Genomic DNA, 115343 nt, shown 5'->3' on the forward strand with positions numbered 1-115343 from the left:
GAAGCACCGCAAGGTGTGGAGGTGACCGGTACTAATAGGCCGAGGGCTTGTCCTCAGTTGCTCGCGTCCACTGTGTTGGTTCTGAAACCACGAACAGCCCCATGCCAAGGTCACGGCATGGTGCGGCTGGACAGTTTCATAGTGTTTCGGTGGTTATAGCGTGAGGGAAACGCCCGGTTACATTCCGAACCCGGAAGCTAAGCCTTACAGCGCCGATGGTACTGCAGGGGGGACCCTGTGGGAGAGTAGGACGCCGCCGAACAAATTTTGAGAAAGCCCCCGGCCGGGGATACCGGCACGGGGGCTTTCTGCATTTGTGGCTTTTTTGTGCATCGATTAGGGGCGCTCCCTAGGAGAGCCCCTCTGTTCCTTAGCTACAGGCGGCCCGCTGTCTTGAGGGCCAGATACGCATCTGCCAGTGCCGGTGCGAGTTCCTCCGGCGTCGCGTCAACGACGGTGACGCCATGCCGACGGAGTTGTTCCGCCGTGCGGTGGCGTTCGCTCTGGGCCTGGGCGGCTGCTGCGGCCTCGTACACGGCGTCCGTATTTCCACGTGCGGTTGCCATGTGCGCAATGTGAGGGTCCGCTACTGATGCCAGCAGAACGGTGTGGCGCTGGGTGAGCTGGGACAGGACGGGAAGCAGGCCTTCCTCGATGGGGGCTGCGTCGAGGGTCGTGAGTAGCACGATCAGGGAGTGGCGGGGCGCCGTGCGGAGCGCCATGGCCGTCAGGCCTCGCGCGTCCGTTTCGATCAGCTCCGGCTCGAGCGTGGCCATCGCGTGGACGAGGGAGGGGAGGACGTCGCCTGCTGTGCGGCCCTGGACGAGCGCGCGGACTCGGCGGTCGTAGGCAAGGAGGTCCACGCGGTCGCCGGCTCGGGAAGCGAGGGCGGCCAGGAGTAGTGCCGCGTCCATGGAGGCGTCGAGGCGTGGAGCGTCCCCGACGCGTCCTGCCGAGGTACGGCCGGTGTCCAGGACGAGCAGGATGTGGCGGTCGCGTTCGGGGCGCCAGGTGCGTACGGCGACCGCGGACTGTCGGGCCGTGGCGCGCCAGTCGATGGAGCGGGTGTCATCGCCGGGGACGTATTCGCGCAGGCTGTCGAATTCTGTGCCCTGGCCGCGGATGAGCACGCTGGTGCGGCCGTCGAGTTCGCGCAGGCGGGCCAGTTTGGAGGGCAGGTGCTTGCGGCTTGTGAACGGAGGTAGGACGCGTACCGTCCAGGGGACTTTGTGGGTGCCCTGGCGGGAGAAGAGGCCTAGGGGGCCGTACGAGCGGATCGTCACGCGGTCGGCCTGGCGGTCGCCGCGGCGAGTGGGGCGTAGGCCGGTGGTGATGCGGCGGCGTTCGCCGGCGGGGACCGCCACCGTGTGGCGAGACGAGGCCACCTCCGTGCCGGGCTGCCAGCTGCTGGGTGGCCAGGCATCGCGGAGGTGGGCGCGGAGCGGTCGGGGGGATGGGTTGGTGATCGTGAGAGTGACTTCCGCTGTCTCGCCCAGGCGTACTGAAGTGTCGCCGGAGCGGGTCAGGCCTAGTCGGCGTACGGGCGCTGCCAGGGCGAAGTCGCAGGCGCAGGCCACGGCCAAGGGTGCGTTGACCGCGAGGATGCCCATCCAGCTGGGGTCCCAGATGCCTACGGGGAGGGAGCCTAGGGCCGCGAGGAGTGCGGCACGTCCGGTGAGTGCCATCAGCGGGGGACGGGGACGTGGGCGAGGATCGCGTTGATGACGGAGTCGGCTGTGACGCCTTCCATTTCAGCTTCCGGGCGGAGTTGTACGCGGTGGCGGAGGGTGGGGAGGGCCAGTGCCTTGACGTCGTCGGGGGTGACGTAGTCGCGGCCTGTCAGCCAGGCCCATGCGCGGGCGGTGGCGAGGAGGGCCGTGGCGCCGCGTGGGGAGACGCCTAGCGTCAGGGACGGCGATTCTCGGGTGGCTCGGCAGATGTCGACCACGTAGGCCGTGATCTCCGGTGAGACCGTCGTCTTGGCCACTGCCGCACGGGCTGCTTCCAGGTCTGCGGGGCCCGCTACGGGGCGTACGCCGGCGGCGTGCAGGTCGCGTGGGTTGAAGCCCTCGGCGTGGCGGGTGAGGACGTCGATCTCGTCCTGGCGGGAAGGGAGCGGGATCGTGAGCTTGAGGAGGAAACGGTCCAGCTGGGCCTCGGGGAGGGGGTACGTGCCCTCGTACTCCACCGGGTTCTGGGTTGCCGCGACGAGGAACGGGTCGGGGAGCGGGCGGGGGGTGCCGTCGACCGTCACCTGGCGTTCCTCCATGGCCTCCAGGAGGGATGACTGGGTCTTCGGCGGGGTGCGGTTGATTTCGTCGGCCAGGAGCAGGTTGGTGAAGACCGGGCCGGGCTGGAAGGAGAACTCGGCGGTGCGGGTGTCGTAGACGAGGGAGCCCGTTACATCGCTCGGCATCAGGTCGGGGGTGAACTGGACGCGCTTGGTGTCGAGTTCGAGTGCGGATGCGAGGGCGCGGACGAGCAACGTTTTGGCGACTCCGGGGACTCCTTCAAGGAGAACGTGTCCGCGGCAGAGGAGGGCGACGACGAGGCCGGTCACGGCGGGGTCCTGGCCGACCACGGCTTTGGCGATCTCGGCGCGCAGGGCTTCCAGGGAGGCGCGGGCGGTGCCCGGGTCCCCGGTGGTCCCGGCGTTGTCAGTGGTCGGGTCCATCATGGACGGCGTACCTCTCTTTCGAGGGCGTCGAGTTGGTCGGTGAGGGCGATGAGTGCCGCGTCGTCGCTGGGCGGCGGGCCGAAGAGGAGAGTGTGCAGGGCCTGCCCGTCTCCGTGGTTGTGGAGGTGGGCGGACAGAGCGGGGAGCAGGGCCTCGGGCGCGTGCGCCTGGGAGACGGGGACACCTACGAGGGGGGCGAGACGCGTGCGGGTGGTGGAGCGAAGAGCGGCGGCCGCGCGGTCGCGGGCGTTGGCCTTGCGGTAGAGGCGGGCGCGGCCTTCGACGGTTTCGGAGGCGCGGATCGCCACGGGGAGTTTTTCGGGCACCAGGGGGCCGAGTCGGCGTGCCCGCCAGAGGGCGGCCAGGGCTGCCGCGATGAAGAGCTGCAGCGTGCCCCAGAGCCAGCCCGAGGGGAGCAGGTCGAAGAAGCTGCGTTCGTCGTCCGCGTCGGCGGCCGACGTGTCGGAGAGTGAGGGGAGGTACCAGACCAGATGGGGGCGGGAGCCGAGGAGTTGGAGGGCAAGGGAGGCGTTGCCCTGCTCGTCGAGGTGGTCGTTGTAGAGGATGTCGGGCGCGCCGAGGACGATGGAGTCGCCGTCCCCGGTGGTCTCCGGGACGCGCAGGAGGGTGGCCAGGCGCTCGCTGGGGTAGCACTGGTCGGCGTCGAGGTGGGTGGTGGTGTAGCGGACGCCGCCCAGGTCGGCGGTGCCCGCGCGCTGGGCGGCGGGCAGGGCGCAGTCGGGGGTGAGCTCCGAGTCGAGGCTGGTGGCGGGGTCCGCGGTGACCCCGGGGACGAGCCTTTCGACGGACCAGCTGCCGGGGGCGACGAGGACGGTACGGCCGCCGGAGCCTGTGGTCGCCGAGCGCAGCCAGGACTGTTGACGGTGCGTCAGCAGGTCGGGGGCGGCGACCAGGAGGGTGGTGTCCGCGGCGGACGCGGCGCGTGCCTCGTCCAGGGTGGTGACGACGCGTGTGTCCACGCCGCGGTCGGCGAGGAGCTCGGCGACGGCCCGGCTGCCCTTGGGATCGGCGGAGCGTGGGTCCAGGGCGCCGTGCCGGGCGTCGGAGCGGATCGTGGCGATCACGACGGCCGCCGCCAGCAAGAGCACGACGGCGAGGGCGACGCCTCGCGTGCGGGTCCACACCTGGCGCATGGTGGGGGAGGCCGAGGTGGACGGGAGCGTGGCCTCGGTGGTCATTCGGGGGCTCCCTGGCGGGCGTTGGGGGCCGTGCTGGGGGTGCTGCTCGCGAGCTGTGGCTTGGTGCTCTCCAGGGCGCGGTCGAGTTCGGCGATGCGTTGGTACGTCGGCTGGGTCGCGGTCCGTCCGCCGTATGTGACGTCGTCGAAGTGCCGGGCGGCGGCGCGCAGGGAGTCCGTGTGGGAGGGCAGTGAGCGGCCTGCCTCGGCGGCGGCCTCGTCCGCGGTGCGGCCGGGCCGGACGTCGAGGAGCGCGCGTTCTTCGAGGGAGCGGACGATGGCGCGCATGCGTTCCTGGACGGCCTGGTTCCAGTGGCCCTGGGCGGCGTGCGCTTCGGCGGCGGCTCGGTGTTCGGCGGCGCTGCGGGGGCGGTCGTCGAAGAGGGCGGCGGAGGAGGTGGGTTGGCGGCGCGGGGTGCCTAGGCGCCACCAGAGGGCGCCTAGGACAGCCAGGACGACGAGGATGACGACGACGAGGCCGAGCGGGCCTCCGGGTGTCACGGTCGAGGCACTGTTGAACAAGTCCTCGACCCAGTCCCAGAAGGTGTCCAGGGCGCGCTGGAACCAACTGGGTTCGTTCTCGTGGTACATGTGCTTCGACAGTTCGCGCCGGGCCGCTTCCCGCGCGGGATCACGCGGGATCGTCAGCGGGGGCTCATCGTCGGAGCCCGCCGCCAGCGACAGGACGGACGTGTCGCCGATGCGCAGAGATGCGCGTACGGCCGCGTCCGGCAGTGCCGATGTCGTTGTGAGAACTCCCCCCGCCAGGCTCACCGGTTCAGCTCCCCGGGGTGTCGGTGCCGTAGCCCTGGACGCCGGCGGCTCGGGCCAGTTCGAGGTCGAGAGCCTCGCGGCGGATGCGCTGGTCGATGTAGAGCAGGACGGTGACGCCGGCTGTGATGGGGAAGGTGACCATGGAGGCGATCATCGAACCGACGCCACTGATGATGAGGAACGTCCAGCCGAACTCGGTGGTGCCATTGAGGAAGGTGGTGGCCCCGTCGCCGCTGAGCGCGCCGGCGAGGAAGCTGAACGGGATGACGACGATCGCCGCGAGGATGTTCGCGATGATCGTGGCGAGCAGCTGGATGCCGAAGACGCGCCACCACGAGCCGCGCACCAGCTTCGCGGAGCGGCTCAGTGCCTTCATGATGCCCTGCTTCTCCAGCATCAGCGCGGGCGAGGCGAGGGAGAAGCGGAACCACAGCCACAGTGCGACGATGCCGGCGCCGAAGATGCCCAGGAGGGCGAGTGCCGCGCCCGCGTCACCGGAGCCCGTGGCGGCCACGAGGATGCCGGGCACGGCGCCCGCGAGCACCAGGCCGACGGTCATGAGCAGCAGCAGGAAGAGCAGGCCGAAGAGAGGCAGCACCTGAGGGCGGGCGTCGCGCCAGGCCTCGCCGGTGGTTACCGACTTGCCGATGACCGCGCGGCTGGTAACCGTCGTCAGCAGGGCGGTCGCGATGATCGCGCCGATCACCGAGATCAGGAAGATCACGCTGGAACTGAGCAGAGCGTCGCCTGTGGCGCGGGTCAGCTCGCTGAGGGTGGCGTTCGGGTCGTTGAGGGCCTCGGTGCTGACGAGATCGTTCAGGACGAACCCCTGGACCAGGATGACGAGGATCTGCGTCACGATCGCGACGGTCAGGGAGATGCCCAGGACCGTGCGCCAGTAGGTGCGCATGGTGGAGACCGCGCCGTCGAGGATCTCTCCGACGCCGAGGGGGCGCAGCGGGATCACGCCGGGCTTTGCCGCGGGCGGAGGGCCGCCCCAGCCGCCTCCCCAAGCGCCGTATCCGCCCGGGGCGCCGTAGCCGTTGTGGCCGCCGCCGGTGCCGCCGTATCCGCCGGGGCCGGCGGGAGGGCGAGTGCCCCAGCCGGGGCCGGGCGGTGGGGGTGGCGGGGTCTGGCCCGGAGGCTGGGGCCCCGTCGGGGCGGACCACTGGGCGGGTGGCGGCTGCTCTTTGGACCATTTCGGGCCGGGGGCCTGTGGGTCCGGTCCCGACTGCTGCGCGGGGTCGGGACGGTCTGCGGGCTCGGACGTGCCGGACGTGCCGGGTTCCTGCCCGTCGGACGGGGCGGATCCGGGCGAGGCCCAGCCCGGAGTGTCTTTCATCGTCGCTCCTTCACGGTGCCCGTCCGCGGTCGCGGTGGCAGGTTGGCAGCCATCGTGCCATGGGGTGGTCGGCGAGGTACCGGCCGCGGTATGGGCTGTACACCTTCAATTGTCCGCCGGACAAAGGGCAGACTGGCTGCATGGCTGATCAGTACGCGCAATCCGGCGAGGACAGCAGGCCGATCGAGATGCCGGCGATCCGATGGGACGAACCACCCGAAGGCCCCGTACTGGTCCTTCTCGACCAGACGAGGCTGCCGGCCGAGGAGGTCGAGCTGGTCTGTACGGACGCGCCCGCGCTGGTGGAGGCGATCCGTTCGCTTGCCGTGCGCGGGGCGCCGCTGCTCGGGATCGCCGGGGCGTACGGCGTCGCGCTCGCCGCCGCGCGCGGTTACGACGTGGACGACGCCGCGGAGTCGCTGGCGAGCGCTCGGCCCACCGCGGTGAACCTCGCCGTCGGTGTGCGCAGGGCCCAGTCCGCGTACCGGGCCGAGCTCGCGAAGAGCGGGAATGTCGAGCAGGCCGCTGCTGCGGCGCTGGGTGCGGCGCGGGCGTTGCACAAGGAGGACGCCGAGGCCAGCTCCCGGATGGCCGAGCGGGGACTGGCACTGCTGGACGAGCTGCTGCCTGGTGGTGGGCACCGCATCCTCACGCACTGCAACACCGGGGCGCTGGTGTCGGGCGGGGAGGGCACGGCGTTCGCGGTGGCGCTCGCGGCGCACCGGGCCGGGCGGCTCAGGCGGCTGTGGGTGGACGAGACGCGGCCGTTGCTGCAGGGGGCTCGCCTGACGGCGTACGAGGCGGCGCGCAGCGGTATGGCGTACACCCTGCTCACGGACAACGCGGCGGGGTCCCTGTTCGCCGCCGGAGAGGTGGACGCGGTGCTGATCGGCGCGGACCGCATCGCGGCCGACGGTTCGGTGGCGAACAAGGTGGGGAGCTATCCGCTCGCGGTGCTCGCGCGCTACCACCATGTGCCGTTCATCGTGGTGGCGCCGCTGACGACGGTGGATCCGCAGACACCGGACGGGGCGTCCATCGAGGTCGAGCAGCGCCCCGGATTCGAGGTGACCGAGGTCGTGGCGCCCCATGCGCCGGTGGCTGGGGCGGAGCCGGGCGGCGGGATTCCGGTGGCGCCGCTGGGGACCCAGGCGTACAACCCGGCGTTCGATGTGACGCCGCCCGAGCTGGTGACGGCGATCGTCACCGAGGAGGGAACCGCGTCGCCCGTGACGACCGAGGCGCTGGCCCAGCTGTGTGCCAGGTCGCGACAGGTGACGTAGAGCTTGTGAGGTAGGGGCCGGAATCAGTCGGGCGGGCAAGGGGGGGGCCTACCCGCCCGTGGGTCACGCCCTGTGATGTGGACGAGGGCAGACAGTAGGGACTGCGTACGACTAAGGTCACTGGCCGGTGACCTATCTCACCACTGCCTTCGCCACTGTTATGAGAATGGGATGATGGCATTCATGAAGGGACGAGTCCTTGTCGTCGACGACGACACCGCACTGGCCGAGATGCTCGGCATTGTGCTGCGTGGTGAAGGTTTTGAGCCGTCTTTCGTAGCCGACGGCGACAAGGCGTTGGCCGCATTCCGGGAGAGCAAGCCCGATCTGGTGCTGCTCGACCTGATGCTGCCCGGACGGGACGGCATCGAGGTGTGCCGCCTGATCAGGGCGGAGTCCGGCGTGCCGATCGTGATGCTGACGGCCAAGAGCGACACCGTCGATGTCGTGGTGGGCCTGGAGTCCGGTGCCGACGACTACATCGTGAAGCCGTTCAAGCCGAAGGAACTGGTCGCCCGGATCCGGGCGCGGCTGCGGAGGTCGGAGGAGCCGGCGCCGGAGCAGCTCGCCATCGGTGACCTCGTCATCGACGTGGCCGGGCACTCCGTGAAGCGGGACGGGCAGTCGATCGCGCTGACGCCGCTGGAGTTCGACCTGCTGGTCGCGCTGGCCCGTAAGCCGTGGCAGGTGTTCACGCGTGAGGTGCTCCTCGAGCAGGTGTGGGGCTACCGGCACGCGGCCGACACCCGGCTGGTCAACGTGCATGTGCAGCGCCTGCGTTCCAAGGTCGAGAGGGACCCGGAGCGGCCGGAGATCGTGGTGACCGTTCGTGGTGTCGGCTACAAGGCAGGGCCGAGCTGACATGTCCGGGGACAGTGCCGCTTCGGCCCCCGGTCGGACCGGGGCCCGTCCGGAGCGGCCTGTCGGCCGGAAGATGGCGGGCTCCCGCTGGGGACGGTTTCTCGAGGGAGGGCTGCTGCAGGGCGGAGTTCAGGGCAGCCCGGTTCTTCGTCTGGTGCTGCGCTGGGTGCGTCGGCCGCTGCTGCCGGTCATGCGGCTGTGGCGGCGCAACATCCAGCTCAAGGTCGTTGTCACGACCCTGCTGATGTCGCTCGGTGTCGTGCTGCTGCTGGGCTTCGTCGTCATCGGGCAGGTGCGCAACGGCCTGCTGGACGCCAAGGTGAAGGCCTCGCAGAGCCAGGCCACCGGCGGGTTCGCGGCCGCCAAGCAGAGGTCCGACGAGGCCGCGGCCGGGACCGCCGACGACGGCGCGACGGTGGACGAGCGTTCCGAGCAGAACGTCATCCAGTGGATGAGCGATCTCGTCTCCTCGCTGTCCAGCGGCGGCCAGGGCGCCTTCGACGTGGTGTCGCTCCCGGCCTCCGCGGGCGGCGACACCGGTGGGCGCGGTCCGCGTGCCTCCGGTGACGTGGATCCGACCGCGAGCGTGCCCGAAGACCTGCGCGAGCGGATCGACAGCAGTATGGGGGCGTTCCAGAGCTATACCCGCATCGTCTACAAGCCCACCACCGACAAGGAGTCGCAGCCGGCCCTGGTCATCGGCAAGCAGGTCAACGACCCCAACGGCGACCCGTACCAGCTCTACTACCTCTTCCCGCTCACTCAGGAGGAGAAGTCGCTGAGCCTGGTCAAGGGCACCCTCGCGACCGCTGGGCTCTTCGTCGTCGTACTCCTCGGGGCGATCGCCTGGCTTGTGGTGCGCCAGGTCGTCACGCCCGTGCGGATGGCGGCCGGGATCGCCGAGCGGCTGTCGGCCGGACGGCTGCAGGAACGGATGAAGGTCACCGGCGAGGACGACATCGCGCGGCTCGGCGAGGCCTTCAACAAGATGGCGCAGAACCTGCAGCTGAAGATCCAGCAGCTGGAGGACCTGTCGCGGATGCAGCGGCGGTTCGTGTCCGACGTGTCGCACGAGCTGCGGACTCCGCTGACGACCGTACGGATGGCCGCCGACGTCATCCATGAGGCGCGGGAGGACTTCGATCCGGTGACCGCGCGGTCGGCGGAGCTGCTCGCCGACCAGCTGGACCGGTTCGAGTCGCTGCTCGCCGACCTGCTGGAGATCAGCCGCTTCGACGCGGGCGCGGCGGCGCTGGAGGCCGAGCCGATCGACCTCAGGGAGGTCGTGCGGCGCGTCGTCAGCGGGGCCGAGCCGCTCGCCGAGCGCAAGGGCTCACAGATACGCATCGTCGGCGACCAGCAGCCCATCGTCGCCGAGGCCGACGCGCGGCGCGTCGAGCGCGTGCTGCGCAACCTCGTCGTCAATGCCGTCGAGCACGGCGAGGGCAAGGACGTCGTCGTCAAGCTCGCCGCAGCCGGTGGGGCGGTGGCAGTCGCCGTGCGCGACTACGGCGTCGGGCTCAAGCCCGGTGAGGCGACCCGTGTCTTCAGCCGCTTCTGGCGGGCCGACCCGGCACGCGCGCGTACGACGGGCGGTACGGGGCTGGGGCTGTCCATCGCGCTGGAGGATGCGCGGCTGCACGGTGGCTGGCTGCAGGCGTGGGGCGAGCCCGGGGGCGGTTCGCAGTTCCGGCTGACGCTGCCGCGGACCGCGGACGAGCCGCTGCGGGGCTCGCCGATACCCCTGGAGCCCAAGGACTCGCGCCGCAATCGTGGACTCAATGACGCCGGTCTGCCGTGTGGCGGCGGTGAGAAGGCCGCGACGGTGCCGGCGCAGCCCACGGGGAACCAGGTGCCCACGATGCCGTCGAGGGACCCGATCGCGCCGCGTTTGGGCGCCGCCTCGCTCCCCAAAGCCGATCCGACCGCGCTGCCCGGCAACGGCGCGCGGGTGGTCCCCCGGCCCGCGTCGGGCGCGCGGAGACAGGACGACCCGTCCGGTGCGGATGGGCCGCCGAGCGAGGAGGCCGGGCAGGCCGGGGAGTCGAGCAAGCATGGGGAGGCATCTCGTGGGCGCTGACCGCGAGGGGGGAGCCCGGCGCACGCCGGGGCGCGCGGTGGCGTACGCCGCCTGTGGAGTCGTACTGCTGGCGGGGTGCGCCTCGATGCCCGACAGCGGCGATCTGCGGGGCGTCGAGTCCACGCCACGCCAGGACACAAAGGTGCGGGTCTTCGCCATGCCGCCGCGCGAGGACGCTACGTCCTCGGAGATCGTGTCGGGCTTCCTGGAGGCACTGACCAGCGACGATCCGGACTATGAGATAGCGCGCAAGTACCTGACCAAGGAAGCGTCGGACAGGTGGCAGCCCTTGCTGTCCACGACGGTGCTCGCCGACGGACCGGGCGCCGAAGCCGAACGTGTGGGAGGCCGGGAGGAGAACGACAACCTCTCCTACACGCTGTCCGGCACCAAGGTCGCCACGGTCGACGCACAGCAGTCGTACGCGCCCGCCAGTGGGGACTACAGCGAGCCGATGCACCTCACCCGGGACAAGAAGACGAAGCAGTGGCGCATCGACGTGCCGCCGCGCGGCGTCATCATGGGAAAGTCGGACTTCCAGCGCAACTACATGTCCGTCGACAAGTACTACTTCGCCACGAACACCACGCTCGGGACCGCCCCGCACACGGCGGCCGTCGCCGACCCCGTCTACGTGCGCAGGAACGTGGACCCCATGACGCAGATGGTGCGCTCCCTGCTCGCGGGGCCCACCAGCTGGCTCAACCCGGTGGTCAGGTCGAGCTTCCCCACCGGTGCGGCGCTCAAGGACAGCGTCACCTCGCTGACGCCCAACGATCAGAACGTCCTGACGGTGCCGTTGAACGACAGGGCGGCCCGGGTCGGCCTGGCCCAGTGCAACGAGATGGCGGCCCAGCTTCTGTTCACCCTGCAGAACCTCACTCCCACGGTGGACGAGGTCGAGCTCAAGGCGGGCGGCAGGCAGCTGTGCGCGCTCAGGGAGAAAGACGCGGAGGAGGTCGCCACGCGCGGGTCGGCGGAGCGCGCCGACTACCTGTACTTCCTCGACGCCAAGCACCGGCTCGTACGGCTGGCCGCCGCGACCAAGGACACGACGCCAGATCCCGTGCCGGGCGCCCTGGGCGAGGGCGATGCGCAGCTGGGGTCGGTGGCGGTGTCGCGTGACGAGGACATGGCCGCCGGGGTCGGCCTCGACGGCAAGGAGCTGTACGTCGGGGCGCTGGTGTCGGACGGTCCACTCGGGGAACCGGAGCTGACCAGCGCGGGCCCGACGGCGGATGAACGGCTGTCGGCGCCCAGCTGGGATGCCCAGGGCGACCTGTGGGTGGCCGACCGCGACCCCGACAACCCCCGGCTGCTCCTGCTGAGGGAGGGCGTGGACGATCCGCTGGTGGTGAAGACGCCGCCGGGGCTGGAGGGGCGCATCGAGTCCGTACGGGTGGCCGCCGACGGGGTGCGGATCGCGCTCGTGGTGGAGCGGGGTGAGAAGTCGTCGCTGCTCATCGGGCGGATCGAACGGAGCGAGGACGGCAAGGTGGGAGAGCGTGCGGCCGTCTCGGTGCACGAACTGCGTTCCGCGACACCGCAGTTGGAGGAGGTCACCGCCATGTCGTGGGCCGGTGACAGCCGGCTCGTGGTGGTCGGGCGTGAGCAGGGCGGCGTGCAGACGATGCGCTACGTCCAGGTCGACGGCTCCACACCGGAAGAGCCGGCGCCCGCGGCCCTCAGCGGCGTGAAGGAGATCACCGCGTCGGAGGACGCACGGCTGCCGCTGGTCGGGTACTCGGAGGACGGAATCGTACGGCTGCCGTCCGGGACGCAATGGGAGAAGGTCGTGACGGACGGGACGGCGCCGGTTTATCCGGGGTGAGGTTTTGTCCGGGCCGAGCCCTTGAGGTTCGGGGGCGATGAGCATGGTGGCCGCTTTCGGCCGGGGTGGGACTCCGGCCGGAAGCGGCCGCTTCCGTTTTGAGGGGGGAATCCGGCGGTGAACCCGGCGGTGGACCCGGTGGTGGGATTCCGGTCGTGGGAGTCCAACGGCGGGCGGGCCCCGGCGCTGGTCCGGGGCGGATATGGGTCTCTGCGCGGGGGCTGGAGTTTTTCCACAGGGAGTTATCCACAGGGGTGGCCGCTCGGGGCGGGTGTTGGCACAGTGGTGGGCATGCGGGGGTGGTGGCAGGACCTCACCGACCTGGTGCTGCCGGCTGAGTGCGGAGGCTGTGCAAGGCCTCGCACGGTGCTCTGCCCGGAGTGCCGTGCCGTCCTGAGCGGGACCGTACCGAGCCGGGTGCGACCGGTGCCGGAGCCGTCCGGACTGCCGGTCGTACACGCGGCGGCACGGTACTCGGACGAGGTGCGGGCCGTGCTGCTGGCCCACAAGGAACGCGGGGCGCTGGCGCTCGCGGCACCGCTCGGGACGGCTCTGGCGGGAGCTGTGCGGGCGGCGCTGCGGGAGACCTGGGCGTACGGCGACGGGGCGTCCGTACGGGCTGCGTGGTCCCGGGGTTCGCAGGTGCGAGCCGACGGGGCGGGGCGGTTCGGCAGTGCCGGTGCGCCTGTGCTGCTCGTACCCGTTCCGTCCGCGCGAGGGGCGGTTCGGGCAAGGGGGCATGATCCGGCGCGGCGGATCGCGCTCGCGGCTGCGGGTGAGCTGCGGCGGGCCGGGACACCGGCGCGGGTGCTCGCCGTGCTGCGGCAGAGGCGTGCGGTAGCCGATCAGTCTGGGCTCAACTCGCGGCAGCGGCTGGACAATCTCGCGGGCGCGCTGACGGTGGCTCCCGGGGGCGGTCGGCTGCTCGAAGGTGGTGCGGTCGTGCTCGTCGACGACCTGATGACGACCGGCGCGTCCCTGGCGGAGGCGGCGCGTGCTGTGCGGGCGGCCTTGGCGGCGGAGGCAGAGCCCCGCAGGCGGGACGGGGCGGACGCGCGTAGCCCAGGGGGAGCGGACGCGCGCAGCCCGGGGGAAGCGGACGCGCGCCGGCGTACGGCGGAGTCGGCAGCCCACGGCTGCGCGGTGCGGTCGGTCGTGTACGGCAGGGCGGCAGGTACGGGAGTCGGCAGGGGCGCGGCTGAGGAAGCGGGCGGATACGGCGGAACGGTGGAGGAGGTGGGCGCGTATGGATGGGTGAGCGCGGAGTTCGGTGCGAGTGGTGGCGGGACAACCGCTGTGTACGGGGCGGGAACTCGGGAAAGCACATGGGAACGGAGGGCTGGAGCGATGGAGGGCGCTGTGCGGCTGACGTGCGAGGGGCCGGGAATCATGGGCGCCGGACGGGCCGCTGACGTGATCTGCGCGGCCGTGGTCGCTGCGTCGCCGGATTCTTTCGAAATAAACCGGAACTGACTGCGAGCTTGCATCGTTGCAGGTAACGAGAGGGTCAATTCACCTGAACGGAGGTACGCCGGAGTAGAGGGTGACGACATCCGTCCGGGCGAGATATGTTCGGTTGTGAGGGAAAGGCGCAGGCCATCCCTGCCATATCCGAATGCCGTGCTGCGGGTTTTACGCAATCAGCCGCGGCGATGGGGTGGAGATCTTGCCCATGGGGGAGGAGGAGGTGGAAGTCACCGAGTCCGAGGTTCCGGGGTTCACCGGAGCCTGGTGCAAAAGGGAGATGCTCCGCCGATGGAGCGGGGCGATCCGGGAACGGAGTTCTGCGTGGACATCGTCGTCAAGGGCCGCAAGACCGAGGTGCCCGAGCGGTTCCGCAAGCACGTGGCCGAGAAGCTGAAGCTGGAGAAGATCCAGAGGCTCGATGCCAAGGTGATCAGCCTCGACGTCGAGGTGTCCAAGGAGCCCAACCCCCGACAGGCCGACCGCAGTGATCGAGTGGAGATCACGCTCCGCTCCCGCGGTCCGGTGATCCGGGCGGAGGCAGCGGCCAGCGATCCGTACGCGGCGCTCGACCTGGCGGCGGAGAAGCTGGATGCCCGGCTGCGCAAGCAGCACGACAAGCGTTTCTCGCGCCGAGGCGCACGCCGACTCACGGCGGCCGAGGTCCCCGACCACGTTCCGGGCGCGGCGACGCTCAACGGCAACGGCCACACCTTCCAGGAAGAAGAGCCGGACGGAGTTCCCACCAAGAAGATCGGCTCGCTGGAAGTAAAGGGCGAAGGCCCTCTCATCGTGCGCGAGAAGACGCACGTCGCCTCCCCGATGACCCTCGACCAGGCCCTCTACGAGATGGAGCTGGTCGGGCACGACTTCTATCTCTTCGTCGACTCCGAGACGAAGGAACCGAGTGTCGTCTACCGGCGGCACGCTTACGACTACGGGGTCATCCACCTCAACACGGACCCGATGGTCACCCAGGCGCAGTCTCCCGCGGCCGGGGGCACGCTGGGCGGCTGACCAACCCGGCTGACAGCTGAGCCGGTGCCCCTGGAGCGCGTGTGCGCCCCCAGGGGCACCGGTGTGCGACCACTTCGCGCCCCGGTAGTCACCGTAGTGTCGGCCGGGCATGAAATCATGGCCGCTACCGGCCCAACCGGTGGGCCGTTGCCTTGGGTTGGCGATGGCAAACGACCAGCCACAGCCTTCAGGGGGAGGAACGATGGCGGACAGCTTCGGACCGATGCGGGACGAGGATGCCGACGGTGACGTCGTCGGCATGGGCCCGGACGCGGGCTCTCCACGCAAGGAGCCGATCAGAGTCCTCGTCGTGGACGACCACGCCCTGTTCCGCCGTGGACTGGAGATCGTGCTCGCGGCCGAGGAGGACATCCAGGTCGTAGGGGAGGCGGGAGACGGCGCGGAGGCCGTCGACAAGGCCGCGGACCTGCTGCCGGACATCATCCTGATGGACGTACGGATGCCCAAGCGGGGTGGGATCGAGGCCTGCACCTCCATCAAGGAGGTGGCCCCCAGCGCGAAGATCATCATGCTGACGATCAGCGACGAGGAGGCCGACCTCTACGACGCGATCAAGGCGGGCGCGACCGGTTATCTCCTCAAGGAGATCTCCACGGACGAGGTGGCCACCGCCATTCGCGCGGTGGCCGACGGGCAGTCGCAGATCAGTCCGTCCATGGCGTCCAAACTGCTCACCGAGTTCAAGTCGATGATCCAGCGGACGGACGAGCGGCGACTGGTGCCCGCGCCGCGGCTGACGGACCGTGAGCTGGAGGTCCTCAAACTCGTCGCCACGGGGATGAACAACCGCGATATCGCCAAGGAGTTGTTCATCTCCGAGAACACCGTGAAGAACCATGTGCGCAACATCCTGGAGAAGCTGCAGCTGCACTCCAGGATGGAGGCCGTGGTGTATGCGATGCGGGAGAAGATCCTCGAGATCCGTTGAGAGGGCCGACGCGGTCCTGACGGGCGCGGGGTCCTGGGGCGGGGCGGGGTTCTTGGACGGCTTCTGAGGGTCACGCCACTATGCGGGTGAGCTCGCTGGCGAGCGGCTCGCGCAGGTGGGGTGCGTCCACCCGTTCCACGCGTACGTCCGTGCAGTTCACCCAGCTCGCCGCCTCGGCCAGTGCCTGGGCCACCGCGGGGACCGCCTTCGGGCCGTCCAAGGTGACCTGCTTGGCCACCAGCGTGCTGCCCTCGCGGGCCGGGTCGACGCGGCCGACGAGGCGGCCGCCGGCCAGGACCGGCATCGCGAAGTAGCCGTAGACCCGCTTCTGCTTGGGGACGTAGGCCTCCAAGCGGTGGGTGAAGCCGAAGATCCGCTCCGTGCGTGCCCGTTCCCAGATCAGGGAGTCGAACGGGGACAGGAGCGTCGTGCGGTGGCGGCCGCGCGGAGGTGTCTCCAGGGCCGCGGGGTCCGCCCAGGCCGGCTTGCCCCAGCCCTCGACCGTGACCGGGACCAGGCCCGAGTCGGCGATCACCGCGTCTACTTGCTCGCCCTTGAGACGGTGGTAGTCGGCGATGTCCGCGCGTGTGCCCACGCCGAGGGACTGGCCGGCCAGGCGGACCAGGCGGCGCAGGCACTCGGTGTCGTCCAACTCGTCGTGCAGCAGTGTCTGCGGGATGGCGCGTTCGGCGAGGTCGTAGACGCGCTTCCAGCCGCGGCGCTCGACGCAGACCACCTCGCCGTACATCAGGGCGCGTTCGGCCGCGACCTTCGAGCCCGACCAGTCCCACCACTCGCTGGTCCTCTTCGCGCCGCCCAGTTCGGTCGCGGTGAGGGGGCCTTCGGTGCGGAGCTGCTTGATGACCTGGTCGTAGGCGCCGTCGGGGAGTTCGTGGTTCCAGTGGGGGCGGTTTCGGTAGGCGCGGCGGCGGAAGGCGAAGTGGGGCCATTCCTCGATGGGGAGGATGCAGGCGGCGTGGGACCAGTATTCGAAGGCGTGGGGGTGGGGCGGCTGTGCCGGGGGCGCGTCAGTGGCTGTGGTGGATGTCGTCGTCCAGTAGGCGGTCTCGATCGTCTTGCGGTCTACCGCGCCCAGGCGGGCGTATGGGATGAGCTCGTGGGAGCGGGCCAGGACCGAGATGGTGTCGAGTTGGACCGCGCCGAGATGACGGAGGATGCCGCGGACGCCGGACCTGCGGTTGGGGGTGCCGAGGAAGCCTTGGGCTCTCAGGGCGATGCGGCGGGCCTCGTCTGCCGAGAGGTCGGTGGTGGGGCGCGGGGTCGTCATGGGTTCGGACGATAGGGGGTGGCACTGACAATGGGGAGTGAGCTGCGGGTTTGGGGGCGGGGTCCAACGCTGGGGCGGTGTCGGGAGGGGTTCGCCCCTGCCGCCACTACCCGTCCCATCCTTAAGGGGCGGAGGGGCTTGGCGCGGGCAGGTACGGTGCCGTCGACGGTAGGCCCAGGTCCGACGGGAGCAAGGAGCCGACCCAGCAGTCTCGGTGTACGCCCTGGTGGACGAGGGCGGCGCGGAGGGTGCCCTCAAGGGTGAAGCCGGCGCGCTCCGCCACTGCGCGGGAGGGGTTGTTGCCGACCTCCGCGCGCCATTCCAGGCGGTCGACGGAGAGGTGGACGAAGGCCCAGTGGGACGCGGCCAGGACGGCCTCGGTGATGTAGCCGTTGCCGCGGTGTTTCTTCGTGCCCCAGAAACCGATCTCCGCCCCGCTCATGGAACGCATCGTGAGACCCAGCATGCCCACCAGGTCCTCCCCTTCGGGGAGGAAGAGTCCCCAGGTGAACATCGAACCGTTCTTCCAGCCCTCGGGGACCAGTTGTTCCGTGAAGCTGTGGGCGTGCTCGTACAGGTAGGGCGAGGGGAGCGTGGTCCAGCGCTGGATGTCGGGGTCCTGGGCGGCCTCGTACACGGCGTCGGTGTCCTTCGGGCCGACCGTGCGCATCAGGAGGCGGCCGGTCGTGAGCGTGACGGGTTCCATCGGCCGATTCTGCTTCGGGGGCCGTGGCAAGCGCCATCTTTTACCGATCGGTGTGTGACCGTGTGATCGCATTTCGCGCAATTCGTGGGCGGAACGCGGCACCATCTGCGACCCCCGGCCGTTGTCCCCTTTGACGGAGATTTGAAGCATCGGACGGTCGGCGTCACCGGCAGGCTCCCGGCGTGGCGGGGTCCTCGCATACGATGGCCGTTGCTCAGTCAAGTCAAATGGAAACCGACCGTCCCAGGCCCGACCGGCAAGGAGACCAACCCCCGTGTCCGTCCTCTCGAAGATCATGCGTGCAGGCGAAGGCAAGATCCTGCGCAAGCTGCACCGCATCGCGGACCAGGTCAACTCCATCGAAGAGGACTTCGTCGACCTCTCCGACGCCGAGCTGAGGGCCCTCACCGATGAGTACAAGCAGCGGTACGCCGACGGTGAGAGCCTGGATGATCTGCTCCCGGAGGCCTTCGCCACCGTACGCGAGGCCGCCAAGCGTGTCCTCGGGCAGCGGCACTACGACGTACAGCTGATGGGTGGTGCCGCCCTCCACCTCGGCTACGTCGCCGAGATGAAGACCGGTGAGGGCAAGACCCTCGTCGGCACGCTGCCCGCGTATCTGAACGCTCTTTCCGGAGACGGCGTTCACCTCATCACGGTCAACGACTACCTGGCCGAGCGCGACTCCGAGATGATGGGCCGCGTCCACAAGTTCCTGGGTCTGTCCGTCGGCTGCATCCTCGCCAACATGACGCCGGCCCAGCGCCGCGAGCAGTACAACTGCGACATCACCTACGGCACGAACAACGAGTTCGGCTTCGACTACCTGCGCGACAACATGGCGTGGTCGAAGGACGAGTTGGTCCAGCGCGGGCACAACTACGCCATCGTCGACGAGGTCGACTCCATCCTCGTCGACGAGGCCCGTACGCCGCTGATCATCTCCGGCCCGGCCGACCAGGCCACCAAGTGGTACGGCGACTTCGCCAAGCTGGTCACGCGCCTGAAGAAGGGCGAGGCGGGCAACCCCCTCAAGGGCATCGAGGAGACCGGCGACTACGAGGTCGACGAGAAGAAGCGCACGGTCGCCATCCACGAGTCCGGTGTCGCCAAGGTCGAGGACTGGCTGGGCATCGACAACCTCTACGAGTCGGTGAACACGCCGCTGGTGGGCTACCTGAACAACGCCATCAAGGCGAAGGAGCTCTTCAAGAAGGACAAGGACTACGTCGTCATCGACGGCGAGGTCATGATCGTCGACGAGCACACCGGTCGTATCCTCGCCGGCCGCCGCTACAACGAGGGCATGCACCAGGCGATCGAGGCGAAGGAAGGGGTGGACATCAAGGACGAGAACCAGACCCTCGCCACGATCACCCTGCAGAACTTCTTCCGCCTCTACGACAAGCTCTCCGGCATGACCGGTACGGCGATGACCGAGGCCGCCGAGTTCCACCAGATCTACAAGCTCGGCGTGGTCCCGATCCCGACCAACCGGCCCATGGTCCGCAAGGACCAGTCGGACCTGATCTACCGCACCGAGGTCGCCAAGTTCGAGGCGGTCGTCGACGACATCGCCGAGAAGCACGAGAAGGGCCAGCCGATCCTCGTCGGTACGACGTCGGTCGAGAAGTCCGAGTACCTGTCGCAGCAGCTGAGCAAGCGCGGCATCCAGCACGAGGTGCTGAACGCGAAGCAGCACGACCGTGAGGCGACGATCGTCGCCCAGGCCGGCCGCAAGGGCGCCGTGACGGTGGCCACCAACATGGCCGGCCGTGGTACGGACATCAAGCTCGGCGGCAACCCCGACGACCTCGCCGAGGCGGAGCTGCGCCAGCGCGGTCTCGACCCCGAGGAGCACATCGAGGAGTGGGCCGCGGCCCTGCCCGCCGCCCTGGAGAAGGCCGAGCAGGCGGTCAAGGCGGAGTTCGAGGAGGTCAAGGAGCTCGGCGGCCTCTACGTCCTCGGCACCGAGCGGCACGAGTCGCGTCGTATCGACAACCAGCTGCGCGGTCGTTCCGGCCGTCAGGGCGACCCCGGTGAGTCCCGCTTCTACCTGTCGCTCGGCGACGACCTGATGCGCCTGTTCAAGGCCCAGATGGTCGAGCGCGTGATGTCGATGGCGAACGTTCCGGACGACGTGCCGATCGAGAACAAGATGGTCACGCGCGCGATCGCGTCCGCCCAGTCGCAGGTCGAGCAGCAGAACTTCGAGACCCGTAAGAACGTCCTGAAGTACGACGAGGTCCTCAACCGCCAGCGTGAGGTCATTTACGGCGAGCGGCGCCGTGTCCTGGAGGGCGAGGACCTGCACGAGCAGGTGCAGCACTTCATGGACGACACGATCGACGCGTACGTCGGCGCGGAGACCGCCGAGGGCTTCGCCGAGGAGTGGGACCTGGACCGGCTGTGGGGCGCGTTCAAGCAGCTCTACCCGGTGAAGGTCACCATCGAGGAGCTGGAGGAGGCGGCCGGTGACCGGGCCGGGCTGACGGCCGAGTTCATCGCCGAGTCCATCAAGGACGACATCCACGAGCAGTACGCGCAGCGTGAGGCGCAGCTCGGCTCCGAGATCATGCGTGAGCTGGAGCGCCGGGTCGTCCTGTCGGTCCTGGACCGCAAGTGGCGCGAGCACCTCTACGAGATGGACTACCTCCAGGAGGGCATCGGCCTGCGCGCGATGGCGCAGAAGGACCCGCTGGTCGAGTACCAGCGCGAGGGCTTCGACATGTTCACCGCGATGATGGAGGGCATCAAGGAGGAGTCCGTCGGCTACCTGTTCAACCTGGAGGTCCAGGTCGAGCAGCAGGTCGAGGAGGTCCCGGTCGAGGACACCAAGCCGGTGGCCGACCTCGACAAGAAGGACGCGGTGCCGGCGCAGGCGGGCGCGCGTCCCGAGATCCGTGCCAAGGGCCTCGAGGCCCCGCGCCGCCCGGACCGGCTGCACTACACCGCGCCCAAGGTGGACGGCGAGGGTGACATCGTCGAGGGCGACTTCGACAATGGCGACGAGCCGGTGCGTTCCGAGGCCGACGGCCTCACGCGCGCGGAGCGGCGCAAGCAGTCGCGTGGTGGTCGGCGCCGCAAGAAGTAGCGCGCAAGCAGTAGCGCCGGGGTGCGAGCGCCGCACGGGTGTAGCGCCGTCGGGAAGACGGTGCCGGTGACGGCGATGGTGTCAGTACCTGCGGCGTCGTAGCGACTGGAAGGGCCGGGTCTCCTATGGGGCCCGGCCCTTTGGCGTGCGTGGCCCGCTGCGGCTCACTGCGACCCCTCGCCGTGGCGCGCGGTGGCTCGCGGTGGCCCGTCGCGTCGGTCAGTCGTTGTCGGGGCGTGGCCTGCGCGGGCCGCCCAGTTCCACTGCCGTGCAGCGCCAGCGGAGGTCCCCGCCCTGTTCCAGGCGGAAGGCCATGGCGCGCAGTTGGTCGCCGGCGCCGATGCGGGCGAAGGCCTCGATGGCTCCCGGGCGGGGCTCGAAGTATCCGATGTCGCGGACGACGGGGCGGGTGCCGCGGGCGCGCAGGGGGCCGCGTTCCGCGAGCCAGGCGAGTTCGTCGTAGGCGCGGCCGGCGGTGTGGCGGAGCATCGAGTGGACGGGGCGCTGGCCGCTCAGGACCAGAAGCAGGCGGTCGGCGAAGACGTCGGTGGGGCGGAGCTGGGGGATCTGGGCGATCGGCCTTGGAGAGGCCTGCGCCGGGACGAGGTGGGGTGGGTGAGCCCCTTGGGCCCCTTGCCTCGGCGGGGCCGGAGGGGCGCCCCACGTCGGGGCTGGGGCTGTCGGGTGGGCCGTGCCGGTCGGCGTCGACGTGGTGCCGATCCGCTCTGGGACGGGGACCGGCCCGCTGGCATGACTGTCCGCAGGTGCCGCGGTCGCCGCTGCCCGCGGGTGGGCATGGGCGGGCGCGGCGAAGCTCCCCGCGGTGGTGGGCGGCCGGTTGTCGGTGGGCCTTGTGCGGGTGAGGGCTTGCGTCGTGCCCGGTGAGTTCGGTGGGCGGCCGTCGGGCGACGTCGTACGGGATGCGCCGTGGCTCGGTGTGCGGGGCGGGATCCCGCCGGGGCGGCGGGTGTCGCGGCGGCTGGGCGGGCGGGTGCCGGTGCGGTGCTGTGCCCTGGTCATGACCTTGTTCATGGAGTCCCCGTTCGGTGAACCCGGACTGATACCGGGCAGTAACTTCGGCGGTCGGTGATCTTGTACGGGGTTCTGGGTGCCGACGGCAAGGAAGCGGGGGCTCGGGGCGGGCGGCCGGAATGTTCACTTATCTGGGTGATCCACGGGTGCGGAAGGCCGTGATGGCGGGCCTGTACCGGGTGAGTTTCCGGACCGGAGTGGACGCCGGGCGAGGTGGTGGTGGGGACTCGAAAGGGGACGCCCGCACGTATCCTGAAGGCCGTCCGGGAGGTGCGGGACACGTCCTTCCGAGTCCTTGCGGAGCCCACGAACACGAAAGCGGTCGGCCATGCGCGTCTACGTCCCCCTGACCCTCCCCGGTCTCGCCGAGGCCCACAAGACGGGTGAGCTGGGGACCGGGCCGCTCGTCGCGTACGGCGTCACGCCCGCGTTGCGCGAGTGGTATCTCTCCGATGACATCGAGGAGTTGGAGTACGCGGCGCTGAACCGGGCCGCACTGGCTTCGCTGCGGCTGCTTGCGGCGGACGCCGGGGCGGCGCGGCGCCGGGTCGTCGTCGCCGTCGATGTGCCCGACGGGGCGGCGGTCGCCGATCCCGACCGGGGGCTGGATCCGTCGGCGCTGGGTGAGGTGCGGATCGCCGGGGGCGTGGCGTTGGCCAAGGCGGCCGCCGTGCATGTCGACTCGGGTGACGCGGAGGCGGACGTGGCGGCGGCCGCCGAGGCGCTGGAGGCGGCGGACGGCGGGGACGATGACGCGCAGTTCGTCGTGGACGGGGCCGAGGACCACGAGCTGCTGTGGTACGCGACTCAGGAGATTCCGAATCTGGTGGGGCTGGGGGACTGAGCCCGGCGGCGTCCCTCGGCATCCGGATATGCGTCCGGATGCCTCATCGACCTGCTGTTCTCTTGATTGTCAGTGGTGGCGGGTACGGTTTTTGGCATGGGGAAGCAGGTAGGGGCGCACATCGTCTGGGACTGGAACGGGACGCTGTTCCACGACAATGACGCGATCATCGGAGCGACGAACGCGGCGTTCGCCGAGCTGGGGCTGGATCCGATCACGCTGGAGGAGTACCGGGCGTTGTACTGCGTGCCGGTGCCGAAGTTCTACGAGCGGTTGCTCGGGCGGCTGCCGACCGACGTCGAGTGGGAGGTCATGGACGAGACCTTCCACCGGTACTACACCGAGCACCGGGTGAGATGCGGGCTCACCGAGGGTGCGGCGGAGCTGCTCGTGGAGTGGCGGTCGGCGGGGCGCAGCCAGTCGATCCTCAGTATGTACGGGCATGAGGAACTCGTCCCGCTGGTACGGGGGTTCGGGATCGAGGAGCACTTCATACGCGTCGACGGGCGGACCGGGCCGTCCGGGGGCAGCAAGGCCGAGCACATGGTGCGGCACATCGAGGCGCTCATGAGCGTGGATCCGGCTCGCACGGTGGTGATCGGGGACGCGGCCGACGACGCGGTCGCGGCACTGCATGTGGGGGCGCGGGCCGTGCTCTACACCGGGGGGTCGCACAGTCGGGCGAGTCTTGAGGGCGTGGGGGTGCCGGTGGTGGACACACTGGGGGAGGCCGTCGCGGAGGCGGAGCGGCTGGCGGCGTAGGCGAGCGGGCGGTCGGGAGCAGGCTTGCGGGGTGCCCGGCGACGGGGCTGGGCGGGCGGTGAGCGGCGGTGGTCGCGCGGCCCGGAGTCGGCGCCCGGCAGGTCATCGCCGGTCGGGCGGGGTGCCTTCCCACAGCTCTCCGAGCAGGGGACGCCGAAGCTCTCCGGGCAGGGACTCCGAGCAGGGGGTGCCCCAGCACCCGCCGAGGCCAGTCCAGCACCCGCCGAGGCCAGCCCAGCGCCCACCCGGGCCACCCCGGCGGCACCGCTGCCCGTATCCAACTGCCCGTCCCCTTACGTCACCGGTGCCTTCGCGCGCAGTACCGTCAGGAACTCGCGCATCCAGCCGGAGTGGTCCGGCCAGGCGCGGGAGGAGACCAGGGTGCCGTCGACCACCGCTTCGGCGTCCTGGAAGGTGGCGCCGGCCGCCTGCATGTCCAGTTCCAGGGCGGGGTACGCCGTGACGCGGCGGCCGCGGAGGCTGTCGATCGCGGCGGTGAGCAGGGGGCCGTGGCAGATCTGGGCAACCGGTTTGTCGGCGTCGAAGAACGACTTGAGGATCTTGCGGAGTTCGGGGTCGTTGCGGAGGTACTCGGGGGCTCGGCCGCCGGGGATGACGACGGCGACGTAGTCACCGGGGTCGACCTCGGAGAAGGCGAGGTCCGCGGGCCAGGTGTAGCCGGGTTTCTCGGTGTAGGTGTCGAAGCCGGGTTCGAAGTCATGGACGACGAACTGGAGCTTCTTGCGGGCGGGAGCCGCGATGTGGACGTCGTAGCCCTCTTCGCGGAGGCGCTGGTAGGGGTAGAGGACCTCAAGTGACTCTGCGGCGTCGCCGGTGACGATGAGGATTTTCGCTGTCATGTCGGGTGCGCTCCTCTTTTTGGCCGTGGTGTGCGTCTCCATAGGGCCTTATGGGCAACGTGCCTCGGGTTGGGGGGCTTGCCAAGGGGGCGGGCGGCTTGGGGGTGCTGGGTTCGGTGGTCGCGGTTGCCGGTGTTTGCCCAGAGGACCGGCGTTGCGGCTGGGGAGAGGCGGGTCGCGCAGCCCGGCGTTTGCGGGGTGCCGCCTGCGCCCACCCGTGCCGCCCCAGCGGCACGGCTGCCCGCAGGCTGGGCGGGTGAGTGGGGCGGGGCAGGAGCTGTCTCCGGTGCGCGTCTGCCCGCAGGTCGCTCGGGGAGCAGATCTGTCCTGTGCGGCCGACAAGCCGACCAGGGAGGGCTGTTTTCGGACACGGGCCGCCTCCCGACGGCCTGCTTTCGCCTCGGTTCCCCGCCTGTGCTCCGGCTCGGCCGCACATCCAGCCTCCCTCTCGCCATCCCGCCCCGCCAGTTACGCCCTACCCACCCCCTTTGCCCCTGTGCAGAATGTCAAAGTTCCACCCCAGGTTTTGTACACATACGGCTCATGACGGGCCCCCTGTAAGGAGCGATAGCCTTAGTGGCGTGATCAGCGCGATAGTTCGCGGGAGCAGTGTTGCTCCTGCCCTGCGCCCGGCGAGCACGGACGACATCCGTGACCGGGCGGCGGTCGCTGGTCTTCGCGGGCGGGAGGGGGGCGTAAGGGCTCCCGGGACGCCATGCACACCTTGGGCCCGGGCTCCGCAGAGAGCGGCGTCACACCCCGTGGGCAGCTCAAGATTGGCTCATATCTCCCCGCTCATCTCACCTCGCGGCATAGCGTCGAAGCAGACCGGACACCCCGCGTCGCGGCGTTACGCCGGAGGGGAAGAGACCGTATTTCCTTCTACGTCACGCAACGGCGCGCGACAGGAGCCAGAGGACAATGCAGACCAAGCTGGACGAAGCCAAGGCCGAGCTGCTCGAGAGGGCCGCCCGGGTAGCTGAGAACAGCCCGGTCGGGGGGTATCTACCGACCGGGACGACGGACGAGAGCACCGCCGGCACCCCGGACCACGACACCGTGCTCGCGTTCCTCCAGCGCTACTACCTGCACACCGCACCGGAGGACCTCAGCGACCGCGACCCGGTCGACATCTTCGGAGCCGCTTTCTCGCACTACCGTCTGGCCGAGAACCGTCCCCAGGGCACGGCCAACGTGCGGGTGCACACGCCCACCGTGGAAGAGAACGGGTGGACCTGCAGCCACTCCGTCGTCGAAGTCGTCACCGACGACATGCCCTTCCTGGTCGATTCGGTGACCAACGAGCTGACCCGGCAGGGGCGCGGGATCCATGTGGTCATCCACCCGCAGGTCTGCGTCCGCCGCGACGTCACCGGCAAGCTCATCGAGGTGCTGCCCGAGGCGCCCGCCGGCGAGCTGTCGCACGACGCGCACACCGAGTCCTGGATCCACGTCGAGATCGACCGTGAGACCGACCGCGCCGATCTGAAGCAGATCACCGCCGACCTGCTGCGCGTCCTGTCCGACGTCCGCGAGGCCGTCGAGGACTGGAGCAAGATGCGCGACGCGGCCCTGCGCATGGCCGACGAACTGCCCCGGGAGCCGACGTCCGACCTGCGTGAACAGGAGATCGAGGAGGCCCGCGAGCTGCTGCGCTGGCTGGCCGACGACCACTTCACCTTCCTCGGCTACCGCGAGTACGAGCTGCGCGAGGACGACTCGCTGGCCGCCGTGCCCGGCACCGGCCTCGGCATCCTGCGCTCCGACCCGCACCACTCGGAGACCGACAGCCACCCGGTCAGCCCGTCCTTCGAGCGGCTGCCCGCCGACGCCCGCGCCAAGGCCCGCGAGCACAAGCTCCTCATCCTCACCAAGGCCAACAGCCGGGCGACCGTGCACCGGCCGTCATACCTCGACTACGTCGGCGTGAAGAAGTTCGACGAGAACGGGGAGGTCGTCGGCGAGCGGCGCTTCCTGGGTCTGTTCTCCTCCGCCGCCTACACCGAGTCGGTCCGGCGCGTGCCCGTCGTCCGGCGCAAGGTCGACGATGTGCTGCAGGTCGCCGGGTTCTCGCCGCACAGCCACGACGGGCGCGACCTGCTGCAGATCCTGGAGACGTACCCGCGCGACGAGCTCTTCCAGACCCCGGTCCCCGAGCTCCAGCGCATCGCCACCTCCGTGCTCTACCTCCAGGAGCGCAGGAGGCTGCGCCTCTACCTCCGCCAGGACGAGTACGGGCGCTACTACTCCGCCCTCGTCTACCTTCCCCGCGACCGCTACACCACCGGCGTACGCCTGCGGATCATCGACATCCTGAAGGAGGAACTCGGCGGTACCAGCGTCGACTTCACCGCCTGGAACACCGAGTCGATCCTCTCCCGGCTGCACTTCGTCGTGCGCGTCCCGCAGGGCACCGAGCTGCCGCAGCTCAGCGACAGTGACAAGGAACGCATCGAGGCGCGTCTCGTCGAGGCCGCCCGTTCCTGGGCCGACGGGTTCGCCGACGCGCTCAACGCGGAACTCGGCGAGGAGCGCGCCGCCGAGCTGCTGCGCCGCTACTCGGGCGCCTTCCCCGAGGGCTACAAGGCCGACCACGGCCCGCGCTCCGCGGTCTCCGACCTCGTCCACCTCGAACAGCTCACCGAGGAGAACAACTTCTCACTGAGCCTGTACGAGCCGGTCGGCGCCGCCCCCGAGGAGCGCCGGTTCAAGATCTACCGCAAGGGCGCGGCCGTCTCCCTGTCCGCGGTCCTGCCGGTCCTCAGCCGGCTCGGCGTCGAGGTCGTGGACGAGCGGCCGTACGAACTGCGCTGCTCCGACCGCAGTGTGGCCTGGATCTACGACTTCGGTCTGCGCATGCCCAAGTCGGCGGGCGCCGGGGACTATCTCGGTGATGACGCGCGCGAGCGGTTCTCGGAGGCCTTCGCCGCGACCTGGACCGGCAAGGCGGAGAACGACGGCTTCAACGCCCTCGTGCTGAGCGCCGGGCTGACCTGGCGGCAGGCGATGGTGCTGCGGGCGTACGCCAAGTACCTGCGGCAGGCGGGCTCCACCTTCTCGCAGGACTACATGGAGGACACCCTCCGCGACAACGTCCACACCACCCGTCTCCTCGTCTCCCTGTTCGAGGCGCGGATGTCGCCGGACCGCCAGAGCGCGGGCCGCGAGATCGTGGACGCGCTGCTCGAAGAGGTCGACGCGGCGCTCGACCAGGTGGCGAGCCTCGACGAGGACCGGATCCTGCGGTCCTTCCTCACCGTCATCAAGGCGACGCTGCGGACGAACTTCTTCCAGGAGGCGGTGGGCGGCCTGCCGCACGACTACGTCTCCATGAAGTTCGACCCGCAGGCCATCCCCGACCTGCCCGCGCCGCGCCCGGCGTACGAGATCTGGGTCTACTCGCCGCGCGTCGAGGGTGTGCACCTGCGCTTCGGCAAGGTCGCGCGCGGGGGCTTGCGCTGGTCCGACCGGCGTGAGGACTTCCGTACCGAGATCCTCGGCCTGGTCAAGGCGCAGATGGTGAAGAACACCGTCATCGTGCCGGTCGGCGCCAAGGGCGGCTTCGTCGCCAAGCAGTTGCCGGACCCGAGCGTCGACCGGGACGCGTGGCTGGCGGAGGGCATCGCCAGCTACAAGACGTTCATCTCGGCGCTGCTCGACATCACCGACAACATGGTGGCCGGGGAAGTCGTGCCGCCCGCCGACGTAGTCCGCCACGACGAGGACGACACCTACCTCGTCGTCGCCGCCGACAAGGGCACCGCGACCTTCTCCGACATCGCCAATGAGGTCGCCGAGCAGTACAACTTCTGGCTCGGGGACGCCTTCGCCTCCGGCGGCAGCGCCGGTTACGACCACAAGGGCATGGGCATCACCGCCCGCGGCGCCTGGGAGTCCGTCAAGCGGCACTTCCGCGAGCTGGGCGTGGACACGCAGAGCGAGGACTTCACGGTCGTCGGCATCGGCGACATGTCCGGTGACGTGTTCGGCAACGGCATGCTGCTCAGCGAGCACATCCGCCTGGTCGCCGCCTTCGACCACCGGCACATCTTCATCGACCCGAAGCCGGACGCGGCCACCTCCTACGCCGAGCGCCGCCGCATCTTCGAGCTGCCGCGCTCCAGCTGGGAGGACTACAACACCGCACTGCTGTCGGCCGGCGGCGGCGTCTTTCCCCGCAGCGCCAAGGCGATCCAGGTCAACGCCCACATCCGCGAGGCCCTCGGCATCGAGGGCAAGGTCTCCAAGATGACGCCGGCCGAGCTGATGAAGGCCATCCTCAAGGCGCCGGTGGACCTGCTGTGGAACGGCGGTATCGGTACGTATGTCAAGGCGTCCACCGAGACCCACGCGGACGTCGGCGACAAGGCCAACGACCCGATCCGCGTCGACGGCGCCGACCTGCGCGTCAAGGTCGTGGGCGAGGGCGGCAACCTGGGCCTGACCCAGCTCGGCCGGATCGAGTTCGCGCGGCAGGGCGGAAAGATCAACACCGACGCCATCGACAACAGCGCCGGCGTCGACACCTCCGACCACGAGGTGAACATCAAGATCCTGCTCAACGGCCTGGTCGCGGACGGCGACATGACCGTCAAGCAGCGCAACAAGCTGCTCGCCGAGATGACCGACGAGGTCGGCCAGCTGGTCCTGCGCAACAACTACGCGCAGAACACGGCGATCGCCAACGCCCTCGCCCAGTCCAAGGACATGCTCCACGCCCAGCAGCGCTTCATGAAGCACCTGGTCAGGGAGGGGCACCTGGACCGTGCGCTGGAGTTCCTGCCCACCGACCGCCAGATCCGCGAACGCCTCGCCGCCGGCCACGGCCTGACCGGCCCGGAGACGGCCGTCCTGCTGGCGTACACGAAGATCACGATCGCCGACGAGCTGCTGCACACCTCGCTGCCCGACGACCCCTACCTGAGCACCCTGCTGCACTCGTACTTCCCGAGCGCGCTGCGCGAGCGGTTCCCCGAGCACCTCGTCAGCCACCCGCTGCGCCGTGAGATCACCACGACCGTGCTGGTCAACGACACGGTCAACACGGGCGGTACGACGTATCTGCACCGGCTGCGCGAGGAGACCGGTGCCTCGCTGGAGGAGATCGTCCGGGCGCAGACCGTGGCCCGCGCGATCTTCCGCTCGGCGGCCGTCTGGGACGCGGTCGAAGCGCTCGACAACAAGGTGCAGGCCGACGTCCAGACCCGGATCAGGCTGCACTCGCGCCGACTCGTCGAGCGCGGCACGCGCTGGCTGCTCAACAACCGGCCGCAGCCGCTGGAGCTCGTCGACACCGTCGACTTCTTCGCCGAGCGGGTCGAGCAGGTCTGGTCGCAGCTGCCGAAGCTGCTGCGCGGCGCGGACCTCGACTGGTACCAGCAGATCTACGACGAGCTGTCCGGCGCCGGCGTCCCGGACGAACTCGCCACCCGGGTGGCCGGGTTCTCCTCCGCCTTCCCGACCCTGGACATCGTCTCGGTGGCCGACCGCATGAGCCGGGACCCGATGGACGTCGCCGAGGTCTACTACGACCTCGCCGACCGTCTCCACATCACCCAGCTCATGGACCGCATCATCGAGCTGCCCCGCGCCGACCGCTGGCAGTCCATGGCCCGCGCCTCCATCCGCGAGGACCTCTACGCCGCCCACGCGGCCCTGACCTCGGACGTCCTGGCGGCCGGCAACGGCACCGCGACACCCGAGCAGCGCTTCAAGGCGTGGGAGCAGAAGAACACGGCGATTCTGGGCCGGGCCCGCACGACCCTGGAGGAGATCCAGGGCTCGGAGGCCTTCGATCTGGCCAACCTCTCGGTGGCCATGCGGACCATGCGGACGCTGCTGCGGACGCACTCGTAGGCCGTACGAGTATCCAGGCCGTACGAGTATCCAGCTCGTACGAGTAACTAGGCCGTACGAGTTTCAGGGCGCCCCGGGTTGTGACGGCCCGGGGCGCCTCCGGCTATGGCTGGAGAAGTGACTGCCAACCTCTCCGGCCTCCTCTCCGGCTCCGAGGAGCGGGGGACCGGGAGAAGCCGTCGGCTGCGACGTGCGCTCCCCGCGCTCGTCGCCGCCGTCTTCGTGCTGCTGCACGCCTTCGGCTACCCGGCGACCCGTTTCTCCAACGACTCGTACCGCTACACCCGCGAGGCATACGAGTTCCTCGGCGAGACCCCGCGCGAGGCCACCCGGAAGGCGGTGGCCGCCTACTGCGCGGACACGGCCAGGCTGGTCCACCGCAACCGCAGGCTCGACCAGCTCGCGTTCCGGGATCCGGGCCGGGAGGCACAGTACGCGCGGCGGTGCGAGCAGAGGTACGCGAACGGGCTGGAGCCCACCGACCCGCGCTACGAGAGGATCTTCCACACCAGGCCCGGATACCCGCTGATCGCCGCTCCTTTCGTGGCGCTGCTCGGTGCGAAGGCCGGACTCACACTGGTCGCCCTCGCCTTCACCACGCTGACCGGATACCTCGTGTACCTGCTGCTCCGCGCGCTGCGGGCGCCGCCTCCCACTGCCGTACTCGGCCAGGTCCTGTCGTATGTGACACCGCTGGCTTCCTGGGGCGGCCGGCCGCTCACCGAAGGCCCGACCCTCGCGGGGCTGACCACGCTGCTGCTGGCCTCGGTGTGGCTGCTCCAGCGGCGGGTGCCGGCCGGAGTGCTGCTGTTCACGGGTGCCTTCGGGGTCGGGCTCGCCGTCAGGTACTCGAGTTTTCTGATGGCGGCACCGGCCCTGGCGGCTGCGGCGTGCGCCGCGCTGTTGTTCGTCCCGCGCACCCGGCACCGCGGCACCTGGTGGCTGGCCGGCCTGTCGGCGGGTGGCACGTCGGTCGCGCTGGGGCTGAGCAGGGCACTGGATTTGCCCGGCATGAGCGACTCGCTCCAGGACACCTTCACCCTGCACTGGACCCGGCCCGAGATCGCCGACCCGTGGGCCGCCCTCGTCCGCCTCAATCGCCACTACTGGGTGCAGTGGCTCCAGAACGAAGCCCTGGCGCCCCTGCTGCTCTTCCTGCTCGCGGTGGGGGCGTGGGGCGTGTGGCAGCGCTCGGTGCCGGTGGCGCTGTGCGTGCTCGCGGTGGGGGCGACCGGGTTCGCGGCGACGGTGGCGCATCCGCTCGCGGTCGAGCTGGACCGGCTGTACGTCCCGGTGTGGTTGATCGCGGTGATCGGTCTTCCGCTGGCGGTGACGAGGTTCAGCGCAGGGCGCTTCGCACCAGTCGTGCCGCCCGTCTCACCTTCGGCCGCGCGATCCGTCGCACCACCGGCCGCACCACCCTCGCCGTGACGCCCACCGGCTGCCACCGCACCTGGAGGCGGCCCGGACCGCGGCCCTCCGGTTCTATCGTGACGCGGTGCGGGGCCGCGCCGGTGCGGTAGTCGATGCGGGCCGTCATGGGTGGGAAGGACAAGGGGGCCAGGAGTACGGCCGTATGGGCCAGGCCCTGGTGCTCGATGCGCAGGAGCGGGTGGCGGACGCCGGCGAAGCCGTGGAGGGGGACGGGCGCCGACGACAGGTCCAGGTGGACGTGGCCTTCGAAGACGCCGGGGCGGACGGGGGAGAGGCGGAACGGTGTCCTGAGGTGGTGTCGGCCGGGGCGGATGAGGAGGCTTGCGCGGTGGGGGCCCACCGGGAGGCGCAGGCCGGGGTCGTAGGTGCGGATGGTGAGGTCGATCGAGGCGCCGGGGCCGCGCGTGAGCTCCGTGATCTCGTGCCGGAACTGGGCGCTGCGGAACGGGCGGGTGTCCAGCTCCAGGTCGGTGACGTCCAGTTCGCGGCGGGACAGGTCCGTGGTCGGGAGGCTGTCGCCCCAGTACGTGTGGCCCTCGGTGTCCGGTGTCACCTGCCTCGGCGCCACGCCGTGGCCCAGTCCCCGCGCCGCCAGCCGGGCCTCGGGGAAACGGCGTTCGCGGATCAGCTGGAGGACCACGCGTTCCGCGCGGGGCAGGCGGGCGTAGGCCGACGGGGACACGGTCTCCAGGTAAGGGGTCATGATGTCCGCGAAGCCGGCCAGCCACTCCTCGTCGCGGTACGGCAGGTCCCCGGCGTACATCCGGAAGTCGTGCTTGAGGAACTTGTAGTCCTTGTCCTCGCGCAGCGCCCCGTGCCCGCTCTCGGCGAGGAAATCGTCGATGAGGCGCTGGACCTGGACGCGGTCGCGGACGTTGTCGAGCCGGTGGCGCTGGTTGGAGATCGATGCCGCGTCCGTGGCCGCGTACGGCGCGATGTACCAGCGGTACACCGGCTCCGGGATGATCGTGAACTCCTTGGCCAGACAGTACGCCTGCGTCGTGAACAGCTGGTCCTCGTAGTGGATGCCCTCCGGGAACCGCAGGTCGTGCCGGTCCAGGAACGCGCGGGCGTACATCTTGCTCGTCGACAGGTGCTCGAAGAGCAGCCGGGGTTCGGACTCGATGCCGACCATGGTGCGGCGCTCGGCGACCAGGTGCGGCATCCACTTCGTCCGCCGTCCGCCGTCCTCCCGGATCCGCACCACCGCGCCCATCGCGAAGTCGATCTCCCGCTCCCGGTGGGCGGCGAGCAGCAACTCCACCGCGTCGTCGGGGAGTTCGTCGTCGCTGTCCAGGAACATCACGTACGGCGCCCGGGCGATCTCCAGGGCACGATTGCGCGGGGCGCTGCAGCCGCCGCTGTTGCGCGGGAGACGGAGGTAGTGGATCCGGGGGTCCCGGGATGCCAGCTCCCGTGCCACGTACGGGGTTTCGTCCGTCGAGTGGTCGTCGCTGATGACGATCTCGATATGGGCGTGGGTCTGACGGCGTACCGACTCCACGGCTCGCGGGAGGCGTGCCGCGTCGTTGTAGACGATCACCGTGACCGTGACGTCGGGGACGGTGGTGTCCTGGGGTGTGACATCCGTGTCCTGGGGTGTGGCATCCGGTTTCATATCGCCTCCCGGGGGCTGGGCGCCGGCGTGCGTTCCTCCAGCGGGATCACCGGCGGCAGGGCGTCCTCGCTCTCGCCCAGGAACACACGGCGTACGACCCGTTCGGCGGCGCGTCCGTCGTCGTACTCGCAGAAGCGGCGCCGGAAGGCCGCCCGAGCCTTGGTCGCGCCCTCGTCGTGCCATGCCTCCGTGACCAGGATCTCCGCCAGTTCCCGCTGAGTGCGGGCCACTTGGCCCGGTGGCTCGGCCGGCAGGTCGAAGTAGACGCCGCGGGTGGAGCGGTAGGTCTCCCAGTCGTCGGCGTAGATGACGATCGGGCGGTCGAGGTTGGCGTAGTCGAACATGATGGACGAGTAGTCCGTGACCAGCACGTCGGCGGCCAGGCACAGGTCCTCGACCGGGTCGTAGGCGCAGACGTCGATGATCCGGCCCGTGCGGCGCAGGGCGGTCAGGGGCGAGGGCGCTCCGTCGTAGAAGTAGTGGCCGCGGACCAGGAGGACCGTGTCCTCGCCGAGCTGGTCGGCGAGGGTGGCGAGGTCGAGGCGGGGGGTCCAGGCTGCCTCGTAGTCGCGGTGGGTGGGGGCGTAGAGGATCGCGCGGTGGGCCGGGGGGATGCCCAGGCGGTCGCGGATGGCGCGGATGTCGGCGGCGGTGGCCGTGTAGAAGACGTCGTTGCGCGGATAGCCGTGGTCGAGGGAGACGAAGCGGGAGGGGTACGCGCGCTCCCACATGCGGGTGGAGTGGCTGTTCGCGGAGACGCTGTAGTCCCACTTGTCGATACGGGCCAGCAGGGCAGGGAAGTCGAGGCCCTTGGCGGCGGCCGGGAACTCCATCTGGTCCACGCCCATGCGCTTGAGCGGGGTGCCGTGGTGGGTCTGGAGGTGGATCGCGTCCGGGCGTTTCACGATCGCGTTGGGGTAGTTGACGTTGTTGACCAGGTACTTCGCCGTGGCCAGCACCTCGCGGTAGCGGCGGGTGCCGGGGAGTACGTGGTCGGTGTGGGGCGGGAGGAGGGGCGCGTTGTCCGGGGTCACCACCCACACCGGGTGGATCTGCGGCGCCAGTTCGGTGAGTTTGGCGGCGATGGCTGCCGGGTTGCAGGCCACCCCGCGGTTCCAGTACGCCGCGAACACGGCCAGGTTGGGGTCGACCGGGCGGGAGAGGGACTTGCGGTAGTGGTGGTCGCCGAGGGCGGTGGCCACCTGGCGGCCGCGGGTTCGTACGGCCGACTTCGCGGCGCGGCGGGCGCGGTTCGCGGCCTGGAAGGCGCGGTACCTGGTGTACGCGTTCTCTTCGAGGAGGGCGCGGCGGATGGCCTCGGGGCCGTTGGGGGGACGGTGCCCGGGCGGGCGGTGCCGGACGGCCGCTTCGCCGGCGCGGCGGAAGAACTCCCTGGCCACAGGGTCCGGCATGGCGGTGCGGGCGAAGGTGCGCAGGCAGTCCTGGACCATGACGTCGTACAGGACGGCGTCGGGGGCGGGGCCGGCGGTGGGCCGGGCGGCGGGGCGGTTCCGGGCGAGGGTGAGGAGCGTGTCGTAGCGGTCGATCAGGGCGTAGCGCTCCTCGGCGGTGACCGGGGGCAGGCTCTCGGGGCGCAACTCGTGGTGCTCGTACGCCACTTGGTTCAGGGCGGCGATGTGGTCGGCGAGGAGGAGGGTGGCGTAGGCGGCGAACGGCTCATCGGGGGTGGTGAGTCGGGGTTCGTGCGCCTGCCAGAAGGGGGTGCGCAGCGCGCGGTTGCCCAGCAGGGGGGTGACGCGCAGTGCGGTGCGGGCGATGTCGTCGAGGGGGTGGGCGGCGCGGCCCGACCGGGCCAGGAGGGGGCCGTCCTCGGAGGGCAGGCCGGAGGTCTCCCAGGTGGAGCGGACGTGGTCGAAGAGCAGGACGTCCACGTCGTCCGGCAGTTCCGCGGCGCGCTCGGCGATGGTGCGCGGGGCGCCGGCGGGCAGGCCGTCCTTGGCGTGCACGAAGTGCAGCCAGCGGCCGCGGGCCCGAGCCGCCCCCGCCGACCGGGCCGTGGCGTCGTCCGTGCCGTCCGGCAGGGGCAGCACCAGCATCTCCGGGGCGTGCGCCTGTGCCGTCTCCTGCGCCCAGGCGCCGACCGCGGCCACGATCACCTCGACGCCGGGGTGGGGGTGCGCGGCCAGCGAGGCGAGGACGCCGGTCAGGCGGTCCTGGGTGTTGGGGCCGTGGACGATGACGCTGAGCTCGGGCATCGCGGGGACTCCTTCACCGGTTCATCGCGTCGGCGCACCCTGTCCGACCTAGGACATAGTGTCACTAATGGGATGAAAGGGTGACCCGTAGTTACGCCTCACGAGGGAAGGGTGGCGGGGGCGGGCTTCGCCTTTGGCTTCGGGGCCGGCTTGGCCGGCTTGTCACCCGTGAAGGCCTCGTACTCCTTGAGCACCTCGTCCGTCGGGCCGTCCATGCGCAGCTCCCCGCGCTCCAGCCACAGGACGCGGTCACAGGTGTCGCGGATCGACTTGTTGTTGTGGCTGACCAGGAACACCGTGCCCGCGTGCTTGCGCAGCTCGCGGATCCGGGCCTCGGAGCGCTTCTGGAACGAACGGTCACCCGTCGCCAGCGCCTCGTCGATCAGCAGCACGTCGTGGTCCTTGGCGGCGGCGATGGAGAAGCGCAGGCGGGCCGCCATGCCGGAGGAGTACGTGCGCATGGGGAGGGTGATGAAGTCGCCCTTCTCGTTGATGCCGGAGAAATCGACGATCTCCTGGTAGCGCTCCCTGACCTGCTCGCGCGACATGCCCATCGCGAGGCCGCCGAGGTGGACGTTGCGCTCGCCGGTGAGGTCGTTCATCAGGGCCGCGTTCACGCCGAGCAGGGAGGGCTGGCCGTCGGTGTAGATATGGCCGTTCTCGACCGGGAGCAGGCCCGCGACCGCCTTGAGCAGCGTCGACTTGCCCGAGCCGTTGGTGCCGATGAGGCCGATGGCCTCGCCCTTGTACGCGACGAAGGAGACCTTCTTGACCGCGTGCACCTTGCGCACGCCCGCCGCCTTCTCGGTCTGCTTGCGGCGCAGGATGCGGTTGAGGGCGGCGGTGGCGGAGCCTCGGCCGGCGCCGGTGCCGTTGACGCGGTAGACGATGTCGACGGCGTCGGCGATGACGGTGGGGGCGGGGCCGTGGGGGAGTGGCTCGTGCGGGATCGGGCCGTGCGGGAGCGGCTCTCGGGTGATCTTTGCGTTGTCAGCCACGGCCGTACGTCTCCTCAGCCTTCCAGAAGTAGATGAAGCCGCCGACGCCGGCGAGCAGCGCCCAGCCCGTCGCGATCGGCCACACGTGCGTCGGGAGCTGGTCCCGGTGGAAGCTGTCGATGAGTGCGAAGCGCATCAGGTCGATGTAGACGGCGGCCGGGTTGGCCTGCAGGGCCGAGGTCACCCAGGACGGCGTGTCCGTGTGCTTGGCCATCATGTGGCTGATGCTGAACATCACGCCCGACGCGTACATCCAGGTGCGCAGCACGAACGGCATCAGCTGCGCGATGTCCGGCGTCCTCGCGCCCATCCTGGCCATGATCATCGCGACGCCCGCGCTGAAGACGAACTGCAGCACCAGCGCCGGGATCGCCAGCACCCAGGACGCGGCGACCGGAATGCCGAAGCAGAGCAGGATCACGACCAGGGCCGCCATCGAGAACAGCAACTGCTGGAGCTGCTGCAACGCGAAGGAGATCGGCAGCGCGGCCCGCGGGAAGTGCAGGGCCCGTACGAGGCCGAGGTTGCCGGAGATCGCGCGGGTGCCCGCCATGATCGAGCTCTGCGTGAACGTCCAGACGAACACCCCGGTCACCAGGAACGGGACGAAGTCCGGTACACCGCGGCTGGTGCCCATCAGTTTGCCGAAGATCAAGTAGTACACCGCCGCGTTCAGCAACGGCGTCAGCACCTGCCAGACCTGGCCGAGCTTCGCCTGGCTGTACTGGGCGGTGAGCTTCGCCGTGGCGAACGCGGTGATGAAGTGGCGGCGCGCCCACAGCTGACGGATGTACTCGGGCAGGGAGGGGCGGGCACCGCTGACCGAGAGGCCGTGCCGGGCGGCGAGGGCCGCGAGGTCGGTTTCGGGCGGGGCGGGTGTCGTCTGGGGCGGTGTGTCGAGGACCTGGCTCACATCCGCTGCTTTCGTTCGGGGGAGGGGGGGTGGCGCCGTGCGGTGACGTTCTCTTACGGGACTCTTCACGTCTTCTTACGTCGGGACGGGACCGTATCGTCGCAACGTGAGCGTAGATCCAAGGAGCGTCGGGACGCAACCGTTTCGTCGTGACGTGATCGGCGTAACGGCAGTGTGGGGACGGCGGCGTGGGGGCGACACCATGGGGACGGCGGTGGGGGGACGGCAGCGTGGGGACGGCGGCGTGGCGGCGACGCCGTGGGGACGGCAGCGTGGGGACGGCACCGTATCGTCGCAACGCCCTATGCTTGCCCGCATGACGACGAACGCCGACCAGTCCCACACGCGTCCGCGCCGCCGTACCCCCGCCGGCGCAGCCGTACTCCGGGAGGACGTGACGGAGGCCATCCGGGCGGCCGTCTTCGAGGAACTGGCAGCTGTCGGCTACGCGCGGATGTCGATAGAGGGCATCGCGCGCCGGGCGGGCGTCGGCAAGACCGCGGTGTACCGGCGCTGGCGTTCCAAGCTGCACCTGGTGCTGGACGTGGTGTCCGCGGTGGCGGTCATGGGGCTGCCGACGCCGAACACGGGCTCCCTGGAGGGCGACCTGCGGATGCTGTACGAGGTGACTTCGCGCGCCCTGCGGCACCCCGTGGTCTCGCAGATCATCCCCGACCTCCAGGCGGAGGCGGCCCGCAACCCCGAGATCGCCGAGGCGCTGCAGAAGGCGCTGGAGCAGGGGCAGGAGGGGGTCGCCAGCAAGATCCTCGTCGGGGCGGAGCAGCGGGGCGAGGTGCGCGTGGGCCACGACGACGAACTGGCCCTCGACCTGATCTCGGGCCCGCTGTACTGGCGCATGGTCGTGGCCCGCAGTCCGAAGCTGCCCAAGGGCTACCTGGACGCCCTGGCCCGGTCCACCACCGAGGCGCTCAAGGCGCTGTGAGCGGGGTGCGCGCAGCGACCGTCGGTTGACGAGGCGGCGTTGCTACGCGCGTGTGGGGGCCGGCCTGGCCCTCCTGCTGACGTCGGCCGGACGCAAGGTCGTGGCCGCCACCACCGGCCCCGAGATCCTGGCCCCCGCTGCCGGAGCGCCCCGTCGTCACTGAACTGACGACCCGGCATCAATGCGCCGTAACCGCCAGAAGGCGCCCGAGAGTTCGAGCCCGCCGTACACCAACAGTGACGATGGGGAGCAAGCCGCTCCTCGAACGGCTCAACTCGGCGTCAAAAGCAGGCGGTTGAGAATCGGACTGCCTGGCGAGAGCGAATGGGACCGCTCTCTTCTGCGTAGCAGAGTCAATGAATGCAGACAGGCGTCAATCGCCCGATTTATAGGGACAAGGCGCCAAAATCATGTGTGGCTTAAGTCACACAAGCGATTGCATGTGCACACCGTGTTCGCATGCTCAACTGCTCCTCAAATCTCATGGGTTGGCGTGAATGCATCGGAGCTTTTGTCCGATGTTGATCCGTCTCATCCTTATTACTGTGCGTGAACGGATGGTCGGCCCTCCCTCTCAGTTCTATTTACCGAGCCATCCATGTGATCTAGGGTCTGAATAGCTCGCGAGGAACTGACCCACCTTGCGTACACGGGGGCATATGTAGACGGGGGCTTTGCCTGCGTTTTCTTCCCTCGCTCGTGCTCGTATCCGGGGGCCGTTCTCCGCGACGACCGCGGCCGCATTCGTGCGGCCGAAGGCTCGCGCAAACGGAAGGCAGAAGTATTGTGTTGATCGCCAAGAGGGCCGGGAAGTTCGTGGCAGCTGCCGCCATTCTGGGTGCGTTCGCAGGCGCATCGCCGGCCGTAGCCGGTGCCGGTGAAGACCTCAGGTCCATCGGAACGAACATCGATGGCAGCATCGCGATCGATGCCTACAGCTGGAAGTCCGCCGGCAACAAGAACGTCGCCATCAAGTGGGTGTCCGGCACGCACTCCGCATACACGGAGTACGACCGCGTGAACAACCACGGCCTGCGCCTGGACAACGACAACAAGGGGACGACCAAGTACAGCGGCTCGTCCACCAGCAACTACGTCCAGAAGGTCACCGCCTGCTGGGACATCGCGGGCAACGTGGATGACTGCGGACCGGACGACCGGCCCGGCGACGGCCGCTGACACCGTCCTGGAGTCCGGCTGAACAAGCCGCGCTCTGAAATACGCCGTCAGGCACTTCGTAGTTTCTGCACAACAAACGGGAGACATCGTGAAGATGGTTCGTGGATTCGGAAAGGCCGTGGCTGCCATCGCCATCGGCGGCGCGCTCGCAGGGGCCTCCTCGACAGCTTTTGCCGACGCGGGCGAAGACGTGACGTCGACGCTCAGGGCCGGAGGCGCATCCGACGGCGCTCCGTGGGCGTACGCCTACAGCCTGAAGAGCAACGGCAACAAGAATGTGGCCGTCCAGGACAAGTTCGAGAACGGCGCCGCCGTCTACTCGGAATTTGACCGGAAGAACACCAAGGGTCTTCGCCTTTGGAACACGAAGGACATCTACAACAGCAAGACGTACAGCGATTCTTCCGCGACCAACTACGTCGTCAAGGTCACTGCCTGCGAACAGGTGAACAACGCACCCGACACGTGCGGTCCGGACGACCGCCCGGGCGACGGCCGCTGATTCAACTCCTGCGGGGGCAAAGGTCACAATCTTTGCCCCCGCGGGCCCGCTAATTACCTCGGCGCATTGCAGCAAGATCAACCTGAGGGCAGTCAAGTGAGCCAGTCTGACGCCGGGCCTGCGCCCGTACTGAAAATCGACAATCTGCACTACGCGGTCCGGAATCGACCTCTCTTCGACAACCTGAAGCTCAGTGTCGGTATCGGCGAGGCCGTAGCGATCACGGGTCCGAGCGGTTCAGGCAAGAGCACGCTGCTGTCGTCGATCCTCGGCCTGATCAAGCCCGACAGCGGAAGCATTCGGGTGGGCGATGCAGAGGTGACCAAGCTGCGCCGCTCAGAGGTCTCCCGTATGCGCAGCGAGACCATCGGCACGGTCTTCCAGTTCGGCGAACTGCTCCCAGAACTCAGTCCTGTCGACAATGTTGCTCTGGCAGCCCTCCTGTCCCGTTCCCATCGCGCCGGGAGCTACCGTCGGGCTCAGGAGCTGCTCGATGAACTGGGAGTTCCCCACGCCGAGACGACGGAGGAACTCTCCGGCGGGGAGCACCAGCGCACCGCCGTGGCTCGCGCGTTGATCAATTCACCCTCGCTGGTCCTGGCGGACGAGCCCACGGGCGCGCTCGACCCCGACACGGCTGCGCGTACGGCGGATCTCCTCTTCGACCTTCCCCGCCGACGGGGTTGCGGACTGCTGCTCGTCACGCACGACGCGCGGGTGGCTGCGCGCGCCGACAGGGTCTTGAGCCTCCAGGGCGGCGCGCTGGTGCCGGCCCAGCAGGAAGCGATCGCAGCATGAGCGGACCGATTGCGCGCGGACCGGTTGCAGGCGGACCGATTGCGGGCGGTCTGGCACGACGGCTGCTGCGCGTGGGCCGCGACTCGGGGCGCCGCTCGGAGGCTGCGCGCATCCGCTATGCAGCCCTGGCCTTCTCGGCTTTCGCCGTCGCGTTGTGCGTGGGCGTCCTGGTCATGGTGCACGCCGCCTATACCGGCAAGGAGGAACGGCGCGAGGCCAGGACCCCTGCCTGGCAGAGCGGGCAACTGAATGGCAAGCCGGCCACCATGTGGCTGGTCGGTACGGACGCGTTGAAGGATCAGCGGCGTTTCAGCGTCGTGTTCCTGGCGCCGCGTTCGGCGGATGCCCCCCTTCCCCCGGGTGTGGAGCGGTGGCCGGGGCCGGGCGAAGCGGTGCTTTCTCCCGGCCTGCTGAAGGCGGGGGCTGCTGAACGGATCGCCAGTCGCTACGGGAAGCTCTCAGGCACGATCGGGCAGGAGGGATTGGATGATCCGGGCGAATGGCTCGCGTACGTCCACCCTGCAACCGGCCTCAAGCCGCAGGCCCCGGTCGAGTCGGTCGTGGGGTTCGGGCCCCAGCCAGGTACCGAGTTGGCCGAGGGGCTGGCGCCGGGAATGGGACGCGACGACGACAAGTCCGAGGGCATGTTCCGGGCCGTCGTCATGGGACTGCTGCTCCTGCCCAGCCTCGTGTTGCTGTTCATCGCGCTTCGCACCGGGGCGCACAGTCGTGATCGTCGGAGCGCCTTGGTCGATGCCTTGGGAGGCCGACGGCGCGATCGAGCGCTGATCGCCATCGGGGAGGCCCTACGTCCGGTGGCGTGGGGCGCTTTCGCCTCGACTCCGGTCTTCGCGGTGGCCATGGCCGTGGACATCAAGGTGCCCTACGTCGGATACCTGCTTTCCTCGGCCGATGTGCGTCAGCATGGCTGGACCGTTCTGCTGGCTCCAGTCGTCAGCATCGTTGTGGCGCTGGCTCTGGCTGTCGTCAGTGACCGTGTGTTCAGCCGCGCCACGGGAACCCGGCCCCGCGGGATCCACGGGTCACCCTGGCAGCTCCGCATCGCGATGGTGTGTCCGTTTGCGATCCTGTTCGCCGCCCGGGGACCGCAACTCACTGGTGAGAACACAGAGCTTCGGACATGGATCAGCGGGATCGGCATCGCTGCCGTCGTGCTCACGCTTCCCTCCGCCGTGGCCGTTGTGGTGGCCAGGCTTGGCGCAGTCCTGGAACGGACGGGACGGGAGCGAGGGTGGGCCGGCACTCTCATCGCGGGCCGCAGGATGATTCGCTATCCGGCTGCCACGGCCCGGCTGGTAACGGGAGCGGTCGTGGGTCTGATCGTTTTCGCTCAGGTCCTCGCCTGGCAAGGAATCTTCGCGACCTACAACGCGCAGGTGGAGCGATCCCTGAGCACCACCAGCAGGCAGGTCGCCGAGATCGGCCCCAGGGAAACGGTCACCGCCGACGACACCGCTGCCTTCCTGAGGCTACTGCCCGAAGGCAACGTGCCGGTCCTCCTCACCAGCGCGGAGAAGGCCAGTGAGCCCATCAGCATCCGCGGGGATTGTCCTGCCCTGGAGAGCCTGCGCCTGCCATGCCCGCGAACCAAGACGCGTGTGGACCTCGTTCTCGACCACCGGCTGCAGACACTGCTCCAGTGGAACACGAAGGGCGGCACCTATCTGGAGGTGGTCCGGGCGGACCGGGCCGAGGTTGCCAAGCAAGCCGTGACCAGCGGTTCCACCCTGGCCGTGGTGAAGGCCGACGGCGGGAGCCCTGCCGTGCCGGTCCTCAAAGAGGCTTCCTACGCCGCCTACCCCCGTGGTGCCCAGGTCCGTTTTCCCGGTGAGGAATGGGTGGCGGACAGCATGCCCGACCGCGATCAGGGCCGGTGGATCCGCTTCTTCGGTGTTCTCGGCATGGGACTCCTTGTGCTGGCTCTGGGGCTCAGCGGCAAGGCGGAGTTCTTGAGGCAGGGGCGGGCGTTGGGGCCGCTGAGCGTCCTCACTGGCGGCCACCGAGTCTTCCGCAGCAGCGCCGCGTGGGCGATCATCGCGCCGCTGGGCGCAGCCGGTGTGGCGGGTAGCGTGATCGCCGCTTGGCTTGCACGACCGGTGTCCCGACCCGGGATCACGTACTTCGTACCCATGGGTCTGATGGCAGCAGCTGTCGGTGTGGTGCTCGCTGTGTCCGTCGTGATGTGGTGGTGGGCTGCCGGGATCGCAGGTAAACAGGCGCGCAACTGGCAGCCGTGAGCGATACGCGTCTCGTCACACCGGCGTGCCGGGTCCCCGCAAGTAACCGGGTCCGCGCGCGTCATCGGGGCCCCGCAAGTCAGCGGCAATCCGCACCATGCAAAGACGTAAGCACCCTGAAGGTATTGCTATGAACACGACCGATGCCCGTCCCCGCCAATTCCCCACGATGCGGCTGACGAGTGCCGTCGCGGCAGCAGCAATGATCGCCTCCGCCGCTGCCATCTGGCAGGCGGCCCAACTCGAATCGAGCGCGGTGATCGATTTCATCGCACTCGGCATCACCGTGACCGGGATGGCCGTCGGCGGGGCCGCCTGGGCCGCATGGTCCGTCAAGCGTCGCGTACGAACCACAGCGGCGCGCTCACTGGGCGCGCTGGCGAGCGTCGGCGTTGCCGTAGCAGTGGCAGCGGCCACCCTGTTCGCGTGGGCGTACACGGACCAGCATGGCCAATACGCGCGGAATTACGGTGGCGCGGGAGCGTGTCTTTCCGAAACGCCGTATGCCAGCGAGCGGGCCCAACTCGCTGAAAGCCCGTCAGTTTCCGGTGACCGGATGAAGGTAGTGCCTCAAGGGGGCGGAGAGAACAAGCCGCTGCTCTTTGATGGCACGAAGGACGGGCTGATGCCGGCCGACAGCCACACCCGCGAAGTCCTCAGCAGGTACGCCTGCTGAGAGGGTTCTCTTCGAGCGAGGACGACTACAGCTTGGCCGGACAACGCTTGAGCGCCTCATCAACCCTGAGCACCTCATCAACAGGGAGGCGCCGGCCGGGCGTGACGGCCTGGGCCCCTCCATCTCGGCGGCAGCCACGAAAGGGCCACCACAGTGACAGCGCGGGCATCGGAGGGTGCTGGCTGTGCTGACGTACCTGAACGACTCGTAGCTGATACGTCCCACCCCCTGCACGACTTGGGTGGTCAGGTCCTGCCGTCAGCCGGTTTTGCTGCGCCCCGACTCCTTCAGAGGCGGCTTCAAGCCAAGTGAACTCAGACTCGCTTGAACTGCTTGTAACCGTGTCAGACCCGTGAGTTACGGTACTGATTCGCATCAGTGATGATCAAAGTCGATCGATTTCGTACTTGAAGCTGACGCAGGCCAAGCGGTGACATCTACGACGGGGGCTGACGTGAGCGCCGACGCATTGCGGCTGCTACTGGCGGATCTGGCCGATCTGGAGGCTGTGGCCGATCTGGAGGATCTGGCGGAGGCCGGGAGCGGTGATCTGCGGGCGGTGGTGGGGGAGTTCAGGCGCAGCGAGGTGCTGGTGCCGGTGGTGGACGACTCGTTGCTCTCGGTTGAGGCGGGTGGCATCCGCTGGCTCTTCGCGTTCACGGACGATGCGGCGCTGACGCGTTTCGCCGAGGCGCGGGGCGAGACGATCGACGAGCGCGTGCCGGCGTACGGCGCATGGTTGCTGGACCGGGTGATCCCGCGCGCGGGTGGGCCGGTGGGGATTGCGGTGGATGCGGGTAGTCCGGCGGGGATGGTGTTGCCGCCGGTGGCGGGGATCGTGCCGGATGCGGTGGCTGTGGCGGTTGACGCGGAGAGTGCGCGCGTACAGGGGGCGGAGGCGTGAGCGGCGGCGGTGGTTACCGGGTTGATCCGGAGGCGCTGGAGCGGATTACCCGGGGTATCAACCTGGCCATCGATGAGTTGAAGGAGTTGGGCTTCGACATCGAGGCGAGTCAGGGGCGCGGTTTCGATGAGTTGGAGCTGGCGGGCCTGGAGGTGGGGGATGCGGGCCTGCGTCAGGTCTTCGCGGACTTCTGTGAGCGGTGGGGCTGGGGAGTGCGCTCGCTGTTGGGGGATGCCAATGAGTTCGCGGGGCGGTTGAACCTGTCTGCGGGTCTGTATCACGAGCAGGAGCAGTACGCCTCGAACACGTTGAAGACGCTGTGGACGGCGACGGCGGGCAACCCGTCCCTGACTCCGGAGGAGATCGAGCGGCGTTCCTGGTCGGACACGTTGAAGGACAATCCCGTCTCTCATGTCATGAACGCTGATGTGAGTGCGGAGTCCATGCGGGAGGCCGACGAGGCGGCCCGGCAGGCGTGGGTGCAGGCCGGGGAGGATGTGGAGAGTTCGACGCTGAACCCGGACGCGCTGCTCGATTCGAGGGCGGAATGGCAGTGGGACGGCCCCAACGAGACCTCTTTCGAGGAGGTTGAGCGCTGATGGGCGTGGGGGACCTGGTCGACGACTTCGGGGACGGCCTGGGCAGGGCCGCCGACGGCGTGAGCAGGGGCGTCGGGGAGGTGGTCAACTGGGGCACGGACCGTGGGGCGGATGTCCTGTCGGCGGTCGGTGCGGACGGCGCGGCCGAAGGGGTGCGTGACTTCGGCGAGGGTGTGAACAACCGGCTGGGCGGCGATGTCGCCGAGCGTGGGCTGGGTGAGAGCGAGGACCCGAGGGAACTGGTCCATGGCAGTGCGGGTGCGCTGGAGGCGCGGGCGAGGCATCTGCGGGATTTCTCCCGGGCGTTCGAGACGGTCGGTCAGGGGATGCGTTCGCTGGGCGGCGAGGGCTGGCAGGGCCAGGCGGCGGATGCTTTCCGTGAGAAGTTCGAGATGCATCCCAAGCAGTGGCTGACGGCGGCTGACGCGTGCGAGGAGGCGGCCAAGGCGCTGGAGGCGTATGCGGACACGGTGCGCTGGGCGCAGCAGCGGGCGCAGATGGCGATCGATCTCTACCGCGAGGCGCAGGAGATCAGCCGGCGGGCGCAGGACGCGTACGACGCTCAGCTGACGGCATACCGCCAGGACGCCCAGCAGTACACCGCGGCTGCACTGACGGGCCGCGATCCGGGGCGGAAGCCGACCGAACCGGGCGACTTCGTCGATCCGGGAGCGGCACGCCGGCAGGAGGCGGAGGACCTGCTGGCCTATGCCCGCAGCCAGCGCACCGATGCCGCCCGCGATGCGCAGCGCCGGGTGGCCGCCGCGTTGGAGCTGGCTCCGCCGAAGCCGGAGTTCACCGACCGGTTGAAGGCCGACGCGGTGGACGGCTTGGTGAGCATGCAGCTGAACCAGGCCCACGTGTTGGGGGGTTTCCTCAAGGGCGGCGCGGACATGGTGAAGCTGTTCCGCACCGTCAACCCGATGGACGCCTACAACCTCTCCCATCCCGGTGAGTGGTTGAAGAACTCCAACATGGTGCTGGCGGGGCTGGTGGGCACCGCGGCCCATCCCGAACGCTTGCCCAAGGCCATCATCGGCAGCGGCTGGGGCAGCGATCCGGGTGACGCGGCGGGTTATCTGGCCTCGAACCTGATCGGCGGCAAGGGGGCGGGCGGCGTCGCCCGCGGAGCCGCCCGCGGGCTGGCCAAGGACGCGGCGACGCAAGCGGTCCGCAAGAGCGTCATGGGCGAGAAGCTGGCGGAGGTCGCCAGGCAGGTCCGGTGCAAGTTGTTCGGCGACCCCGTCGACATGGCCACGGGCCGCATGGTGTTGCCGCAGACGGACGTGACCCTGCCCGCCAAGCTGCCGCTGGTCTTCACTCGGCAGTTCGAGTCGTCGTACGAGGCCGGCCGCTGGTTCGGCCCGAGATGGACGTCCACCGCCGATCAGCGTCTGGAGATCGACGCGGAAGGCGTGATCTTCGTCCGCGAGAACGGGTCGCTGCTGGCCTACCCGCACCCTGCACCCGGCGTGCCGACCCTGCCGCTGGAGGGCGGCCGGTACCCGCTGACCATCGACGCGTACGGCGACTACGCCGTCACCGACCCCGAGTCGGGCCGCGCCTGGTACTTCGCGGCCCCGGGCGGCGACGGCAACGGCATCGCCCTGCTGGAACAGATCACCGACCGCTCCGGCCAGTGGCTCACCTTCGAGTACGACCACGAGGGCGCCCCCACGGCGATCGTCCACTCGGCCGGCTACCACCTCACCATCGAGACGACCGGGGACCGGATCACCGCTCTGAGCCTGGTCGAGGCCGCCCCGGACGGCGGCGACCAGGAACTGGTCCGCTTCGGCTACGACGAGCACGGCCACCTGGCAGCAGTCACGAACTCGTCGGGCATACCGACCCGTTTCGCCAACGACGAACTGGGCCGGATCACAGCCTGGACCGACACGAACAACTCGTCGTACGGCTACGTCTACGACGACCAGGACCGCTGCATCTCCCAGTCAGGCGAAGCGGGCCACCTGCGCAACACGTTCACCTACGGCGACGTAGACGCGGACAGCGGCCACCGGATCATCACCGCGACCGACTCCCTGGGCCACAGCACGCGCTACCACGTCAACAGCGACCTCCAGGTCGTGGCCGAAACCGCCCCCGACGGCACGGTCACCCGCACCACCTACGACCGCTACGACCGCCCCCTGACGATCACCGACCCACTGGGCCGCACACGGAGCTACGCGTACGACGAGGCAGGCCGCCTGCTGATGGCCGTCCGCCCCGACGGCCGCTACACCAGCATCGGCTACAACGACCAGGGCCTGCCCGTCTCCATATCCGGCCCCGACGGCAGGCACGTCAGCCAGCAGTTCGACGAGTTCGGCAACCGCACGACGGTGACCGACTCCTCCGGGGCCACGACCCGCTTCACCTACGACGACCTTGGCCACCTGAGCGCGGTAACAGACGCAACGGGCGCGACCACCACCATCCGCTGCAACGCCGCGGGCCTGCCGATGGAGGTCACGGACCCGCTGGGCGCGGTGACGCACTACGAGCGCGACGCCTTCGGCCGCCCGACGGCAATCACGGACCCGCTCGGCGCGATCACCCGCCTGGAGTGGACGGTCGAAGGCAAGCCGTCCCGCCGCACCGCCCCGGACGGCAGCACAGAGTCCTGGACATACGACGGCGAAGGCAACTGCACCAGCCACACCGATGCCATGGGCGCGGTCTCCCGCTACGAGTACACCCACTTCGACCTGCTCGCCGCCCGCACGGGCCCGGACGGCGTCCGCTACACGTTCGACCACGATACCGAGCTACGCCTGACCCAGGTCACGAACCCTCAAGGGCTGACCTGGAGTTACGCGTACGACCCGGCCGGGCGTCTGGTCGCCGAGACGGACTTCGACAACCGCACGCTGACATACACGCACGACGCGGCGGGCCAACTGACAGCCAGCACCACCGCCTCAGGCCAGACCGTCCGTTTCGACAGGGACGTGCTGGGCCGAGTAGTGCGCAAGGACGCGGCCGGAGCGATCACCACCTACGTGTACGACGTGACGGGTGGCCTGGCGCAGGCAACCAGCCCCGAAGCGGTACTGACCCTGCGGCGGGACGAGACGGGCCGCCTGATATCCGAGACGGTCAACGGCCGCACACTCACCTACACGTACGACGTCCTGGGCCGCCGTACCGGCCGCACCACGCCGACAGGCGCGACGAGTACGTGGACATATGACGTGGCGGGCAACCGCACCGAACTGATCACCGCTGGCCGCACCCTCACCTTCACCCACGATGCCGCAGGCCGCGAACTGACCCGCCACATCGGCGACACCCTGACCCTCACCAACCTCTTCGACCCCCTGGGCCGCCTGACAAAGCAGGAACTCACCGGCCCCACTGGCCAGCGCCTGCAGCACCGCGCCTACACCTACCGCGCCGACGGCAACCTGACCGCCATCGACGACCATCTGGGCGGCACCCGCCGCTTCGACCTCGACGCCGCCGGCCGGGTCACCGCCGTCCACGCGGCAAACTGGACGGAGTCCTACGCCTACGACACCGCAGGCAACCAGACCCACGCCACCTGGCCCCACTCCATGCCAGGCCAGGAAGCAACCGGCGACCGCACCTACACCGGCACCCGCATCACCCGCGCGGGCAACGTCCGCTACGAACACGACGAAGCCGGCCGCATCATCCTGCGCCAAAAGACCCGCCTGTCCCGCAAACCGGACACCTGGCGCTACACCTGGGACGCCGAAGACCGCCTCACATCCGTGACCACCCCCGACGGCACCACCTGGCGCTACCGCTACGACCCACTCGGCCGCCGCATCGCCAAACAACGCCTCGCCGCCGACGGCGAAACCGTCGCGGAACAGACGGACTTCACATGGGACGGCACCACCCTCACCGAACAGACCACCCACGCCCCCGGCACTACCCGGCCCGCGATCACCCTTACCTGGGACCACCACGGTCGGCGTCCTCTGACCCAGGCCGAGCGCAAAACCCTCAGCGCCGAGGCCCCCCAAGATGAGGTGGACCAACGGTTCTTCGCCATCATCACCGACTTGGTGGGCACCCCTACCGAGCTGGTTGACGAACACGGCGACATTGCCTGGCACAACCGCACCACCCTCTGGGGCACCACCACCTGGAACCGCACCGCCACCGCCTACACCCCCCTGCGCTTCCCAGGCCAGTACCACGACCCCGAAACCGGCCTTCACCACAACTACTTCCGCCACTACGACCCCGAAACCGCGCGATACCTCACACAAGACCCGTTGGGCCTGGCCCCTGCTCCGAACCCTGCCAGCTACGTAGACAACCCCCACACGCGATCCGACTCACTCGGGCTTGCACCAGATTGTCCACCCGGTGAAAATGCCCGTGGGGTCTTCGACTTCAGGGAGCCGAATCCGAGTTTCCCCCCGGATGGAGCGGCGGTGGATGCTATGCGTTCAGCGCCGATCGGTGGAAATATCGACTGCTCGGAGATCGCCGAGTACATTCTCCGAGAGGTCGGAGGGCAAGGAAAGATTATTAACTTCACCATCAAGGATGGGTCAGATATTATGATTCCTGAAAAAATGGGCGAGGTAGTAACGGATTACCGCTATCACGACGTCTATACCGATGGTAGATACGTGTATGACCCGGCAATGAGGTCTGATCCGATTCCGTATGGTGACTATGAGCGGGCAATTCGACTGTTGAATCCTGGCAAGAAGCTTTTCGTTCAAAATGGAGGGTACTCGGGCCCTCTCTGGTGATATGTTGCGGAAGGGTTACAGCGTGTCTACTCGAAGCTCGCAGGCGAAGCGCGCTCTTAGCAGGTTCGGAGAGCTTGCGTGGTTTTCTTTGCCTGTAGAGACAAACCCCTATTATGGATATCCGCAGGTGCCTTACCTGGGATGGCGTTATAAGTCGCCCCAAGAAAATGTTGCGGAGCTAGTAGAAGAGGCTGTAAGGGAGGTGCGAACCCAGGTTGACTGGACGCTCGACAGGACCAGAAGAAATTGGATCCTCTTGCCGTCTCGGATTCTGAGTGAAGCTCATGGGCTAGAAGATCCTGAATTCTCGAATGTTGTCCACTCGATCAACACCCAAGATCAGGAATTCTGCTTCAAGGCGCTAGCGGATCTTGAGCTGATCATCCGGCATCTTCAGGATTTCCCGATCTTGGAAGGCTGATTACTTTTCAGTTGCGTATCGTGGCATCTGTGGCTTCGATCTGTATCCGGGCCTGGGCCGGGAACTCCAGGTGGTGGACTTCACCGGGCAGCCTTCCGTAACCACGCTGGTCAAGAGCTGACCCCCATGCCCGAATACAGCCTCCGCATTCCCACCCACGCCCCCCCCCGCATCGCCCGCGACTTCGTCACCTCCGTCCTGCAAGCGCAGCGCCTCGGCGGCATCGTCGACGACGCGGCGCTCTGCGTCTCGGAACTGGTTACCAACTCCTGCGTCCACACAACCGCAGCCGGAACGTCACCCTGCCCGTGATGAAGGAGGGGTACGACGCCGAGAGCGGGCGCGGTCTGTGGATCCTCGACTCCCTGACCGAGGGGCGTTGGGGAGCGGAGCGCACCGGCTGGCGGACCGGGCGCTCGGGTGAGGGCGGGAAGGGGGTCTGGTTCGAGCTCGGGACGCGGGCGCCGTCCGGGCGTGGACGATGACCGTTCAGCTGCCGCCCTCCCGCGCAGCTGACCCCTCGGAGGCTCAGTCCCGCGCCGCCTCCGGATGCATCCGCACCCACCCCTCCCAAGCCGAAGCGATCATGTCCCGCACATCATGCTTGGCCTTCCAGCCCAGCTCGGTGGCGATGCGGTCGGCGGAGGCGACGACGCGGGCCGGGTCGCCGGGGCGGCGGGGGGTGACCGTCGGGGGGCGGTCGTAACCGGTGATGGCGTTGATCATGTCGATCATTTCGCGGACCGAGACGCCCTCCCCACGGCCGATGTTCAGCGTGAGGTCGAGGCCGGGTGAGGACTGGAGGGCGCGGGCCATGGCCACGTGGGCCTCTGCCAGGTCGACCACGTGGATGTAGTCGCGGATGCACGTGCCGTCGGGGGTCGGGTAGTCGTCGCCGAAGATGCGCGGGGCCGCGTTCTCCGTCAGCTTCTCGAAGACCATGGGGATGAGGTTGAAGACACCGACGTCGCCGAGCTCGGGGCTCGCGGCGCCCGCGACGTTGAAGTAGCGCAGGGACGCCGTGGCCAGTCCCGCGGCCCGGCCCGTCGCCCGCACCATCCACTCACCGGCCAGCTTCGTCTCGCCGTACGGCGACATCGGCACGCAGGGCGTCTCCTCCGTCACCAGATCCACGTCCGGCACGCCGTACACGGCTGCCGAGGAGGAGAAGACGAAAGACCGGACCTCGGTCGCCGTCACCGCGTCCAGGAGGACGCGCAGGCCCTCGAGGTTCTCGCGGTAGTAGTGGAGGGGGCGGTCGACCGACTCGCCGACCTGCTTCTTCGCCGCGAGGTGGACCACGCCGGTGACCGCGTGGTCCGTGAGGCAGCGGGCGACGCGCCCGCCGTCGAGGGTTGAGCCGACGACCAGCGGTACGCCGTCGGGGACGCGGTCGGCGAGGCCGGTGGACAGGTCGTCGTAGACCACTGCCTTCTCGCCCGCCTCGGTCATCGCCCGTACGACGTGTGCCCCGATGTAACCGGCGCCGCCGGTGATCAGCCAGGTCATGTGCGGCCGTCCCCTCGTCCGTGGTCCGTGGTCAGTGGTCAGTGGTCAGAGACAGTGAAGCAGGCGGCGGAGTCTGCCGCGCACCACCGACATGACTCCCCGTAAACCCGGGGCCATACGTAGTGCCAACGCTCCCGACGGGGCGGCGTACGGCTGCACGAGTACGACGGCGTACCGGATGCTCACCATGATGCGGCGACGCGGTGGACCGGCGCCCGTGAGTGCGTGCGCCGTGACCTCGCGGTACGCGCCGCTGCGGAAGCGTACGCGTAGGCGTAGATCCCAGGTGCTGATGCCCTCTGTGCCGCCTACGCCGCTGGTATCGCCGGTACTGTCCGCGCAGAGCGCCGCCAGATCGATCGTCGTCTCCGCCGACCAGCTGCCGTCGAGGGCGGGGGCGAGTGGCGCTGTACGGCAGTCCCTCGTGTGCCCGCGCGTCCGGTGCCGCCACTCCACCTCCACCTCCTCGGGGCCCGCTTGCGCCACCCGGCCGTACAACTCGTGCAGGCGTAGCCGGAGGAGGGTGCCACGCGCGCGTGGGTGCAGTTCGGCGTCGACGGCGAGGGGGAGGACGCGGACGGGGACGGTCAGCAGCGGCTCCAGGGTGACCTGGGGGAGGTCGGCCGACCAGACCGGGGTGCCGTCGGGGGCATGTGCGTACGGCGGGAGGAGGCGGGCGGGGCGGGCGGCGAGGTCTCTGAGGCGGAGCAGGTCGCGGGGCTCGGGGGAGGCCAGGATGACTCGGCCGATGAGGCGGCCGGGTGCCGTGGGATTGTGGGTCCAGTCGGACGCCTCGTAGTCCGCGAGGTACGTCCGCGTGTGCGCCCACCACGCGCGCTGGTAGTGCGCGTCGCGCGATCCGAGCTCACGCACGTACATACGCAGCTCGTGTTCGAGGAACTTGGCGCGCGCCTCTCGCGCCAGTTCCTTCTGCTCGGCGCCCAGAAGGATCTCGTACGCCAGTCGGCACGCTTCCGTGCGCGCCCGCCAGTTGGTGATGTCGGCGCGGTCCAGGGAGATCGACAGCCGGCCGGCGGAGCGGCGCACGTGCCAGACGTACACCCGGTCCGGGACGAGCGCGAGGCGTGGTCCGGCGGCGAGCACGCGCGCGGTGAAGACGAAGTCCTCGTAGCGGAAGCGGCCTTCGGGGAAGCGGATGCCGTGGGTGCGCAGGAAGTCGGTGCGGTAGAGCTTGTTGACGCAGAGTGTGTCGTGGACCAGGCGCGGGCGCCGCGCGGGGCGCTCGAACACGGCGTGCGCGGCGTAAAGAGACGCCTGCCATGGCACTTCGCGCCCCTCGGGCAGCTCGCGCCGCACACACAGGCCGCTCGCCACGTCCGCGCCCGCTTCCGTCGCCGCCGTGAGCAGGGCGTCCACCGCGCCCGGCGGGAGTACGTCGTCGCTGTCCAGGAACATCACGTACGGCGAGGTCACCCGGTCGAGCCCGGTGTTGCGGGGGCTGCCGCAGCCGCCGCTGTTGACCCGGCGCCGGACGAGCTGCACGCGCGGTTCGGTCGCGGCGAGGCGGGCGAGCAGGGCCGCGCTGTCGTCCGTCGAGCAGTCGTCGACGGCGACGACCTCACGGACGGCGGGGCCCTGGGCCAGTGCCGAGCGGACGGCGGTCGTCACATGCGCGGCGTCGTTGTAGCCGATGACGATGACGCCGACCTGCGGGGCGTGTGCGGTGTGTGTGGCGTGAGGGCGCATGGGGGCCACGTTCCGGAATCGTACGATTGATGCGCAATCGCCCGTTAGGGGGACTTGGGCGCGTTCCGGAAGACGGCGGGAGTCGAAGGCGGGTTCCTTCGCGGGCGCTGGCGTTTCGGAGGTGGCCGCCTCATCGCCCCACGGCTCCGCGTGCGCCCCACGGCTCCGCGTGCGCCCCACGGCTCCGCGTGCGTCGCCCGGCTACGCGCCGTGCCCCGCCGCAGCCTCCTCCACTGCAGCCTCCTCCACCGCCGCCGTGTCCAGTGCCTCGGTGAGCTGATCCAGCCGCGCTCGTAGCTCGCGGATCTCGTCCACGTCGAAGCCCGTCGCCGCGGCGATCCGGCGCGGGACCTGCAGGGCCCGCTCGCGCAGCGCCGCGCCCTCCTCCGTCAGCCGCACCTCCACCGAGCGCTCGTCGCGCGCGCTGCGCTCCCGGCGTACCAGGCCGGCCGCCTCCAGCCGCTTGAGCAGCGGCGACAGCGTGCCGGAGTCGAGGCGCAGGTGTTCGCCCAGCTTCTTCACGGGCAGGTCGCCGTGCTCCCACAGCACCAGCATCACCAGGTACTGCGGGTAGGTGAGTCCGAGGTCCTTCAGGACCACGCGGTAGACGCCGCCGAAGGCGCGGGACGCGGCGTTCAGGGAGAAGCAGATCTGCTGGTCGAGGCGGAGCCAGTCGGCCGTGGGCGTGGTCGTCATGCCTCCAGGGTAGCTCGTGTCCGTCATTTAGTTGTGTGCAATTGAATTGTGTGCTCTACTTGTGGTCGTGCGGCGGCCGCCAACGGAGCCGCCGGATCGCAGATGACTTCGAGAGGGATGGTTTTCCATGGACGCGCTCTACACCGCTGTCGCCACCGCCACCCACGGCCGCGAGGGTCGCGCCGTCACCAACGACGGCAAGATCGACCTCGCGCTGGCCATGCCGGTGGAGCTGGGCGGCAACGGCCAGGGCACGAACCCGGAGCAGCTGTTCGCCGCCGGGTACGCCGCCTGCTTCGGCAGCGCCCTCGGCCTCGTCGGCCGCGCGGCCAAGGTCGACGTCTCCGACGCCGCCGTCACCGCCGAGGTCGGCATAGGCAAGCAGGGCGAGGGCTTCGCTCTGAAGGTGACGCTGCGCGTGGAACTCCCCGACACCCTGGACGAGGCGACCGGCCGCAAGCTCGTCGAGCAGGCCCACCAGGTCTGCCCCTACTCCAACGCCACCCGCGGCAACATCGACGTCGACCTCGTCATCGAGTAATTCGAGTCGTTCGAGTAATTCGAGTACCGGTCTCACAGGAGCTCGCGGTCGCCGGGTGCGGCCGCGAGCTCCGGCATGGTCCGACGCGTGAAGTCCAGCCGGGCCCCGGCAGCGCGATGCCGACGGCGCTACCTGGGCCCGGCTGACACATGGACCGGCTCCCCTCACCCCCCGATCCGCGCCAACACCTCCCCCGTCCCCCGGCTCCACGCCACCACCACCGCCTCCTCCGGCACCTTCTTCCACCGCGTCAGCAGCAGCCAGCGCGCGTGGTAGCGCCGGGCGATGGCCGTGCGCTCGGCGTGGGTCGACGTGTCGGAGAGGTAGGCGCGGACGTCGGCGAGCCGGCGCTGCCGTTCCCGCTCGTCCAGGGCGGGGTCGGGCCAGATCGGCGCGGCGAGGTTCGGCCCGTACCCGGGGACGGCGCGGGGGGCGAAGTGCCCGTCGGAGATCACCACCTCGCCCTTCCCGACATGCCGCGCCACCCAGGCGTACGACGGCCAGCGCGACGGCTGCTCCAAGCCGATCGGATCCAGGGAGCGCGGCACCACCGCCCCGCCCTGCACGGTGAGGAACCCGACGCACGCCCCGACGGCCGCCGTCCCGCCCAGTACCTGGCGCACCCTGCCCCACGGCCGGGGCGCCGCCAGCTCCACCGCCAGCGCGAACTGCAACGGCACAAGAGTGAGCCCGAGGATCCGGCCGTACGTGTAGTGGCCGCTGACCCAGCCGTACGCCACGAGCAGACAGTCGAGCGCGAACAGCAGCACCAGCGGATCCCGCCAGGAACCTCTCCGCCACCGCAGCCACAGCGCCGGCAGCCCGAGCAGCGCCAGCCAGAACTGCCCGCCGAGGTGCTCGTACAGCTGCCGGTGAATTCCGTCCACGCTGCGGTCCCCGGCCAGCGCGAACACATCGAAGTACGGCCAGCACCCGGCGACGAGGACCGCCGCCCCCGCCGTCACCCCCCACCGCACGACCACGGCGGCCTGCCAAGCCCGCTGCCACCCCGCGACGAACGCCACCGCCCCCAGCACCGCCGCCGCCGCGGTGATCGGATGGATCAGCAGGACCAGCCCGTACAGCGCGCCGAGCCCCGCGTACCCGGCGAACCCCGGCAGCCCGCTCGGCCCGACGTACCTCACTGGCCCCTTCCCGCGCGCCCGCGCCCCCGTGAGCGCCCACGCCCAGAACGTGAGCCCGATGGCGAAGGCCGACGGATAGCCGAGGTTCCCCGTCATCGACATCAGGCTCAGATAGCCGCTCCACCAGGCCCGCTCGGTCCCCCACAGCAGCGTCATCGCCCCCAGCGCCAGCACCGGCGCCCAGGGCCGAGGCGTCAGCACCCGCACGAAGCGGCCGATGCCGGTCACCAGCACCAGCAGGTTCAGCGGACCGGCCAGCCGCACCGCCTCCCAGCCGCCCAGCCCGGTCAGCCGGGCGAACGCGGCCTGCGCGACCGCATACGGCGAGTAGTAGGGGCTGCCCGCGCCCGGCAGGTCCGCCATCGGATGGCGTGGGTGGAGCAGGTTCGCCTTGAGGCGTTCGACGACCGCCGCGTGCTGGCCCGCGTCGCAGCACAGCGGCACGCGCCAGTACGCCAGCGTCATCACCAGCCAGAACAGAAGGCCGAAGACCTGGTACGGCGTCGGACGTGGGCCGCGGCCGCCGCGCAGGGCACTCGCGCCGCGCACGGTCCTCCGCACGAGGACACCGACAGCGGCGCCCGCGGCTCTGGTAGTGGAGGTTGTGTGGGTTTGAGGCATTTGCCGTATGTTCCCGGTCGGGCCGGTCGGGTCAACGGCTTTACCTCACGTCACCTCATCGAGTGAGCCCTCGCCTCCGCCGGAGCCGGCACTCTCACCCCGCTCGGACGCTCCGGCATCGACTCACCCAGCATCAACGTCCGTACGACCCGCTCCGCGGCCAGCCCGTCGTCGAACTCGCAGAACCGCTCCCGGAACCCCTCCCGCAACCGCGCCGACTCCCCGTCCCGCCATGTCCCGGACGCGAACAGCCACGCCAACTCCCGGTAGGAGCGCGACACATGACCCGGCGCGTCCGCCGTGATGTCGAAGTAGGCGCCCCGGCTCGCCGCGTACGCCCCCCAGTCGTCGGCGTGGATCACGATCGGCCGGTCCAGGTTGGCGTAGTCGAACATCAGGGCCGAGTAGTCGGTGACCAGCACATCGGCGGCGAGCAGCACATCCTCGACATGCGGCTCGTCCGTCGCGTCGATCAGCACACCCCGCCGGTGCAGATCGGCCAGGCCCATCCCGCGCGCCGTACCCTGCGCCAGCGACGGATGCAGACGTACGACGAGTGTGTGCCCGGCGCCGAGGTCCGCGGCGAACCGGGCGAGGTCGATCCGGTCGACATGGCCGCCCCGGCGGTACTCGCGGCGGGTCGGCGCGTACAACACGACGGTGTCACCGGCGGGCACACCGAGCCGCGCACGGGCCGCCTCACCGGCGTCCGGGCCCGCGTTGACCAGCGCGTCATTGCGCGGACTCCCCGTCCTGAGCGACGTGAAGTGACACGGATACGCCCGCTCCCACACCAGCTCTGAGTGCCGGTTGGCCACCAGGCTGTAGTCCCAGCGGTCGGCCCGCCACAGCATCTTCGGCACGTCGAAGCCGTGCCGGGCGCCCGGCTTGGTCAGCAGGTCGGCCGCCATGTACTTGAGCGGGGTGCCCTGGTGGGTCTGGATGTGGACGCTGCCGGGGCGCTTGGCGAGGGTGCCGGGCCAGTTGACGTTGTTCACCCAGTACGTGGCCCGCGCCATGACCTCGTGGTAGCGCCGCGAGCCGGGCGTCACGAAGTCGGTGCCCGGCGGCAGTGCGTCCACCGCGTCCTCCTGCACCACCCACACGCCCTTGATGTGCGGGGCGATCTCAGCGGCCTTGGCGTGGATCGCCGCCGGATCGCCCAGCACCCCGCGATGCGAGAACGCCGAGTAGACGGCCAGGTGCGGATCGAGCGGAAGCTTCGACCGGGCCGTGTACCAGGCCCGTTGGGCCCGCTGCGAGACCGCCCCCGTCACGCGCCGCTTGCCGGCCCCCGCCATCCCGCGCACCTCGTGCAGGCCGCGCGCCACGGCGTACGACGCGTAGGGCGCCGTAGCCAGCAGCCGCATCTCCTTGCCGCGCCAGCCGTCGGGCGGCGTGAAGCCCTCCGGGAGGTGGCGGGCGTGGAAGGAGCGGATCTCGCGGTAGAAGTCCGGCCGGTCCGCGGGCCTCACCCGGTCCTCGCGGGCGAGGACGAACAGCATGTGGTCCAGGGCCCGTTCGAACAGCAGCGGGCGTGCCCACGCCAGGTCCGGACGCTCCTCAAGGAACGCGAACAGGCCCTCGTACTGTCGAAAGATGTCGAAGTGCCGCCGCCCCGGAGTCTTGGTGATGGCGCCCTGCCGGCGCTGCCGGTACTCGACCCCGATCCGCTCCAGGCAGGCAATGCGGTCGGCCAGCACCATCGAGCGGTAGGTGACGGGCGCGTCCTCGTACAGGCCCGGGGCGTAGCGCAGCTCGTGCTTCAGGAAGAAGTCCCGCCGGTACGCCTTGTTCCAGGCGACCAGGAACAGATGCAGGTACTCCGGGCTCTCCCGGACGCTGAAGGTGCCCGTGCCGGCCGCGGCCAGCAGGTCCGCCGCCGTGCTCCGGCCACCGCGGCCCCACCAGTGGGTGCGCACATGGTCGAAGACCAGGATGTCCGGCTCCTCGGTCGCCTCCAGATGCGCGGCGACGGCCGCCAGCAGGCCGGGCGTGTAGGCGTCGTCGCTGTCGAGGAACAGGACGTAGTCGCCGCTCGCCTGCTCCAGACCGGCGTTGCGGGCCCGGCCCAGGCCCACGTTTTCGGGCAGGTGCAGCACGCGCACGCGCGAGTCGCGCTCGGCGTAGGCGTCCAGGATGGCGGGGCAGCCGTCGGGGGAGCGGTCGTCGACGGCGATCACCTCGAAGTCCCTGTACGACTGCCCGAGCACCGAGTCCAGGCACTCCCGCAGGAAGCCCTGCACCTTGAAGACGGGGACGATGATGCTGAAGCGGGGCACGTCAGTTCCTCACGAGGGTCGTCGCGGCGGGGGCGGGGATGCGCTCGGCCAGCGGGATCACCGCAGGGATCGCCTCGGGCGGCTCGCCCAGCAGCACCCGGCGTACGACGCGTTCGGCGGCGCGTCCGTCATCGAACTGGCAGAAGCGCTTGCGGAACGCGGCGCGCAGGGATCTGGCCTCCGCGTCCGCGTACGAGCCGTCACGGAAGACGGCCGCCAGCTCCCCCGGCGTCCGCGCCACCCGCCCCGGCGGATCCTCCAACAGGTCGAAGTAGACGCCCCGCAGCTCCCGGTAGACGTCCCAGTCGTCGGCGTACACGACGATCGGCCGGTCCAGGTTGGCGTAGTCGAACATGATCGACGAGTAGTCGGTGATCAGTGCGTCGGCGGCCAGGCAGACGTCCTCGGAGGAGCGGTGCCCGGTGACGTCGATGATCCGGCCGGTGCCGCGCGCGGCGCCCTGGTCGTAGAAGTAGTGGGCGCGCAGCAGCACGACGTACTCGTCGCCGATCTCCTCGCACAGCGCCTGAAGGTCGAGGCTCGTCTCGAAGCCGGTGGCGTAGTCGCGGTGCGTGGGCGCGTACAGGAGGGCCTTCTTGCCCTCGGGGACGCCGAGTTCGCGGCGGACGCGGGCGACGTCGGCGGCGGTCGCCGTGTAGTACACGTCGTTGCGCGGATAGCCGTACTCCAGGGGCTCGTGCGCCGACGGGTACGCGCTCTCCCACATCTGAGTGGAGTGCCGGTTGGACGTGAGGTTGTAGTCCCAGCGGTCGACGCGGGCCAGCAGCTTGGCGAAGCTGCCGGTCGCCGCGGCCACCACGGGGTACGTCGCCTGGTCGGCGCCCATCTTCTTCAGCGGGGTGCCGTGCTGGGTCGACAGGTGCACGCTGCCCGCGCGCTTGACCACGGCGTCCGCGAAGTTGGCGTTGTTGATCAGGTACTTGGCGCGGGCGAGCACGTCCCAGTACGCACGGCTGCCGATGACCGCGTACTCCACGTCCTTCGGCACGGTGTGCGCCTGGTCCGCCTCGACCAGGAACACCGAGCGGATGTGCGGGGCGAGTTCGCGCGCCTTGGCGTGGATCGCGGCCGGATTGCAGACATAGCCGCGCCCCCAGTACGCGCAGTACACGGCGAGGTTCTGGTCCAGCGGGAGCCGCAGCTGAAGCCGGTACCGCAGCCGGGTGCGCAGCCCGCGCGGACGCGGCACCGCCGAAGCCGCCCGCGCCGCCGCCTGGTTGGCCCGGCGCAGCGCCCGGAACGCCGCGTACGCTCCGCTCGCCAGCAGCCGGTGCTGCACGCCGAGACTGCCGCCCGGCGTCCGGAACCCGGCGGGGCGGTGCCGGCGGTAGAGACTGCCCGCCCGCCGGAAGAAGGCACGGCGTCCGCGCGGCAGCCGTCGCGGATGGGCGGCCGTCTTCAGTACGGCGGCGAAGAGCTGCTCGAACAGCGCCGCGCGCCGTTCCTCGGACAGCCCCCGCTCGGCCGCCCGCGTCAGCAGCAGCTCGGCCTGGTCCAGCAGCTCCAAGTGGTGCTCACCCGGCAGGCCCAGCCGGTTGCCCTGCCTCCGCAGCAGATGCCGTACGACGACCTGGCGCAGCACCGCCATGCGCGCGGCGTCCATCACGACCAGGCCGCCGAAGCCGACATCGGTGAAGTGGCCGTCGGGGAAGGCGAGATGGTGCTCGGCGAGGAAGGTCCGCCGGTAGGCCGCACTCCACGCCGGGAGCTGCACCCCCGACAACTCGGCGGCCTCCTCCGGGGCGAAGACCCCGCCCGGCGTCCGCGCCAGCACGAGGGCGGCCGGGTTGCTCGGCTCACCCACCCACCACGGGGTCCGCTCGTGCTCGAAGTACAGGACATCCGCGTCACCGGTCTCGTCCAGCCGGGCGTCCAGCGCCGCCAGAGCGCCCGGCACCAGCACGTCGTCGCCGTCCAGGAACAGCACCCAGTCACCGATCGCCGCCCGCAGCCCGGCATTGCGCGCCCCGGCCAGCCCGGCCGTCGGCGGCGAGTGCACGGGCGCCACCCGGCAGTCCCGTTCGACGTACCCGGTGACGACATGCGCCGCCGGGGAGTCGGGGGCGTCGCAGACGGGGATCAGCTCGAAGTCGCCGAAGGACTGGCCGAGGATCGAGTCCAGCGCCTGGGACAGCCGGCCCGCGACCCCATGGGACGGAACGATGATGCTGAAGCGGGGCATACTGCTCTTTCTGTCGATGTGCTGGCGGCCGGGTTCTTCAGGAGGCCGGGGTCGGCCTCACGCGGTGCGACGACGGCGGCCGGGCCGCCCGGCCGGACGCCAGGTGTGCGGCCGGCTCGGCGTGGGCCGCGACGGGCTGGAGGGCATGCGACTCCCCTTCCGACTCCTCTTCCGTTTCCGTGAGAACGGCGTTCAGAGCCTCTCGGTGACGGTACGGGCGCCCGTCGGCTGCGGCACGGTGGCGAGCGGGGAGTGCGCGAGCGACGCGGCCGGCGACGGCACCGGGTGGCGCTTGTCGAGCGGCACGAAGGAGGGCCGGGCGGTCTCGCCCAGCACGACATGGCGTACGACCCGCTCGGCGGCGCGTCCGTCGCCGTACGGGCAGAAACGCTCGCGGAACGCCGACCGCAGCTGGGCGGAGCGCGAGCCGCGCCAGTGGCCGGTGGCGAAGATGTCGATCAGCTCGTCCTCGCTGCGCGACACCGCTCCCGGCGGGAAGGAGCGCAGGTCGAAGTAGGTGCCGCGGGCCGCCTCGTACGCCTCCCGGTCGTCGGCGTGGATCACGATCGGCCGGTCCAGGTCGGCGTAGTCGAACATGATCGACGAGTAGTCGGTGACCAGGGCGTCCGAGGCGAGGCACAGCGACTCGACGCTCGGGTGGTCGGTGACGTCGATGACCTGGCCGGCGGTGGGGACGAGCGGGCCGCCGTGCCGGTGGTGCGCGCGGGCCAGGACGACGAAGCGGGGGCCCAGACGGCGCAGGACGTGGTGCAGGTCGAGGGTGGTGTGCTGGGTGCGGCGGTAGTCGCGGTGCGTGGGGGCGTAGAGGATCGCGACCGCGTCCTCGGGGATGCCCAGCGACTCCCGGATCCGGGCCACGTCGGCCGAGGTCGCCTGCTGGAAGACGTCGGCGCGCGGGCTGCCGTACTCCAGGGTCGTGTAGCCGCCCGGGTGGACGCGCTCCCAGATCAGGGTCGAGTGGCGGTTGGCGGACAGGACGTAGTCCCACTTGTCGACGTCGTCGAGGAGTGCGTCGAAGTCCGTGTCCCCCGCCGCCGCCGGGCGTTCGCGCAGGTCCAGGCCCATGTGCTTGAGCGGGGTGCCCTGCTGCGTCTGCACGAGCACCTGGCCGCGGCGCTTGACCAGGCGGCGGTCGAAGGCGGCGTTGTGGACGAGGTACTTGGAGCGGGCGAGGGCCGTCCAGTAGGCGGCCGTCCCGGGGCGCAGACGGCGGGTGCCGGCGGGGACGGAGTCGTGCTGCTCGGCGGCGATCCAGGCCGTGCGGACGCGCGGGGCGTGCGTACGGAACGCCTGCTCCAGGGCGCCCGGGTGGCAGCTGGGGCCGCGCACGCCGTCGGCGGCGAAGACGGCGCGGTCGGCGCGCACCGGGAGACAGCGCTGGATGCGGTAGTGCAGGCGCAGGGCGGCGGAACGGACGCCCTTCAGCAGACGGTTGGTGACCTTGGCGGTACGCCGGACCAGGGCCGCCGTCAGCCGCAGGACGCGGTAGGTGCGGTGCAGCCCCAGGCGGACCAGGGTGTGGTGGAGCCGGCTGCGCAGCGCGACGGGGACGCCGGGCGCGCGGTGACGGCGGTAGCGCGTGCGGGCCTTGCGCAGGAACTCCGCGCGGCTGCGGCGCGGGAGACGGTCCGGACGGGCGAACACGACGACGAAATGGTCGACCATCCGGCGGAACAACAGGGGCCGCCACCGGTCGAGTTCGGGGTTCTGGTCGACGTACGCGAAGACACGGTCGTACTGCTCGAAGATGTCGAAGTGCCGCGGGCTGACCGTGCCGAGGATGCCGCCCCGGCGCCGCTGCCGGTAGTGCACGCACACCCGGTCCAGGGTCGCGATCGACTCCGCCGTCATCAGGACCGGGTACGTCCAGGGCGTGTCCTCGTAGTAGCCGGACGGGAAGGCGAAGCCCTCCTCCTCGACGAACTCCCGCCGGTACGCCTTGTTCCAGGCGACCATCAGCAGCCGCAGCAGCCCCGGCCGGTCCGCCAGCCGGAAGGGCGCCGGGCCCTCTTCGGTGAGCTGGGCCGAGGCCTGGTTGCGGACCGTCTCGCCGGTCCAGTAGGTGCGCGCGTAGTCGTAGACCAGGACGTCCGGGTCGCCGGTCTCCTTCAGCCGGTCGGCGATCGCGTGCAGGGCGTCGGGCGTGAGGCTGTCGTCGCTGTCGAGGAAGATCAGGTAGTCGCCGGTGGCCTCGGCCATACCGGCGTTGCGGGCGGGCCCCAGGCCCCGGTTCTCGGCGAGGTGCACGGGACGCACGCGCGCGTCGCGCGCCGCGAACTCGTCGATGATCGCGCCGGACGCGTCCGGCGAGCAGTCGTCGACGGCGATCAGTTCGAGATCCGGGTACGACTGGGAGAGCACCGATTCCAGGCACTCGTGCAGGTACGCCTGAACCTTGTAGGCGGGGACAATGACACTGAACCTGGGCAAGGGACATCCACTGGGTCGGCCGGGACGGTGGGCGCTGTCGCCGTAGCGCCTTGCCCGGGAACGGCCAATGGAGTGACTTGGTTACGGCACCTGAGGCATACGAGGGACCGTGAGCGGACGACAGGGGGCGGGAGGGGGCGGACCGATGACGGTCCGCCCCCTCAAGCGTGGTGCGTCTGCCGCTACTTGACCGCGCCCGCCATCACACCGGACACGAACTGCCGCTGGAACGCGAAGAACACGACCAGCGGGATGACCATGGAGATGAACGCGCCGGGTGCCAGGACGTCGATGTTGTTGCCGAACTGGCGCACCTGCGTCTGCAGGGCGACCGTGATCGGCTGGCTCCCGGAGTCCGTGAAGATCAGCGCGACCAGCATGTCGTTCCACACCCACAGGAACTGGAAGATGCCGAGCGCGGCGATCGCCGGACCGCCGAGCGGCATCACGACGCGGAAGAACAGGCGCAGTTCACCGGCGCCGTCCAGGCGTGCCGCCTCCAGCAGCTCCCTCGGGATCTCGGCGAAGAAGTTCCTGAGCAGGAACACCGCGAACGGCAGCCCGAAGCCGACGTGGAAGAGGATCACGCCGGTCAGGGACCCGAAGATGCCGAGGTTGCCGAACAGTTCGGCGATCGGGATCAGCGCCACCTGCACCGGCACGACCAACAGCCCGACCACGCCCAGGAACCACCAGTCCCGGCCCGGGAACTCCATCCACGCGAACGCGTATCCCGCGAGCGAGCCGATCACGACGACCAGGACCGTCGCCGGGACCGTGATCAGCACCGTGTTGAGGATCGAGTCGGTGATGTCGCTGTTGCTCAGGAGCTTGTCGTAGCTGTCGAAGGTCAGCTGGGACGGCTTGCTGAAGACCTCCCACCAGCCGCTCGCGGTCATCTCCTCCGGCGGCCGCAGGGAGGACAGCAGCAGCCCGATCGTCGGGACCAGCCAGAACAGGCCGACGACGATCAGGAACACCCGCACCAGCCCACCGCTGACGAAGGAGGCGAGCCGGGCTCCGAGGGACTGCTCGCCCTTGACGGTCGGGAGCGGCTCGGGCGCCGCCTTGCCGATGCCGACATCCGTACTCATCGCCGCACCTCCCGCCTGAGCCGGCGCACGTTGAACCACATCACCGGGATCACGAGCAGCAGCAGGAACACCGCGATCGCGCTGGCGATGCCGGGCTGGTCCTCGGAGAAGCCCTTGCGGTACAGCTCCAGGGCGAGGACGTTCGCGTCGTCCTGGGAGGAGCCGGGGGCGATGATGAAGACCAGGTCGAAGACCTTCAGGACGTTGATCATCAGGGTGACGGTGACGACCGCGAGGACGGGCGCCAGCAGCGGCACCGTGACCCTGCGGAACACCTGCCACTCGTTGGCCCCGTCCACCCGGGCCGCCTCCAGCAGATCCCGGGGGATCCCCGCGAGCCCGGCCGCGATCAGCACCATCGCGAAACCGGCCCACATCCAGATGTACGACCCGATGATGGCCGGCGTGACCAGGGACGGGCCGAGCCAGTCCACGCCGTTGTACGGCTCCTTGAAGTTGTCCGCCGGGAGCCGGAGTTGGGCCCCGTCGGCGGCAGCCGGCAGCGTGAACGTGCCATCGTCGGCGGCCTTGGTGGAGGCCACGACCTTGCCGTCCTTGACGGCCTCGATCTCCATCCCGGCATAGCCCAGCTCGGCCGCGTCGACCCCGCCGAGCGTGCCGACGCCCTTGCCGCGGGTGAAGTCCTGCCAGGTGGTGCCGGTGACCTTCCCCGGCTCGGCCTTCGGCTGTACGGCCTTCTTGGCGTCGTCCGGCATCAGGTCGGGGGCGACGCCCACGAGGGGCAGGGTGACCGGCGTGCCCGCGCTGACGGTCGCCTTGGTGATGAAACCGCCGCCCGGCGCCGCTTCGAGGGGCGACTCCCGGCCCGGGTGCGCCTTCGGGAACGCGGACGCCTGCACGAAGGTGTCGTGGACGCCCACCCACACCGCGTTCGCGACACCCTTGTCCGGGTCCTGGTCGTAGACGAGCCGGAAGATGATGCCCGCCGCCAGCATCGAGATCGCCATCGGCATGAAGACGACCAGCTTGAACGCCGTACCCCAGCGCACCCGTTCGGTCAGCACCGCGAAGATCAGACCGAGCGCGGTGGCGACCGTCGGAGCGAACACCACCCAGATGACGTTGTTCTTCAAGGCGGTGCTGATGCCGTCGTCGGTGAAGAGCGCCTCGTAGTTGTCGAATCCGGCGAAGCCGTCGCCGGACTGGTCGTAGAAGCTGCGGATGACCGAATACCCGATCGGGTAGACCACGAGCGCGCCGAGCAGCACCAGAGCGGGCAGCAGGAACAGCACTGCCACCATCCTGCGGGTGCCGGTCACGCTCTTGCGCGACTTGGGTGCGGCAGAGGGCGGAGAGCCCCCTGCCGCTTCCGCCGACACCACGGCGTCAGTTTCCGTACGCCGCGGCCGCGTCGGCTTCCAGCTTCCGCTGTGTGCCCGCGATGTCCGACGGGTTCTTCAGGAAGTCCTGCAGAGCCTTCCACTCGCCCTTGCCGGGCGTGCCGCCGAAGGCCTGCGGGGCCTGGTCGGACATGTCGAAGCGGAAGTCGTCGCCGGAGTCGATGAGGGCCTTGGCGATCTTCCGCTGGACGTCGTTCGGATACGCCGAGTTGTCCACGTTCTTGTTCGGCGAGAGGTAGCCGCCCAGCTTCGCCTGGATGGTCGCCGCGTCCGGGGACGCCAGGAAGGTGGCCAGGGCCTGCGCCGCCTTGGAGTCCTGCAGGATCACGGCCGCGTCACCACCCGAGACCACGGGCGCGGTGTCACCGACGGCCGGGAACGGGAACACCTTCGCGTCCGTGCCCACCTCCGCCTTGGCCTGTGTGATGTTGACCTGCGCGAAGTCGCCCTCGTAGACCATGGCGGCCTTCGGCTGGTCGCCGCCGGTGAACGTCTGGGTGACCGACGCCGGGAAGTCGGTCTGCAGCGCGCCGGTCGCGCCGCCCGCCACATAGTCCTTCTTGCCCCAGACCTGGGCGAGCGTGGTGAGCGCGTTCTTCACGGACGCGTCGGTCCACTTGATCTCGTGCTTCGCCAACTGGTCGTACTTCTCGGGACCGGCCTGGGAGAGATAGATGTTCTCGAACCAGTCGGTCAGGGTCCAGCCCTCGGCGCCGCCGACCGAGAACGGTGTGACGCCGGAGTCGTAGACGGTCTGGGCCGTGGTGAGCAGCTCGTCCCACGTCTTGGGCTCGGTGGCCCCCGCGTTCTCGAAGACCGCGTTGTTGTACCAGATCAGGGACTTGTTGGCGGCCTTGTAGTAGACGCCGTACTGCTTGTTGTCGACCTTGCCGATGTCCTGCCAGCCCTGCGAGTAGTTCGCCTGCAACTCCTTGACCGCGTCGGCGCCCAGCGGCTTGGCCCACTTCTTGTCGACGGCCTGCTTGATGGCGCCGGGCTGGGGAAGCATCGCGATGTCCGGCGGCTGGCCGCCCGCGACCTTCGAGCCGAGGAAGTTGATGATCGGGTCCTGGGCGGGCACGAAGGTCACCTTGGCGCCCGTGCGCTTCTCGAACTCCGCGAGGACCTTCTTGAAGTTGTCCTGCTCGGCTCCGGTCCACACGGCGGCGACCTCGAGGGATTCGCCGTTCAGCTTGGGAAGGGTGATGGTGCTGCCGGTCTCCTGACCGGTTCCGCCCTGTTCGTTGCCGCTGCTGTCGTTGTCATCGCCTCCGCATGCGGTGAGCGAGAGCGCGAGGGCGCCCGCGGCTACGGCTGCCGCGGTCCTGGCGGCCCTGCTTGTCCGGTTCTTGCTGCTCGTGCTGCGCATCACTGCCCCGTTCTTCGTGCCTCGTCGAACGTTCGAGCGCTGTCCCGTGCGATCTGGTCTACGCCTTGGGTTTGGGGGCGGCAAGACCGCGTCCGCTGTCAAGCGGGGGATCGTGACCGCCTCGTGACCAGGCGCCCTGCGCTGGTGCGAACGTCCCTGGGGGCTGCCGCCCCCAGACCCCCGCTATCGGCCTGAACGGCCTCGCCCTCAATCGCCGGACGGGCTGATTTTGACCAGCGGCGCTACAAGAGTGACGGCACCTCGGTCGCCGAGACCTCCCTCGCCGCCCTCTCCAGCGCGCTGGCCAGCAACGCCAGATCCGTGGGCCCGTTGCCCAGTTCGCGGACCGGACGGCGGGTCGGAGGGTCGCCCATGCGGTGCCACTCCAGCGGCACGACCGTGGGCCGCAACGTTGCCGTCCGCGGGATACGCCCGGTGACCCGCCCGCCCTGGAACGGCACCACTCGCCCGTCCGCCCAGGCCAGCCGACCGCGCCCCGGCGCCGGTTCGTCCGGTCCCGCCGCCACCGCGTCCAGCGTCACCCGCAACGTCGCCAGCCGCGCCGGCTCCGACTCAGCCGTACGGCCCCCGACCCCAGCGGCGGCCACCAGGTGCACCCCGAGCCGCTCGCCCTCCCGCGCCACGGCCTCCAGCGCGCGTATCACCGAGCCCGCAGCGGGCCTGCCCGGCGACCCCAGCGCGGGAGAGACCAGCGCGTCCAGGTCGTCCACGACCACGACGAGCCGCGGCAACGGCGGCACCGCCTTGGCCTCGGCCTGCCGACGGGCCGCCCCCGGCCGTAGCCGGATCGTGGAGCTGGACGGCGAGTCCAGATCCCCCGAGAGGTCACCGGCACCGGCAGCCGCCCCCGGCCCGGCTCCCGCCGCTCGCTGCGCGACCATCCGGCCCGACAGCTCACGGCCCGTGTGCCACTCCGCGAAGTCGGACCGCCCGAGCAGCTCCGCGCGCCGCTTCAGCTCGGCGCTCAGCGACTGGGCGAACTCCCGCATGCGGACGGGGTCGTTGGCGGTGAGGTGGGTGGTCACATGGGGTACGTCCGTGCAGACCCGCAGCCCGTCGCCGTGCCCGCCGCCAGCGCCGACGCTGTCCCGGCCGTCGATCAGTACGACGCCCAGCCGGTCCGGCCGCTCGGCCGCCGCGAGCGACGCGACGACGGCCCGCAGCAGCTCCGTACGCCCGCTGCCGGGCGGCCCCTCGATCAGCAGGTGCGGCCCGTCGGCGCCGAGGTCCGCGCCGACCGGCCCACGCGGCCCGGCCCCGAGCACGGCGCACACCCGCCCGCCGAGGGCCTGCGCGTCATCGGCCGCGTCGGCCCAACGGGTCATCAGCGACGCCGGCGTGGCCCGGGCAAGTCCCAGCTCGTCCAGCAGCCGCGCCGCCTGGGGCAACGGCACGGACACACGCGCGTGCCGCTCCCCGGCGCCCTCCTGCGGACGCAACGGCGCCAGAGCCCGCGCGAACCGCTCCGCCCAGGCGAGGGAAACGGCGTCCACGACGGCTACGGTGCCGTGGCCGATGGGGCCGTGGAGGGGGGCGGGGGAGGAGGCGGTGCCGTATCCGGCGGTGCCGGTGCCGTGCTCGGCGGCACTCGTCCGGGACGCGTCCGCCGCGCGCGGGTGGGTCTCCGCTCCGGTGTCGGCGGTCCCGGCGCGGGCCACCCGCATCAGCCGCAGCGCCGTCGCCACGTCACCGCTCAGCAGCGCGACCGCACCGCACTCCCGGAACGCCGGCGACACCGTGCACGCCGCCTCGTAGGTCTCCGTCACCGGCGACGCGGGCGACGCCGAAGCCGTCTCGGCGAGGCACACCACGTGGATCCCGGCCCGCGGCCCCTCCAGCGCCAGCTGCGCCACCGCCTCACGCACGTCGGCGCCCCCGGGATCACCGTCCACGACGACCACGGTGTACGGCCCCGCGAATCCGTCCGCCCCGTAGGCCGGGTCGTCGTCCCGGGCCCAGGAGGGCCGCCGGACGGCACGCCCGTCCGGGACGGCGGAGGCGGTGCCGGTGCCGGTGGTCCTGCCCTCGGCGGAGTTCCCCCCGCCGCCCACCTTCCGCGGCTGCGGCGACAAGTCCTCCAGGCGCCGCAGCAGCTCCTCCGTGCGGGCCGTGGCCTGTTCGCGGTCGTAGGCCAGCAGCAGGCGGCAGTCCTGGGCGTGCCCGGGGCGGACATGCGGGAGCCAGCCCAGCCAGGCCCATTCGGCGGTGCGCTCCTCCAGGGGGCGGGAGCGGTCCGCACTGATCAGCACCAGCTCCAGGGCGTCGGGCGAGTGCAGCGCGGCGAGCTGGGCGAGCACCGCGCGGGCCAGCCCGGCGAGCCGCTCGCGCGGACCGGCCAGCCCCAGCGCCCCGACCTCACGCAGGTCGGTGGTCACCGGCACCGCGGGCAGCAGTCCCGAACCGTCGGGCGCCGCCCGGTCGGCGGTGCCGAGCCGCACGGTGAGCGCCTCCGGGTGACCCGGCGCGCGCTCCCACAGCCGGGGTCCGGGACCCAGGGCCGTCAGCAGCAGGGACGCGGGGTCCGGCCAGGCCTCCGGCAGCCGGGGGCCGTGCGCCGCCGAGGGGGGCTCGGCCGCCTCGGGCAGCTCGTCATCGTCGTACGTCCCACGCCCGGCCGTCGCCTCCTGCTCCCCGCGCCCGCCGGCCAGCCGCCGCGCCCACGCCGTGAGCCCGCCGCGCCTGCGCACGCCCTGCGGGACCTCGGTGCCTCTCAGCGGGGTGCCCTTACGGCTGCTGCCGCCGTTCGCCGGGGTGCCGTCGCGGTCGCCGTCACCCGGCGCGCGGTCGGCGCCCGCACCGACGTGACCCCCGTCGCTCCCGTCGAGCGTGCCCATCTCGAAGCCCGCGCCGTGCGTGTCGCCTCCGCGCGGCCCCGGAACCGTCCTCCGGGGCCCGCCGTGGCTCTCGATCCGCGGCGCCCCGCCCTGCCCCGGCACGACGGGCGGCTCGACCGAACCGTGTCCCTGAGCGGCCGACCGGCCTCCCGCGGGCGCGGTCACGTCGCCACCGTCCGCCACACGCGCGTGAGACACCGCCGCGCCGGCCCTCGGGGGGCTGTCCGCACCGGCGCCCGAGGCGGCCCGCCCGTCGCCGTGCGCCCCGGCGTCACCGTCCCGTCCCGGATCACCCCCGGCGGGGACCCGCACATGCCCCTCCCCGTCCGGCTCCGTCGGCACCCGCGCCCCCGGCCCCCCGGCCGGAGCCAGCCGCAGGGCCGACTCGCCGATCCGCAGCAGCGCCCCCGGCGCGAACCGCACCGGGCGGGCGGTCACGCGGGTGCCGTCCAGCGTGGTGCCGTTCGTGGAGTCCAGGTCGGTGACCGAGACGTGGCCGTCGGCGGCGACCGTGACCGCGCAGTGCAGCCGGGAGACGTCCGGGTCGTCGAGCGGGACGTCCGCGTCGGCGGAGCGGCCGATGCGGATCTCGCCGCCGTGCAGCAGATGGACACCGCCCGCGTCCGGACCGGCCACGACATGGAGCTGGGTCGGGGCGTCGTCCAGCTCGGGATGGGGTTCGGGCGCGGCCGGGGCGCCCAGGGACAGCACCGCACCGTCTGTCAGCGGCGGCTCGCCGAGTGTGCTGCGCCGGTCGTCGAGCCGCTCCGCGCCCGCGTACAGCACGACCGGGCCGTCGCCCCCGGACACCGCCGAGGCGAGCGCCGACGCCACCGCGGCCAGGGCGGTGCCCGCGGGCGCCGTGACCAGCACATCGCAGCTCGCGGCGCGACCTCGCGCCGGGGCAGGCGGGGCCAGCGGGTCTACGACGGTCAGCCGGATCTGCATCGGCGTCAGCGGTCCCTTCTGCGAGGGCGCGGCGGACTTCCCCCACCCCACACGAGCACATCGGCCAGTACTCCACGTACTTCACGCATCCTCGCACCTGCCACTGACAACGCGCCCCCCGCCCGAAGGCAAGTGATCTTGATTGGTCGGCTCTGCCCGCAAAAGTGCCTGACAAGTGACCTGCCGGCGACCGCTTGAGATCGGTCACGTCCGCTTCCCGGCAACCACGAGACGGAGCCGAGCGTCTTTCCTTCGAACATGTACGGGACGCCGTACGTAAGACGCACAGAATGACGACAGGCCGGTGCCCGGGGGCACGGCACTACAGTGGTTCGGAACGTAGGCAAGCAGCAGGGAGCGCGACGTGCGGCCGGTAGGCAGCAAGTACTTCCTCGAGGAGCCGCTCGGTCGCGGCGCCACGGGGACCGTCTGGCGAGCCCGCCAGCGGGAGACCGCAGGCGCCGAGGCGGCCGTGCAGGGGCAGCCCGGCGAGACCGTCGCGATCAAGGTGCTCAAGGAGGAGCTCGCCAGTGACGCGGACATCGTCATGCGGTTCCTGCGCGAGCGCTCCGTCCTGCTCCGGCTGACCCACCCCAACATCGTCCGGGTCCGTGACCTGGTCGTCGAGGGTGATCTGCTCGCCCTGGTCATGGACCTCATCGAGGGCCCCGACCTGCACCGCTACCTGCGCGAGAACGGCCCCTTCACACCGGTCGCCGCGGCCCTGCTGACCGCGCAGATCGCCGACGCCCTCGCCGCCAGCCACGCCGACGGCGTCGTCCACCGCGACCTGAAGCCCGCCAACGTCCTGCTCCAGCAGAACGGCGGCCAGATGCACCCGATGCTGACCGACTTCGGCATCGCCCGCCTCGCCGACTCCCCGGGCCTGACCCGCACCCACGAGTTCGTCGGCACGCCCGCGTACGTGGCGCCCGAGTCCGCCGAGGGCCGCCCGCAGACCTCCGCCGTCGACATCTACGGCGCCGGAATCCTGTTGTACGAGCTGGTCACCGGCCGTCCGCCGTTCGGCGGCGGTTCCGCCCTGGAGGTCCTGCACCAGCACCTGAGCGCCGAGCCGCGCCGCCCCTCCACGGTCCCCGACCCGCTGTGGACGGTCATAGAACGCTGCCTGAGCAAGAACCCGGACGAACGCCCCAGCGCCGAGAACCTCGCCCGCGGCCTGCGCGTCGTCGCCGAGGGCATCGGCGTGCACGCGAACTCCGCGCAGATCGCGGCGGCCGAGGGCGTCGCCGCGCTCCTCGCCCCCGACCCCGCGCCGGCCACCGTGCCGGGCTCCGCCGACCCCACGCAGGTCCTGCCGCACGGCGCGGCCCCCGGGGCGTACGACCCGAACGGCGCGACCAGCGTCCTGCCGCACACCGGCGCCCCCGGCCCGGCGGGCGCCGCCGACCCGACGGCCGTCATGCCGCCGATGCCGCAGGGCCGGCCCGGTCAGCAGCCCGGTCAGCCCGGGCCCGAGGAGCCGCACCCCTGGCAGAACCAGCTGCGTGCCGCCCGGGACCGCAACGAGCAGACGCAGGTCCAGTACCTCGACCCCAACCAGGACCCGCTGCGCCGCCGCCCCCAGCGGCAGGTCGCCCGCCCGCAGCAGCAGCCGCAGCAGCGGCCCCCGCAGGGCCGGCAGCAGGGGTACGGCAATCCCCAGCAGCACCAGCCGCAGCCGTACGCCCCGCCGCGCCAGCCGCAGCAGCAGCCGCAGCGGTATGCCCCGCCGCCCGCGCCGGAGCCGCAGCGGCCGCAGCGCGAGCCTCGTCAGCCGCGGCAGCGCAGCGCCAACCCGATGCGGATCCCCGGGCTCGGCTGCCTCAAGGGGTGCCTGTTCACGATCGTCATCCTGTTCGTCGCGGGCTGGCTGATCTGGGAGCTGAGTCCGTTGCAGGAGTGGATCGGCACGGGCAAGAGCTACTGGGAGCAGCTGAGCGACTGGGTCAGCACCGTGAGCGGGTGGATCGGGGACCTGGGCGGCGGCTCCGGCGGAGGTTCGGGCACCAACTGACCGCGGGCGGCGCGGCGTCGACGGGTTTGGCTCTTTGTCGACATCTGGCGGGTGATTTCCGCCTCCGTGGTGAAGGTTGGCTCGCTGGGCGCGTAGTTTTGTCGACCGGGGGTCCCGGTTTTGTCGGCTGGGGGTCCGGGGGGTCGGCCTCCGGAATGACGCAGCGCGACAACACGCGTCGGTAGGAGCAGTCTTGGCACGGAAGATCGGTAGCCGGTACACCGCCAACCAGATCCTGGGGCGGGGCAGCGCCGGCACGGTGTGGCTGGGTGAGGGGCCCGAGGGGCCCGTCGCCATCAAGCTGCTGCGCGAGGACCTCGCGTCCGACCAGGAACTCGTCGGGCGCTTCGTGCAGGAGCGCACGGCACTGCTCGGCCTCGAACACCCGAACGTCGTCTCCGTACGCGACCTGGTGGTCGACGGCAACGACCTCGCGCTGGTCATGGACCTCGTCCGCGGCACGGACCTGCGCACCCGGCTCGACCGCGACCGGCGACTCTCGCCCGAGGCGGCCGTGGCGATCGTGGCGGACATCGCGGACGGGCTGGCGGCGGCGCACGCGGCCGGGGTCGTGCACCGGGACGTGAAGCCGGAGAACGTGCTGCTCGACATGCAGGGCCCGCTGGGGCCGGGCGGCTCCCACCCGGCCCTGCTGACGGACTTCGGTGTGGCGAAACTCATCGACTCACCGCGTCGCACTCGCGCGACGAAGATCATCGGGACGCCCGACTACCTGGCGCCGGAGATCGTGGAGGGCCTGCCGCCCCGGGCGGCGGTCGACATCTACGCCCTCGCCACCGTGCTGTACGAGCTGCTGGCGGGCTTCACGCCGTTCGGTGGGGGCCACCCGGGCGCGGTGCTGCGCCGCCATGTCACGGAGTCGGTGGCGCCGCTGCCCGGGATCCCCGACGAGCTGTGGCAGCTGGTCGTGCAGTGCCTCGCGAAGGCGCCGGCCTCGCGGTTGCGGGCGTCGGAGCTGGGGGCGCGGTTGCGGGAGCTGCTGCCGCTGGTGGCCGGGATGCCGCCGCTCGACGTGGACGAGCCGGATGTGGAGCCGGCGGAGGAAGAGGCTCCGGCTGCTGAGGCGGCGGCGCCGGTGGGGGAGCGGGTTCGGCGGCGGGGCGCGGTGCCGCTGGTGCCGGGCGCGAAGCCGGCCGACTCCAACCGGGACACGCATACGTCGATGAGGGTGCCCGGGCCCGACGAGCTGGCGGGTGGGGCGCGGGGGACGGCTCGGGTGCCGCGGGCGGCGGGAGCGCCGCGGCCGGGCTCCGCGCGGCATCGGGCGGTGGCTCGGCGGCGGCGGGTGGTGTTGGGGGCGGCGGCGGTGGCGCTGGTGGCGGCGGCCGGGGTGGGGACGTGGCTGGCGACGGCGGAGGACGATTCCGGGGCGCCGCCCCAGGACACCAACAACTCGGCCCCGGCGACCCCGTAGTCTCCTTGCCCCCGCCGCCCCTGCCCGTCCCGTCCCCCAGGGGCTGGACCCCGCCCTCCTGGGGGCCTGCGGCCCCCAGACCCCCGCTTCGGCCCCGAACGGGTCTCGTCCTCAAACTCCCCCAGAGGGGGCACCCCTGGACGGGCTGAGTGATGCCGGCCGGCGCTGGGAGGTGAAGCCCCAAGGTTCTTCGAGCCCAGCCTCTTGACCGACCGAGTGGGGTGGTGGGTGGGCAAAGGCACGGGGAGCCCCCTGCAAGGGCGCTCGGGTCTCGGCGCTTGGCGGAGCCGTTACGCTGGAGGCGTGGCAGTCGTCGATGTATCCGAAGAGCTCAAGTCCCTCTCCTCGACCATGGAGTCGATCGAGGCCGTTCTGGACCTCGACAAGCTGAGGGCAGATGTCGCCGTGCTCGAGGAGCAGGCGGCAGCGCCGTCCCTGTGGGACAACCCGGACGAGGCGCAGAAGATCACCAGCAAGCTGTCCCACCTCCAGGCGGAGGTGAGGAAGGCCGAGGCCCTGCGTTCGCGGATCGACGATCTCGCCGTGCTGTTCGAGATGGCCGAGGAGGAGGACGACCCGGACACCCGTGCCGAGGCCGAGTCCGAGCTCGTCGCCGTCAAGAAGGCGCTGGACGAGATGGAAGTGCGGACGCTGCTCAGCGGGGAGTACGACTCCCGTGAGGCGCTCGTGAACATCCGCGCGGAAGCCGGTGGCGTCGACGCCGCCGACTTCGCCGAGAAGCTGCAGCGGATGTACCTGCGCTGGGCGGAGCAGAAGGGCTACAAGACCGAGCTCATCGAGACGTCGTACGCGGAAGAGGCCGGCATCAAGTCGACCACCTTCTCCGTGCAGGCGCCGTACGCCTACGGCACGCTCTCCGTCGAGCAGGGCACCCACCGGCTCGTGCGCATCTCGCCCTTCGACAACCAGGGGCGGCGGCAGACCTCCTTCGCCGGCGTCGAGGTGCTCCCCGTGGTCGAGCAGACCGACCACATCGAGATCGACGAGTCCGAGCTGCGCGTGGACGTGTACCGGTCCTCGGGCCCCGGCGGACAGGGCGTGAACACCACCGACTCCGCGGTGCGGCTCACCCACCTCCCCACCGGCATCGTCGTCTCCTGCCAGAACGAGCGGTCGCAGATCCAGAACAAGGCCACCGCGATGAACGTCCTCCAGGCCAAGCTGCTCGAGCGGCGCCGCCAGGAGGAGCAGGCCAAGATGGACGCCCTGAAGGGCGACGGCGGCAACTCGTGGGGCAACCAGATGCGTTCCTACGTGCTGCACCCGTACCAGATGGTCAAGGACCTGCGGACCGAGTTCGAAGTCGGCAACCCCGAGGCCGTGTTCAACGGTGAGATCGAGGGATTCCTCGAGGCCGGAATTCGCTGGCGCAAGCAGCAAGAGAAGTAAGTTTGTCGACAAGGCAACTGCCGCCACCTCGGCGGCAGTTGCCTTTTCTGTGCCTGCATGTCTGGGTTTTACATCACACTCACAGGCTCCAACCCACTGCATAGCCCCCCGTTTTGGACATGGCGTGCGTAATCGGCCTTGACGTGTCTTTGAAAAATGGGAAGGGTAAAGCGTGGCATGCGTATCTCTGGGGCGCATGTGAACCGGGGGGCTTGAGTTCTGTACTACCCCCGTCGATCACGGCCCCCGAGCGCCGCCTCACTGACGATTCAGCTACTGGGGGTAGCAACCACATGACGAAGAAGACGCGGATCCGTATCGCGCGCCTCGCGGCCGGCGCCGTGATCGCGGCCGGTGCCTCGCTGACCGCTGCGGGTGCCGCATCTGCCGCCGAGACCGACGACGGCTGCGTGCTCGGCCTCTTCTGCGGAACCGAGGACCCGACCGCGCCGCCGACCGACCCGGGTATCCCGACGGACATCCCGACCGACCCGGGCATCCCGACCGACATCCCGACCGAGGACCCCACGGTCCCGACGGACCCGACGCTGGAGCCGACCGAGCCGTCGGACCCCACCGAGGACCCGACCACCGCCCCGACCGACCCGGGTAACGGGAACGGCAACGGGAACGGCAACGGGAACGGCAACAACGGCGGCGGTAACAACAACACCGACCCCGATGGCGGCACCTCCACCCAGGAGGAGGGCTCCTCCTCGCTCACCGACACCGGCACGGAGACGACCGGTACCGGCACGGGCACCAGCACCTCCGCCCAGGGCGGCGGTGACGAGCTCGCCGAGACCGGTGCGGCTCAGACCACCTTCCTGCTGGTCGGCGCCGCCACGATGATCGCCGGCGGTATCGGCTTCCGCGTCCTCCCGCGCCTCGCGGGTGGCCGTGGCGGTGCGGCTGCCTGACGGTAGCCGACCGTTTACGCTGCGTAATCAAACGCCGTATGGCCGAGGGGCCCGGAGCGCTTCGCTCCGGGCCCCTCGCCACATCCGCGTACGGTGTGGGCGTCGCCCTAGGCGGTCTGGTGCGCCAGCAGTGCCACGGCCGCGATCAGTATCGCCAGCAGGGCGATCAGTGTCATCGGGTTCAGGCCCGCCAACGGGTTCTCCTGCTGCAGCCGCTCGCGGTTCGCCCGGCACACGGGGCAGCGACCCTCACTCACGGGCGCGGCACAGTTCGCGCACACCAGCCGGTCGTACGTCATGCGCCACCCTCCTTGCGGGTTCCCTCCGGGGGTTCAACGGGTTGGGCCCCTTGAACGTTCCCCTCCTCTACTGTGCCAGGTTCCTCGGGGATGGGCTCGGGCGCTCTGGGAGGGGTGGTTGCCATTGTCTCGCGGCTGCGGGTGGTGTGTGGCTGGTCGCGCAGTTCCCCGCGCCCCTTAGGGGCGCTGCCCCGCCGCTCCTGAAAGGCGAACCCGGCACAAAAGTGCACAAGGCTCGCGCAACCCTTCTCGGCGACTGCGCCCCCGCCCCCGGTTCGCGTATGGTCACGCTCATCTACCCCCGGCGACCCGTGGTGCATCCGTGATCCGATTCGACAATGTCTCCAAGGTCTACCCCAAGCAGAACCGCCCCGCACTCAGGGATGTCTCCCTGGAAGTGGACAAGGGCGAGTTCGTGTTCCTCGTGGGGTCCTCCGGCTCCGGAAAGTCCACCTTCCTGCGGTTGATCCTCCGCGAGGAGCGGTGCAGCCACGGTCAGGTGCACGTTCTGGGCAAGGACCTCGCGCGCCTGTCCAACTGGAAGGTGCCGCAGATGCGGCGCCAGCTGGGGACGGTGTTCCAGGACTTCCGGCTGCTGCCGAACAAGACCGTCGCCGAGAACGTGGCCTTCGCGCAGGAGGTCATCGGCAAGTCCCGCGGCGAGATCCGCAAGTCCGTTCCGCAGGTGCTCGACCTCGTCGGGCTGGGCGGGAAGGAGGACCGGATGCCCGGTGAGCTGTCCGGTGGTGAGCAGCAGCGAGTGGCGATCGCGCGCGCGTTCGTCAACCGGCCCAAGCTGCTGATCGCGGACGAGCCCACGGGCAACCTCGACCCGCAGACCTCCGTCGGCATCATGAAGCTGCTCGACCGGATCAACCGGACGGGCACCACCGTGGTGATGGCGACGCACGACCAGAACATCGTGGACCAGATGCGCAAGCGCGTCATCGAGCTGGAGAAGGGCCGCCTCGTCCGCGACCAGGCACGCGGCGTCTACGGCTACCAGCACTGACCGCGACCGTCCACGGAAAGGCCTGAAGAAGACGCCATGCGCGCCCAGTTCGTACTGTCCGAGATCGGTGTCGGTCTCCGCCGCAACCTGACGATGACCTTCGCCGTCATCGTCTCCGTCGCCCTGTCGCTCGCCCTGTTCGGCGGGTCGCTCCTGATGAGCGACCAGGTCAACACCATGAAGGGCTACTGGTACGACAAGGTCAACGTCTCGGTCTTCCTCTGCAACAAGAGCGACGCCGAGTCCGACCCCAACTGCGCCAAGGGCGCGGTCACCGACGATCAGAAGAAGGAGATCCTCGCCGACCTGGACAAGATGACGGTCGTCGAGAAGGTGACGTACGAGTCGCAGGACCAGGCGTACAAGCACTACAAGGAGCAGTTCGGCGACTCCCCGCTGGCCGCCTCGCTCACGCCGGACCAGATGCAGGAGTCGTACCGGATCAAGCTGAAGGACCCGGAGAAGTACCAGGTCATCGCCACCGCCTTCGACGGGCGCGACGGCGTGCAGTCGGTGCAGGACCAGAAGGGGATCCTGGACAACCTCTTCGGGCTGCTGAACGGCATGAACTGGGCCGCGCGGGCGATCATGGCGCTCATGCTGGTCGTCGCGCTGATGCTGATCGTCAACACCGTGCGGGTGTCCGCGTTCAGCCGCCGGCGTGAGACCGGGATCATGCGCCTGGTCGGCGCCTCGGGCTTCTACATCCAGGCGCCGTTCATCATGGAGGCCGCGGTCGCCGGGCTCATCGGCGGGTCGGTCGCCTGCGCCTTCCTGGTGATGGCGCGGTACTTCATCATCGACCACGGCCTGGCCCTGTCGGAGAAGCTGACGCTGATCAACTTCATCGGCTGGGACGCGGTGTTGACGAAGCTGCCGCTCATCCTCGCGACGAGCCTGCTGATGCCCGCGTTGGCGGCTTTCTTCGCGCTGCGCAAGTATCTGAAGGTGTGACCAACGCCAAGGGGGCCGTACGGGCAACGGACCGTGCGGCCCCTTGCGTTGTCCTAGACTCACCGGCATGTCAGGTCGTGACCTGTTCTGTCAGCCCCGCCGCATTCGCCGCGGGGCCGCCCTGACATTGCTCTTCACGAGCGTCCTCGTCGCGGGCGCCGCGACCGGCTCCCTGCCCGGCCCTGACCGGAAAACCTCGGCTGACGCGGCCGGATCGGTCGCACCCGCGGGTAGGCACGTCGACGTCGCCGAGGCAGCCGCCGAGGCCATGGCCGCCGGCGAGTCCCCCATGGAGGCCGCCGAGCGCGCGGTCAGCCGCAGCGGGGACCGCTGGGGCGCCGTCTACTCCCAGGGCGAGTACGAGGAGTTCGAAGAGGCCCTCGACGGCGAGTACACCGGCGTCGGACTGTGGGCGCGACGCGAGCGGAACGGCCGTATCGAAGTGACCAGGGTGCGGGCCGGATCGCCCGCGGAGGCCGCCGGGATCCGCGCGGGCGACCGGCTGCGCAGCGTCGACGGCCAGAAGGTCGCCGGGCGTCCGGTCACCGAGGTCGTCTCCTTACTGCGCGGTGACGCGACGGACGCGCCCGCCGGTACGGCGGTGAAGGTGGGGCTGGAGCGCGGCACGCGCGCGTGGGACCTCACACTGCGCCGGGCCACCCTGTCCACCGACTCGGTCACCGTTCGAAAACTCGCCGGCGGCATCACCGTCGTCAAGATCGCCTCCTTCACCAAGGGCTCCGGCGACGCCGTCCGCGCCGCCCTGCGGCAGGCCCCGGCCGGCGTCGGCGTCATCCTCGACCTGCGGGGCAACTCCGGCGGCCTGGTCACCGAGGCCGTCACCGCCGCCTCCGCCTTCCTCGACGGCGGCCTCGTCGCCACGTACGACGTCGACGGCGAGCAGCGCGCCCTGCACGCCGAACCCGGCGGCGACACCGGCAGACCCCTCGTCGCCCTCGTCGACGGCGGCACGATGAGCGCGGCCGAGCTGCTCACCGGCGCCCTGCAGGACCGCGGCCGCGCGGTCGTCGTGGGCACCCGCACCTTCGGCAAGGGCTCGGTCCAGATGCCGAGCCGCCTCCCCGACGGCTCCGTCGCCGAACTGACCGTCGGGCACTACCGCACCCCCTCCGGCCGAGCCGTCGACGGCCGGGGGATCACCCCTGACCTGGACGCCGACCAGCAGGTCGTGGAGCGGGCCGAGACGGTCCTCAGCGGACTCGGCGACTCGTAAATCGGCTTTCCCCGCACCCCCTGCGTAGTGCGAAAATGGACGGCACTATGAGCAAGGGAATGTACGTACCGAAGGAGTCCCAGCCCAAGCAGGGCGGCGGGGCCGCGAAGTCCCGGGACGGCGAGAAGGGCGGCAAGCGCAAGATCGTCGCCCAGAACAAGAAGGCCCGGCACGACTACGCGATCATCGACACCTATGAGGCCGGCCTGGTCCTCATGGGCACCGAGGTCAAGTCGCTGCGTGAGGGACGGACGTCGCTGACCGACGGCTTCGTCCAGATCGACCGGGGCGAGGCGTGGCTGCACAACGCCCACATCCCGGAGTATCACCAGGGCAGCTGGACCAACCACTCCGCGCGCCGCAAGCGCAAGCTCCTCCTGCACCGCGAGGAGATCGACAAACTGGAGGCCAAGTCCCAGGAGACGGGACACACGATCGTGCCCCTCGCCATCTACTTCAAGGACGGCCGGGCGAAGGCCGAGGTCGCTCTCGCGCGAGGCAAGAAGGAGTACGACAAGCGCCAGACCCTGCGGGAGAAGCAGGACCGGCGGGAGTCGGACCGGGCGATCGCGGCGGCGAAGCGGCGGCAGCGGGCCCAGTAGCGGGCCCGGTAGGCGGCTGCCGGGAATACGCTGGCATCGTCGTGCGTTGGTCACGTACGATGGCACCGCACCTCACAGAGGGTGCGCGCCCCTCTCCGGTCGCCGGAGGTTTCCGGAGGGGATTGAAAAAACAACATGGGGATGATCGGTTTCGACAGCGGCTGTTGAAGCAGGGGAAGCGTGTCGAGGAAGCGGCAATGATCTCGTAAACCATATGTCGCAAAAAATAATCGCCAACACCAAGCGCGATTCCTTCGCCCTCGCTGCCTAAGTAGCGACTTGCGAAGTGTCAGCCCGGGGCTGTTCCCGACCCGGATCCTGGCATCAGCTAGGGAACTAAACCTTGATCCCGGTCACGGGGTGAAGAGGGAAATCTAACAGTGACTGGGCCCGTCGGCGACTTGTTCGCGTGATCGCCGGGGCCGAGAAAATCACAGCGGACTGCACACGGAGAAGCCCTGATTCTGCACCGTTGGACGCGGGTTCGATTCCCGCCATCTCCACGATCGGGAGGTTTCCGAACCTCCTCGACCCCATGTGGGCAAAGGCCTCGCCGCCTCCGGGCAGCGGGGCCTTTGTCATGCCGGGACGGCGATGGACGGGGGCAAGGGCTGGGGACAAGGGCGGGGGCAGGGATGGGGATGGGGACGCGGCCGGACGAGCCGTACTACGTGATGTACGACGGGGATTTCGGGCTCAGCGGCCTCGCCGGGAGGCCCGGGGCCGCTCTGCCGTTGCCCTTGCCCGAGGGTGATACGGAGGGGGACGAGCAGGTCGGAGAGGATGCCCGGAGCCTGCTGGAGTCGTCCTTGCCGGAGGACATGATCCGCACGCTGTGGCTGGCCGCCGACGGGGAGCGGTTCGATCCGGTCGCCCGGGGTGCGACCGTGCGTGACTGGCTGAGCGGCTGGTCGGAGGCGTATCCAGCGCCGCCGCCGAAACGCCCGAAGACCTTTGTGAAGTACCGGAGCACCATGTTCGTCGAACCCCCTCGGCCCGTGCTGGTGGAGGAGGAGATGCGGGACGCCGTACTCGCCGAGATCGGGGCGGTCGAGGCGGATCTGGCGCGGGCCGTGCCGCTGCCGGACGTCGTTCCGGTCCTGCGGCGGGCCGTCGTCGAGGCAGGCGCGGATCTCGGCTTCCGGCTGCTGCTGCGGATCCTGAAGACGCACTCCGTGCGAGTCGACAAGGCGCGCTTCGATCGGTTCCTCGAGCTCAATGAGCCCTTCGAGTACCACTACGGGGTCGTCCACGACGATCTGGAGGTCGCCTGGCCGCCCCTCGATCCGACCCGGCGCGACAGCACGTGGGACTTCGGCCTTTCCGAACTGGCCGGGCAATTCGCCGGCGACTGGCAGGACCACACGGCACGTGACGTCGTCCGGCAGACGGCCGCCCGTGACGACGTCGGGCAGACGCCGGGCAGCGCGGCCGCCGTCCTGCTGCAGGACGTGACCCGGCTGCACGCCTCACCCCTGTCCACCGACACGCTCACCACGTTGTGGCTGGCCGCGTCCGACTGCGGCTTGCGGCCCGATCGTCTCGGCATCGACGTACGGCAGTGGCTGGAACAGACCGCCGAGGTCTGCCGGGAGCGGCTGCGGGAGGCCGCGCCCGCCTACCGCCCCGGCCCGGCGCCGGTGCGAGGGGACCTCGCGGACGAGGTGCTGCGCGAACTCCATGACCTCGCACCCGAGTTGGCGTCCAGGACCATCCAGCCCCACTGGCAGGGCGTACCGGGTGCCGACGCGGCGCGGGCGCTGGAGCAGGTCGTCGCCCAGGTCGATCCCGACCTCGGCTTCCGTCTGTTCCTGCGGGTCCTGCTCGCGCTGTGGATGCCCCTCACCGAGGAGCGCTACGCCCGCTACCAGGCGCTCGGGGAGCGGTTCGGCTATGGCGAGTTCCATGTCTCCCTGGTCGATGGGTTCATCCAGAGTGATCTGTGACACTGCTGTGACCGGAGGTGTGGGTTCCACCACAGCCAAGGGCGCCGGGCCTTGGTGAGGTGGGCGGATGCCTACCGCCTTACGTACTGTTCCCGCCGTCCTCGCCGGCGCCCTGCTGCTTGCCGCGTGTGGTTCTGAGAGCGCCTCGCCGGGCGACGACGACGGTGGGGTCCAGGCCGAGAGGCTGTGCCCCTCGGACTTCTCGCAGTACGGCGGTACGCCGTCCGCCGAATCGTCCGTCGGCCCCTCCGGTACGCCGACTCCGCTGCCCCTGCCCTCTGTCGCCGGTCCGGCCGAGGACGGCGTGAAGGTCACCGCCCTGTACGCCTGGGGACCGGAGAGCGGCTGCACGGGGGTCGAGTACAGCGCGGAGTTCGAGGTCACCAACAGGGAGACGGAGACCGCCACTTACACCGTGACCCTCGGTTTCCTCTCGGCGGCGGGAGGCGTGGCCGACAACGGGGAACGGATCGTCGAGGCGGTCGGGCCGGGGCGGACCGTCAAGGGCAGTGTCGTCATGGCACAGACGGTCAGGCACGCACCCGAGGTGTCCGGCGTCGAGGTGGTCGAGGTACGCAGCGTTCCCGCCGCCGAGGCGTCGTCCGCCTGGGGGCCCTGTCCCAAGTCCGGCGTGCGCCTCTACGCCGATGACGGGGACGCCGCGATGGGGCTGCGCGTCGCCGGCCTGCGTCTGGTCAACTGCGGCACCCGGCCCTACCAGCTCAACGGCTACCCGAAGCTCGAACTCCACGACGAGGACCACGACACCGTGGACAGCGTACGGATTCTCCACGGGACCGATCGGATCAGCACCGCTACCGGCGGGAGTGGCCGCCCGCAACCCGTCGTCCTGCGTCCGGGGGAGGCCGCGATGGCCGGGCTGGCATGGCGCAACACCACCGAGGCCGGCGTCGGCGATCCGGTGAACGCCCCGTACCTCCGCGTGTGGGCGAAGCCCGGGGCCGACCCCGTGATGGTGGTGCCGGAACTCGACCTCGGGACGACGGGGAAACTCGGCGTCGGACCGTGGAAGAAGGACGAGACATACCGGGACCCCACTGCCGCCCCCACGGCCCCCACGGCCCCCACCGCCCCCGCCACCCAGCGCCCGTGATCGCGCTCCTCTCCCTCCTCGCGTGCGCGCTCGCCCTGTACCTGCTCGCCCATCCGCGTATCGCACCCGGGATCAAGGTCCTCGTCCTCACCGCACCTCCGGTGGCCGGAGTGGTCTGGCTGCTGCACGCGGTGCTCGAAGACCCTGCCGCCGCCGTCGCCGTCACCGCGGTATTCGCGGTCGTACTGATCGCGCTGAACGGCCTCCTCGCCCATCCCCGCCTGCCGACCTGGACGAAGATGACCGTCTTCGTCACGGTCCCGGTGGCGGCGATGGCCTGGCTGCTGGTCGTCACCGCGGACGACACGATCAAGGACCCCGGCGAGGACCCGTGCTCCATGTACTACGGCGGTGTCGGCGTCTCCAGGGCGTTTCCCCCGCAGGCGTACTGCCGCTACGACGACGGCAGCGCCCACGACCTCGCGGCGGGCGCCCAGTTCGTGTTCTGGGTCTGCTTCGTCAGCAGCCTGCTGCTGCTCGCGGTCGGTCTGTGGGAGGTCGTGCGAGACCCGAGGGCGCTCGTGCGGCAGTTCCGCACCACCAGGTCGCTCACTCCATGAGCACCATGGCGGACGCGCCCGTTGTGTTGTCCCGCCCCATATCGACGGCTCGTTCACGCTTCTACGGTCCCTCCCCATGACCCAGACCAGAGCCGCAAGCCGAGCCCCAAGCCGTCGTATCCCCGTTCTGGCGACCCTTCTCGTCGCCCTGCTCGCCACCGTCCTCACGCCCGGCCGGGCCGAGGCCGCCGCCCTTCAGGAAGTCACCGGCTTCGGGTCGAACCCCGGTGCCCTGCGCATGTTCCGCTACGTCCCCGACGGGCTGCCCGCCGGTCGGCCCGTGGTCGTCGCGCTGCACGGCTGCACACAGAACGCCGCCGGCTACGGCACCGGCAGCGGATGGCTCCAACTCGCCGACCGCTGGCGCTTCTCCGTCGTCCTGCCGCAGCAGCAGACCGCCAACAACGCCTCGGCCTGCTTCAACTGGTTCCAGAGCGGCGACATCGCCCGCGGCCAGGGCGAGGCCGCGTCCGTCGCGCAGATGGTGGACCGGCAGCTCGCGGACATCGCCGGTGACGCGTCGCGCGTGTATGTCACCGGGCTGTCCGCCGGGGGCGGGATGAGCGCCGTGATGATGGCGGCGTATCCGGAGAGGTTCGCGGCGGGCGGGATCGTCGCCGGGCTGCCGTACGGGTGCGCGCAGGCCGCCGGATCGCCGTACGTGTGCATGTACGTCGGTGCCACGCAGACCCCGCGGCAGTGGGGCGACCGGGTGCGCGCCGCCCGGCCGGGGTACACCGGCCCCTGGCCCACGCTGATCGCCTTCCAAGGCACGTCCGACTACACCGTGAAGCCCGTCAACATGACCGACCTGGTGCGGCAGTGGACCGATGTGCAGGGGGCCGATCAGGCGGCCGACGTGAGTGACACCGTCGCCGGGTATCCGCACCAGGTCTTCCGGGACGCGGGCGGGCGTGCCGTCGTGGAGACGTACAGCGTCACCGGGATGGGGCACGGGCAGCCCGTCGATCCGGGGAGCGGGAGTGAGCAGTGCGGGAGCGCCGGGGCGTATGTCCTCGACGTGAACCTGTGTGGCGCGTACCGGCTGGGGCGGGCCTGGGGGCTGGGCTGAGCCAGAAGTGCTCTGTCGCCGCGGGCGGTTGTCCGGGATGCTGCTGAAGCATGAGCAGACCCGTGAGCGATTCCGGGAGACGCCTCAACTCCCGTAGAAGACTGTGGATTTGGCCCGTCGCTGTGGCGCTCGTCGCTGCCGTCCTCGGCCCCGGTGCGCAGGCCGGTGCGGATGCCGACCGAAGTGGCCTGCCGGAGGGCATCGACACCGTGCTGGGCGATGCGCGGATGGAGGGCGGCGTGGCGAGCGTCGTGGTCGCCGATGCCCGCACCGGCGAGCTCCTCTACCAGCACCTGCCCTCCACCCGCCTCATGCCCGCCTCCAACACCAAGCTCGCCACGTCGGCCGCCGCGATGGAGATCCTCGGCCCCGAGTACCGGTTCACGACGGACGTGCTGTCGACCGGCCGACGGCAGGGCTCCGTGCTCCACGGTGACCTCTACCTGCGCGGCACCGGCGATCCGACCCTGCTCGACCAGGACTACGAGCGGCTCGCCGCCGACGTCGCCGCGGCCGGCGTCACCCGCGTCGCCGGGCGCCTCGTCGCCGACGACACCCGGTTCGACGACCGGCGGCTCGGCCGTTCCTGGGCCGCCGACGACGAGTCCTCCTACTACTCGGCCCAGATCAGCGCCCTCAGCGTGGCCCCGGACACCGACTACGACACCGGGACCGTGATCGTCACGGTCGAGCCGGGGGAGGAGGCCGGTGACGAACCGGTCGTCACCGTCACGCCCGACACCGACTACGTCGACCTCGACGTGCGGGCCACGACTGTCGCCGCCGGTGGTGCCGACGACCTCACCGTCGAGCGGGAGCACGGCACGAACACGATCGTCGTCAGCGGTACGACACCCCTGGACGGGACCGGCGCCAAGGAGTGGGTCACCGTCTGGGAGCCCACCGGATACGCCGCCGCCGTCTTCCGGGACGCGCTCGCCGAGCACGGCGTCAAGGTCACCGGGCCGACCCGCCTGGGCCGCCAGACGCCCGCCACCGCAAGTGAGTTGGCCTCGCACGACTCCATGCCCCTGAAGGACCTGCTCGTCCCGTTCATGAAGCTCTCCAACAACATGCACGCCGAGATCCTCACCAAGGCCATGGGCTACCAGGCCTCGCGGCAGGGGAGTTGGGGCGCCGGGCTGTCGGCGATCAGCGGCTACCTCAAGGGCGTCGGCGTCGACTCCGGCAAGGTACGGCAGGTCGACGGCTCTGGTCTCTCGCGGATGAACAACTTTCCGGCCGGACAACTCGTCGAGCTCCTCCTCGCCGTGCGCGCCGAGCCCTGGTACGCCGACTGGTACCGCTCGCTGCCCGTCGCCTGCGCCCCGGACAGGTTCGTCGGGGGCACGCTGCGGACGCGGATGTGCGGTACGGCTGCCGCGCTCAACGCCCGTGCGAAGACCGGGTCGTTGACGGGGGCGTCGGGCCTGTCCGGGTACGTCACGGATGCCGGGGGACGCGAACTCGTCTACGGCATCGTCCTCAACAACTATCTGGCCTCGTCCGTGAAGCCGTTGGAGGACGCGATCGTGGTGACGTTGGCCAAGTCGACCGCGGAGGCAGCGGGTTCGGCCGTTTCGACGTCGATTCGTGGGGGCGGGACGAACACCGACGTCGAGTGCACTTGGCGCAAGCCGGACATCTGCTGATTACGCACGCCAAGTGCGCTGTGACCGATGGTATGACGTCGTGACGCGCCAGTTGGGTGCGTCCTCCCTTCACTCCGGGCCCCACCTCGTCGGGGCCCGGCCCGACGAGAGCGGTCCCGGGACCGTGACTGACCGCCTCACGTCGAAGGGAGGACGCCCCCGCATGGGCTGTCACGAGGAGCAGAAACCGACTCTCGTTATGCGGCTGATCCGGCTCTTGCCGGAGCGTGCGGCAAAGCACGCGAGGAGGTGGCTGCTCTGGTGGCTTACCGGGTAGCCGGATATCCCCACACGGATTGGGGACATACGACACGCTCCTGGTGAGCTTGGGCCTCCGGCCGAGTACTGGATTACCCGCCCAGCCGGCGCCCTCTCCGCCTCCAAGTACAGCACACGAGCCCCCCGCCCGGCAGCACGATCAGCGACCGTTCACGCCACCGCCCGTCGCCCCGTACTCCCCCTCTCCGTCATCCTCGGCGCCAGCAGCGTCGCCTCCGACACGGCCTTTCCGTCCAGCTTCTTCATCAGCAGCTCCACCGCCCGCGCCCCCACCTCCGCGGCAGGCAGCGCGATCGACGTCACCGGTACACGTAGCGATTCCGCGAGCTCGTCCGGACAGATCGCGGTGACCGACAGGTCCGTCGGCACCCGTAGTCCCAGCCCCTCGAAGGCATCGATGAGCGGCTCCAGAACCGTCTCGTTGTGGACGACGACCCCCGTCAGTGCGGGCTGCTCCCGCAGCAGTTGCTCGGCGACCGCACGTGCCGCCGCGGGCGACGCCTCGCACGGATGTACGGCGGAGGTGAGCCGCCCCCGATCGGCCGCGGCCGTGAACCCCCGCACCACCCGCTCGGCGAAAGCCGTCCCCCGCACATACACCTCCGGCGGTGACCCCACCAGCGCCACCACCCGGTGCCCGAGCCGCGCCAGATGCTCCACGCACGCCTCGCCGGCCGCCATGAAGTCGAGGTCGATGCAGGTCAGCCCCTCGGAGGAGGCCGGGAACCCGATCATCACCGACGGTCGGTCCAGCCTCCGTAGCAGCGGCAGCCGCGGATCGTCGAGCTGCACATCCATCACGATCAGCCCGTCCACCAACGCCGTGTCCACGACCCGCCGCAGCCCCTCCTCGCCCTCCTCCTGGGTCAGCAGCAGCACGTCATGGCCGTACCGACGAGCCGCGGTCACCACCGACACCGCGAACTGCATCACCACCGGCACATTGATCCCGGCCCGCAGCGGCACCATCAGCGCGAGTACGTTCGATCTGCTGCTGGCCAGGGCGCGGGCGCCGGCGTGCGGGTGGTAGCCGAGTTCGCGGATGGCCTCCTCGACGCGGCGCCGGGTCTCGTCGGAGATCGGGCGCTTGCCGCTGACGACGTACGAGACCGTGCTGGGGGAGACCCCGGCATGCCGCGCCACGTCCGTGATCTTCACCATCAGCCCAGCTCCAGGGAGAGGAACCCGGTCCCCGCCTTGGCTCGCACCTCGCGCTCACCCGCCGCCAGCCCCCAGGACGCGGCCGGGTCACTGCACGAGGCCCTGAGCGTGTCCCCTTCCCGTACGACCGTGAAGGCCACCTCCCCGACCCGCACCGTCACCTGCGCGCCCCGCTCCAACCCGAACGCCCGCAGCGTGACCCCGTCGGCATGGTCGTAGTCGGGCCGGTCGTCCACCGCGCCCATTGGGATCACCGCGCCCGGCCGCACCAGCAGCGGCACGCTCTGGAAGCCGTGCTGCTCGCGCACCCAGCGTGGGCCGGTCACCGTCCGCCCGCCGAGGAGGTGGGTCCAGGTGCCCTCGGGGACGTAGTACGAGACGTCCCCCTCGTCGCTGAAGACGGGGGCCACCAGCAGGTCCGACCCGAGCATGTACTGCCGTTCCAGATGCGCGCACCCGGGATCGTCCGGGAACTCCAGCACCATCGCCCGCATCATCGGCACCCCCTCGGTGTGGGCGGTGCGGGCGGCCTCGTACAGGTAGGGCATGAGCCGCAGCTTCAGGTTGATGAAGTGCCGGGCCACGTCCACGGATTCATCGTCGAAGTGCCAGGGGACGCGGTACGAGGACGACCCGTGCAGGCGGCTGTGCGAGGACAGTAGGCCGAACGCCAGCCACCGCTTGAACAGCGCCGGCGACGGCGTGCCCTCGAAGCCGCCGATGTCGTGGCTCCAGTACCCGAAGCCGGACAGGCCGAGCGAGAGACCTCCGCGCAGCGACTCCGCCATCGACTCGTACGTCGCCTCGCAGTCGCCGCCCCAGTGCACGGGGAACTGCTGGCTGCCCGCCGTCGCCGAGCGCGCGAAGACCACCGCCTCCTCCTCGCCCCGGTGCTTGCGCAGCACGTCGAAGACGGTGCGGTTGTAGAGGTACGTGTAGTAGTTGTGCATCCGCTCCGGGTCGGAGCCGTCGGACCACTGCACGTCGACCGGCACCCGCTCGCCGAAGTCGGTCTTGAAGCAGTCGACGCCCTGGGCGAGCAGCGCCTCCAGCTTGGCGGCGTACCAGTCGCGGGCGGCGGGGGAGGTGAAGTCGACCAGTGCCATGCCCGGCTGCCACAGGTCCCACTGCCAGACGCTCCCGTCCGGCCGCTTCAGCAGGTGTCCCAGCGCCTTGCCCTCCGCGAACAGGGGCGAGCGCTGGGCGATGTACGGGTTGATCCAGACGCAGACCCGCAGGTCCTTTGCCTTCAGCCGGGTCAGCATCCCCTCCGGGTCCGGGAAGACGCGTGGGTCCCACTGGAAGTCGCACCAGTTGAACTCGCGCATCCAGAAGCAGTCGAAGTGGAAGACGGAGAGCGGTAGTTCGCGCTCGCGCATGCCGTCCACGAAGGACGTCACCGTCTCCTCGTCGTACGACGTCGTGAAGGACGTGGACAGCCACAGGCCGAAGGACCAGGCGGGCGGAAGAGCGGGGCGGCCCGTCAGTGCCGTGTACTTGCGGAGGATCTCCTTCGGGGTCGGGCCGTGGATGACGTAGTACGTCAACTCCTGCGTCTCCGCGCTGAACTGCACCCGGGACACGACCTCCGAGGCCACCTCGAAGGAGACCTTGCCCGGATGGTCGACGAAGACGCCGTAGCCCGCGTCGGTGAGGAAGAACGGGACGTTCTTGTACGCCTGCTCGCTGCAGGTGCCGCCGTCGGCCTGCCAGATGTCGACGACCTGCCCGTTCTTGACCAGCGGGCCGAAGCGCTCGCCGAGGCCGTAGACGGACGTGCCGACGCCGAGGCGCAGTTGTTCGCGCAGGTAGTGCGCCCCGGTCGCGTCCCGCATGATGCCCATGCTCTTGGCGCCGCTGGAGGTGAGGGTGCGGCCGCCGGCCAGGAACTCGACGTGCCAGGAGCCGGTGCGGGCGACGCGGACCGACAGGGAGCCGGAGGTGAGGGTCGCGTGCTCGTCGTCGTACGAGATCTGCGGGGCGGTCTCCTCCGACTCGGCGATCTCGAACTCGGGGCCGCGGGGCTGCTCGCCGCTGAAGTGGGTGAGGGTGAGGCCGATGACGTCGGGCATCGGGGTGTGGGCGTTGATCGTCATGACCGGTCCCGTCATCAGGTCGCCGCGCGAGCGGATCGGCCGGGTCGGCGCGTGGATCTCCAGGGCGCCGTCCGACTCGGTGACGTCGAGGACTTCGGCCGGGTGGGCCGCGGTGACGCCCTCGCGCAGCAGCCAGTAGCCGTCGGTGAACTTCATGTGGGGGTCCTTACGTGACTGCGTCTACGGTGATGCCGCGCTGCGGTCGGTGAACCGCTTCGACTAACTGCGTCGAAGCGCTTCGATTGGCGAAGGTATGTGCGGTCTGAAGGTGCGTCAATGGCTTATGCGGGAATGGGGGACCCATGACGATGACGACGACGGCCGCCGAGGCGCCGATCGTGACGGGGAGTCCCTTGCTCGGCTCGATGAGCGACCTGCTGCACGACCCCCTCGCCGCCTATCTGCGGGCCCGCCGCGACCACGGCGACGTGGTGCGCTTCCGGGCCGGGCCGCCGGGGCTGCGGTCCGACATCTACGCGGTGTTCTCCGCCGAGGGCGCACAGCAGGTGCTGGCGACGCAGGCCACCAACTTCCGCAAGGACAACGTCTTCTACGAGGAGCTGCGCCAGTCGGTCGGCAACGGGCTGCTGACCAGCCAGGACGACGCCTACCTGCGGCAGCGGCGGCTGGTGCAGCCACTGTTCACCCGGCGCCGGGTGAACGGTTACGCCCATCAGGTCGCTGAGGAGGCGGCGGCGCTGGCGGACGTGTGGCGTGAGGCGCCGAGCGGGACCGTCGAACTGGTCGGTGAGATGCACCGGTTCGCACTGCATGTCGTCGGCCGCATCCTGTTCGGGACCGACGTGAAGCAGGCGTTCGAGGTGATCGAGCGCACCCTGCCCCCGCTCCAGGAGTACTCCCTCAAGCGGGGCTTCTCCCCGCTCAAGGCGCCGCGCACCTGGCCCACCCCCGCCAACCGCCGGGCCGGACGCCTCCAGGCGGAGCTGCACGCCCTGTGCGACGGGATCATCGACAGCCGTCGGGGCCGGGAGGACCGGGACGACCTGGTCACCCTCCTCGTGCACGCCGAGAACGCCGAGGACGGCAGCCTGGATGCCGACGAACTCCGCGAGCAGGTGCTGATCTTCCTGCTGGCCGGCCACGAGACGACCGCCACCGCACTCGCCTTCGGCCTGCACCTGCTCGCCCGGCACCCGGAGGAGCAGCGGCGGGTGCGGGAGGAGGTGGACCGGGTGCTCGGCGGTCCCGGGGGGCGGGCGCCCACCGCCGAGGACATGGAAGCGCTGCCGTATCTGACGATGGTGCTGAAGGAGGCCATGCGGCTGTATCCCTCCGCACCCGTCATCGGCCGCCGCTCGGTCGCCGACGCGGAAGTGGACGGGGTACGGATACCCGCCGGCGCCGACATCCTGGTCAGCCCCTGGGTCACCCAGCGACACCCCGACCACTGGCCGGACCCGGAGCGCTTCGACCCCTCGCGCTTCACGCCGGAGGCGGAGGCGGGGCGGCCGCGCTATGCCTGGTTCCCGTTCGGGGGCGGGCCGCGTGCCTGCATCGGGCAGCACCTGTCGATGCTGGAGTCGGTGCTCGGGCTGGCGGTGCTGCTGCGGGAGTTCGAGTTCGAGGACGCGGAGGTGGGGGAGGTGCCGGTGGGGGCGGGGATCACGCTGATGGCGAAGGGGCCGGCGAGGGCACGGGTCGCTCCGCGCGGCTAAGCGGGTCGCTCCGCGGGGCTAAGCGGGTCGCTCCGCGGGGCTAAGCGGTCGGCGGTGAGTGCCGCGATGGGTTGTCGGTTGTCTGCTGCGCCGTCGTGGCTGGTCGCGCAGTTCCCCGCGCCCCTGAGGGTGCTGCTGCGAGGGCGATGAGCAGTGCGGCGGTCGCCGCCGTGACCGGGACGCCGTATGCCGCCGTCGGTGACAGGTGCTCCACCATCCAGCCGCCGATCGCGCTGCCGGCCGCGATACCGCCGAGCAGGGCCGTCACCGCCAGGGTCATGCCCTCGTTGAGGCGGCCGTCCGGGGTGCGCTGCTGGACCAGGGCCATGTTGGTGATCATGGTCGGAGCCGTGGCCATGCCGGAGATCAGCAGGGCGACGGCCACCAGCACGAGCGAGCCGGTGAGGGACGCGGCGAGCAGGGGCAGCGTCAGCAGGGTCGTCATCGCCGCTATGCACCACGGGTAGCGGTACTCGGCGGGGCCCGAGAGCCTGAGTCGGCCGTACCACAGGCCCGCCGCGCAGGAGCCCGCCGCCTGGAGCGCGAGCACCGCTCCCGCCGCCGTGCGGTGGCCCTCCGCGTCCGCGAACGCGAGGGTGACGACCTCCGTCGAGCCGAACACCGCGCCCATGGCGAGGCAGACGGCCAGCAGCGCGGGCATGCCCGGGGCGCGAAGGGGTGAGACAGTCGTCGTACCGGAGGGGTCGGCCGTACGGCCCCGAGGCGGCGGCTCCGTCGACCGCTGGGCCGCGAAGGCCAGCACGCCCGTCACCAGGAGCACCACTCCGACCAGCGTCCCCGCCTCCGGGAAGAACGTCCCGCACAGGAAGGCCGCGAGCACCGGGCCCAGCATGAAGCACAGCTCGTCGGCGGCCTGTTCGAAGGAGTTCGCGGTGTGCAGGGACTCGGGGTCGCCCTTCAGCAGATGGGCCCAGCGGGCGCGGGACATGCCGCCGGTGTTGGGGGTGGTCGCGGTGGCCGCGTACGCGGCGAAGAGGGTCCAGGCCGGGGCGTCGTAGCGCACGCACAGCAGCAGCGCGAGGCTGCCCAGCGCCGCGAAGAGCGTGGCGGGTACGGCGATGCGGGCCTGGCCGTACCGGTCGACGAGCCGCGCGGTCCAGGGGGCGACCAGCGCGGTCGCCGCGAGGCCGGTCGCGGTGACGGCGCCGGCGAGGGCGTACGAACCCCGGGAGCCGGCGATCATCACGACCGCGCTCACGCTGAACATGCCCATGGGCAGGCGGGCGATGAGGTTCCCGATGGTGAAGGCCCGGGTGCCGGGGTGGGTGAAGAGCCGGCGGTACGGGCCGGGCGGGCGGCTCCGCGTCCGGGGCCCGAAGTCGACGGCGACGAGGGCGTCGGCGGTGACCGTGAGCAAGGCAGGTGCCGGGGCGTCCCCGGCGTCGAGGGTTTTCCTGTAGGGCGGTTGCGGCATGGAACCACCGTGGCCCGCAGTGGATCACGGGGTCCAACACCTGCTCGGCGCGGATTCACGCACCTGTGTTGTAAGTCGCGCGGGCTGTAGGTTCCCCGCATGCCTGCTCCCGGTCCCGCTCCCGCCCATCTCGACCCCCGCCTCCTGCGCGCCTTCCTCACGGTGGCCGAGGAGCTGCACTTCACGCGCGCCGCGGCCCGCCTGTACGTCGCCCAGCAGGCGCTCAGCCGGGACGTACGGCGGCTGGAGCGGGAGTTGGGCGCCGAGCTGTTCGTGCGGACGACGCGGCAGGTCACGCTGACGGGCGACGGCGAGCGGCTGGTGCCGTACGCGCGCCGCGCCCTCCAGGCCCAGGACGACCTGCTCGCCGCCTTCGGCCAGGCCCGCCCCCTGCTGGTGGACCTCAACTCCCCGGGCCTGGCCACCCCGCGCCGCGTCCTGCACCGGGCCCGTGAACTCGCCCCCGAGTGCGAGCTGATGGCCCGCTACGAGAGCGGCCTGACGGGCGCGGCCGGCGAGATGGTCGCGGGCCGGCTGGACGCCTCCTTCGGCCGCTTCGCGGGACTGGACCCGGCACTGCGGGCGGGCCTCGACCACCAGCCGGTCCGCTACGAGCCGATGGCGATCCTGCTGCCCGAGGGCCACCCGCTTGTGGAGCTGGAGCAGGTGCCGCTGGCCGAGCTGGCCGGCGAGACGGTGTACGCCGGCGCCGGAAACCCCCGTACTCCGGAGTGGACCGACCTCGCGCACCGGCTGTTCGACGGCCGGGGCATCGAGGTGGCCCCGCCCGCCCCGCTCGCCGTCGGTGACGAGGAGTTCCAGCGGATCATGGCCAAGACGGGCGCCCCTGTCCTTGTCGTCATCGACTTTCCGGCCATGCCCGGCACCGTGCGGCGCCCCTTGATCGATCCCGTGCCCCTGTCGCCCGTGTCACTGGTGTGGCGAAAGGGGCTGGTGCACCCCGGATTCGACGCCCTTCGGCGGGCGGCTGCCCAGGTCGCGGCCGAGGAGGGGTGGCTGCGACGGCCCACCGGGGGATGGGTCCCGGCCATCGACGCTGCGGTGATGAGCGTGCGCGACTGACATGTCGGCGAAGCACGTCGCGGCTTTCTTGTGTGGAGGGACTGTGAAGGGCGCTGGTAATTTGTAGGTGACTGAAGTGGAAGGGGGGCGCTGTGACGCTGATGGGGCGTGGGGAGGAGCCTCAGGAGCGGGACATCACCATGCAGTTGAAAGTGCCCGCCTCATTCAAGGCGGACGAGACCGTTCAACTGCGGGTTCCGCAGCAACGCATATCCGGCACCGAACAAGAATCGACGATATCCGAAATAACCAAACATTCGGGTGAGGAAGCGTCGGATCGAATACGTCGTGACAGTAAGGCCGATCAACCGAATCGCCGCAGAAATCGGAACCCGCGCAAAGCCCCTCGAACACCCCTCCCTTCCCGCCTCGTCACCGTTCTCCACCTGGCGCCCCTGCTGAGCGTCCTCGCCGCCCAGTCCGCCCGCCTCGCGCCCTACGCCCGCCGTATGCGGCCGCAGTACCCCCGGCCCGGGCGCACGGGTCTGCGCCGATGGCTGCCCTCCTGGCGGCAATGGCTCGGCGCCTCCCTCGCCGGCGTGGGCCTCAGTGGCCTCTTCCTCGCCATCGCCTACGCGGCCACCGACATCCCGGACAACCTCAACTCGTACGCCACCCAGCAGGACAACGTGTACTTCTGGGCCGACGGGACGCCCATGGCCCGTACCGGCTGGGTGCAGCGGCAGGCGATGCCGCTGGAGGACATCCCCGCGGATGTCCGGTGGGCGGTCCTCGCCGCGGAGAACGCGAGCTTCTACAGCGATCCCGGCATCTCCTTCACGGGCATCACCCGTGCCCTGTTCCGCACGCTGGGCCAGGGGGACACCCAGGGCGGATCGACCATCACCCAGCAGTACGTCAAGAACGTCTACCTGAACCAGGACCAGACCGCCCGCCGCAAGTTCACCGAGGCGATGATCGCCCTCAAGCTCGACAACCGGATGAGCAAGGACGAGATCCTCGAGAGCTACCTCAACACCAGCTGGTTCGGTCGCGGCACCTACGGCATCCAGCGCGCCGCCCAGGCCTACTACGGCAAGGACGTCAGCGAACTCAACGCCAGTGAGGCCGCGTTCCTGGCCGCCCTGCTCAAGGGCGCCGGCCTGTACGACCCGACCCTGAGCAGCGCCAACCGCGCCCGCGCCGTGGAGCGCTGGTCCTGGACCCTCGACCGGATGGTCGACATCGGCAAACTCTCCGAGGCCGAGCGGGCCACGTACAAGAAGTTCCCCGAGCCGCTGAAGAGCAACCCGCTGTACGACACCGGTGAGCAGAGCGACTACCTGGTCGAACTCGCCTCCCAGTACGCCAAGAAGGCCGCGAGGATCTCCGAGAAGGAATTCGACCTCGGCGGCTACCAGATCTATACGACCTTCGACAAGAAGAGGGAGGCCCAGCTCACCGACGCGGTCACCAAAGCGCGCAAGAAAGCCCTGAAGGACCACCCGAAGACCGCGAAGACCGCGCACTACGGGGCCGCAGCGGTGGCCGCCGACGGCCGGATCCTCGCCGTCCACGGCGGCCCCGACCACCGTGAGCAGGGCTACAACGAGTCCAACGCCACCACGGTCCCGGCCGGTACCGCCTTCACGCCGTTCGTGTACGCGGCCGGTCTGGAGCACGGCGTCCGCAAGACCCGCGACGGGGCGGAAACCCCGGTCGCCGGGGAGTCCCTCTACAACGGCGACGACGACGTGCCGGTGACCACGCCGGAGGGGCCGTACTGGGACCGCAGCGGCCGCAAGGTGGCCGCCAGCAACGACGGGAACAAGTCCTACGGACAGATCTCCCTGCACCGGGCGATGGAGCTGTCGGTGAACACGCCGTTCATGCAGCTCGGCATGGACACCGGCCTGGACAAGGTGCGCGACACGGCCGAGGCCGCGGGCCTGCTGCCCTCCAGCATCGGGGCCCAGGTGCCCGCGCTGTCGATGGGCAGTTCCACGCCCAGTGCCATCCGCATGGCCAGCGGCTACTCCACGTTCGCCGCGGCCGGCAAGCACACCGAGCCGTACTCGGTGCGCCGGATCACCCACAACGGCACCAAGGTCCGCCTGGACCTGCCCAGCCCGCGCCGGGCGGTCGGCGCCGATGTGGCCGAGGAGGTCACCTCCGCGCTCACGGACGCCTTCCGCACCGCCCACCCCGACGGCGCGCCCGCCACCGCGAAGGTGGCCGGGAGGGCCGGGACCACGCAGAACGACACCGCCGCCTGGTACGTCGGCACGTACGAGTCCGTCTCCACGGCGGTCGTCGTCTACCGCATGGACCTGGCCAAGAGCCTGGAGCCACTGCCACTGAAGGGGATCGCGGGCACCACGTCCGACGGCGTTCCCTACGGCATCTGGTCCCGTGCCACGCGCCCGCTCGGCTGACACCACCGAACGGCCGCCGTGACGCGGCGCCCGGCGCACCGCCCCACCTCCCTCGCAGAATGAGCCGCCCATGCCTCCGACATCCCACCGCCGCAGAGCCCCCGCATCCCGTCGCCGAGCAGGGGAGCCCCCGCTTCCCGCCCGCGTGGCAGCACTGACGGTGGCGGCCATGCTGTTCGCCTTGGTGATACCCGTCGCCTACAACAGCCTGACCGGTTCGGACAGCACCGCGCCCACCGCGTCCGCCGGTGACCCGGGTGGCTCCGACACGGAGGACGCGCCCTCCAGGCCGCCCGAGGAACCGAAATGGGACGGGAAGACGAAGGTGCTCGGCGACGGCTCGACGTCGTACACCGGGCCGCAGAAGGGCACGTTGAAGCCGAAGCCGCTCAAACCCGGTGAGAAACCGCCCCAGTTCGTCGTCTTCTCCTGGGACGGCGCCCTGGCGGGCGACGACCAGCTCTTCGCGCACTACCGGGAGTTGGCCAAGAGGTACGACGCCCACATGACGTTCTTCCTCACCGGCATCTACCTGCTGCCCAAGGACGAGGCGAAGCGCTACGACCCGCCGCAGCACGACGAGGGAGCCGCGGCCATCAGCTACCCCACCGACGAGCACATCCGCACCACGCTGGAGCAGCTCGGCAAGGCGTGGAAGGAAGGGCACGAGATCGGCTCGCACTTCAACGGCCACTTCTGCGGCATCCGCGGCGGCGGCTACTGGAGCGTCGACGAGTGGAAGAGCGAGATCGAGCAGTTCTATTCGTTCCTGCAGAAATGGAAGACCAACACCGGGTACGAGGACCTCGCTCCCTTGCCCTTCGACGCCGAGCGCGAGATCACGGGCGGTCGCGCGCCCTGCCTGGAGGGGCAGAAGAACCTGCTCAAAGCCGTCAAGGGCTTCGGCTGGCGCTATGACGCGAGCTCGGCCGGCGACTTCCAGATCTGGCCCACGAAGAAGGACGGCATCTGGGACTTCCCGTTGCAGATGCTTCCCTACGAGGGCGGCAAGTACCAGGGCCTGTCGATGGACTTCAACTTCCTCTACAACCAGTCCGACGGCGAGACCGAGGGCGACCCGGCCCAGTACCCCCGGTGGGAGGAGGAGACCGTCGACACGTACATGGCCGGCTTCAACCGTGTGTACTACGGCAGCAGGGCGCCCCTGTTCATCGGCAACCACTTCGAGAACTGGAACGGCGGCCTCTACATGAGGGCCGTCGACCGGGTCGTCGAGAACGTGTGCACCAAGAAGGACGTCCGCTGTGTTTCCTTCCGCGAACTGGCCGACTGGATGGACGCGCAGCGGCCCGAAGTCCTAGAGCAGCTGCGCACCCTGGACCCCGCGCAGTCCCCGGACTGGTCGACCGTCGTGCAGTGACGTTCCCGTAACGGCACTGGCTCACTGACGCATCCCTCTTCACAGGAACCACACATGCCATGTAAGGATGCGCTACCCCGGCATCCGTCCGCCGGGGCAAGAGGGGAACACATCAGTGAAGTCAAGGAAATTGAGCCGGACGCGCCGGCGCGCCACCATATGCGGGGCGGCCGCCGCCTCGGTCGTCGCCGGAGCGGCACTGCTGCCCAACTGGAGCGCGGGCGCCGCGGTCGTCGACGACCCCACGGTGGACGCCAGGACCAGGGCGACCTTCCAGCGGCTGGCGGACGCGGTCTTCACCGACCGTACGGACGCTCTGGTCGACGGCGGGCAGGGTGACCGGGAGGAGCCGCTGACCGACGGTTTCTCCGGGGACGTCCGGCTGTCCTCCGGCCTGGCCGGCAGCGAGGACTCCGCACGGTCCAAGCTGGATCAGCGCAGGGACAGGCTCGCGGAGTTGGGCGAGACGTACAGCAAGGGCAGCACCACCGTCACCCTGGACGCCACGAGCGTGACGGGCCGGAAGGCCAAGGTCGCGGTCACCGAGACCACGACCCTCACCTACGAGAAGGCCCGCGCCGGCGGACCGAGGACCACCGGCTTCCAGGCCCACCACGAGCTGACGTTCAGCGCCGACCGGCGGGGCGACTGGCAGCTGACCGGTGTCCGCGCGACCGACGAGGGATATCTCGCGGTGAACCAGACGGCCAAGCCGGCCGTCGAGCCGATGACCGCGAGGGCGGGCACCACCAGCACCACGCCCTCGGCGCCGAAGGCGTCGACCTCCTACCCCGGCCCGGCCAACCCGAAGAACTTCACCGCCAGCGGCCTCGACTACCCGGCGATGGCCACCTACGCGAAGCAGTACTGGTCCGACTACAACCCGGCCTATCCGAACTTCAACGGGCAGGGCGCGGGCGGCGACTGCACCAACTTCGTCAGCCAGGCCCTGAAGGCGGGCGGCTGGAAGCACGTCCCCGGGTATGTGTACGACTACACCAAGTGGTTCGGCAACGCCGACATCCAGTCGCACTCGTTCATCGGGGTCAACGAGTGGTCCTGGTTCGCCCAGAACTCGAAGCGGACGACCAGCCTCGCCAACGTCTACCAGATGGACGTCGGCGATGTGCTCCAGATCGACTTCGACCGGGACGGCTCGAAGGACCACACCATGATCGTCACGTCCCGCAGCCGGGGCGTGCCGTACCTGACGTACCACTCCACCAACACCTACAGCAGGTCGGTGGCGAGCATCATCGCCTCGTACCCGAACGCGCTGTACTACGCCTACCGCACCTGATCGACCGGGCCCAGCCACCCCTGGTGGCCGGGCCCGCTGTCCGCCGATGCCGCGGCCCCCGGCGGGGGAGGCCGGGGGCCGGGCGTGGGGAGATGGCTCAGAACGCCAGGGTCCAGCTGTTGAGGGTGCCCGTGGCGCCCTCGGAGATGTCCTCGACGCGGAGCTTCCAGGTGCCGTTCGCCGGGGAGGCGGCGGCGTCGACGGTGTAGACCTGCTGGAGGGTGCCGCCGTCCTCGGTCGCGGAGTCGGACTTCACCAGGTACAGCTTGCCGTCCGGGGCGACCAGGTGGATCTCCAGGTCACCGCGCCACTCGTGCGTGGCGTCCACGTACACCTTCAGCGTCTTCGGGGCGGCCCCGGCGAACCCGCTGACGGTGACCGGCGATTCCAGGACGCCGGGGTCGGGCAGGCTGTGCTTGGTCTGGTTCTCGTACGAGGGGAACGTCAGCGACCATCCGTTGAGCGTGCCCGTGGCGCCCGCCGAGGTGTCCTGCACCTGGAGCTTCCAGGTGCCGTTGGCCGCAGCGGCACGCGCATCGACCGTGTACGTGGTCTTGAGGGTGCCGCCGTCCTCCGTCCCGGACGCCGACTTGACGGGGTACGAGGTGCCGTTGGGGGCGACCAGGCCGATCTTCAGGTCACCGCGCCACTCGTGCGTGGCGTTCACGTGCACCTGCAGCCCTCCGGGCGCGTTGCCGGAGATCCCGGACACGGTGATCTCGGAGGTGAGGGTGCCCGGGTCCGGGATGGCGACGGAGCCGCTCTTCTCGAACGTCGGGAACGTCAGTGACCAGTCCTTGAGCGTGCCGGCGGAGCCCGCCGAGGTGTCCTGGACCTGGAGCGTCCAGGTGCCGTTGGCCGGTGATGTGCCGGCGTCGACCGTGTAGGTGCTGCTGAGGGTGCCGCCGTTCTCCGTCCCGGACGTCGACTTCAGCGGGTACAGCTTGCCGTTGGGGTCGGCCAGGCCGATCTTCAGGTCACCGCGCCACTCGTGCGTGGCCTCCACGTGCACCTGGAGGTTCTTCGGCGCGTTGCCGGAGATACCGGCCACCGTGATGGGCGACTGGGCCGTCCCCGGGTCGGGGATGGCGTAGTCCGTGTTGTTGATGAGCTGGGACGGACGCGGCTTGGCGGCCGGCTCGGGCTCCGGTTCCGGTGCCGAGCCGCCGAGCGCCTGGCCGAGGTCGATACGGGGAGTGCCGGCGCCGGTGTAGGTGATGGTCTTCCCGGTGGTTTCCAGGAGCGACTCCAGCTCCCCGATGCTCTTGGTCGGGAAGGCCTCCCGAAGGATCGCGAAAGCACCGGCCACGTGCGGGGCAGCCATCGAGGTGCCGTTCTTCGAGGCGTAGCCGTCGCCGGGAACGGAGGAGACGATGCCGGTGCCGGGGGCCAGGACGTCCAGCAGCGCGCCCCGGTTGCCGAAGGACGACAGCTGGTCGTCGTCGGTGGTGGAACCGACGGCGATGGCGGAGGAGACACAGGCGGGAGCGCCGACCGCGTCGCCGTATCCGTTGTTCCCGGACGCGACCACGGTGGCCACTCCGGCGTTGAACAGGTTGTCGATGGCCGGCTTGCGCGCGTCCTTCTCGCAGGCGGCGGCGTACCGTCCGCTGCCCAGGCTCAGGTTGGCCGCGACGACGGGGGTGCCGGACTGCCGCAGCTGCAGCACCTTCTCCATCGCCGCGATCTGGGCGCTGGTGAAACTGAGCACGCAGGGCGCGGCACCCGGGCCGCAGAAGTCCTCGGAGGTGAACTTGCTGAAGACCTGCATGGCGACGATGTCGGCGCCGGGGGCGACACCTCGTGCGGGGGCTCCGGCGATGCCGGCGCCGTCACCCGCGGCGATACCGGCCACATGGGTTCCGTGGGAACAGGCGGCGATGGTCGCGCACGCCCCGGTCTCGGAGTCGGCGGTGCCGGGACCCTCCTGGGCCGCGGTGCCGTTCGGGCACAGGCTGGTCGCGGAGTACTCGGCGTCGGCGGGCGAGAAGCACGCCTCGGCGATGATCCGGTCCCGCAGGAACGGGTGGTCGGTGGCGACGCCGGTGTCCAGGACGGCGATCGCACTGCCGGCGCCGGTCCTGCCCGCCGCGGCGGCTTGGGCGCCGCCGACGAGGGGCACGCTCTGGTCCAGGGACGGCGGCACCGGCACGTCCTCGGTGACGCTGACCACGCCCGGCTGGGCGGCCAGTTCGGCGAGGCCGCCTCTGTCGACCTTGAGGGTGACGACCGGCAGGGTGTCGAAGGACTGCAGCGTGTCACCGGCGGTGGCCGCGCCGGCCAGGTCCGCGCGCTTCTCGGTGACGACGTTGACGCGGACCCTGCCGCCGTCAGCGGTCTCGTCATACAGCGGCGGGTCGACGGGGTCGCTCGTCGTCTCGGCTGCTGCGGTGGTGCTCGACGGCGCGGCGGCGTGGGCCGGTATCGCACCGAGGGACGCGGTGATCATCGCCGTGATGACCGCGGACCATATCGGTCTCTTCACATTCTCTCCGTCAAGAGAGCGGGCAAGCAGATGCCCGCGGGGTGGGCGCGAAGCCGAAGGCCGGATGGCGACACGTGCCGCCATCCGGCCTTCATGCCTGAGTCATGCCTGAGTCGCGTTGTTCGTCGGAAGGCGCCTGAGGATCAGGTCGCGTTCGCGCCGTTCTTCGCCCGGCCGAACACCGTCACCGCCGCGTAGTACAGGTTGGCGGCGGAGCGGCAGGGGCTCTTGAAGAAGTAGCCGTTGCAGGTCTTGGTGTAGAGCGAGGTCCAGAAGACGCCGTCCACCGCGAAGCCCTTGTTGCGCGACAGGTACTTGTAGTAGCCCTTGTACGAGTTGCCGATGGTGCCGTAGCCGTAGTCGTGCTGGTCACAGGCGGGGCGGAAGTCGTAGCCGAGCGGCCGGTCCGGAGCGGTGGTGCAGTGGTCGTGGTTGATGCCGCGCACCGAGGTGCCGTTCGGCAGCTTCTTCCACGACGGGGAGTGCCAGCCGTAGTGCGCCACCTTGGTGGTGCAGCCGGACCTCGTGTAGTACATCCAGCTCGTCGCGGTGCTGCAGTACGACGGGTACGACTGCGGGCCCGAGACCTCGCCGCCGAGGAACTCCGAGGAGGCCGGCGCGTCGGTGAGGGTGGAGTCCGGGCTGGGGGCATCTCCCTCGACCGCGGTGCCCGGGGTCGGCACCTCCTCCTCGGTGGTGGCGTCCGGAAGGGCGGACCCGGCGGAGAAGTCCAGGTGCCAACTGCCGTTGGTCGGCGAGGTGATCTCGGACAGCCGGTCGGTGGCGTCGTAGGCGTATGTGGCCTGCGGCTCACTGGCCTCGGTCGGGTTGGTCACGGTGCGCAGCAGACCGGAGGAGTCGTAGGCGTACCGGGCGAGGGTCTGCGTGGTGGCGCCCTCGGTGACGGTGATCTGCTTGACCTGGCCCGCGTAGTCGCCGGCCGTGGAGGACGTGGCCGTGGTTGCGTTCGCGTAGGTGATCGTGGAGGTCGTCTTCAGCTTGTCGCCGAAGGCCGGGTTGGTGATCTCGGCGACGCGCCCCCGGGTGTCGTACTCGACAGCGGTGGCGTAGGTGTTGCTGCCGACGCTGATGACACGCCAGGTGTCGGCACCGGTCGCGGCCTGCTCCCACTTGTAGGTGGGCTTGAGGTTTGCGGCCGGGATCGGCCGGCCGGACGCGTCGGTGAAGGTGTCGTCGCCTTCGACCGTCGCGGCGAGGTCCACGCCGATGACCTCGGCGATGGAGGTCTCCAAAGTCCCCGTCGCGTCATTCCACTTGGTCGTCTCGGTGATCTGGGACCCGTCGGCGGTCGCGTACTTCTTCACGCCGCCGCCGCTCGGGTAGTCCACGCTGGACTTGAGCTCGTACCGGAGCGTCTCGTTCACGCCCAGGTCGGTCACCAGGATGGTGTCGCCCTGCTGCTCCAGCTTCCGGTTGAGCTGGCCGCCGACGAACTCGGCTTCCCAGCTGGGGCCGAAGACCCCCATGTCGGCCCGGCTGTCGGGGGCGTCCTCGGGTGAGGCGACGCCGTCGGCCTGGGCACTCACCGAGTGCCGGCGGTTGACGAGCACGCCGGCCACATCGGTCTCGGTGACCTCGAAGGAGTCGGTCGCCGAGAAGTACATGCCCGGGCCGACATCCTGAATCGTTCCTTCAGCCAGCGGCTGGTCGATGGTCTCCGCCGCTGTCGCCTGCTGCTGCGGAAGCAGCAGCGACAGGCCGAGCACGGCGACAACAGGCAGCGCAGTTCTGCGCACAAGTCCCCCCTTGTGAAGATCCTTTGAGCGATCGCCGGGAAACGTAAAGGCTTTGTAAGCGCTTCCGCAAGCCCTAATAAAGGGGAGGAAGGGGCTCCGATTCATTGCAATGGCGAAAGTCGTCGACGGGGGCCAATAGGGATGCTCTATGTGATGCCTGTGGTTCGCGCCCGCGAAGTGGGAGCCGTGATTACGTCTGGATGTGATCCAGGTCACTGGGCTGTCTCATGGGAGAGCCACGATTTCGGGGTCGTCAATGGGCGGCGGGAGCAGCGCTGTTGGGGCACCGAGCCCCGGCCTTTCCGAAACTCCCTGAGGAAATGAGTACTTGTACTCATGCCGGAGCGTGCTCCCCGGTCCACCGTTGGAGAACTCCGATCCCGGACCGACCCGAAGGAACCCCGCGATGCCGAACGCCTCCCGCCAGCGCGGCGTCCCGCGCCTGCGCCGGCTGCTCGCGCTCGCCACGGGAAACTGGTTCGCCCGGGGCTATCCGGCGGTCGTCGCCGCCTCCGTCCTGGTGACGGCCATCGGCTGCTGGGCCGGGTGGCTCCTTCTGTGCGCCTTCGTGAACGCCGCCGTACTCGGCGCCCTCGCCGCGCATGGGGCGCGCGCTGAGTGCACCCACCTGCAAAGGACTCGGGCCCTGCCGGCGCCCGCGGCGGACAACTGGCTCGTCCGTCCGGCGTCACCCGCCGAGTGGGCCTCCTCGCCGACCTGGCTGAGCCCGTTGGTCTTCTCCGCCGGTGCGGCCCTGGCCTGCCTGTTCAACGCCGTGCTGCTCGGCCGGCTCGCACCCAGGCTGCGTGTGGGAGAACCACGCCCGGCCGCATGACGGGAGCCGCTGGACCGGCCGGCGGGATCGTTCGCCAGCCGGTCCGTCTTCCCCGCGATGGAGCGCTCCCCGCGTCGAGAAAGGTACTCATGGGCCGTGACCTGCAGCTGCGCGCTGCCACCGAGGAGGATCTCCAGTGGATCCACGAACTGCGCCACCGGGTGTACGCCCAGGAACTGGGCCAGCATGCCCCTGATCCGGCCGGGTCGCTTCGCGACGGACTGGACGGCGACAACGTCTATCTGGTCGCGGCGCGAGGAGCGGCCCGGATCGGCTTCGTCAGTGTGACTCCGCCCTGGTTGGGGCGGTACGGGCTGGACAAGTACCTGACCCGCGACGAACTGCCGCTGCTGACCGAGGGCGATCTGTTCGAGGTGCGCATCCTCACCGTTGAGCCTCGCTGGCGGACCACCGCGGCGGCACCCCTGCTGATGTACGCGGCGCTGCGCTGGATCGCCGCCCGGGGCGGTCGCCGGGTGGTGGCGATGGGCCGCGCCGAACTGCTCGACATGTACCTGGCCGTGGGCCTGCGCCCGGTCGGCCGTACTGTCCACAGCGGTGCGGTGACGTTCGAGGTGCTGACCGGCGGCGTGACCGAACTGACGAAGCTTGCGATGGACCGCTACGGCACCACGCTCGAGCGCCTTCGGTCCGCGGTGGACTGGCAGTTGGACATGGCGTTCGCTCCCCGGCCGGACGGCTGTGAGCACGGCGGCGCCTCGTTCACCGCCATCGGTACGGACTTCCGTAGTCTCCACCGGCGCCACCAGGTGGTCGCGGCCGACGTGCTGGACGCCTGGTTCCCCCCGGCCCCCGGGGTGAGTGCGGCGCTCGCGGCAGATCCCGCCTGGGCCGCCCGGACCTCGCCGCCGACCGGAGCCGAGGGCATGCTGGCCGAAATCGCCGCGGCTCGGGCGCTGCCGGCGGAAGCGCTCGCGGTCGGCGCCGGTTCGTCCGACCTGATCTTCAGGGCTTTCGGCCAGTGGCTGACCCCGGAGAGCCGCGTGCTTCTGACGGACCCGTGCTACGGCGAGTACGCCCACGTCACGGAGAGGGTGATCGGATGCCGGGTGGACCGTTTCCGGTTGCGCCGTGAAGACGGCTGGCGGATCGATCCGGACCGGCTGTCCGCCGTCGTCCGATCCGGCCGCTACGACCTCGTGGTGGTGGTCAACCCGAACAACCCGACCGGACGCCACGCGCCGGCCGCGGAGCTGCGCGAACTGATCGCCGCCGCGCCGGCCCGCACCCGCTGGTGGATCGACGAGGCATACGTGGGCTACGTCGGCCTGACCGAGTCGCTGGCCGGCCATGCCGCGACGGACCCGCGGCTGGTCGTCTGCACCTCGCTGTCCAAGATGTACGCGCTGTCCGGCGCGCGGGCCGCGTACCTGGTGGCCGAGCCGACCACAGCGGCCGAGCTGCGCCGACGGACACCGCCCTGGCCGGTCAGCCTCCCGGCGCAGCTGGCCGCGGTGGCGGCCCTGCGTGACCCGGCGTACTACAGCGACCGCTGGCTCCGCACCCACGCCCTGCGGAAGCAACTGGCCACCGACCTGGCCGAATTGGACGAGACCCTGGTGGTCGAGGAGTCCGTGGCGAACTTCCTCACCGTGACCCTGCCGTCGGACGGGCCGAGCGCCGCGCGACTCGTGAACGAGTGCCGCCGCCACGACGTGTATCTGCGCGACCTGTCCCCGTTGTCGCCGGAGTACCAGGGGCGCACGGTGCGCATCGCGGTCCGGGACACCGCCGAGAACGCGCGCATCGTGGCCGCGTGTCAGGCCGCCCTGGCCGTGCTGCGACCGGCTTCGGCCCCGCCTGTAGCCATGCCCACCGGTGTTCCCGCCGACGTCCCCGGCGGATCCGCCCGGTGATCACCATGGCCGCGCTGGCACCCCACCTCGGTGGGGCGCTGGTGCTGGGCGGCATCGCGGTGGCGGTGTCCCGGCGCCGTGAACTGATGATCCGGTGGTGCGCCTGGGCGGTCGGAGTACCACTGGTCACCGGGGCGTTCTGGTTGGGTCGCCCGGGCGCCGCGGCTGTCGCGATCGTGGTCGGGGTGATCGCCGTGATGGAGTACGGCGGGCTGATGCGGCTGGGCCGGGCAGACCGGGTGGTGCTGGCCGCGGCGGTGACGGGCGTGGTGCTGGCGGCCTGGTTGGCCCCCGGACAGGTGCTCCGGGTGGCCGCGGCAGGGGCGCTTGTGGTGGCCGCGGTGCCGCTCCTGGCCGGTGACGCCGACCACGGCCTGCACCGGCTGAGCGCCGGCCTGCTCGGACTGACCTGGCTGAGCGTGCTGGCCGCGCTCGTGCCGCTGGGGGCGACTGGGCTGGCCCTGTTCGTCGCGGTCTCTGTCGCCGACATCGCGGCGTACTTCGCCGGTCAAGGGCTCGGCGGGCCGCGACTGTCGCCCCTCTCACCGGCCAAGCGGTGGAGCGGGACGCTGGCCGGCGCCGCGGCCGGCCTCGGAGTGCTGGCCGCACTGTCCGCGCTGAGCTGGCCCATGGCGGTGGCGGTAGTGGTCGGCGGCCCGGCCGGTGACCTTCTCGAATCCATGATCAAAAGAGGTGCGCAGGCAAAGGACGCGGGCCGCTGGCTACCCGGCTCCGGCGGCCTGTTGGACAGGATCGACTCGCTGCTCATCGCGCTGGCCGTGCTGCTGGTCCTGGGCTGACCTCATCGTCGATCTCGACGCGTCCGACAACTCGGAAGGCGACACCTGAGCGTCGAAGGTCATCGACCCGGCAGGCAACACCTGGACCTATACATACGACGCCCGGGGCCGCGTGACGTCGACCATCGACCCGGACACCGGCAGGACGGAGACCTGGTACGACGACGCCGACCGCCCGGTCAAGGTGACGGACGCCAAGTCGCGGACGACGTACACGACGGATCAGGCGGGCCGGGCTGCGACCACGCCCACCGGGCCCGGCGTGGCTGGACATCCGCAGCGGAGACATGCGCACCGTACGACTCGGCCAGCGCATGGACGTAGTGACCTGCCTGGGCAACAGTCTCGCCTACGTGCACGACAACAACGAGATCGGCCAGGTCTTCGCCACCTTCGCGGCCCACGCCCAGCCGGGCACACTGCTCGTGTTGTGCTCCCCGATCGCTCCGATCACCCGGACCGAGCCGAACACCGCCACGGTGGACACTCCGAGAGGGCCCGCTACCGTCACCATCCGACATGAGTGGGACCTGCGGACCCAGATCAACACCATGCACCGGCACTGGGTGCTCCCGTCAGGTGCCGAGGCCCGAGACGAGATCCGCAGGCGTGTGTTGTTCCCCCGCGAGTTGGAGCGCTACGCGGGGGGTGCCGGCTTCCAGGTCCTGGACATGCTCGACGGCACAGGGACAGAGCTAACCGGCCCAACCGCATACACCGTGGCCCGATACACCCGGCGGTGACCGACGGAACGGAAACGGCGCCGGTTCCAACCGGCTGACCCCTCACGGCAGTAGCGACGGCAACAGCCATGGATTTCCCCGCACAAAGGTTCGAAGTGTCTAACGCGCCGGGTATTTATTCCATTCGGGAAAGCCCAGTTCGTCGAGCAGCGTGCTGAAGAGGTCCTCGGCGAAGGCGCCTTGGGAACGAAGCAGCTCTTCTATCCTGGATTGCTGCGCTGTGGCAGGGATGTTGGCGGCTGCGGCCCATGCGAGGGCCCCCGCGGCGTCGGATGGGACTTCCAAGTCGAGTTCCGTGCGCTTGCGTCTGACGGCATCGTGAAACTCGGGTGTGTCCAGCCATTCGATCACATCGTCGACGTCTTCGGGTTCGTCGACCAGTAGCCGCGCGGCGTTGGGTCCAGGTTGAGCCATGCCTGCCAACGCTGTCCGGTGGCATCCAGGCCGGTTACCAGGGCGATGTCGCTGTCGGAGATGTGGGCGACGCAGGCAGGCGCCTTGCTTCAATCGACCAAGACAGGAAGGTATTCGTCGTCCCCTATCCCTTGGTCGAGCTGGAGCGTCTGCCAGCCGTCAGGTCGCGGCTCCCACACGTGCACGGCGTCCTCCAACTCTTCATCGAGGCTGTCGAACACGGGGCCTCCAGCAACGGACGGTTGCTGCGCGTGAAGACCAGGTGGCCCGAGAATCCCACGGGGGTTCCTCCTTTGAGACGTTGTGCGCACCCTACGGGCTGCCACTGACATCGCAGGCTGGGTCGGCTTCTGCTTGGCTCTGCATGCGAGAAAGTGATCGGCTCTGCCTTCGTAGCGACGGCGCAGGCGGCGACAGCCGGCAAACCAGGACACCGTTCTCTCAACCACTTCCTGGGCATCCGCAGCACACGGCCCGCCCTGGTCGCGTGGGGACCCGATGGCGCACCCAAGGCTGCGAGGTGGGCCATTCCTCAGTGATCCACCACTAACCCGCCACGAGCAATGACCTTGTTCGCATGCACATCATCCCCGCGACAAGGTTCCCCCAAGATCCCGTGAAGCACGCCCACCCAGGCCCCGACTGTCAGACCCCCGTGGAACACTGACGACGTTGCGCAAGTGAACGGGGTGGCCAAGTGGCCGAGTGGCCCAGGTGGTCGGTGGGGAGCGGACGGCGATGAGCAAGCGGCAAGTGCAGAAGATGCTGCAGCTGATAGCGGGCGGAGGGCCCGTCGAGCTCACCAGCCCCATGGCCTCCGTGAAGAAGCTCGCCACGCTGGCCTTCATCGCCCAGCAGTTCGGGTACGAGTACCTGGACGTACGGCAGAGCAGCGGGCGTAATGGCGCGCTCATCATGATGATCGCCCCCGACCCCAGCCCCCACGCCCGCGCCCGCGCCGCACAGAACTGGGCGCAGTATCCGAACGCCCACGACGGGGTCTCCGTGCCGCCCCTGATCCCCGACGCCTTCGAGCTCCTCAAGGCCCGCATCAACTTCGACCTCACCGGCAAGAACGCCGAGAAGCGGGCGGGCTACGCCGCCGTGGGCGTCACCATCGGCGCCGGGATCCTCGGGGTGCGGCTCGGTGGGGACCCCTCCGCCTGGATCGCGGCGCTGCTCACGTGGGTGTTCTTCATGGCGATCCTCGGCGTGGTCTTCGTCGTCAACCGCAAGCGCAACGCGAAGTTCGCCGCCCGGCTGCAGTCCGCCGGGTTCATGCCGTTCACAGAGGAGTCCGGGCGGGTGCGCTACCTGCCGCCGGGCACCCAGCTGCCCGGGCAGCCCTTCGCCGCCGGGCCGTACGGCCACCAGCCTCCGCCCGGCGCTCCCACGCCGGGCGCACCCGCCGGTTACGGCCGGCAGGCCCCCGGTCCGTACGCCGGCCAGCCCGCCGCCCCCGGGGCGTACCCCGCTCAGCCCGCAGCCCCGGGCCCCTATCCCGCTCAGCCCGCGGCCGCCCCCGCCCCGTACGGCAACCAGCCCGCCCCCAGCCCCTACGGTGCCCCCCAGCCCCAGGGCCCGCACGCCACACCGCAGCCGCAGCACCAGCCGCACCCACAGCACCAGCCGCACCCACAGCATCAGCCGCCACACCAGCCCCAGCAGCCGTACGGCCAGCCACAGCCCTACCCGCAGCAGAACCCCCAGCACGACCCCCACTGGCAGCCCCCGCAGCACTGACACCGCCGTCTCCGCATCGCGCCTATATATAGGGACGCCGCGTATAGGGACGCACACAACCTCTCATCCACCTTCCCCGCCGGGTGAGAGCAAAGTTCCTTTCCGGTCACTCGATGCCACAGCGCGGAAACGAGCCCTCCCTACCTTCGGGATCAGCCACTCGAAGTGCGACCGAGCCCCGAAGTACCGTGGAGGCGTCATGACAGCCCCTAGCACAGCCCCCGCCGCGAGCAGGGGAGGCCGCTGGATCGATCACTGGGACCCCGAGAACGAGGCGTTCTGGAACGAGACCGGAGAGAAGATCGCCAAGCGGAACCTCTTCTTCTCGGTCCTCTCCGAGCACATCGGCTTCTCGATCTGGACCCTGTGGTCCGTGATGGTGCTCTTCATGGGACCGGAGTACGGGCTCACCCCTGCCGACAAGTTCACCATCGTCTCCATGGCCACCCTGGTCGGCGCCATCGTCCGCGTGCCCTACACCTTCGCCGTCGCCATCTTCGGCGGCCGGATGTGGACGGTCATCTCGGCGGGCATGCTGCTCCTGCCGACCGTCGCCGCGTTCGCCGTGATGGAGCCGGGGACGTCCTTCACCACCTTCCTGCTCTGCGCGATGCTGGCCGGTGTCGGTGGCGGAAACTTCGCCTCCAGCATGACCAACATCAACGCCTTCTTCCCCCTCCGTAAGAAGGGGTGGGCGCTCGGTCTGAACGCCGGCGGCGGCAACATCGGCGTGCCCGTCGTGCAGCTGATCGGCCTCGCCGTCATCGGTGCCAGCGGCGGCCCGCGCCTGCTGCTCGGTATCTACATCCCCTTCATCGTGATCGCCGCCGTACTCGCGTGGCTCAAGATGGACAGCATCTCGTCGGTGAAGAACGACACCGGCGCCGCCAAGGACGCTGTGAAGGAGGCCCACACCTGGATCATGTCCTTCCTGTACATCGGCACCTTCGGCTCCTTCATCGGATACAGCTTCGCCTTCGGCCTGGTCCTGCAGACCCAGTTCGGCCGTACGCCGCTGCAGGCCGCCTACGTCACCTTCATCGGCCCGCTGCTGGGCTCGCTGATCCGGCCCGTGGGCGGCTCGCTCGCCGACCGGTTCGGCGGTGCGAAGATCACGCTGTGGAACTACGTCGCCATGGCCGCCGCGACCTCCGTCATCATCGTGGCCTCGATGCAGAAGTCGCTGCCGCTGTTCACCACCGCGTTCATCGCCCTGTTCGTCCTGTCCGGCCTCGGCAACGGCTCGACGTTCAAGATGATCCCCGGCATCTTCCACAACAAGGCCCTCGCCAAGGGCCTCACCGGTGAGGATGCCGCCGCCTACGGCCGTCGGCTCTCCGGTGCCTCCATGGGCCTCATCGGCGCGGTGGGCGCGCTCGGCGGTCTCGGCATCAACCTCGCCTTCCGCCAGTCCTTCCTCACCGTGGGCTCCGGCACCGGCGCCTTCGTCGCCTTCCTCGCCTTCTACGGCGTCTGCTTCGCGGTCACCTGGGCCGTATACCTTCGCCGCCCGGCCGCCTCGGAGACGCACGCCACATCGGCCTCGGAGGCAAAGCCGCAGCTCAGCTACGCGGAGGTGTGACGTAACACCGCTGACATCAAGCCGAACCGAGCCTGTCACGCACCATTGACAGGCTCGATCGGCATGCAGGTGTACCCACCAAGGGTGCGATCAGGAGCCGCTCCCGGTCACCCCCGGTGGACCACCTGGCGCAGGCACCACAACTCGAGTGCGGGACGAGAGTTATGTACGACACACAGCAGCAATCCGAACACGGGCCCCTCGCGGGTTTCACCGTGGGCGTGACCGCCGCACGCCGGGCCGACGAGCTCGGGGCGTTGCTCCAGCGGCGCGGCGCCGCCGTGCTGCACGCTCCTGCCTTGCGCATCGTGCCACTCGCCGACGACAGCGAGCTGCTAGCCGCCACCAAGGAGATCATCCAGCGCACGCCGGACGTAGTGGTCGCCACGACCGCGATCGGCTTCCGGGGCTGGATCGAGGCCGCCGACGGATGGGGACTGGGCGAGGACCTGCTGGAACGGCTGCGCGGGGTCGAGCTCCTCGCGCGCGGACCGAAGGTCAAGGGCGCGGTACGGGCCGCCGGGCTGACCGAGGAGTGGTCGCCGTCCAGCGAGTCCATGGCCGAGGTACTCGACCGGCTGCTGGAGGAGGGCGTCGACGGGCGCCGGGTCGCCATCCAGCTGCACGGTGAGCCGCTGCCCGGGTTCGTTGAGTCGTTGCGGGCCGCGGGAGCGGAGGTGCTCGGGGTGCCCGTCTACCGGTGGCTGCCGCCGGAGGACATCGGCCCGGTCGACCGTCTGTTGGACGCCACGATCTCGCGCGGCCTGGACGCCCTCACCTTCACCAGTGCGCCGGCCGCGGCGTCGCTGCTGTCGCGGGCGGAGGAGCGCGGGCTGCTTCCCGAAGTGCTCGCCGCCCTCAACCACGACGTCCTCCCGGCCTGCGTCGGCCCGGTCACCGCACTGCCTCTCCAGGCACTCGGCGTCGACACCGTCCAGCCCGAGCGCTTCCGGCTCGGTCCGCTGGTCCAGCTGCTGTGCCAGGAACTGCCCGGCCGGGCCCGGTCCCTGCCGATCGCCGGGCACCAGGTGGAGATCCGCGGGCACGCGGTCATGGTCGACGGCGTACTGCGCCCCGTGCCGCCCGCGGGCATGTCCCTACTGCGGGCCCTGTCCCGCCGGCCGGGCTGGGTGGTGCCCCGCGCGGAACTGCTGCGCGCGCTGCCGGGGGCGGGGCGGGACGAGCACGCGGTGGAGACGGCGATGGCTCGGCTTCGTACGGCTCTGGGGGCGCCGAAGTTGATCCAGACGGTGGTGAAGCGGGGGTACCGGCTGGCGTTGGATCCGGCGGCGGACGCGAAGTACGCGGACGCGTGAGCCGCCCCCGCCGCCCCTACCCGTCCCATCCTTGAAGGGGCGCCGCCCCTTCCACCCCGCCAGGGGGCTGCCGCCCCCTGGACCCCCACTTCGGCCCTGAACGGGCCTCGTCCTCAAACTCCCCCAGAGGGGGCACCCCCAGACGGGCTGGGATGCCCGGACCGGCGTCGAGAGGTGAAAGCCCCCTGTGGGGCCGGCCGGTACGAGGGGTTCCGGGACCAGCCACCGGGCAGGCACTGTTAGAGGGAACGCTTCTCCCAGTTCTCCCGGGGTGACCCCTAGGCGGTGACAGGCACATGGCACTGGGTACGGTCACGGACGCGTACGAGCTGCGGTTCGATGCCGGGCGGCTCTGTCTGGATCTCCTCGCGACCACGCATCCCGAGGAACGGTTCGACTCCGTCGAGGTGTTGTGCGCCTGGATCGTCGGCGCCGGGCTCGTACCGTCGGGCACGGCGCTGGCCCACGCCGACGCCGCTTGGCTCGTGCAGTTCCGCGAACTGCGTGGACGTATCGGACAGTTGGTGCGCGGCGGAATCACCCCCGAGCCCTGGCCGTCGTACGACATCGCGCTCGCCCGGGTGAACGACATCGCCCGTACCGCGCCCCCGGCCCCCCGTGCCGTACGGGGTGAAGACGGCACCCTGGTGAGGGAATTGGATCATCCGCCCGAGTGCGCCGCGCTGCTCGGCGCCATCGCGCGGGACGCCGTGGAACTGCTCACCGATCCGGTCGCGCGGGCCGGGCTGCGGGAGTGCGAGGGCGACAACTGTCCGATCGTTTATCTCGATTCGTCCCGTGGGCGCAGAAGGCGCTGGTGCTCCAGTGAGGTCTGCGGGAATCGGGAAAGGGTCGCCCGGCACCGTCGTCGCGCCGCCCTCGCCCGCGCCTGACGGTCCGTTATGCGGCTTCTGTGGAGCGGCTGTCGAAGTGATTTCGATTACATGTCGTTTACCTACGCACCCGTAGGGAAGCGGCGACTCGATCCGGTCGATGTGGTGGAAATGTAAAGATCGCACGGTGGGAATGTGCTGTCATGTCCCGCTCGTCACGTCACTCCGAAGAAAACTGTCGCATCGCTTTGAACACTCAACCGACCGCTTGCGTACGGGTAGTCGAGCGACCGACTGGGGGAACCCCCGGACATCGGAGGTGGGCGTGCGCAAGGATTCCGTCGTGGCCAATGAACGTGGATCGAGGGCCCGACATCGCATGTCCCAGCCCTCGGAACCTGATGAGGAGCTGATGCGTGCGCTGTACAGAGAGCACGCCGGACCCCTCCTTGCGTATGTCCTTCGACTGGTCGCCGGTGATCGGCAACGAGCAGAGGACGTCGTGCAGGAGACGCTCATCCGTGCCTGGAAGAACGCCGGACAGCTCAATCGAGCGACCGGATCGGTACGCCCCTGGCTGGTGACGGTCGCCCGGCGCATCGTCATCGACGGCCACCGCAGCCGGCAGGCCCGGCCGCAGGAGGTCGATCCGTCGCCGCTGGAGGTCATCCCCGCGGAGGACGAGATCGACAAGGCGCTGTGGCTGATGACGCTGTCGGACGCACTCGACGACCTGACCCCCGCCCACCGGGAGGTTCTCGTCGAGACGTACTTCAAGGGGCGTACGGTCAATGAGGCGGCCGAGACGCTGGGCATACCCAGTGGCACCGTTCGCTCAAGGGTTTTCTACGCCCTGCGGTCGATGAAGCTGGCTCTGGAGGAGCGGGGGGTGACGGCGTGATGAGTGTTTACGGGGGAAACCAGGGATTCGGGATGGGCGGTTCGGGTATGTCTGGGTCCATGAGCCCCATGCAGGGACATCCGGGCCCGAGCGAGCACGAAACCGTCGGTGCCTACGCCCTCGGGATTCTCGACGACGCT

General features: G+C 70.1%; 84 protein-coding genes, 1 rRNA gene, 1 other RNA gene and 2 pseudogenes (1 of these 88 running past the window's edge). 55 read left to right on the plus strand and 33 right to left on the minus strand.

What is annotated here, in order from left to right; translation table 11 throughout:
* Positions 1–145 precede the first annotated feature (145 nt).
* Positions 146–262, plus strand: a 5S ribosomal RNA gene (gene rrf / locus ACTMVF_RS03990).
* Between the two features lie 112 nt (positions 263–374).
* On the opposite strand, the gene ACTMVF_RS03995 is transcribed toward rrf, so the two are convergent.
* The 5 genes from ACTMVF_RS03995 to ACTMVF_RS04015 are packed head-to-tail and all read right to left on the minus strand — an operon-like array spanning position 375 to position 5991.
* Positions 375–1685, minus strand: coding sequence for a DUF58 domain-containing protein (locus tag ACTMVF_RS03995; protein WP_441269559.1), 1311 nt, complete (start codon positions 1683–1685; stop codon positions 375–377).
* Positions 1685–2674 carry an AAA family ATPase gene (locus ACTMVF_RS04000; protein WP_441270120.1) on the minus strand — a complete coding sequence of 330 codons (990 nt, stop codon included), beginning with the start codon at positions 2672–2674 and terminating at the stop codon, positions 1685–1687. The genes ACTMVF_RS03995 and ACTMVF_RS04000 overlap by 1 nt, the downstream gene beginning before the upstream one ends.
* On the minus strand, positions 2674–3876 hold the full coding sequence (locus ACTMVF_RS04005) for a DUF4350 domain-containing protein (protein WP_441269560.1): 1203 nt from the start codon (positions 3874–3876) through the stop codon (positions 2674–2676). Before ACTMVF_RS04005 ends, ACTMVF_RS04000 begins: the two co-directional genes overlap by 1 nt.
* Complete coding sequence (locus tag ACTMVF_RS04010; RefSeq protein ID WP_441269561.1) at positions 3873–4649, minus strand: DUF4129 domain-containing protein; 777 nt, start codon at positions 4647–4649, stop codon at positions 3873–3875. Before ACTMVF_RS04010 ends, ACTMVF_RS04005 begins: the two co-directional genes overlap by 4 nt.
* A gap of 4 nt (positions 4650–4653) precedes the next feature.
* A complete protein-coding gene (locus ACTMVF_RS04015) occupies positions 4654–5991 on the minus strand; it encodes a glycerophosphoryl diester phosphodiesterase membrane domain-containing protein (protein ID WP_441269562.1) in 1338 nt (445 codons plus the stop codon).
* Positions 5992–6131: 140 nt separating this feature from the next.
* On the opposite strand from ACTMVF_RS04015, the gene mtnA reads away from it, so the two are divergent.
* The 7 genes from mtnA to ACTMVF_RS04050 all read left to right on the plus strand — a co-directional run bounded on the left by mtnA (position 6132) and on the right by ACTMVF_RS04050 (position 15476).
* Positions 6132–7274, plus strand: a complete 1143-nt coding sequence (mtnA, locus tag ACTMVF_RS04020; protein ID WP_441269563.1) for an S-methyl-5-thioribose-1-phosphate isomerase — start codon at positions 6132–6134, stop codon at positions 7272–7274.
* Positions 7275–7445: 171 nt separating this feature from the next.
* On the plus strand, positions 7446–8135 hold the full coding sequence (mtrA, locus tag ACTMVF_RS04025; protein WP_441269564.1) for a two-component system response regulator MtrA: 690 nt from the start codon (positions 7446–7448) through the stop codon (positions 8133–8135).
* Position 8136: 1 nt separating this feature from the next.
* A complete protein-coding gene (mtrB, locus tag ACTMVF_RS04030) occupies positions 8137–10215 on the plus strand; it encodes an MtrAB system histidine kinase MtrB (protein WP_441269565.1) in 2079 nt (692 codons plus the stop codon).
* The gene (locus ACTMVF_RS04035; RefSeq protein ID WP_441269566.1) at positions 10205–12046 is read left to right on the plus strand and encodes an LpqB family beta-propeller domain-containing protein; all 1842 of its coding nucleotides are present in this window, start codon (positions 10205–10207) and stop codon (positions 12044–12046) included. The genes mtrB and ACTMVF_RS04035 overlap by 11 nt, the downstream gene beginning before the upstream one ends.
* A 291-nt stretch (positions 12047–12337) precedes the next feature.
* Positions 12338–13519, plus strand: a complete 1182-nt coding sequence (locus ACTMVF_RS04040; protein ID WP_441269567.1) for a ComF family protein — start codon at positions 12338–12340, stop codon at positions 13517–13519.
* Between the two features lie 315 nt (positions 13520–13834).
* Positions 13835–14527, plus strand: a complete 693-nt coding sequence (gene hpf / locus ACTMVF_RS04045; protein WP_425265089.1) for a ribosome hibernation-promoting factor, HPF/YfiA family — start codon at positions 13835–13837, stop codon at positions 14525–14527.
* A 202-nt stretch (positions 14528–14729) separates the two neighbouring features.
* Positions 14730–15476 carry a response regulator transcription factor gene (locus tag ACTMVF_RS04050; protein WP_328881249.1) on the plus strand — a complete coding sequence of 249 codons (747 nt, stop codon included), beginning with the start codon at positions 14730–14732 and terminating at the stop codon, positions 15474–15476.
* Between the two features lie 70 nt (positions 15477–15546).
* On the opposite strand, the gene ACTMVF_RS04055 is transcribed toward ACTMVF_RS04050, so the two are convergent.
* Together ACTMVF_RS04055 and ACTMVF_RS04060 are read right to left on the minus strand one after the other, a co-directional pair.
* Entirely contained in the window at positions 15547–16764 is a 1218-nt protein-coding gene (locus tag ACTMVF_RS04055) for a winged helix-turn-helix domain-containing protein (protein ID WP_441269568.1), read from the minus strand.
* A gap of 121 nt (positions 16765–16885) precedes the next feature.
* The gene (locus tag ACTMVF_RS04060; protein WP_441269569.1) at positions 16886–17470 is read right to left on the minus strand and encodes a GNAT family N-acetyltransferase; all 585 of its coding nucleotides are present in this window, start codon (positions 17468–17470) and stop codon (positions 16886–16888) included.
* Between the two features lie 274 nt (positions 17471–17744).
* Here ACTMVF_RS04060 and secA point away from each other — a divergent pair, with 274 nt between their 5' ends.
* Positions 17745–20564, plus strand: coding sequence for a preprotein translocase subunit SecA (gene secA / locus ACTMVF_RS04065; RefSeq protein WP_441269570.1), 2820 nt, complete (start codon positions 17745–17747; stop codon positions 20562–20564).
* A gap of 219 nt (positions 20565–20783) precedes the next feature.
* On the opposite strand, the gene ACTMVF_RS04070 is transcribed toward secA, so the two are convergent.
* Positions 20784–21596 (minus strand): Rv3235 family protein, encoded by an 813-nt coding sequence (locus tag ACTMVF_RS04070; RefSeq protein ID WP_441269571.1) that lies wholly within the window; start codon positions 21594–21596, stop codon positions 20784–20786.
* Positions 21597–21924: 328 nt separating this feature from the next.
* Here ACTMVF_RS04070 and ACTMVF_RS04075 point away from each other — a divergent pair, with 328 nt between their 5' ends.
* Positions 21925–22440, plus strand: a complete 516-nt coding sequence (locus ACTMVF_RS04075) for a DUF6912 family protein (protein WP_441269572.1) — start codon at positions 21925–21927, stop codon at positions 22438–22440.
* A 96-nt stretch (positions 22441–22536) separates the two neighbouring features.
* On the plus strand, positions 22537–23202 hold the full coding sequence (locus tag ACTMVF_RS04080; protein WP_441269573.1) for an HAD family hydrolase: 666 nt from the start codon (positions 22537–22539) through the stop codon (positions 23200–23202).
* A 293-nt stretch (positions 23203–23495) separates the two neighbouring features.
* Here ACTMVF_RS04080 and ACTMVF_RS04085 read toward each other — a convergent pair whose 3' ends face one another.
* On the minus strand, positions 23496–24062 hold the full coding sequence (locus ACTMVF_RS04085) for a DJ-1/PfpI family protein (RefSeq protein ID WP_441269574.1): 567 nt from the start codon (positions 24060–24062) through the stop codon (positions 23496–23498).
* Positions 24063–24983: 921 nt separating this feature from the next.
* Between ACTMVF_RS04085 and ACTMVF_RS04090 the strand changes: the two genes are divergently transcribed.
* Positions 24984–29918 carry an NAD-glutamate dehydrogenase gene (locus ACTMVF_RS04090; protein ID WP_441269575.1) on the plus strand — a complete coding sequence of 1645 codons (4935 nt, stop codon included), beginning with the start codon at positions 24984–24986 and terminating at the stop codon, positions 29916–29918.
* Between the two features lie 117 nt (positions 29919–30035).
* The gene (locus ACTMVF_RS04095) at positions 30036–31349 is read left to right on the plus strand and encodes a hypothetical protein (protein WP_441269576.1); all 1314 of its coding nucleotides are present in this window, start codon (positions 30036–30038) and stop codon (positions 31347–31349) included.
* On the opposite strand, the gene ACTMVF_RS04100 is transcribed toward ACTMVF_RS04095, so the two are convergent.
* The 4 genes from ACTMVF_RS04100 to ACTMVF_RS04115 all read right to left on the minus strand — a co-directional run bounded on the left by ACTMVF_RS04100 (position 31258) and on the right by ACTMVF_RS04115 (position 37097).
* A complete protein-coding gene (locus tag ACTMVF_RS04100) occupies positions 31258–32970 on the minus strand; it encodes a glycosyltransferase family 2 protein (protein WP_441269577.1) in 1713 nt (570 codons plus the stop codon). The two genes, ACTMVF_RS04095 and ACTMVF_RS04100, sit on opposite strands and share 92 nt — an antisense overlap.
* The gene (locus ACTMVF_RS04105; RefSeq protein ID WP_441269578.1) at positions 32967–35186 is read right to left on the minus strand and encodes a CDP-glycerol glycerophosphotransferase family protein; all 2220 of its coding nucleotides are present in this window, start codon (positions 35184–35186) and stop codon (positions 32967–32969) included. The genes ACTMVF_RS04100 and ACTMVF_RS04105 overlap by 4 nt, the downstream gene beginning before the upstream one ends.
* A gap of 98 nt (positions 35187–35284) precedes the next feature.
* The gene (locus ACTMVF_RS04110) at positions 35285–36136 is read right to left on the minus strand and encodes an ABC transporter ATP-binding protein (protein WP_441270121.1); all 852 of its coding nucleotides are present in this window, start codon (positions 36134–36136) and stop codon (positions 35285–35287) included.
* Positions 36137–36176: 40 nt separating this feature from the next.
* Entirely contained in the window at positions 36177–37097 is a 921-nt protein-coding gene (locus tag ACTMVF_RS04115) for an ABC transporter permease (RefSeq protein WP_441269579.1), read from the minus strand.
* Between the two features lie 304 nt (positions 37098–37401).
* Between ACTMVF_RS04115 and ACTMVF_RS04120 the strand changes: the two genes are divergently transcribed.
* From ACTMVF_RS04120 to ACTMVF_RS04175, 12 genes are all read left to right on the plus strand, one after another.
* A complete protein-coding gene (locus tag ACTMVF_RS04120) occupies positions 37402–38040 on the plus strand; it encodes a TetR/AcrR family transcriptional regulator (RefSeq protein ID WP_441269580.1) in 639 nt (212 codons plus the stop codon).
* A gap of 789 nt (positions 38041–38829) precedes the next feature.
* On the plus strand, positions 38830–39219 hold the full coding sequence (locus ACTMVF_RS04125; RefSeq protein ID WP_441269581.1) for a hypothetical protein: 390 nt from the start codon (positions 38830–38832) through the stop codon (positions 39217–39219).
* A gap of 88 nt (positions 39220–39307) precedes the next feature.
* Positions 39308–39721: a hypothetical protein gene (locus ACTMVF_RS04130; RefSeq protein ID WP_302000272.1), complete on the plus strand. Its 414-nt coding sequence runs from the start codon at positions 39308–39310 to the stop codon at positions 39719–39721.
* A gap of 96 nt (positions 39722–39817) precedes the next feature.
* Positions 39818–40519 (plus strand): ABC transporter ATP-binding protein, encoded by a 702-nt coding sequence (locus ACTMVF_RS04135; RefSeq protein ID WP_441269582.1) that lies wholly within the window; start codon positions 39818–39820, stop codon positions 40517–40519.
* Entirely contained in the window at positions 40516–42777 is a 2262-nt protein-coding gene (locus tag ACTMVF_RS04140) for an ABC transporter permease (protein WP_441269583.1), read from the plus strand. Before ACTMVF_RS04135 ends, ACTMVF_RS04140 begins: the two co-directional genes overlap by 4 nt.
* A 130-nt stretch (positions 42778–42907) precedes the next feature.
* Positions 42908–43453: a hypothetical protein gene (locus ACTMVF_RS04145; protein WP_441269584.1), complete on the plus strand. Its 546-nt coding sequence runs from the start codon at positions 42908–42910 to the stop codon at positions 43451–43453.
* Between the two features lie 454 nt (positions 43454–43907).
* On the plus strand, positions 43908–44357 hold the full coding sequence (locus ACTMVF_RS04150; RefSeq protein ID WP_441269585.1) for an SseB family protein: 450 nt from the start codon (positions 43908–43910) through the stop codon (positions 44355–44357).
* The gene (locus tag ACTMVF_RS04155; protein WP_441269586.1) at positions 44354–44956 is read left to right on the plus strand and encodes a hypothetical protein; all 603 of its coding nucleotides are present in this window, start codon (positions 44354–44356) and stop codon (positions 44954–44956) included. The genes ACTMVF_RS04150 and ACTMVF_RS04155 overlap by 4 nt, the downstream gene beginning before the upstream one ends.
* Positions 44956–49701 (plus strand): putative T7SS-secreted protein, encoded by a 4746-nt coding sequence (locus ACTMVF_RS04160; protein WP_441269587.1) that lies wholly within the window; start codon positions 44956–44958, stop codon positions 49699–49701. The genes ACTMVF_RS04155 and ACTMVF_RS04160 overlap by 1 nt, the downstream gene beginning before the upstream one ends.
* A 22-nt stretch (positions 49702–49723) precedes the next feature.
* On the plus strand, positions 49724–50122 hold the full coding sequence (locus tag ACTMVF_RS04165; protein WP_441269588.1) for a hypothetical protein: 399 nt from the start codon (positions 49724–49726) through the stop codon (positions 50120–50122).
* A gap of 126 nt (positions 50123–50248) precedes the next feature.
* The gene (locus ACTMVF_RS04170; RefSeq protein ID WP_441269589.1) at positions 50249–50434 is read left to right on the plus strand and encodes a hypothetical protein; all 186 of its coding nucleotides are present in this window, start codon (positions 50249–50251) and stop codon (positions 50432–50434) included.
* A complete protein-coding gene (locus ACTMVF_RS04175; protein WP_441269590.1) occupies positions 50434–50607 on the plus strand; it encodes a hypothetical protein in 174 nt (57 codons plus the stop codon). Before ACTMVF_RS04170 ends, ACTMVF_RS04175 begins: the two co-directional genes overlap by 1 nt.
* A 43-nt stretch (positions 50608–50650) precedes the next feature.
* Here the strand turns inward: ACTMVF_RS04175 and galE are convergent, their stop codons facing one another.
* From galE to ACTMVF_RS04190, 3 genes are all read right to left on the minus strand, one after another.
* Positions 50651–51631 carry a UDP-glucose 4-epimerase GalE gene (gene galE / locus ACTMVF_RS04180; RefSeq protein ID WP_441269591.1) on the minus strand — a complete coding sequence of 327 codons (981 nt, stop codon included), beginning with the start codon at positions 51629–51631 and terminating at the stop codon, positions 50651–50653.
* A gap of 45 nt (positions 51632–51676) precedes the next feature.
* Positions 51677–53338, minus strand: coding sequence for a glycosyltransferase family 2 protein (locus tag ACTMVF_RS04185; RefSeq protein WP_441269592.1), 1662 nt, complete (start codon positions 53336–53338; stop codon positions 51677–51679).
* A gap of 201 nt (positions 53339–53539) precedes the next feature.
* A complete protein-coding gene (locus tag ACTMVF_RS04190) occupies positions 53540–54034 on the minus strand; it encodes a MarR family winged helix-turn-helix transcriptional regulator (protein ID WP_441269593.1) in 495 nt (164 codons plus the stop codon).
* 127 nt (positions 54035–54161) lie between these two features.
* Here ACTMVF_RS04190 and ACTMVF_RS04195 point away from each other — a divergent pair, with 127 nt between their 5' ends.
* Positions 54162–54575 carry an organic hydroperoxide resistance protein gene (locus ACTMVF_RS04195; RefSeq protein ID WP_302000289.1) on the plus strand — a complete coding sequence of 138 codons (414 nt, stop codon included), beginning with the start codon at positions 54162–54164 and terminating at the stop codon, positions 54573–54575.
* A gap of 164 nt (positions 54576–54739) precedes the next feature.
* Here ACTMVF_RS04195 and ACTMVF_RS04200 read toward each other — a convergent pair whose 3' ends face one another.
* The 8 genes from ACTMVF_RS04200 to ACTMVF_RS04235 all read right to left on the minus strand — a co-directional run bounded on the left by ACTMVF_RS04200 (position 54740) and on the right by ACTMVF_RS04235 (position 70904).
* Positions 54740–56341, minus strand: a complete 1602-nt coding sequence (locus ACTMVF_RS04200) for a hypothetical protein (RefSeq protein ID WP_441269594.1) — start codon at positions 56339–56341, stop codon at positions 54740–54742.
* Between the two features lie 50 nt (positions 56342–56391).
* On the minus strand, positions 56392–58623 hold the full coding sequence (locus ACTMVF_RS04205; RefSeq protein ID WP_441269595.1) for a bifunctional glycosyltransferase/CDP-glycerol:glycerophosphate glycerophosphotransferase: 2232 nt from the start codon (positions 58621–58623) through the stop codon (positions 56392–56394).
* Between the two features lies 1 nt (position 58624).
* On the minus strand, positions 58625–60826 hold the full coding sequence (locus tag ACTMVF_RS04210; protein WP_441269596.1) for a CDP-glycerol glycerophosphotransferase family protein: 2202 nt from the start codon (positions 60824–60826) through the stop codon (positions 58625–58627).
* A gap of 192 nt (positions 60827–61018) precedes the next feature.
* Positions 61019–63277 carry a bifunctional glycosyltransferase/CDP-glycerol:glycerophosphate glycerophosphotransferase gene (locus ACTMVF_RS04215; protein ID WP_441269597.1) on the minus strand — a complete coding sequence of 753 codons (2259 nt, stop codon included), beginning with the start codon at positions 63275–63277 and terminating at the stop codon, positions 61019–61021.
* A 182-nt stretch (positions 63278–63459) separates the two neighbouring features.
* Positions 63460–64371 (minus strand): carbohydrate ABC transporter permease, encoded by a 912-nt coding sequence (locus ACTMVF_RS04220; RefSeq protein WP_441269598.1) that lies wholly within the window; start codon positions 64369–64371, stop codon positions 63460–63462.
* Positions 64368–65651, minus strand: a complete 1284-nt coding sequence (locus tag ACTMVF_RS04225; RefSeq protein WP_441269599.1) for a carbohydrate ABC transporter permease — start codon at positions 65649–65651, stop codon at positions 64368–64370. The genes ACTMVF_RS04220 and ACTMVF_RS04225 overlap by 4 nt, the downstream gene beginning before the upstream one ends.
* A gap of 67 nt (positions 65652–65718) precedes the next feature.
* Entirely contained in the window at positions 65719–67101 is a 1383-nt protein-coding gene (locus ACTMVF_RS04230; protein ID WP_441269600.1) for an ABC transporter substrate-binding protein, read from the minus strand.
* A gap of 242 nt (positions 67102–67343) precedes the next feature.
* Entirely contained in the window at positions 67344–70904 is a 3561-nt protein-coding gene (locus ACTMVF_RS04235) for an FHA domain-containing protein (RefSeq protein WP_441270122.1), read from the minus strand.
* A 364-nt stretch (positions 70905–71268) separates the two neighbouring features.
* Here ACTMVF_RS04235 and ACTMVF_RS04240 point away from each other — a divergent pair, with 364 nt between their 5' ends.
* The 4 genes from ACTMVF_RS04240 (at position 71269) to ACTMVF_RS04255 (ending at position 76686) form a co-directional block, all read left to right on the plus strand.
* Positions 71269–72921 (plus strand): protein kinase domain-containing protein, encoded by a 1653-nt coding sequence (locus ACTMVF_RS04240; protein WP_441269601.1) that lies wholly within the window; start codon positions 71269–71271, stop codon positions 72919–72921.
* 193 nt (positions 72922–73114) lie between these two features.
* Positions 73115–74356 (plus strand): serine/threonine-protein kinase, encoded by a 1242-nt coding sequence (locus ACTMVF_RS04245; protein WP_441269602.1) that lies wholly within the window; start codon positions 73115–73117, stop codon positions 74354–74356.
* A 303-nt stretch (positions 74357–74659) separates the two neighbouring features.
* Positions 74660–75766 (plus strand): peptide chain release factor 2, encoded by a 1107-nt coding sequence (prfB, locus tag ACTMVF_RS04250; protein ID WP_441269603.1) that lies wholly within the window; start codon positions 74660–74662, stop codon positions 75764–75766.
* A gap of 293 nt (positions 75767–76059) precedes the next feature.
* Positions 76060–76686 carry a hypothetical protein gene (locus ACTMVF_RS04255; protein WP_441269604.1) on the plus strand — a complete coding sequence of 209 codons (627 nt, stop codon included), beginning with the start codon at positions 76060–76062 and terminating at the stop codon, positions 76684–76686.
* A 107-nt stretch (positions 76687–76793) separates the two neighbouring features.
* Here ACTMVF_RS04255 and ACTMVF_RS04260 read toward each other — a convergent pair whose 3' ends face one another.
* Positions 76794–76985 carry a hypothetical protein gene (locus ACTMVF_RS04260; RefSeq protein WP_030952754.1) on the minus strand — a complete coding sequence of 64 codons (192 nt, stop codon included), beginning with the start codon at positions 76983–76985 and terminating at the stop codon, positions 76794–76796.
* A gap of 322 nt (positions 76986–77307) precedes the next feature.
* Here ACTMVF_RS04260 and ftsE point away from each other — a divergent pair, with 322 nt between their 5' ends.
* The 10 genes from ftsE (at position 77308) to dacB (ending at position 87131) form a co-directional block, all read left to right on the plus strand.
* A complete protein-coding gene (ftsE, locus tag ACTMVF_RS04265; protein WP_062706418.1) occupies positions 77308–77997 on the plus strand; it encodes a cell division ATP-binding protein FtsE in 690 nt (229 codons plus the stop codon).
* Positions 77998–78033: 36 nt separating this feature from the next.
* Positions 78034–78951, plus strand: coding sequence for a permease-like cell division protein FtsX (gene ftsX, locus ACTMVF_RS04270; protein ID WP_441269605.1), 918 nt, complete (start codon positions 78034–78036; stop codon positions 78949–78951).
* A 67-nt stretch (positions 78952–79018) separates the two neighbouring features.
* Positions 79019–80185 carry a S41 family peptidase gene (locus ACTMVF_RS04275; RefSeq protein WP_441269606.1) on the plus strand — a complete coding sequence of 389 codons (1167 nt, stop codon included), beginning with the start codon at positions 79019–79021 and terminating at the stop codon, positions 80183–80185.
* 59 nt (positions 80186–80244) lie between these two features.
* Positions 80245–80787, plus strand: a complete 543-nt coding sequence (gene smpB, locus ACTMVF_RS04280; RefSeq protein WP_441270123.1) for an SsrA-binding protein SmpB — start codon at positions 80245–80247, stop codon at positions 80785–80787.
* A gap of 137 nt (positions 80788–80924) precedes the next feature.
* Positions 80925–81293: a transfer-messenger RNA gene (gene ssrA, locus ACTMVF_RS04285) on the plus strand.
* Between the two features lie 135 nt (positions 81294–81428).
* Positions 81429–82733: a hypothetical protein gene (locus tag ACTMVF_RS04290; protein WP_441269607.1), complete on the plus strand. Its 1305-nt coding sequence runs from the start codon at positions 81429–81431 to the stop codon at positions 82731–82733.
* A 67-nt stretch (positions 82734–82800) separates the two neighbouring features.
* Positions 82801–83847 (plus strand): DUF4232 domain-containing protein, encoded by a 1047-nt coding sequence (locus ACTMVF_RS04295; protein WP_441269608.1) that lies wholly within the window; start codon positions 82801–82803, stop codon positions 83845–83847.
* Positions 83844–84407, plus strand: coding sequence for a hypothetical protein (locus ACTMVF_RS04300; protein WP_441269609.1), 564 nt, complete (start codon positions 83844–83846; stop codon positions 84405–84407). Before ACTMVF_RS04295 ends, ACTMVF_RS04300 begins: the two co-directional genes overlap by 4 nt.
* A gap of 76 nt (positions 84408–84483) precedes the next feature.
* The gene (locus tag ACTMVF_RS04305; RefSeq protein WP_441269610.1) at positions 84484–85479 is read left to right on the plus strand and encodes an extracellular catalytic domain type 1 short-chain-length polyhydroxyalkanoate depolymerase; all 996 of its coding nucleotides are present in this window, start codon (positions 84484–84486) and stop codon (positions 85477–85479) included.
* 50 nt (positions 85480–85529) lie between these two features.
* On the plus strand, positions 85530–87131 hold the full coding sequence (dacB, locus tag ACTMVF_RS04310; RefSeq protein ID WP_441269611.1) for a D-alanyl-D-alanine carboxypeptidase/D-alanyl-D-alanine endopeptidase: 1602 nt from the start codon (positions 85530–85532) through the stop codon (positions 87129–87131).
* A 429-nt stretch (positions 87132–87560) separates the two neighbouring features.
* Here the strand turns inward: dacB and ACTMVF_RS04315 are convergent, their stop codons facing one another.
* Together ACTMVF_RS04315 and yicI are read right to left on the minus strand one after the other, a co-directional pair.
* Positions 87561–88571, minus strand: a complete 1011-nt coding sequence (locus ACTMVF_RS04315; RefSeq protein ID WP_441269612.1) for a LacI family DNA-binding transcriptional regulator — start codon at positions 88569–88571, stop codon at positions 87561–87563.
* A complete protein-coding gene (gene yicI, locus ACTMVF_RS04320) occupies positions 88571–90823 on the minus strand; it encodes an alpha-xylosidase (protein WP_441269613.1) in 2253 nt (750 codons plus the stop codon). The genes ACTMVF_RS04315 and yicI overlap by 1 nt, the downstream gene beginning before the upstream one ends.
* A 146-nt stretch (positions 90824–90969) precedes the next feature.
* Here yicI and ACTMVF_RS04325 point away from each other — a divergent pair, with 146 nt between their 5' ends.
* Positions 90970–92343 carry a cytochrome P450 gene (locus tag ACTMVF_RS04325; protein WP_441269614.1) on the plus strand — a complete coding sequence of 458 codons (1374 nt, stop codon included), beginning with the start codon at positions 90970–90972 and terminating at the stop codon, positions 92341–92343.
* A 40-nt stretch (positions 92344–92383) separates the two neighbouring features.
* On the opposite strand, the gene ACTMVF_RS04330 is transcribed toward ACTMVF_RS04325, so the two are convergent.
* Positions 92384–93778 carry an MFS transporter gene (locus ACTMVF_RS04330; RefSeq protein WP_441269615.1) on the minus strand — a complete coding sequence of 465 codons (1395 nt, stop codon included), beginning with the start codon at positions 93776–93778 and terminating at the stop codon, positions 92384–92386.
* Between the two features lie 99 nt (positions 93779–93877).
* Between ACTMVF_RS04330 and ACTMVF_RS04335 the strand changes: the two genes are divergently transcribed.
* From ACTMVF_RS04335 to ACTMVF_RS04350, 4 genes are all read left to right on the plus strand, one after another.
* On the plus strand, positions 93878–94861 hold the full coding sequence (locus ACTMVF_RS04335) for a LysR family transcriptional regulator (protein ID WP_441269616.1): 984 nt from the start codon (positions 93878–93880) through the stop codon (positions 94859–94861).
* Between the two features lie 140 nt (positions 94862–95001).
* Positions 95002–97236 (plus strand): transglycosylase domain-containing protein, encoded by a 2235-nt coding sequence (locus ACTMVF_RS04340; protein WP_441270124.1) that lies wholly within the window; start codon positions 95002–95004, stop codon positions 97234–97236.
* Between the two features lie 70 nt (positions 97237–97306).
* Positions 97307–98617, plus strand: a complete 1311-nt coding sequence (locus tag ACTMVF_RS04345) for a hypothetical protein (RefSeq protein WP_441269617.1) — start codon at positions 97307–97309, stop codon at positions 98615–98617.
* A 115-nt stretch (positions 98618–98732) separates the two neighbouring features.
* Complete coding sequence (locus tag ACTMVF_RS04350; protein ID WP_441269618.1) at positions 98733–99917, plus strand: amidase domain-containing protein; 1185 nt, start codon at positions 98733–98735, stop codon at positions 99915–99917.
* 97 nt (positions 99918–100014) lie between these two features.
* On the opposite strand, the gene ACTMVF_RS04355 is transcribed toward ACTMVF_RS04350, so the two are convergent.
* Both ACTMVF_RS04355 and ACTMVF_RS04360 read right to left on the minus strand, forming a co-directional pair.
* Positions 100015–102402, minus strand: a complete 2388-nt coding sequence (locus tag ACTMVF_RS04355; RefSeq protein ID WP_441269619.1) for a proprotein convertase P-domain-containing protein — start codon at positions 102400–102402, stop codon at positions 100015–100017.
* 143 nt (positions 102403–102545) lie between these two features.
* Positions 102546–104159, minus strand: coding sequence for a phospholipase A2 (locus ACTMVF_RS04360; RefSeq protein WP_441269620.1), 1614 nt, complete (start codon positions 104157–104159; stop codon positions 102546–102548).
* A 406-nt stretch (positions 104160–104565) separates the two neighbouring features.
* Here ACTMVF_RS04360 and ACTMVF_RS04365 point away from each other — a divergent pair, with 406 nt between their 5' ends.
* From ACTMVF_RS04365 to ACTMVF_RS04380, 4 genes and pseudogenes are all read left to right on the plus strand, one after another.
* Positions 104566–104994, plus strand: coding sequence for a hypothetical protein (locus ACTMVF_RS04365; RefSeq protein ID WP_441269621.1), 429 nt, complete (start codon positions 104566–104568; stop codon positions 104992–104994).
* Between the two features lie 89 nt (positions 104995–105083).
* Complete coding sequence (locus ACTMVF_RS04370; protein ID WP_441269622.1) at positions 105084–106871, plus strand: aminotransferase class I/II-fold pyridoxal phosphate-dependent enzyme; 1788 nt, start codon at positions 105084–105086, stop codon at positions 106869–106871.
* 5 nt (positions 106872–106876) lie between these two features.
* The gene (locus ACTMVF_RS04375; protein WP_441270125.1) at positions 106877–107671 is read left to right on the plus strand and encodes a phosphatidate cytidylyltransferase; all 795 of its coding nucleotides are present in this window, start codon (positions 106877–106879) and stop codon (positions 107669–107671) included.
* Between the two features lie 266 nt (positions 107672–107937).
* Positions 107938–108414 (plus strand): annotated as a pseudogene (locus ACTMVF_RS04380) (SAM-dependent methyltransferase); the annotation flags it as partial.
* Between the two features lie 99 nt (positions 108415–108513).
* On the opposite strand, the gene ACTMVF_RS04385 reads toward ACTMVF_RS04380, so the two are convergent.
* The 3 genes and pseudogenes from ACTMVF_RS04385 to ACTMVF_RS04395 form a co-directional block, all read right to left on the minus strand.
* The gene (locus tag ACTMVF_RS04385) at positions 108514–108828 is read right to left on the minus strand and encodes a hypothetical protein (RefSeq protein WP_441269623.1); all 315 of its coding nucleotides are present in this window, start codon (positions 108826–108828) and stop codon (positions 108514–108516) included.
* Positions 108829–108917: 89 nt separating this feature from the next.
* Positions 108918–109049 carry a hypothetical protein gene (locus tag ACTMVF_RS04390; protein ID WP_441270153.1) on the minus strand — a complete coding sequence of 44 codons (132 nt, stop codon included), beginning with the start codon at positions 109047–109049 and terminating at the stop codon, positions 108918–108920.
* Positions 109050–109184: 135 nt separating this feature from the next.
* A pseudogene (locus tag ACTMVF_RS04395) lies at positions 109185–109277 on the minus strand (IS5/IS1182 family transposase); the annotation flags it as partial.
* A 289-nt stretch (positions 109278–109566) separates the two neighbouring features.
* Here ACTMVF_RS04395 and ACTMVF_RS04400 point away from each other — a divergent pair.
* From ACTMVF_RS04400 to ACTMVF_RS04425, 6 genes are all read left to right on the plus strand, one after another.
* On the plus strand, positions 109567–110571 hold the full coding sequence (locus ACTMVF_RS04400; RefSeq protein WP_441269624.1) for a hypothetical protein: 1005 nt from the start codon (positions 109567–109569) through the stop codon (positions 110569–110571).
* A gap of 199 nt (positions 110572–110770) precedes the next feature.
* Positions 110771–112153, plus strand: a complete 1383-nt coding sequence (locus ACTMVF_RS04405) for a nitrate/nitrite transporter (RefSeq protein WP_441269625.1) — start codon at positions 110771–110773, stop codon at positions 112151–112153.
* A gap of 164 nt (positions 112154–112317) precedes the next feature.
* Entirely contained in the window at positions 112318–113469 is a 1152-nt protein-coding gene (locus ACTMVF_RS04410; protein WP_441269626.1) for a uroporphyrinogen-III synthase, read from the plus strand.
* Between the two features lie 296 nt (positions 113470–113765).
* Complete coding sequence (locus ACTMVF_RS04415; RefSeq protein WP_441269627.1) at positions 113766–114362, plus strand: CGNR zinc finger domain-containing protein; 597 nt, start codon at positions 113766–113768, stop codon at positions 114360–114362.
* 319 nt (positions 114363–114681) lie between these two features.
* On the plus strand, positions 114682–115203 hold the full coding sequence (locus ACTMVF_RS04420) for a sigma-70 family RNA polymerase sigma factor (RefSeq protein WP_010039908.1): 522 nt from the start codon (positions 114682–114684) through the stop codon (positions 115201–115203).
* 59 nt (positions 115204–115262) lie between these two features.
* Positions 115263–115343 carry the 5' end (the start) of an anti-sigma factor family protein gene (locus ACTMVF_RS04425; protein WP_441269628.1) on the plus strand. The gene runs 702 nt beyond the window's last position, so only the first 81 of its 783 coding nucleotides appear in the window; it begins with the start codon at positions 115263–115265; its stop codon lies off the right edge, out of view.

The organism is Streptomyces sp. SD31, assembly GCF_052068475.1.
In the GTDB taxonomy this organism is placed as follows: domain Bacteria; phylum Actinomycetota; class Actinomycetes; order Streptomycetales; family Streptomycetaceae; genus Streptomyces.

Bases quoted from the DNA above. Each gene is read 5' to 3' on its own strand.
- yicI (WP_441269613.1), bottom strand. From the start codon at position 90,823: ATGAAGTTCACCGACGGCTACTGGCTGCTGCGCGAGGGCGTCACCGCG.
- ACTMVF_RS04235 (WP_441270122.1), bottom strand. From the start codon at position 70,904: ATGCAGATCCGGCTGACCGTCGTAGACCCGCTGGCCCCGCCTGCCCCG.
- ftsX (WP_441269605.1), top strand. From the start codon at position 78,034: ATGCGCGCCCAGTTCGTACTGTCCGAGATCGGTGTCGGTCTCCGCCGC.
- ACTMVF_RS04195 (WP_302000289.1), top strand. From the start codon at position 54,162: ATGGACGCGCTCTACACCGCTGTCGCCACCGCCACCCACGGCCGCGAG.
- ACTMVF_RS04375 (WP_441270125.1), top strand. From the start codon at position 106,877: ATGGCCGCGCTGGCACCCCACCTCGGTGGGGCGCTGGTGCTGGGCGGC.
- ACTMVF_RS04405 (WP_441269625.1), top strand. From the start codon at position 110,771: ATGACAGCCCCTAGCACAGCCCCCGCCGCGAGCAGGGGAGGCCGCTGG.
- ACTMVF_RS04200 (WP_441269594.1), bottom strand. From the start codon at position 56,341: ATGCCTCAAACCCACACAACCTCCACTACCAGAGCCGCGGGCGCCGCT.
- ACTMVF_RS04120 (WP_441269580.1), top strand. From the start codon at position 37,402: ATGCTTGCCCGCATGACGACGAACGCCGACCAGTCCCACACGCGTCCG.
- ACTMVF_RS04190 (WP_441269593.1), bottom strand. From the start codon at position 54,034: ATGACGACCACGCCCACGGCCGACTGGCTCCGCCTCGACCAGCAGATC.
- ACTMVF_RS04185 (WP_441269592.1), bottom strand. From the start codon at position 53,338: ATGCGCCCTCACGCCACACACACCGCACACGCCCCGCAGGTCGGCGTC.
- ACTMVF_RS04420 (WP_010039908.1), top strand. From the start codon at position 114,682: ATGTCCCAGCCCTCGGAACCTGATGAGGAGCTGATGCGTGCGCTGTAC.
- ACTMVF_RS04040 (WP_441269567.1), top strand. From the start codon at position 12,338: ATGCGGGGGTGGTGGCAGGACCTCACCGACCTGGTGCTGCCGGCTGAG.
- ACTMVF_RS04385 (WP_441269623.1), bottom strand. From the start codon at position 108,828: ATGGCTCAACCTGGACCCAACGCCGCGCGGCTACTGGTCGACGAACCC.
- mtrA (WP_441269564.1), top strand. From the start codon at position 7,446: ATGATGGCATTCATGAAGGGACGAGTCCTTGTCGTCGACGACGACACC.
- ACTMVF_RS04100 (WP_441269577.1), bottom strand. From the start codon at position 32,970: ATGAAACCGGATGCCACACCCCAGGACACGGATGTCACACCCCAGGAC.
- ACTMVF_RS04140 (WP_441269583.1), top strand. From the start codon at position 40,516: ATGAGCGGACCGATTGCGCGCGGACCGGTTGCAGGCGGACCGATTGCG.
- ACTMVF_RS04295 (WP_441269608.1), top strand. From the start codon at position 82,801: ATGCCTACCGCCTTACGTACTGTTCCCGCCGTCCTCGCCGGCGCCCTG.
- ACTMVF_RS04400 (WP_441269624.1), top strand. From the start codon at position 109,567: ATGAGCAAGCGGCAAGTGCAGAAGATGCTGCAGCTGATAGCGGGCGGA.
- ACTMVF_RS04210 (WP_441269596.1), bottom strand. From the start codon at position 60,826: ATGCCCCGCTTCAGCATCATCGTTCCGTCCCATGGGGTCGCGGGCCGG.
- ACTMVF_RS04075 (WP_441269572.1), top strand. From the start codon at position 21,925: ATGCGCGTCTACGTCCCCCTGACCCTCCCCGGTCTCGCCGAGGCCCAC.
- ACTMVF_RS04370 (WP_441269622.1), top strand. From the start codon at position 105,084: ATGGGCCGTGACCTGCAGCTGCGCGCTGCCACCGAGGAGGATCTCCAG.
- ACTMVF_RS04315 (WP_441269612.1), bottom strand. From the start codon at position 88,571: ATGGTGAAGATCACGGACGTGGCGCGGCATGCCGGGGTCTCCCCCAGC.
- ACTMVF_RS04145 (WP_441269584.1), top strand. From the start codon at position 42,908: ATGAACACGACCGATGCCCGTCCCCGCCAATTCCCCACGATGCGGCTG.
- dacB (WP_441269611.1), top strand. From the start codon at position 85,530: ATGAGCAGACCCGTGAGCGATTCCGGGAGACGCCTCAACTCCCGTAGA.
- ACTMVF_RS04220 (WP_441269598.1), bottom strand. From the start codon at position 64,371: ATGAGTACGGATGTCGGCATCGGCAAGGCGGCGCCCGAGCCGCTCCCG.
- smpB (WP_441270123.1), top strand. From the start codon at position 80,245: ATGTACGTACCGAAGGAGTCCCAGCCCAAGCAGGGCGGCGGGGCCGCG.
- ACTMVF_RS04050 (WP_328881249.1), top strand. From the start codon at position 14,730: ATGGCGGACAGCTTCGGACCGATGCGGGACGAGGATGCCGACGGTGAC.
- ACTMVF_RS04000 (WP_441270120.1), bottom strand. From the start codon at position 2,674: ATGGACCCGACCACTGACAACGCCGGGACCACCGGGGACCCGGGCACC.
- ACTMVF_RS04410 (WP_441269626.1), top strand. From the start codon at position 112,318: ATGTACGACACACAGCAGCAATCCGAACACGGGCCCCTCGCGGGTTTC.
- ACTMVF_RS04230 (WP_441269600.1), bottom strand. From the start codon at position 67,101: ATGCGCAGCACGAGCAGCAAGAACCGGACAAGCAGGGCCGCCAGGACC.
- ACTMVF_RS04060 (WP_441269569.1), bottom strand. From the start codon at position 17,470: ATGGAACCCGTCACGCTCACGACCGGCCGCCTCCTGATGCGCACGGTC.
- ACTMVF_RS04005 (WP_441269560.1), bottom strand. From the start codon at position 3,876: ATGACCACCGAGGCCACGCTCCCGTCCACCTCGGCCTCCCCCACCATG.
- ACTMVF_RS04290 (WP_441269607.1), top strand. From the start codon at position 81,429: ATGGGGACGCGGCCGGACGAGCCGTACTACGTGATGTACGACGGGGAT.
- galE (WP_441269591.1), bottom strand. From the start codon at position 51,631: ATGACCTGGCTGATCACCGGCGGCGCCGGTTACATCGGGGCACACGTC.
- ACTMVF_RS04365 (WP_441269621.1), top strand. From the start codon at position 104,566: ATGCCGAACGCCTCCCGCCAGCGCGGCGTCCCGCGCCTGCGCCGGCTG.
- ACTMVF_RS04260 (WP_030952754.1), bottom strand. From the start codon at position 76,985: ATGACGTACGACCGGCTGGTGTGCGCGAACTGTGCCGCGCCCGTGAGT.
- ACTMVF_RS04080 (WP_441269573.1), top strand. From the start codon at position 22,537: ATGGGGAAGCAGGTAGGGGCGCACATCGTCTGGGACTGGAACGGGACG.
- mtnA (WP_441269563.1), top strand. From the start codon at position 6,132: ATGGCTGATCAGTACGCGCAATCCGGCGAGGACAGCAGGCCGATCGAG.
- mtrB (WP_441269565.1), top strand. From the start codon at position 8,137: ATGTCCGGGGACAGTGCCGCTTCGGCCCCCGGTCGGACCGGGGCCCGT.
- ACTMVF_RS04055 (WP_441269568.1), bottom strand. From the start codon at position 16,764: ATGACGACCCCGCGCCCCACCACCGACCTCTCGGCAGACGAGGCCCGC.
- ACTMVF_RS04105 (WP_441269578.1), bottom strand. From the start codon at position 35,186: ATGCCCGAGCTCAGCGTCATCGTCCACGGCCCCAACACCCAGGACCGC.
- ACTMVF_RS04175 (WP_441269590.1), top strand. From the start codon at position 50,434: ATGAAGGAGGGGTACGACGCCGAGAGCGGGCGCGGTCTGTGGATCCTC.
- ACTMVF_RS03995 (WP_441269559.1), bottom strand. From the start codon at position 1,685: ATGGCACTCACCGGACGTGCCGCACTCCTCGCGGCCCTAGGCTCCCTC.
- ACTMVF_RS04415 (WP_441269627.1), top strand. From the start codon at position 113,766: ATGGCACTGGGTACGGTCACGGACGCGTACGAGCTGCGGTTCGATGCC.
- ACTMVF_RS04345 (WP_441269617.1), top strand. From the start codon at position 97,307: ATGCCTCCGACATCCCACCGCCGCAGAGCCCCCGCATCCCGTCGCCGA.
- ACTMVF_RS04015 (WP_441269562.1), bottom strand. From the start codon at position 5,991: ATGAAAGACACTCCGGGCTGGGCCTCGCCCGGATCCGCCCCGTCCGAC.
- ACTMVF_RS04255 (WP_441269604.1), top strand. From the start codon at position 76,060: ATGACGAAGAAGACGCGGATCCGTATCGCGCGCCTCGCGGCCGGCGCC.
- ACTMVF_RS04305 (WP_441269610.1), top strand. From the start codon at position 84,484: ATGACCCAGACCAGAGCCGCAAGCCGAGCCCCAAGCCGTCGTATCCCC.
- ACTMVF_RS04330 (WP_441269615.1), bottom strand. From the start codon at position 93,778: ATGCCGCAACCGCCCTACAGGAAAACCCTCGACGCCGGGGACGCCCCG.
- ACTMVF_RS04335 (WP_441269616.1), top strand. From the start codon at position 93,878: ATGCCTGCTCCCGGTCCCGCTCCCGCCCATCTCGACCCCCGCCTCCTG.
- ACTMVF_RS04340 (WP_441270124.1), top strand. From the start codon at position 95,002: ATGCAGTTGAAAGTGCCCGCCTCATTCAAGGCGGACGAGACCGTTCAA.
- ACTMVF_RS04160 (WP_441269587.1), top strand. From the start codon at position 44,956: ATGGGCGTGGGGGACCTGGTCGACGACTTCGGGGACGGCCTGGGCAGG.
- ACTMVF_RS04070 (WP_441269571.1), bottom strand. From the start codon at position 21,596: ATGAACAAGGTCATGACCAGGGCACAGCACCGCACCGGCACCCGCCCG.
- ACTMVF_RS04085 (WP_441269574.1), bottom strand. From the start codon at position 24,062: ATGACAGCGAAAATCCTCATCGTCACCGGCGACGCCGCAGAGTCACTT.
- ACTMVF_RS04325 (WP_441269614.1), top strand. From the start codon at position 90,970: ATGACGATGACGACGACGGCCGCCGAGGCGCCGATCGTGACGGGGAGT.
- ACTMVF_RS04275 (WP_441269606.1), top strand. From the start codon at position 79,019: ATGTCAGGTCGTGACCTGTTCTGTCAGCCCCGCCGCATTCGCCGCGGG.
- ACTMVF_RS04170 (WP_441269589.1), top strand. From the start codon at position 50,249: ATGCCCGAATACAGCCTCCGCATTCCCACCCACGCCCCCCCCCGCATC.
- ACTMVF_RS04090 (WP_441269575.1), top strand. From the start codon at position 24,984: ATGCAGACCAAGCTGGACGAAGCCAAGGCCGAGCTGCTCGAGAGGGCC.